Origin of the sequence: Flavobacterium johnsoniae (genome assembly GCF_030388325.1) — a bacterium.
In the GTDB taxonomy this organism is placed as follows: domain Bacteria; phylum Bacteroidota; class Bacteroidia; order Flavobacteriales; family Flavobacteriaceae; genus Flavobacterium; species Flavobacterium johnsoniae_C.
Genome location: NZ_CP103794.1, coordinates 2,595,221 through 2,710,563 on the forward strand (window position 1 = coordinate 2,595,221; position 115,343 = coordinate 2,710,563).

General features: G+C 32.3%; 98 protein-coding genes (1 of these 98 cut by a window edge). 49 read left to right on the forward strand and 49 right to left on the reverse strand.

The annotated features are described in order from the left end of the window. The 4 genes from NYQ10_RS11250 to NYQ10_RS11265 all read right to left on the reverse strand — a co-directional run. Positions 1-100, reverse strand: partial view of a DUF4197 domain-containing protein gene (locus tag NYQ10_RS11250; protein WP_289880887.1) — the start only. Its footprint begins 617 nt before the window's first position; the window shows 100 of its 717 coding nt (coding positions 1-100); it begins with the start codon at positions 98-100; its stop codon lies off the left edge, out of view. 266 nt (positions 101-366) lie between these two features. Further along, a complete protein-coding gene (locus tag NYQ10_RS11255) occupies positions 367-1,242 on the reverse strand; it encodes a hypothetical protein (RefSeq protein WP_289880889.1) in 876 nt (291 codons plus the stop codon). Positions 1,243-1,374: 132 nt separating this feature from the next. Beyond that, complete coding sequence (locus NYQ10_RS11260) at positions 1,375-1,728, reverse strand: hypothetical protein (RefSeq protein ID WP_289880890.1); 354 nt, start codon at positions 1,726-1,728, stop codon at positions 1,375-1,377. 193 nt (positions 1,729-1,921) lie between these two features. Then, positions 1,922-3,478, reverse strand: a complete 1,557-nt coding sequence (locus tag NYQ10_RS11265) for a L,D-transpeptidase family protein (RefSeq protein ID WP_289880892.1) — start codon at positions 3,476-3,478, stop codon at positions 1,922-1,924. A gap of 293 nt (positions 3,479-3,771) precedes the next feature. Here NYQ10_RS11265 and NYQ10_RS11270 point away from each other — a divergent pair, with 293 nt between their 5' ends. After that, complete coding sequence (locus NYQ10_RS11270; RefSeq protein ID WP_289880894.1) at positions 3,772-7,212, forward strand: methylmalonyl-CoA mutase family protein; 3,441 nt, start codon at positions 3,772-3,774, stop codon at positions 7,210-7,212. Between the two features lie 82 nt (positions 7,213-7,294). Here NYQ10_RS11270 and NYQ10_RS11275 read toward each other — a convergent pair whose 3' ends face one another. From NYQ10_RS11275 to NYQ10_RS11300, 6 genes are all read right to left on the reverse strand, one after another. After that, positions 7,295-8,224 carry a hypothetical protein gene (locus tag NYQ10_RS11275; protein WP_289880896.1) on the reverse strand — a complete coding sequence of 310 codons (930 nt, stop codon included), beginning with the start codon at positions 8,222-8,224 and terminating at the stop codon, positions 7,295-7,297. Further along, positions 8,221-8,790, reverse strand: coding sequence for a DUF6932 family protein (locus NYQ10_RS11280; RefSeq protein WP_289880898.1), 570 nt, complete (start codon positions 8,788-8,790; stop codon positions 8,221-8,223). The genes NYQ10_RS11275 and NYQ10_RS11280 overlap by 4 nt, the downstream gene beginning before the upstream one ends. A gap of 385 nt (positions 8,791-9,175) precedes the next feature. Next, positions 9,176-9,562, reverse strand: coding sequence for a secretion protein (locus tag NYQ10_RS11285; RefSeq protein ID WP_289880900.1), 387 nt, complete (start codon positions 9,560-9,562; stop codon positions 9,176-9,178). A gap of 379 nt (positions 9,563-9,941) precedes the next feature. Then, positions 9,942-10,346 (reverse strand): secretion protein, encoded by a 405-nt coding sequence (locus NYQ10_RS11290; RefSeq protein WP_289880901.1) that lies wholly within the window; start codon positions 10,344-10,346, stop codon positions 9,942-9,944. Positions 10,347-10,841: 495 nt separating this feature from the next. Further along, the gene (locus tag NYQ10_RS11295; protein ID WP_289880903.1) at positions 10,842-11,246 is read right to left on the reverse strand and encodes a DUF3244 domain-containing protein; all 405 of its coding nucleotides are present in this window, start codon (positions 11,244-11,246) and stop codon (positions 10,842-10,844) included. 600 nt (positions 11,247-11,846) lie between these two features. Then, on the reverse strand, positions 11,847-12,212 hold the full coding sequence (locus NYQ10_RS11300) for a DUF3244 domain-containing protein (RefSeq protein WP_289880905.1): 366 nt from the start codon (positions 12,210-12,212) through the stop codon (positions 11,847-11,849). Positions 12,213-12,662: 450 nt separating this feature from the next. On the opposite strand from NYQ10_RS11300, the gene NYQ10_RS11305 reads away from it, so the two are divergent. From NYQ10_RS11305 to NYQ10_RS11315, 3 genes are all read left to right on the forward strand, one after another. Then, positions 12,663-13,535: an AraC family transcriptional regulator gene (locus NYQ10_RS11305; protein WP_276174468.1), complete on the forward strand. Its 873-nt coding sequence runs from the start codon at positions 12,663-12,665 to the stop codon at positions 13,533-13,535. Positions 13,536-13,725: 190 nt separating this feature from the next. Next, the gene (locus tag NYQ10_RS11310) at positions 13,726-14,595 is read left to right on the forward strand and encodes an alpha/beta hydrolase (RefSeq protein ID WP_289880907.1); all 870 of its coding nucleotides are present in this window, start codon (positions 13,726-13,728) and stop codon (positions 14,593-14,595) included. Between the two features lie 90 nt (positions 14,596-14,685). Beyond that, a complete protein-coding gene (locus NYQ10_RS11315) occupies positions 14,686-15,189 on the forward strand; it encodes a hypothetical protein (RefSeq protein ID WP_289880908.1) in 504 nt (167 codons plus the stop codon). Between the two features lie 71 nt (positions 15,190-15,260). Here NYQ10_RS11315 and NYQ10_RS11320 read toward each other — a convergent pair whose 3' ends face one another. Further along, entirely contained in the window at positions 15,261-16,229 is a 969-nt protein-coding gene (locus tag NYQ10_RS11320) for a TerC family protein (RefSeq protein WP_289880910.1), read from the reverse strand. Positions 16,230-16,522: 293 nt separating this feature from the next. Beyond that, positions 16,523-17,539: a glutamine synthetase beta-grasp domain-containing protein gene (locus NYQ10_RS11325; RefSeq protein ID WP_289880912.1), complete on the reverse strand. Its 1,017-nt coding sequence runs from the start codon at positions 17,537-17,539 to the stop codon at positions 16,523-16,525. 429 nt (positions 17,540-17,968) lie between these two features. Between NYQ10_RS11325 and NYQ10_RS11330 the strand changes: the two genes are divergently transcribed. From NYQ10_RS11330 to NYQ10_RS11340, 3 genes are all read left to right on the forward strand, one after another. Next, positions 17,969-20,158, forward strand: a complete 2,190-nt coding sequence (locus tag NYQ10_RS11330) for a glutamine synthetase III family protein (RefSeq protein ID WP_289880913.1) — start codon at positions 17,969-17,971, stop codon at positions 20,156-20,158. Between the two features lie 387 nt (positions 20,159-20,545). Continuing rightward, positions 20,546-21,724 (forward strand): AIR synthase related protein, encoded by a 1,179-nt coding sequence (locus tag NYQ10_RS11335; protein WP_289880915.1) that lies wholly within the window; start codon positions 20,546-20,548, stop codon positions 21,722-21,724. Positions 21,725-21,839: 115 nt separating this feature from the next. Next, a complete protein-coding gene (locus tag NYQ10_RS11340) occupies positions 21,840-22,196 on the forward strand; it encodes a hypothetical protein (RefSeq protein ID WP_289880916.1) in 357 nt (118 codons plus the stop codon). A gap of 78 nt (positions 22,197-22,274) precedes the next feature. Here NYQ10_RS11340 and NYQ10_RS11345 read toward each other — a convergent pair whose 3' ends face one another. Beyond that, on the reverse strand, positions 22,275-22,898 hold the full coding sequence (locus NYQ10_RS11345) for a M949_RS01915 family surface polysaccharide biosynthesis protein (protein ID WP_289880918.1): 624 nt from the start codon (positions 22,896-22,898) through the stop codon (positions 22,275-22,277). Between the two features lie 109 nt (positions 22,899-23,007). Between NYQ10_RS11345 and NYQ10_RS11350 the strand changes: the two genes are divergently transcribed. Both NYQ10_RS11350 and NYQ10_RS11355 read left to right on the forward strand, forming a co-directional pair. Further along, on the forward strand, positions 23,008-25,335 hold the full coding sequence (locus NYQ10_RS11350; protein WP_289880921.1) for a GH92 family glycosyl hydrolase: 2,328 nt from the start codon (positions 23,008-23,010) through the stop codon (positions 25,333-25,335). Positions 25,336-25,568: 233 nt separating this feature from the next. Beyond that, positions 25,569-26,012: a hypothetical protein gene (locus tag NYQ10_RS11355; RefSeq protein ID WP_289880923.1), complete on the forward strand. Its 444-nt coding sequence runs from the start codon at positions 25,569-25,571 to the stop codon at positions 26,010-26,012. Positions 26,013-26,116: 104 nt separating this feature from the next. On the opposite strand, the gene NYQ10_RS11360 is transcribed toward NYQ10_RS11355, so the two are convergent. The 14 genes from NYQ10_RS11360 to NYQ10_RS11425 all read right to left on the reverse strand — a co-directional run bounded on the left by NYQ10_RS11360 (position 26,117) and on the right by NYQ10_RS11425 (position 38,944). Continuing rightward, a complete protein-coding gene (locus NYQ10_RS11360) occupies positions 26,117-27,970 on the reverse strand; it encodes a peptidase M61 (protein ID WP_289880924.1) in 1,854 nt (617 codons plus the stop codon). Positions 27,971-28,080: 110 nt separating this feature from the next. After that, complete coding sequence (locus tag NYQ10_RS11365; protein WP_184164100.1) at positions 28,081-28,359, reverse strand: DUF2805 domain-containing protein; 279 nt, start codon at positions 28,357-28,359, stop codon at positions 28,081-28,083. 121 nt (positions 28,360-28,480) lie between these two features. Beyond that, complete coding sequence (locus NYQ10_RS11370) at positions 28,481-29,308, reverse strand: sterol desaturase family protein (RefSeq protein ID WP_289880927.1); 828 nt, start codon at positions 29,306-29,308, stop codon at positions 28,481-28,483. A 126-nt stretch (positions 29,309-29,434) separates the two neighbouring features. Next, positions 29,435-30,157, reverse strand: coding sequence for an aquaporin Z (aqpZ, locus tag NYQ10_RS11375; RefSeq protein WP_289880929.1), 723 nt, complete (start codon positions 30,155-30,157; stop codon positions 29,435-29,437). 28 nt (positions 30,158-30,185) lie between these two features. Beyond that, positions 30,186-30,542, reverse strand: a complete 357-nt coding sequence (locus NYQ10_RS11380) for a DoxX family protein (RefSeq protein WP_289880931.1) — start codon at positions 30,540-30,542, stop codon at positions 30,186-30,188. 87 nt (positions 30,543-30,629) lie between these two features. Further along, a complete protein-coding gene (locus tag NYQ10_RS11385) occupies positions 30,630-31,526 on the reverse strand; it encodes an EamA family transporter (RefSeq protein WP_289881027.1) in 897 nt (298 codons plus the stop codon). A 212-nt stretch (positions 31,527-31,738) separates the two neighbouring features. Further along, on the reverse strand, positions 31,739-32,878 hold the full coding sequence (locus NYQ10_RS11390) for a peptidylprolyl isomerase (protein ID WP_289880932.1): 1,140 nt from the start codon (positions 32,876-32,878) through the stop codon (positions 31,739-31,741). A gap of 32 nt (positions 32,879-32,910) precedes the next feature. Beyond that, positions 32,911-33,987, reverse strand: coding sequence for a peptidylprolyl isomerase (locus NYQ10_RS11395; RefSeq protein WP_289880934.1), 1,077 nt, complete (start codon positions 33,985-33,987; stop codon positions 32,911-32,913). A 16-nt stretch (positions 33,988-34,003) separates the two neighbouring features. Beyond that, positions 34,004-34,645 carry a gliding motility-associated peptidyl-prolyl isomerase GldI gene (gene gldI, locus NYQ10_RS11400; RefSeq protein ID WP_289880935.1) on the reverse strand — a complete coding sequence of 214 codons (642 nt, stop codon included), beginning with the start codon at positions 34,643-34,645 and terminating at the stop codon, positions 34,004-34,006. A gap of 8 nt (positions 34,646-34,653) precedes the next feature. Further along, positions 34,654-35,658 carry a DHH family phosphoesterase gene (locus NYQ10_RS11405; RefSeq protein WP_289880937.1) on the reverse strand — a complete coding sequence of 335 codons (1,005 nt, stop codon included), beginning with the start codon at positions 35,656-35,658 and terminating at the stop codon, positions 34,654-34,656. A 201-nt stretch (positions 35,659-35,859) separates the two neighbouring features. After that, complete coding sequence (locus NYQ10_RS11410; protein ID WP_289881029.1) at positions 35,860-37,095, reverse strand: voltage-gated chloride channel family protein; 1,236 nt, start codon at positions 37,093-37,095, stop codon at positions 35,860-35,862. Positions 37,096-37,190: 95 nt separating this feature from the next. After that, positions 37,191-37,574, reverse strand: coding sequence for a RidA family protein (locus NYQ10_RS11415; RefSeq protein ID WP_289880939.1), 384 nt, complete (start codon positions 37,572-37,574; stop codon positions 37,191-37,193). Between the two features lie 148 nt (positions 37,575-37,722). Beyond that, positions 37,723-38,028: a chaperone modulator CbpM gene (locus NYQ10_RS11420; RefSeq protein ID WP_289880941.1), complete on the reverse strand. Its 306-nt coding sequence runs from the start codon at positions 38,026-38,028 to the stop codon at positions 37,723-37,725. Then, on the reverse strand, positions 38,018-38,944 hold the full coding sequence (locus tag NYQ10_RS11425) for a J domain-containing protein (protein WP_289880944.1): 927 nt from the start codon (positions 38,942-38,944) through the stop codon (positions 38,018-38,020). Before NYQ10_RS11425 ends, NYQ10_RS11420 begins: the two co-directional genes overlap by 11 nt. A 315-nt stretch (positions 38,945-39,259) precedes the next feature. Here NYQ10_RS11425 and NYQ10_RS11430 point away from each other — a divergent pair, with 315 nt between their 5' ends. After that, positions 39,260-39,973: a hypothetical protein gene (locus tag NYQ10_RS11430; protein ID WP_289880945.1), complete on the forward strand. Its 714-nt coding sequence runs from the start codon at positions 39,260-39,262 to the stop codon at positions 39,971-39,973. 96 nt (positions 39,974-40,069) lie between these two features. On the opposite strand, the gene NYQ10_RS11435 is transcribed toward NYQ10_RS11430, so the two are convergent. Next, positions 40,070-40,597 carry a hypothetical protein gene (locus NYQ10_RS11435; RefSeq protein WP_289880947.1) on the reverse strand — a complete coding sequence of 176 codons (528 nt, stop codon included), beginning with the start codon at positions 40,595-40,597 and terminating at the stop codon, positions 40,070-40,072. Positions 40,598-40,836: 239 nt separating this feature from the next. Between NYQ10_RS11435 and guaA the strand changes: the two genes are divergently transcribed. The 4 genes from guaA to NYQ10_RS11455 all read left to right on the forward strand — a co-directional run bounded on the left by guaA (position 40,837) and on the right by NYQ10_RS11455 (position 46,913). Continuing rightward, the gene (guaA, locus tag NYQ10_RS11440; RefSeq protein WP_012024443.1) at positions 40,837-42,366 is read left to right on the forward strand and encodes a glutamine-hydrolyzing GMP synthase; all 1,530 of its coding nucleotides are present in this window, start codon (positions 40,837-40,839) and stop codon (positions 42,364-42,366) included. 63 nt (positions 42,367-42,429) lie between these two features. Continuing rightward, positions 42,430-44,340, forward strand: coding sequence for a LysM peptidoglycan-binding domain-containing protein (locus tag NYQ10_RS11445; protein WP_289880949.1), 1,911 nt, complete (start codon positions 42,430-42,432; stop codon positions 44,338-44,340). 93 nt (positions 44,341-44,433) lie between these two features. Continuing rightward, positions 44,434-46,512, forward strand: coding sequence for a PBP1 and LysM peptidoglycan-binding domain-containing protein (locus NYQ10_RS11450; protein ID WP_289880950.1), 2,079 nt, complete (start codon positions 44,434-44,436; stop codon positions 46,510-46,512). Then, the gene (locus NYQ10_RS11455; RefSeq protein WP_289880953.1) at positions 46,512-46,913 is read left to right on the forward strand and encodes an OsmC family protein; all 402 of its coding nucleotides are present in this window, start codon (positions 46,512-46,514) and stop codon (positions 46,911-46,913) included. Before NYQ10_RS11450 ends, NYQ10_RS11455 begins: the two co-directional genes overlap by 1 nt. A 340-nt stretch (positions 46,914-47,253) precedes the next feature. Here NYQ10_RS11455 and NYQ10_RS11460 read toward each other — a convergent pair whose 3' ends face one another. The 4 genes from NYQ10_RS11460 to NYQ10_RS11475 all read right to left on the reverse strand — a co-directional run bounded on the left by NYQ10_RS11460 (position 47,254) and on the right by NYQ10_RS11475 (position 54,887). Further along, a complete protein-coding gene (locus tag NYQ10_RS11460; RefSeq protein WP_289881031.1) occupies positions 47,254-48,591 on the reverse strand; it encodes a Gfo/Idh/MocA family protein in 1,338 nt (445 codons plus the stop codon). 117 nt (positions 48,592-48,708) lie between these two features. Next, positions 48,709-50,028 carry a DUF3472 domain-containing protein gene (locus NYQ10_RS11465; RefSeq protein WP_289880955.1) on the reverse strand — a complete coding sequence of 440 codons (1,320 nt, stop codon included), beginning with the start codon at positions 50,026-50,028 and terminating at the stop codon, positions 48,709-48,711. Positions 50,029-50,116: 88 nt separating this feature from the next. Next, complete coding sequence (locus NYQ10_RS11470; protein WP_289880958.1) at positions 50,117-51,814, reverse strand: RagB/SusD family nutrient uptake outer membrane protein; 1,698 nt, start codon at positions 51,812-51,814, stop codon at positions 50,117-50,119. 10 nt (positions 51,815-51,824) lie between these two features. Beyond that, positions 51,825-54,887, reverse strand: a complete 3,063-nt coding sequence (locus NYQ10_RS11475; RefSeq protein ID WP_289880961.1) for a SusC/RagA family TonB-linked outer membrane protein — start codon at positions 54,885-54,887, stop codon at positions 51,825-51,827. Positions 54,888-55,530: 643 nt separating this feature from the next. Between NYQ10_RS11475 and NYQ10_RS11480 the strand changes: the two genes are divergently transcribed. Further along, on the forward strand, positions 55,531-56,181 hold the full coding sequence (locus tag NYQ10_RS11480) for a sugar-binding protein (RefSeq protein WP_289880963.1): 651 nt from the start codon (positions 55,531-55,533) through the stop codon (positions 56,179-56,181). A gap of 13 nt (positions 56,182-56,194) precedes the next feature. Here the strand turns inward: NYQ10_RS11480 and NYQ10_RS11485 are convergent, their stop codons facing one another. Further along, the gene (locus tag NYQ10_RS11485) at positions 56,195-57,235 is read right to left on the reverse strand and encodes a LacI family DNA-binding transcriptional regulator (RefSeq protein ID WP_289880964.1); all 1,041 of its coding nucleotides are present in this window, start codon (positions 57,233-57,235) and stop codon (positions 56,195-56,197) included. Between the two features lie 232 nt (positions 57,236-57,467). Between NYQ10_RS11485 and NYQ10_RS11490 the strand changes: the two genes are divergently transcribed. From NYQ10_RS11490 to NYQ10_RS11535, 10 genes are all read left to right on the forward strand, one after another. After that, positions 57,468-58,559, forward strand: coding sequence for a mevalonate kinase family protein (locus NYQ10_RS11490; protein ID WP_289880966.1), 1,092 nt, complete (start codon positions 57,468-57,470; stop codon positions 58,557-58,559). A 6-nt stretch (positions 58,560-58,565) separates the two neighbouring features. Beyond that, positions 58,566-59,447 carry a sugar phosphate nucleotidyltransferase gene (locus NYQ10_RS11495; protein ID WP_289880969.1) on the forward strand — a complete coding sequence of 294 codons (882 nt, stop codon included), beginning with the start codon at positions 58,566-58,568 and terminating at the stop codon, positions 59,445-59,447. Positions 59,448-59,612: 165 nt separating this feature from the next. Beyond that, entirely contained in the window at positions 59,613-60,986 is a 1,374-nt protein-coding gene (locus NYQ10_RS11500; protein ID WP_289880970.1) for a sugar MFS transporter, read from the forward strand. 37 nt (positions 60,987-61,023) lie between these two features. Next, positions 61,024-62,952 carry a glucosamine-6-phosphate deaminase gene (nagB, locus tag NYQ10_RS11505; protein ID WP_289880972.1) on the forward strand — a complete coding sequence of 643 codons (1,929 nt, stop codon included), beginning with the start codon at positions 61,024-61,026 and terminating at the stop codon, positions 62,950-62,952. Between the two features lie 470 nt (positions 62,953-63,422). Beyond that, entirely contained in the window at positions 63,423-63,653 is a 231-nt protein-coding gene (locus NYQ10_RS11510; RefSeq protein WP_289880974.1) for a DUF3820 family protein, read from the forward strand. A 158-nt stretch (positions 63,654-63,811) separates the two neighbouring features. After that, the gene (locus tag NYQ10_RS11515; RefSeq protein ID WP_289880978.1) at positions 63,812-64,501 is read left to right on the forward strand and encodes a hypothetical protein; all 690 of its coding nucleotides are present in this window, start codon (positions 63,812-63,814) and stop codon (positions 64,499-64,501) included. A 301-nt stretch (positions 64,502-64,802) separates the two neighbouring features. Beyond that, complete coding sequence (locus tag NYQ10_RS11520) at positions 64,803-66,419, forward strand: CTP synthase (protein WP_289880980.1); 1,617 nt, start codon at positions 64,803-64,805, stop codon at positions 66,417-66,419. Positions 66,420-66,498: 79 nt separating this feature from the next. Continuing rightward, a complete protein-coding gene (yidC, locus tag NYQ10_RS11525; protein ID WP_289880983.1) occupies positions 66,499-68,412 on the forward strand; it encodes a membrane protein insertase YidC in 1,914 nt (637 codons plus the stop codon). A gap of 95 nt (positions 68,413-68,507) precedes the next feature. Then, complete coding sequence (locus NYQ10_RS11530; RefSeq protein ID WP_289876475.1) at positions 68,508-69,233, forward strand: toxin-antitoxin system YwqK family antitoxin; 726 nt, start codon at positions 68,508-68,510, stop codon at positions 69,231-69,233. Between the two features lie 86 nt (positions 69,234-69,319). Next, complete coding sequence (locus NYQ10_RS11535) at positions 69,320-69,877, forward strand: DUF4956 domain-containing protein (protein ID WP_289876476.1); 558 nt, start codon at positions 69,320-69,322, stop codon at positions 69,875-69,877. On the opposite strand, the gene NYQ10_RS11540 is transcribed toward NYQ10_RS11535, so the two are convergent. Beyond that, positions 69,874-71,751: a PEP/pyruvate-binding domain-containing protein gene (locus tag NYQ10_RS11540; RefSeq protein WP_289876477.1), complete on the reverse strand. Its 1,878-nt coding sequence runs from the start codon at positions 71,749-71,751 to the stop codon at positions 69,874-69,876. The genes NYQ10_RS11535 and NYQ10_RS11540 overlap by 4 nt on opposite strands. Before the next feature lie 141 nt (positions 71,752-71,892). Between NYQ10_RS11540 and mnmA the strand changes: the two genes are divergently transcribed. From mnmA to NYQ10_RS11560, 4 genes are read left to right on the forward strand one after another with little or no spacing between them, the layout of a single operon-like run. Further along, positions 71,893-73,080, forward strand: coding sequence for a tRNA 2-thiouridine(34) synthase MnmA (gene mnmA, locus NYQ10_RS11545; RefSeq protein WP_289876478.1), 1,188 nt, complete (start codon positions 71,893-71,895; stop codon positions 73,078-73,080). 38 nt (positions 73,081-73,118) lie between these two features. Beyond that, entirely contained in the window at positions 73,119-74,732 is a 1,614-nt protein-coding gene (locus NYQ10_RS11550; RefSeq protein WP_289876479.1) for a S8 family serine peptidase, read from the forward strand. Between the two features lie 8 nt (positions 74,733-74,740). Then, entirely contained in the window at positions 74,741-75,685 is a 945-nt protein-coding gene (locus NYQ10_RS11555; RefSeq protein WP_289876480.1) for an NAD(P)H-dependent flavin oxidoreductase, read from the forward strand. Positions 75,686-75,704: 19 nt separating this feature from the next. Then, positions 75,705-76,115 carry a hypothetical protein gene (locus NYQ10_RS11560; protein WP_289876481.1) on the forward strand — a complete coding sequence of 137 codons (411 nt, stop codon included), beginning with the start codon at positions 75,705-75,707 and terminating at the stop codon, positions 76,113-76,115. Positions 76,116-76,272: 157 nt separating this feature from the next. On the opposite strand, the gene NYQ10_RS11565 is transcribed toward NYQ10_RS11560, so the two are convergent. Next, complete coding sequence (locus NYQ10_RS11565) at positions 76,273-76,710, reverse strand: DUF4268 domain-containing protein (RefSeq protein ID WP_289876482.1); 438 nt, start codon at positions 76,708-76,710, stop codon at positions 76,273-76,275. 91 nt (positions 76,711-76,801) lie between these two features. On the opposite strand from NYQ10_RS11565, the gene NYQ10_RS11570 reads away from it, so the two are divergent. Further along, the gene (locus NYQ10_RS11570) at positions 76,802-77,455 is read left to right on the forward strand and encodes an NUDIX hydrolase (RefSeq protein WP_289876483.1); all 654 of its coding nucleotides are present in this window, start codon (positions 76,802-76,804) and stop codon (positions 77,453-77,455) included. Positions 77,456-77,578: 123 nt separating this feature from the next. Next, complete coding sequence (locus tag NYQ10_RS11575; RefSeq protein ID WP_289876485.1) at positions 77,579-78,388, forward strand: lysophospholipid acyltransferase family protein; 810 nt, start codon at positions 77,579-77,581, stop codon at positions 78,386-78,388. Positions 78,389-78,484: 96 nt separating this feature from the next. Here the strand turns inward: NYQ10_RS11575 and NYQ10_RS11580 are convergent, their stop codons facing one another. Genes NYQ10_RS11580 through NYQ10_RS11590 form a run of 3 tightly spaced genes read right to left on the reverse strand, consistent with a single transcriptional unit; the run spans position 78,485 to position 80,724 of the window. Then, on the reverse strand, positions 78,485-79,117 hold the full coding sequence (locus NYQ10_RS11580) for a hypothetical protein (protein ID WP_289876486.1): 633 nt from the start codon (positions 79,115-79,117) through the stop codon (positions 78,485-78,487). Between the two features lie 8 nt (positions 79,118-79,125). Beyond that, positions 79,126-79,620: an RNA polymerase sigma factor gene (locus NYQ10_RS11585; protein ID WP_008462500.1), complete on the reverse strand. Its 495-nt coding sequence runs from the start codon at positions 79,618-79,620 to the stop codon at positions 79,126-79,128. A gap of 42 nt (positions 79,621-79,662) precedes the next feature. Then, the gene (locus NYQ10_RS11590) at positions 79,663-80,724 is read right to left on the reverse strand and encodes a DUF3810 domain-containing protein (RefSeq protein ID WP_289876487.1); all 1,062 of its coding nucleotides are present in this window, start codon (positions 80,722-80,724) and stop codon (positions 79,663-79,665) included. Positions 80,725-81,077: 353 nt separating this feature from the next. Between NYQ10_RS11590 and NYQ10_RS11595 the strand changes: the two genes are divergently transcribed. Further along, a complete protein-coding gene (locus tag NYQ10_RS11595) occupies positions 81,078-82,538 on the forward strand; it encodes an aminoacyl-histidine dipeptidase (RefSeq protein WP_289876488.1) in 1,461 nt (486 codons plus the stop codon). A 116-nt stretch (positions 82,539-82,654) separates the two neighbouring features. Here NYQ10_RS11595 and NYQ10_RS11600 read toward each other — a convergent pair whose 3' ends face one another. The 3 genes from NYQ10_RS11600 to NYQ10_RS11610 all read right to left on the reverse strand — a co-directional run bounded on the left by NYQ10_RS11600 (position 82,655) and on the right by NYQ10_RS11610 (position 86,369). Continuing rightward, on the reverse strand, positions 82,655-83,428 hold the full coding sequence (locus tag NYQ10_RS11600) for a carboxypeptidase-like regulatory domain-containing protein (RefSeq protein WP_276174414.1): 774 nt from the start codon (positions 83,426-83,428) through the stop codon (positions 82,655-82,657). A 239-nt stretch (positions 83,429-83,667) separates the two neighbouring features. Continuing rightward, positions 83,668-85,587, reverse strand: a complete 1,920-nt coding sequence (locus NYQ10_RS11605) for a DEAD/DEAH box helicase (RefSeq protein WP_289876489.1) — start codon at positions 85,585-85,587, stop codon at positions 83,668-83,670. Between the two features lie 203 nt (positions 85,588-85,790). Further along, positions 85,791-86,369 (reverse strand): non-canonical purine NTP diphosphatase, encoded by a 579-nt coding sequence (locus tag NYQ10_RS11610; RefSeq protein ID WP_289876490.1) that lies wholly within the window; start codon positions 86,367-86,369, stop codon positions 85,791-85,793. Positions 86,370-86,445: 76 nt separating this feature from the next. Here NYQ10_RS11610 and NYQ10_RS11615 point away from each other — a divergent pair, with 76 nt between their 5' ends. Next, positions 86,446-88,224 (forward strand): ABC transporter ATP-binding protein, encoded by a 1,779-nt coding sequence (locus tag NYQ10_RS11615; protein ID WP_289876491.1) that lies wholly within the window; start codon positions 86,446-86,448, stop codon positions 88,222-88,224. Here NYQ10_RS11615 and NYQ10_RS11620 read toward each other — a convergent pair. Further along, a complete protein-coding gene (locus tag NYQ10_RS11620) occupies positions 88,205-88,588 on the reverse strand; it encodes a DUF2809 domain-containing protein (protein ID WP_289876492.1) in 384 nt (127 codons plus the stop codon). The genes NYQ10_RS11615 and NYQ10_RS11620 overlap by 20 nt on opposite strands. Before the next feature lie 157 nt (positions 88,589-88,745). Here NYQ10_RS11620 and NYQ10_RS11625 point away from each other — a divergent pair, with 157 nt between their 5' ends. From NYQ10_RS11625 to NYQ10_RS11640, 4 genes are all read left to right on the forward strand, one after another. Continuing rightward, the gene (locus NYQ10_RS11625; protein WP_289876493.1) at positions 88,746-89,348 is read left to right on the forward strand and encodes a transposase; all 603 of its coding nucleotides are present in this window, start codon (positions 88,746-88,748) and stop codon (positions 89,346-89,348) included. 169 nt (positions 89,349-89,517) lie between these two features. Further along, positions 89,518-90,696, forward strand: coding sequence for a glycoside hydrolase family 88 protein (locus tag NYQ10_RS11630; protein WP_289876494.1), 1,179 nt, complete (start codon positions 89,518-89,520; stop codon positions 90,694-90,696). Between the two features lie 6 nt (positions 90,697-90,702). Continuing rightward, on the forward strand, positions 90,703-91,110 hold the full coding sequence (locus NYQ10_RS11635; RefSeq protein ID WP_289876495.1) for a hypothetical protein: 408 nt from the start codon (positions 90,703-90,705) through the stop codon (positions 91,108-91,110). A gap of 266 nt (positions 91,111-91,376) precedes the next feature. After that, the gene (locus NYQ10_RS11640; protein WP_289876496.1) at positions 91,377-91,808 is read left to right on the forward strand and encodes a hypothetical protein; all 432 of its coding nucleotides are present in this window, start codon (positions 91,377-91,379) and stop codon (positions 91,806-91,808) included. A gap of 55 nt (positions 91,809-91,863) precedes the next feature. Here NYQ10_RS11640 and NYQ10_RS11645 read toward each other — a convergent pair whose 3' ends face one another. Further along, the gene (locus NYQ10_RS11645; protein ID WP_289876497.1) at positions 91,864-93,378 is read right to left on the reverse strand and encodes an FMN-binding glutamate synthase family protein; all 1,515 of its coding nucleotides are present in this window, start codon (positions 93,376-93,378) and stop codon (positions 91,864-91,866) included. Positions 93,379-93,414: 36 nt separating this feature from the next. After that, entirely contained in the window at positions 93,415-94,194 is a 780-nt protein-coding gene (locus tag NYQ10_RS11650) for an NYN domain-containing protein (RefSeq protein WP_276174405.1), read from the reverse strand. 200 nt (positions 94,195-94,394) lie between these two features. Between NYQ10_RS11650 and NYQ10_RS11655 the strand changes: the two genes are divergently transcribed. The 5 genes from NYQ10_RS11655 (at position 94,395) to NYQ10_RS11675 (ending at position 99,975) form a co-directional block, all read left to right on the forward strand. Beyond that, positions 94,395-94,844 carry an RrF2 family transcriptional regulator gene (locus NYQ10_RS11655; RefSeq protein ID WP_289876498.1) on the forward strand — a complete coding sequence of 150 codons (450 nt, stop codon included), beginning with the start codon at positions 94,395-94,397 and terminating at the stop codon, positions 94,842-94,844. Between the two features lie 22 nt (positions 94,845-94,866). Continuing rightward, complete coding sequence (gene azu, locus NYQ10_RS11660; protein WP_289876499.1) at positions 94,867-95,391, forward strand: azurin; 525 nt, start codon at positions 94,867-94,869, stop codon at positions 95,389-95,391. A 99-nt stretch (positions 95,392-95,490) separates the two neighbouring features. Continuing rightward, positions 95,491-97,725 carry a nitric-oxide reductase large subunit gene (locus NYQ10_RS11665; RefSeq protein WP_289876500.1) on the forward strand — a complete coding sequence of 745 codons (2,235 nt, stop codon included), beginning with the start codon at positions 95,491-95,493 and terminating at the stop codon, positions 97,723-97,725. 23 nt (positions 97,726-97,748) lie between these two features. Then, positions 97,749-98,480: an iron-sulfur cluster repair di-iron protein gene (ric, locus tag NYQ10_RS11670; RefSeq protein WP_289876501.1), complete on the forward strand. Its 732-nt coding sequence runs from the start codon at positions 97,749-97,751 to the stop codon at positions 98,478-98,480. A 271-nt stretch (positions 98,481-98,751) separates the two neighbouring features. Further along, a complete protein-coding gene (locus tag NYQ10_RS11675) occupies positions 98,752-99,975 on the forward strand; it encodes a hypothetical protein (protein ID WP_289876502.1) in 1,224 nt (407 codons plus the stop codon). Positions 99,976-100,295: 320 nt separating this feature from the next. Here the strand turns inward: NYQ10_RS11675 and NYQ10_RS11680 are convergent, their stop codons facing one another. Genes NYQ10_RS11680 through nirK form a run of 3 tightly spaced genes read right to left on the reverse strand, consistent with a single transcriptional unit; the run spans position 100,296 to position 103,093 of the window. Continuing rightward, positions 100,296-100,892, reverse strand: coding sequence for an SCO family protein (locus NYQ10_RS11680; RefSeq protein ID WP_289876503.1), 597 nt, complete (start codon positions 100,890-100,892; stop codon positions 100,296-100,298). Between the two features lie 16 nt (positions 100,893-100,908). Beyond that, complete coding sequence (locus tag NYQ10_RS11685; protein WP_289876504.1) at positions 100,909-101,688, reverse strand: formylglycine-generating enzyme family protein; 780 nt, start codon at positions 101,686-101,688, stop codon at positions 100,909-100,911. A 16-nt stretch (positions 101,689-101,704) separates the two neighbouring features. Next, entirely contained in the window at positions 101,705-103,093 is a 1,389-nt protein-coding gene (gene nirK, locus NYQ10_RS11690; protein WP_436836307.1) for a copper-containing nitrite reductase, read from the reverse strand. Positions 103,094-103,406: 313 nt separating this feature from the next. On the opposite strand from nirK, the gene NYQ10_RS11695 reads away from it, so the two are divergent. Together NYQ10_RS11695 and NYQ10_RS11700 are read left to right on the forward strand one after the other, a co-directional pair. Next, on the forward strand, positions 103,407-104,666 hold the full coding sequence (locus NYQ10_RS11695; RefSeq protein WP_289876506.1) for an aminotransferase class I/II-fold pyridoxal phosphate-dependent enzyme: 1,260 nt from the start codon (positions 103,407-103,409) through the stop codon (positions 104,664-104,666). Positions 104,667-104,789: 123 nt separating this feature from the next. Then, on the forward strand, positions 104,790-105,275 hold the full coding sequence (locus NYQ10_RS11700; protein WP_289876507.1) for a hypothetical protein: 486 nt from the start codon (positions 104,790-104,792) through the stop codon (positions 105,273-105,275). A 328-nt stretch (positions 105,276-105,603) separates the two neighbouring features. Here the strand turns inward: NYQ10_RS11700 and NYQ10_RS11705 are convergent, their stop codons facing one another. Continuing rightward, a complete protein-coding gene (locus NYQ10_RS11705; protein ID WP_289876508.1) occupies positions 105,604-106,722 on the reverse strand; it encodes a GTP cyclohydrolase in 1,119 nt (372 codons plus the stop codon). Between the two features lie 46 nt (positions 106,723-106,768). Beyond that, entirely contained in the window at positions 106,769-107,734 is a 966-nt protein-coding gene (locus NYQ10_RS11710; protein WP_289876509.1) for a transporter, read from the reverse strand. A 123-nt stretch (positions 107,735-107,857) separates the two neighbouring features. Here NYQ10_RS11710 and NYQ10_RS11715 point away from each other — a divergent pair, with 123 nt between their 5' ends. From NYQ10_RS11715 to NYQ10_RS11735, 5 genes are all read left to right on the forward strand, one after another. Then, positions 107,858-108,148, forward strand: coding sequence for a DUF4834 family protein (locus tag NYQ10_RS11715; RefSeq protein ID WP_289876510.1), 291 nt, complete (start codon positions 107,858-107,860; stop codon positions 108,146-108,148). 49 nt (positions 108,149-108,197) lie between these two features. Further along, positions 108,198-110,639: a YfhO family protein gene (locus NYQ10_RS11720; RefSeq protein ID WP_289876512.1), complete on the forward strand. Its 2,442-nt coding sequence runs from the start codon at positions 108,198-108,200 to the stop codon at positions 110,637-110,639. Positions 110,640-110,687: 48 nt separating this feature from the next. After that, a complete protein-coding gene (locus tag NYQ10_RS11725; RefSeq protein ID WP_289876513.1) occupies positions 110,688-111,977 on the forward strand; it encodes a glycosyltransferase family 4 protein in 1,290 nt (429 codons plus the stop codon). A gap of 45 nt (positions 111,978-112,022) precedes the next feature. Further along, the gene (locus tag NYQ10_RS11730; protein ID WP_289876514.1) at positions 112,023-113,492 is read left to right on the forward strand and encodes a lipopolysaccharide biosynthesis protein; all 1,470 of its coding nucleotides are present in this window, start codon (positions 112,023-112,025) and stop codon (positions 113,490-113,492) included. 95 nt (positions 113,493-113,587) lie between these two features. Beyond that, positions 113,588-115,210: a mechanosensitive ion channel family protein gene (locus NYQ10_RS11735; protein WP_289876515.1), complete on the forward strand. Its 1,623-nt coding sequence runs from the start codon at positions 113,588-113,590 to the stop codon at positions 115,208-115,210. The last annotated feature ends 133 nt before the right edge of the window (positions 115,211-115,343 follow it).

Sequence of the window (115,343 nt, forward strand, 5' to 3'; positions counted from 1 at the left end):
GAAGCTGTGATGCTATTTGTGGCAGCTGATTTAAAGTCTGTTGAACTTGTGCACAAGAAGTAAGCGAAAACGCAAAGGCTAATAGAATAATCTTTTTCATTATGGAGTTTTATTTAAGTTTCAAAAATACTACTTATTCAAAAACAAAGCCACAATTTTATTGCTATAGAAGAAAGATTTTGTTGGATAAATAACAGGAATCGCAATTGTTTAAAAACTGAGATAAAATGGCTTCTTCAAATGCATTTTAGTTATTTTTTTAAATTGTTTTTTATTGAAAAGTAAATCTTGAAAAGATATTTTATTTTAAGTTTGGAGTAATAAAAAAAATCATCTTATAAAAGATGATTTTTAAATTTTAATTATTTAACGATTACTAAAAGCAATTTCTTCTAAAGCTTTTGCATTACTAATTGCTTTGCTGACTTCTTGTTTTTTCATGTCGTCATTATCTCCAGTACCAGTGCTTAAAGTAAGTTCTTTTGGCATAATTGGTTTTTTGTCAAAGATTGTTGCAAATAAAAGTGCTCCTTGCATATAACCTCCATCGTTTAAAAGATGCAATGTGTTTTCGCCATAACGAAGATTGTCTTTGTTTCCTACTAAATATTTATAATTACTCTTACCATTGTAAGCATCATTAACAGCGTCGCCAACTCTCAATAAACCAGAGTTTTTGGTTGATTTTACAACTTCAAAAGCATTTTTACGAATTTCATCGTAATATTCTTTATAATCAGAATCTGTAAAAGGAGTTGGAGACATTGCTTCATAAATATAAACAGCAACATCTGGACTATTTTTACGAATTTTATCTACAATCATCTTAACATTAGTTTTATATTGGTCTAGTTCGGCTAATGCTACAGGTGTTGATTCTTGTAGAATTACATAATCGTAATAATTACCATCTTTATCTGTTTTTGCAAAATTTGCTTCTGCTTCAGAAACGTGATCATCATAAATTTTTTCAATAGAAACTCCCATTGTTACCAGTTGATCAATATTCATTGGCTGATTATTTGCTTTGCAGATTTCTCCAAATATAATTGGTGAACTAACGAAAAATTCGGTGTGACTGTTTCCTATAAATAAGATTCTTGGAGTTCCTTCTGCTTTCGGAGCTTTTGGTTTTGAAGAAGTCTCTTCACTTGAGGTCAGGTTTTCGGTAGTAGCTGATTTGTCTTTGCAAGAAGTAAAAAGAATTGCAGCAATACCGAAAAGTAAAATGTGTTTTTTCATTGTGAGTTTTAATTAAAAGATTTGCTTTTTATAAAAAAATTTTGGCAAATCTCTTTTTAAAGACTCACAATTAGAACCTCAAAAAGGCTAAAAACTAATAGTTTAAGACATAAGACTCGAAAGAATTTTAAGTTAAGATTGGTTTAAATGTTGCAGATCAGGACGATATAAAGGATTGTTGTTTTTTAACTCATTCAAAATATCCTGCGTATAATCTTTTCCGCCCTTAAACAGATAATAAATAGATTTAAGCACATAAATTGGTCCATACGGAATACTGCGGCAGCTTAAAGATAAATTTAGAAAGAAATGTTTTAAGGCGTATTTAAATGTATTTTCGTTTGGACGAATAAAATAGATGTTCGAAAGTTTAAATTTTTTGTAAAGCTTCGAAATGGTATTTGGAAAAATCACAAATTTTCCGCCCTGTTGCACCAATACATTTATTTCAAACATTGTTAGACCTTCGATGTTATTTGTTTTCATAATAGTTAGCTTTTAAGTATTATAAAATAAGTGGTATATTTTTGAGCAAAAGTCGGGAGGTTTAAGAAAATGTTTTGTCTGTAAAAGGTTTAATAGTAATAAGTTAAGGTTTTTTTTGCTTTCTAAAAAAGACTAAAAAAGAGAGAAATTACCAAAAAATGATAATTTCTCTCTAAGATTGAATAAAATTGTATTATTGAGCTACAATCGCAGTTTCGCTTGTAACTTCTTTATCTTTTTCATAAACATCTTGAAAAAATCCGATTTCGCCATTTTCATTTACTAATGAAGTAAAATACGTAATGTAGATAGGTACTTTTTTAGTTAGTTTAAAACTGTTTTCGGTTTTTCCTTCCATTGCTTTATCAATTTTTGCCTGAGTCCATTCTGGATAATCTTGCAACATAGCAACTGCTAATTCTTTAGCCATTTTTACATTAATACAACCGTGGCTAAAAGTTCTTTTTTCAAAATCGAATAACGTTTTAGAAGGCGTATCGTGCATGTAAATATCATCTGAATTTGGAAACATAAATTTTACCAAACCTAAAGAATTATCTGGACCTGGTTTTTGTCTTACTTGTCCGTTTATCATTTCCATATTTTTTTCAGCCAAATAATTTGGATCTGAAGCGATTTTAGATCTTAACTCATTTTGAACAATACTTTGTGGAACTGTCCAATACGGACTAAAAACAATTCTATCAATTTCGCCGTTAAAAATGGTAGTTTTAGTTAAAGGTGCTCCGACAAAAACAGGTGAGGTTAACTGTATTTTTCCGTTTTTAACATAGATCATTTCATAAGAAGGAACATTTACCAATACATATTCATCACTTGCAGCAATTTGAGCAGCAATCGCGCGGCATCTTTCCATATTTAACTGTAAAGTTTCCATTTTTTCAGAAAGCGGAATATTCATTTCTTTAATATGTTCTTCAGCAAGAATATAATTTGGTTTAAATCCGTTACGAACTTTATATTTCATTACAGCATCCATTAATTCTCTATCGTAAACATCACTTTTAGAATCCTGTTTTAAATCCCCCAATAAATATAAACGGGTTCTAACTTGTGCAATTGTATTAGAAACAGCATCTGGACGTAAATCTTTATATGGAACTTCAGTTTCAATAGGTTTCCATTTATGAGAACGGTCTAGTTTTTTATATTTTTTTAAAACATCTTGCAATTTATAATATTGGTCATATTCTACTTTTGCATCAAGATTTGCAGTTGCAGATGATTCTTCAATAGTGCTGTAGTTCAAGAAATCTTTAAGCATTACATCATAAGCCAATTTCTTTTTGTCAGCATTATTTTTTTTAGTGTACATTACATACAATGAGCTTAAAAGCATATCAGCATCTGTTTTAGAAATATTAGATTCTGATTTAGAATCAAATAACAGATCTATTTCTTTTTGGTAAGGAACAATTAAATCGTTAGTTTTTTTGGCTTTTTCATACAATACAGAACCAAATTCGTTAATTTCATCTTCATCAAACCAAATACTTCCAAGCGTTCTGCTTTTGTATAATGACATAATATCCGATTTGTATTTTTTTAAATCAGAATATCTTTTGAAAAAGTCATTAGCTTTCTCAGCGTTTGCAAGATCTCTATCATTGAAAACGATTGTGTGGTTTGAAGTTTTTTTATGGGAAAAATTGCTGTTTTCAATCGTATTGAAAGAAAATATAAAGAAACTCAAACCCAAAATTACGGTGAATGAATAAAATGTTTTCATTTTTTAAATTTTTACGTTATTACTTTTTTTGATGGTAAGCTTTGGTAAAAATTTGGGGCTTTTCTACAATGCTAAATTACTTTAGAAGGCCTTGAAACATGTTTTCTGATTTTATTTAAATGTTGCGAAATTGCCATGTCTTTAAGCTTTCTTTAACTATATCAATTAGTTACGTAAATTGTTACCCTTTCGGTTTACGAAATCGATTTATTTTTGTTAAGATAAGCTTAGAGGAAGAATCAAATATTAAAATATTTTGTAAATTGCCCTCATAAAATTATCATATTCATAAAATGGAACAACAAATACCATATATTCCTAAAAATAAAGTAAGAATTGTAACTGCTGCTTCACTTTTTGACGGACATGACGCTGCCATTAATATTATGCGCCGTATTATCCAGTCAACAGGAGTTGAGGTAATTCATTTAGGTCACGACCGAAGTGTCGAAGAAGTGGTAAATACTGCCATTCAAGAAGATGCCAATGCAATTGCAATGACTTCTTATCAAGGCGGACACAATGAATACTTTAAATATATGTATGATTTGCTTCGCGAAAAAGGAGCGGGGCATATTAAAATCTTCGGCGGCGGCGGCGGAGTAATTTTGCCAAGCGAAATTTCAGAATTACATGAATATGGAATTACAAGAATTTATTCTCCAGATGACGGTCGTTCTTTAGGACTTCAGGGAATGATTAATGATTTGGTTCAGCAGTCAGATTTTCCTATTGGAGATAAATTGAATGGAGAAATAGATCATATCGAAAATAAAGTTCCAACAGCAATTGCAAGATTAATCTCTGCAGCCGAGAATTTCCCTGAAATTGCAAAACCTGTTTTTGATAAAATTCATGAAAGTAATTCTGATTCTAAAATTCCAGTTTTAGGAATTACAGGAACAGGTGGAGCAGGAAAATCTTCTTTAGTTGACGAATTGGTTCGCCGTTTTCTAGTTGATTTCCCAGAAAAGACAATCGGGTTAATTTCTGTCGATCCTTCGAAAAGAAAAACAGGAGGAGCACTTTTAGGAGACAGAATCCGTATGAATGCGATTAATAATCCTCGTGTTTATATGCGTTCGCTGGCTACACGTCAGTCGAATTTAGCTTTGTCTAAATATGTAGCCGAAGCAATTCAGGTTTTGAAAGCCGCAAAATACGATTTGATTATTCTCGAAACTTCAGGAATTGGTCAGTCTGATACCGAGATTATGGATCATTCAGACGTTTCTTTATATGTAATGACGCCAGAATTTGGTGCAGCGACACAATTGGAAAAAATTGACATGCTTGATTTTGCTGATTTGGTAGCTTTAAACAAATTTGATAAACGTGGAGCATTGGATGCGTTACGCGATGTAAAAAAACAATATCAAAGAAACCATAATCTTTGGGATAAAAATCCTGAGGAAATGCCAGTCTTCGGAACAATTGCTTCGCAGTTTAACGATCCGGGAATGAACACGCTGTACAAAGCGATTATGGATAAAGTGGTAGAAAAAACCGATTCTGACTTGAAATCGACTTTTGAAATCACTAAAGAAATGAGCGAGAAGATCTTCGTGATTCCGCCAGGAAGAACACGTTATTTATCTGAAATCGCTGAGAATAACAGATCTTATGATGAAACAGCAATTGCACAGCAAAAAGTAGCACAGAAATTATACGGAATTTTCAAAACCATCGAATCGGTTTCAGGAAAAGTTCCTCAAATTACAAAAGCAGGAATAGACGATTCAACCGTTTTACCAAGCGGAATCGCAGAACACGACGAAAACAGAATCTTTTTAAATCTCTTGCTCAATCAGTTTGATAAAGTAAAAATGGACTTAGATCCATACAATTGGGAAATTATCTTGAATTGGGATGATAAAGTAGCGAAATACAAAAATCCCGTTTATTCTTTTAAAGTGCGTGACAAAGAAATCAAGATTGCAACGCATTCTGAGAGTTTATCGCATTTGCAAATTCCGAAAATTGCTTTACCTAAATATGAAGGCTGGGGCGATATTCTGCGTTGGAATTTACAGGAAAACGTTCCTGGGGAATTTCCATTTGCTTCGGGATTATATCCGTTTAAGCGTGAAGGCGAAGATCCGTCAAGAATGTTTGCGGGTGAGGGCGGACCAGAAAGAACCAATAAACGTTTTCATTATGTAAGTGCGGGAATGCCAGCAAAGCGTCTTTCGACAGCTTTTGACAGCGTTACTTTGTACGGAAACGATCCAGATTTACGTCCAGATATTTACGGAAAAATAGGAAATGCTGGAGTTTCAATCTGCTGTTTGGACGATGCTAAAAAACTATATTCAGGTTTTGATTTGGTTCATGCTTTAACATCTGTAAGTATGACGATTAATGGACCTGCACCAATGTTGTTAGGTTTCTTTATGAATGCGGCGATTGATCAGCAATGCGAATTGTACATCAAGGCAAATGAATTAGAAAAAGAAGTTGAAGCCAAAATCAACAAATTATATAAAAACAAAGGAATCGAAAGACCGAAATATCAAGGCGAACTTCCTGCTGGAAACAACGGTTTAGGATTAATGCTTTTGGGCGTAACCGGAGATCAGGTTTTGCCTTTGGAAGTTTATAATGAAATAAAAGTAAAAACGTTAGCTCAAGTTCGTGGAACAGTTCAAGCCGATATTTTAAAAGAAGATCAGGCGCAGAATACTTGTATATTCTCAACTGAATTTGCTTTGCGATTAATGGGTGACGTTCAGGAATATTTTATTACTAAAAACGTTCGTAATTTCTATTCGGTTTCGATTTCAGGATATCATATTGCTGAGGCAGGAGCAAATCCAATTACGCAATTGGCGTTTACGCTTTCTAATGGTTTCACTTACGTGGAATATTATTTGAGCCGTGGCATGAACATCAACGATTTTGGACCAAATTTATCGTTCTTCTTCTCTAATGGAGTAGATCCAGAATATTCGGTTATTGGTCGTGTGGCGCGTAAAATTTGGGCAAAAGCCATGAAAAACAAATACGGAGCCAACGAAAGAGCACAAATGCTGAAATATCATATTCAGACATCTGGACGTTCGTTGCACGCGCAGGAAATTGATTTCAACGATATTAGAACGACTTTACAGGCTTTATACGCGATTTATGACAACTGTAATTCATTGCACACCAATGCTTACGACGAAGCGATTACAACGCCAACAGAAGAATCTGTACGTCGTGCGATGGCGATTCAGCTGATTATTAATAAAGAATTAGGTTTAGCGAAAAACGAAAACCCAATTCAGGGTTCTTTCATCATCGAAGAATTGACAGATTTAGTTGAAGCTGCGGTTCTTCAAGAATTCGACAGAATTACAGAAAGAGGAGGAGTTTTGGGCGCAATGGAAACGATGTACCAAAGATCTAAAATTCAGGAAGAAAGTTTGTATTATGAAACTTTAAAACACAATGGTGATTTCCCAATTGTTGGTGTAAATACTTTCCTGAGTTCAAAAGGTTCGCCAACGGTAATTCCGGCAGAAGTTATTCGAGCTACAGAAGAAGAAAAACAATATCAAATTACGATGTTGGATAATCTGCATCAATTTCACGAAGCAAAAGTAAACGAGCATTTAAATAATTTACAACAAGCGGCTATTAAAAACGAAAATTTATTTGATCATTTAATGGAAGCTACAAAGGTTTGTTCTTTGGGGCAGATTACTTCGGCATTGTTTGAGGTTGGTGGGCAGTATAGAAGGAATATGTAATTTTGTACTTATATTTATGAAAAAACCTCTCAGAATATGAGAGGTTTTTTTGTTAAACTATCTGAAAAATGTTGGTTTTTAATTATAATATAATTTGTTCAGGATTAGTTTTCCTTTCAAAAATATCAAGTAATTCGTATGTTGTTTTATCCGTTCCGGACATAAAATGAGTATGTGAACGTCGCATATGAACAGTACAAGGATGATTTAAAAATGAAATAACAATATCTTCTGGGAGATTTGTATTTATCATTCCGGTAAATCTGTAACCATCTTCACTAACAAACTCAAATTTTGCTGTTTCCAATAATGCGCCTCTTAATATTCCATCTTCAAATATTTCTTCATCTTCTTTGTTTGCTGCATTAACTCTTACGAATCCTTTATGAATATCTTCTTCAGAAATACTCACTAGATTTGTCCCCGATACCATTTTGAGAATTGATTTTTCTTTATCAATATACTTTAAAAAATTTTTAAGATTATTTAAGTTTCTAGCAGGTGTAATTTCTAAAATTTCTTCAAATTCCTCATCACTAGTAGTTGAAGCTTCAACTAGTTCCATTACTTGATGAATTGCAGTTGAAATATCTTCTTCTGCAAAAATATCAGATGGATCAATTTGAGATAGTTCTACGCCAAATGATCCTGTAGGTAATGCCGTTAAATACAAATCTGAAATTTTAGAATTTTTTGATTTTCCTCTTTTACCAACTTTTCCATACCTTACTAAAGCAGTTTGTGTTTTAATAAGTTCTTGGAATGGTTTTAAAGCATCACTTATAAATTTTGTCTTAATGCCTTTTGAACCAATTACAGCTTTGCCACTAAAAAGAAGACTAACTTTAGGTTCATTTATGTCTTCTGGTAATTCATTTAATTGTTCGTTTAGCTCTTCCAGTTTTTTTTCTAAACTAAAAGACATGAGCGGATGATCCTTCACTAAAGAGAGTAAATGCTCAGTATCTATTATCTGGGCTTTTAATTGATCTTTATCTACAGGTAAACTCATTTTTTAAGTGATTCTAAATATTCCTTTGCTTGTTGGTCAATATCAGGAGTGTTTAATTCTATACGCAACATTCCTTTCCAAATATTTAATCTATTATGAGAAAAAAGTTGAATCCAATATCTTGCCTGTTCAATTGTTGCATCTGGGGAATATCCATAATCAATACCATAATGATCTAATTTATAAACAGTTTTAGAAAGTTTTGGATCCAAGAACTCATTAAAGTTAGTCAATATATTATTGAAAATACGATTACGTTCATCTATTGGTATAAACATTTTATAAAATGTTATTAAGTCCAAATCTTTAGGAGGTCTACTTTCACTAGATTCAATATTTTCTGTAAAACTCCCATCTAACCATTGAAATCCATCAATTATACCGAAATTATTCATCTTTTCTCTAAATGCAATATAACCTTCAAGAATTTCAATTCTTTCTTTTGAGGTTGCAAATTTAGTGCAGAATTCTAAAATGTTACATAAATATGGGCTTAAATCATTTCTATTAGTTGGATTACTAACGAAAGGAGGTATAACATTATTATGATTAAAATTTGGAATCATTGTTTATACAATAAGCTAAGTTTTTTTGTAAATATACTGATTATGAGTATTAATCCTAATTTTGTATTCATTTCAAGATTATATTGAGTAAAATTACGTAAGATAAATTCTATATTATTAAGCATTCCTTTTGTGAACGCAAAGTAACGCACGAGCGAGACGCTCGCACCAGCAAAAAAAATAAAAGCCCATAAAGTTTGTCATTTCGACCGAAGGGAGAAATCACACTAGATACTAGACAAAGAAAGTCGCCAATCTTTGCAGAATTACTTGTGTGATTTCTCCCTTCGGTCGAAATGACAATATCGCGGTAAAATTATAATGATAATAAAAAAGCAGCTTCTGGTACGAGCTGCTTTTCTAATTTTTGGGGGCAAAAAAGTGATTAACGACGGAATCCTGGGCTATGATTAGCAGAATTGTCTAATTTCACAGTTTTCACCTTCTTAGCAGCAACTTTAATTTCGTGTTTCGCAACTTTGTCGTTTGCTTTCAATTCTAGAACGTAAGTTCCAGCAGGAAAGTTTTCTAAACTAATTGTTTTTGAAACCTCTAACTTATCTGCTAAAGCGTCTCCCGCATAAAGTAAGTTGTGGTTCTCATCATAAATAGAGAAAGATGAACTCTCAACAGTGTCTAAAGTAAAGCTAACTACTTTTCCGTTTCCTGTTTTAATGTTTAATATATAGTCACCTTTTCCATCAATGGCATAGGTAAACACAGTCGCTAAAAAAAAGGCAGCAACTAAACCAGCTTTGGTAAATTTTGTCATGTTTTTTTTAATTGTTAATTACTAAATGTGGAACGCGTAAAACTACAAATACAAATTTAATTTTTAGCAAAAAAATAGCATTTTTAAACACTTAAGTTGCTGAATTAAAACTATTTCTATTCTTTGTTTGAACTATGTACGTAAATACTGGGATTGCGGATTTATTTTTTTTAAAATTTTTTCGATTTTTTTTACGGCTTAAAAATCAGATAGTTGAATTAATAAGAATATTTTTTCAGAAACCGATTTAGTGTAAAAACTACCTTTAATTTTAAGCACAAAAAAACAGCTCGTTAACCAACAAAGAGCTGTTCTTTTGACATTAAAAGTTTACTTTTTAATTTTTTCTAACCTCATTTTATACCTTTAGTATAAAATCTTAACGAGCTGCGACATTTGTATTTTTTACAAAACCAGATTTGTAAACTGATGAAACTGCATTTCTAGATAAAACAGTTGCTTCGTCAGTTACCTTTATTTCATATTTTGCTCTTTTTACATTGTCTTCAACTTCTAAGAAGTAAGTTCCTTCTGGAAATTCTTCTAAACTGAAAGTTCTCAAAATTCCTTCTTTGCCAGAAGCATTTTCAGAATAAATTAGCGTTCCGTCTTTGTCATAAATTGCTAAACTGGCTTTCTGTACTTTGTTAAGAGCGAAAGTGATCAGTTTTCCATTAGCTTTCAATACGTGAAGATTAAACTCCGACGTTCCGTCAATTGCGTATGTGCTTATTCCTGTGAAAAGCAACGCTGCTACTAAACTCATTTTTGCAATCTTTTTCATGGGACTTAATTTTTAAATTATTAGTTCTAATTCTCTGATGCTAAATTACTTATGATATACATGAAATAGCGCAACTGTGTTTTCCTATTTATATGCTATATTCTCATTTACGAAACCGTTATAGGTTAAAACTTGAATTATATTTAATGTTTTTGTTAATTCAGTTGTTATTTTTTAATGTTTCTCTTGATTTTAACTTTACAGTCGATTAAGAATTTATTTACATAATGGATTGAGGTTTTTAACGCAAAGTCCGCTAAGTTTTTTTTAAATTTTGAGACTTATAGAAAGCGCAAAGTCCGCAAAGCTTTGTGTAAAAAACTTTGCGGACTTTGCGCTTTTTCTTTGCGAACTTTGCGTTAAAAACTTTAAATAAAAAGCAAAAAAAAACAGCTCAGTAACCACAAAGAGCTGTTTTTAAAACTTTAAAAAGTTTTTAAACTTTACTAACTATCTAACCTCACTTTTTATACTGTATGAGAGTATAAAACTTTTTTAGCGTGTTGCCACACTAGTATTTTTTGCAAAACCTGGTTTGTAAACAGATGCAACAGCATTTTTAGATAAAATAGTTGCTTCGTCAGTTACAGTGATTTCGTATTTTGCTTTTTTTGTATTGTCTTCAACTTCTAAGAAGTAAGTTCCTTCTGGAAATTCTTCTAAACTGAAAGTTCTTAAAATTCCATCTTTGCCAGAAGCAGTTTCAGAATAAATTAAAGTTCCTTCTTTGTCATATATTGCTAAGTTGGCTTTTTGTGTTTGGTTAAGACCGAACGTGATCAATTTACCATTAGCTTTTAATACGTGAAGATTAAACTCCGACGTTCCATCAATTGCGTAAGTGCTAATTCCAGTGAAAAGCAACGCTGCTACTAATCTAATTTTTGCAATCTTTTTCATGGGACTTAATTTTTAAATTAATAGTTCTAATTCTCTGATGCTAAATTACTTCTGTTGTAAGTATAAAAGCGCAACTATATTTTCCTATTTATATGCTATATTTTCATTTACGAAACCGTTATATGTTAAAATTTGATTTTATTTTCATCGTTTTAGTCAATTTGGTTATTATTTTTCAAAGTTTTTCTTGATTTTAAATTTACAATAAATTAATAATTTCTTTTAAGATTGTAAGAATATGGAAAGTTCTATGATACTGAGATGCTGAATTGCAAAGTTTTTATCTGGGTTGTTTTATTAACCGCAAAGGCACAAAGATTTACGCAAAGAACGCTAGGAATTTTGATAATTGAGGTTTATAAAAAACGTAAAGTTCGCAAAGCTTTAAAATAAAACTTTGTGAACTTTGCGTAAACCTTAGCGCCTTTGCGGTTAAATAAAAAAGTATAAAGCAAAAAAAAACGGCTCAGTAACCACAAAGAGCCGTTTTTAAAACTTTTGAAAGTTTTTAACTTACTAACTATCTAACCTCACTTTTTATACTGTATTAGAGTATAAAATTTTAAGTGCCGTGAAGTAACACTTAACTTTAATATTTTCTTAGTAAACTGAAGAAACTCCTTTTGAAGACAAAACTGAGTTTTTAGAATCTACTGTAATATCGTATTTTACTTTTTTGTAGCTATCAGCAACTTCTAAGATATATTTTCCTTGTGGAAACTCTTCTAAACTGAAAGTTCTTAAAATTCCGTCTTTACCAGAAGCGTATTCAGTATATAGTACATTACCATTTGTATCATAAATGCTAATAGTAGCTTTTTGAAGTTGATTAATTCCAAATGCAATAACCTTGCCATTTCCTTTTAATACATGAAGATTTAATGCTTCATTTCCATCAATTGCATAAGTACTCATTCCAGTTAAAAGTACTGCACATACTAAACTTAATTTCATAATCTTTTTCATATTCTGTAGTATTAATTTTTTTAGTTCATTTCTCTGAGGCAAAGTTATAGCAGCATGTGTGTTATTTTAACAACTGTATTTTCCAATTTATATGCTATATTCTCATTTACGAAACCGTTATAGGTTAAAATTTGCGTTTAATGTTATGTTTCTGTTAATTTGATTGTTATTTTTCAAAGTTTATTCAAAATTTGATTCTTCTTAAAACTTCCTTATTTCCTACAAAAAATACCATATTGGCATAAAATCACACATCAAATTGTGATATTTAAAAAAAATCATGGAGAAAAAAACGAGACCTTAAAAAAAAGTCCATTTTCATGTAAAATCATCAGTGCAAAATGCTTGATTTTTATGCAAAATCATCATTTACGAAACCGTTATAGGTTAAAATTTAAATTATTTTAGGTGTTTTTGTTAAATTTGCTATTATTTTTTAAAGAAATTATCATGAAGACTATTGCCCCAGCTCTTGAAGTGATAACTAACTCATACGGAAGTTCTTTTACTTACGCCAAACACGCCGAAAAGACCAATAGCAAAGCTCATTTATGGCATTATCATCCAGAGATTGAGTTGGTTTATATTAATGGCGGGGCGGGGAAGAGACAAATAGGAAGCCATGTTTCTTATTATACCAATGGTAGTTTACTTTTAATAGGAGCTAATTTGCCTCATTGCGGATTTACAAATGAACAAACAGGAAATACAACAGAAACTGTTATTCATATAAAACCTGAATTTTTAGGAAACGATTTTTTTATCGCTCCTGAAATGAAAAAAGTTCAGAATATTTTAAAACAAGCTAAAGGCGGAATCGCTTTTGGTGGTGAAACGAAAAAAAGAATAGGAAAGAAAATCGAAATGATGGAAAATGAACCGCCATTTCAAAGATTGCTTACTCTTTTAGGAATTCTGGATGAATTAGATTCTTCGACAGAATCTACAATATTAAACGCCGACGGATTTTCATTAGAATTGCAAACTCAAGATAATGACCGTATGAATGTGGTTTTCAATTTTGTGAAAGATCATTTTCAGGAATCTATTTCGATAGATGAGGTTTCGAGTTTGGTAAGTATGACCACGCCTTCGTTTTGCCGTTATTTCAAAAAGATTTCGAATAAAACATTTACAGAATTTGTAAATGAATATAGATTGGTGCACGCTTCTAAACTTTTAGCAGAACAGCCAATTAGTATTAATGAAGTTTGTTACGAAAGCGGTTTTAATAATTTTAGCCATTTCAGTAAATCTTTCAAACAATACACAGGAAAAAGTGCATCGCAATACCGACATGAGCACAAGATTATTATTAGTTAAGAATTTATGCCACAGATTACACGGATTAAAATGATTTTTTGAAGTTTAAATTAAAATAATCCTAAGAATCATTTTAATCTGTGGCAAAAAAAATACGGAATCCGATCAGTCGCAAACTGGTCGGATTTTTCATATGTTCTATTCTGAAAAAAGTTATATTTACATTCCCTAATCAGAAAAAAAACATAAAATGAAAAAAATTAAAATGCTCTTGTCTGTCTTTTTGCTTTGTCTTACCACCATGACATATGCCGCAAAAGTAGACACTTTACAAGTTCCTAGCGTTGCTATGGGTAAAACCTACAAAGCTGCGGTAGTTTTGCCAAATTCTTATGCTAAAAGCAAAACCACTTTTCCGGTTATGTATTTATTGCACGGAGCATACGGACATTTTAGTGATTGGCTTAAAAATACTCCAAACAAAAAACTGGTTCATAATCTTGCAGATCAATACAATATGATTATTGTGATGCCAGAAGGTGAGACTTTCAGTTTTTATATTGATAGTCCTGTAAATAAAGAAAGTCAGTTTGAGACTTTTATTACTCAAGAAGTGATTCAGAAAGTAGATAAAACATATAAAACAATTGCTAATAGAAACGGAAGAGTAATCACTGGGCTTTCTATGGGCGGACATGGCGCATTGTATTTATCGGCAAGACATCCAGATTTATTTTGTGCAGCAGGAAGTATGAGCGGTGCAGTAGATATGAGTACGATGCTCAATAGAGATTCTTCAGCTCAAATTGTAAAATTAATGCAGCCAGTTTTTGGAGATAAAAGCGGTAATACTGATTTATACGAGCAAAATTCTGTTTTAAGAATGGCTGATAAATTAAAGACAAATAAACTTCCGTTAATTATAGATTGCGGTGTTGATGATTTTTTAATTGAACCAAATCGAGAATTGCACAGAAGATTGGTTTATAATAAAGTAGATCACGATTATACAGAACGTCCTGGGGCACATACTTGGGATTATTGGGAAAACTCACTTCCGTATCATGTATTATTTTTCAATAAAATACTTCTTAAGAATCAGGTGACTGCGAAAAAATAAAGTCTTTTTTTACATAAAATAAACCGAATCGCTTTTTTTGGTTTGATTTTTGGAATATCTTTATAGTATAATCCTTAAAAAAACAAGTTTATGAAAAAGATACTTACCTTATTCGCTGTTGCAGGACTAATGGCGTTTTCGAGTTGCTCGAGCAATGATGATAATATTGATTATGATACAATTAGTGAAGTTTTTGAAAGAGAAGTTGATTTTAATCCTAGTGGTTATAGTGTGACTATTCCATTAACTCCAGCTATTTATGAAAGTGATGTTGTCTTGGTTTATCATCTTTACACTGTTTCAGCTGGTAATGATGTTTGGAGACTAATTCCTCAAACTTATTATATGACAGATGGTGGTGCTTTAGATTTTAATTATGATTTTTCTATCAATAGAATAAATATATTTCTTGGTGCAGATTTTCCTTTAAGTCAACTGTCATCAGATTGGACTCAAGATCAGGTTTTTAGAATTGTTATTGTGCCAGGATCTTTTTCTGGTAAATCTGTAAATAAAGCTGACTATTCAGATTATAATGCAGTAATCAAAAGATATAATATTGATGATAGTAATGTTAAAAGAGTTAAGCTATAATTTTATTTAAAAATCATAAAAAAAGGAAATCGTAAGATTTCCTTTTTTTTATGATTATATATTTCAGAAGCTTATTCTTTATCAGAATCTGTCAATACTTTTTCTTCTCCAAATTTCAATGAAACCAAAACTCCAACTAAAAGAGATAAAGCGATAAATCCTAATGAAGCCCATTCTGGAACGTGAATCCAGTCGTGAAGTAACATTTTTAATCCAACAAAAGCTAGAATCGCAACTAAACTATATTCTAAATAACTAAATTTTGCCAACATATTGGCTAAGAAGAAATACATAGAACGTAGTCCAAGAATCGCAAAAATATTAGAACTGAATACTAAAAAGGGATCTTTAGTAATAGCTAGAATTGCCGGGACACTGTCTACAGCAAATAAAACGTCCATAACTTCAATAACAATTAAAGCTACAAATAATGGAGTTGCTGCTTTTTTTGCCGTTTTAGTTGAAATGAAAAATTTCTCTCCATCCATTTCAGATGTAATCGGGATAATTTTTCCTAATGTTTTGTATACGAACGAATCTTTTGGATGAAAATCTTCATCTTCGCCAGAGAACAACATTTTTGCAGCGGTGAAAAGTAAGAACAATCCAAATACGTAAGTCGTCCAAGTGAATTTGTTAATCAGCATTACCCCAAAGAAAATCATTAAACCTCGGAAAACAATCGCTCCCAGGATTCCCCAGAACAAAACACGGTGCTGGTATTTTTGCGGAATTTTAAATGAAGCAAAGATAATTGCAATAACAAAAATGTTGTCTACGCTTAAAGATAATTCGATTAAGTAACCTGTAATAAACTTCATTGAAGCTACCGCGGGTTTTAATCCATCAGGATTTTCTATATAATCGGTGGTGTATAACCAGTAGATTACACCAGAAAAAAGAAACGATAAAGTTACCCAGATTAAAGTCCATTTGCTGGCTTCTTTTGTGCTAATAATATGTGGTGTTTTGTTAAAGACACCAAGATCTAAAGCAAGAATAAAAATTACAGCAAGTAAAAAGAGAGTCCAGACTATCATAATGAATTTTTTAAATGATATACAAAGATAAGTTTTGAAGCTTAACTTAAAAATTAAATTTAGCTTTAAAATTAAGGAATATTTGTTAAATGTAAAATGTTGTTTGTTATATAGTTATAAGGTTTTTCAAGTGTAAAAACTTGTTTTTGAATAGAAAAGTGCAATTCTTTTTATTGTACGGATGGGAACTTTGTCAAAGTTTTAAACTTTGACAAAGTTGGAAGAAATTGATAAGCAAAAAAAAATGCCAACAAATAAATGTTGGCATTTTTAAAATATATTGTAAGCTTAAATTATAGCGCTGATTTAACAGTTTTGATAATTCTAGCAGCAATTTTGTAAGGGTCTCCGTTAGAAGCTGGTCTTCTGTCTTCCAACCATCCTTTCCATCCTTTTTGAACAGTCATTAAAGGAATTCTGATAGAACATCCTCTGTCTGAAACTCCATAAGAGAAATCGTGGATAGAAGCAGTTTCGTGTTTACCAGTTAAACGTTGGTCGTTGTAAGCTCCGTAAACCGCGATGTGCTCAGAAGTAACAGGACGGAAAGCTTCGCAAATTCTTTCGTAAGTTGCTTGGTCTCCACATGTTCTTAATACTTCGTTAGAGAAGTTAGCGTGCATTCCAGAACCATTCCAGTCTGTATCTCCTAGAGGTTTTGGGTGATATTCAATATAGTAACCATATTTCTCAGTTAAACGGTCTAATAGGTAACGAGCAACCCAGATTTCGTCTCCAGCTTTTTTAGCACCTTTAGCGAATAATTGGAATTCCCATTGTCCGCAAGCAACCTCTTGGTTGATTCCTTCAAAGTTGATTCCAGCAGCGATACATAAATCAGCATGCTCTTCAACTAATTTTCTTCCGTGTGTGTTTTTTCCACCTACTGAACAGTAGTACATCCCTTGTGGAGCAGGGTATCCTCCAACTGGGAAACCAAGTGGAAGTTGAGTTTTAGTATCCATGATGAAATACTCTTGTTCGAAACCAAACCAAAAATCATCATTATCATCATCAATTGTAGCTCTACCGTTAGAAGGGTGCGGAGTTCCGTCAGCGTACATAACTTCAGACATTACTAAGTATCCGTTGATACGTGTTGGATCTGGATAAATTGCAACAGGTACTAAAAGACAGTCAGAAGAACCACCTTCAGCTTGTTTAGTTGACGAACCATCAAATGACCAGTTTCCAAGTTCTTCTAATGTTCCTTTGAAGTTTTCGTGCTCTTCAACTTTAGTTTTACTTCTAAGATTTTGAGTTGGTTCATATCCATCTAACCAAATGTACTCTAACTTAATTTTAGCCATAATAATATAAATTAATTTTTTTGTTTTTTTTCGTTGGGTCAAATATAGATTTATTTTTTTAGTCCTAAAAATTAGGGGGCTATTTTGTTTATCGAAGTATTATTTTTTGGATAAGCGCAATTTTGATAGGGGTATATTTTAAAAAAAGCAATTTTAGTTAGGTTAAAAAAATAAATTCGTAATAATTACGGCACTTTTTTGAGTTTCTGAGTTAAGGAATTATGAAAAAATGTTTATTTAATCAATATTACCGCACAGTTTTGTTATATTTCTTTGCTTTGAATTCATTATTCTTCGAAAAAAGCACTTTATGTTGAAAAATTATAGTTCAAAAATCTAAAATTTATATTCAAATCAGGCTTATTAATTGTTTATATTTGTTCCTCATTTTTTTAGTGAAAATTATTACGAATTTAAAATATATAACCAATGTCAACATTACGTTTCCAAGCTTTACAAGAAGCTTCTAACAGAAAGCCGGTTCACTTTGAAGAAATTGATAGAAAATCGAATCTTTTTGGTTCAAATGTGTTTAATGAAAAAGCAATGAAGCAATATTTAACTTCGGATGCTTTAAAAGGAGTAAGAGATGCCATTCAGCATGGAACTAAAATTGACAGGAAACTGGCAGATTATATTGCGATGGGAATGAAAGAATGGGCTTTGGCAAAAGGTGTTACACATTATACACACTGGTTTCAACCACTTACAGGAACAACAGCAGAAAAACACGATGCTTTTTTTGATACTTCTTATGATGGAAGTGATCCTGTAGAAAAGTTTGGGGGAGCACAATTAGTACAGCAAGAACCAGATGCATCAAGTTTTCCAAACGGTGGAATCCGTAATACATTTGAAGCAAGAGGTTACACGGCTTGGGATCCGACTTCGCCAGCCTTTATATATGGTACAACTTTATGTATTCCTACGGTTTTTATCGCTTATACAGGTGAAGCTTTAGATAATAAAATACCTTTATTAAGAGCATTATCAGCAATTGATGAAGCAGCGACAGAAGTTTGTAAATATTTTGACAAAAACGTAAAAAAGGTAACAGCAACTTTAGGTTGGGAACAAGAATATTTCTTGATTGATAAAGCTTTGGCAAATTCTCGCCCAGACTTAATGATGACGGGAAGAACATTATTAGGACACACTTCTGCAAAAGGTCAGCAATTAGATGATCATTATTTCGGATCTATCCCGACTCGCGCTCTTACTTATATGAGAGATTTAGAGCAGGAATGTATGTTGTTGGGAATTCCGGTAAAAACGCGTCATAATGAAGTTGCGCCAAATCAGTTTGAATTGGCTCCAATTTTCGAAGAAACAAATCTTGCCGTAGATCATAACTCCTTATTAATGGATGTAATGCAGAGAGTTGCTGAGCGTCATGATTTTAAAGTGTTATTTCACGAAAAACCATTTAAAGGTGTAAACGGTTCAGGAAAACACAACAACTGGTCGTTGGCTACAGATACGGGAGTTAATTTGTTAAGTCCAAGTAAAACGCCAATGAGCAATTTACAATTTTTGACATTCTTTATTAATACTATAAAAGCTGTAAATGATAACGAAACTTTATTAAGAGCTTCAATTGCAACGGCAAGTAACGATCATAGGTTAGGAGCAAATGAAGCGCCGCCAGCGATTATTTCTGTTTTTATTGGAGCACAATTGTCAAAAGTTTTGTTAGAGTTAGAAAGCGTAACAACTGGAAAACTTTCGCCAGAAGAAAAAACAGATTTAAAATTGAACGTTGTCGGAAAAATTCCAGACGTATTATTAGATAATACAGACAGAAACAGAACTTCTCCTTTTGCTTTTACAGGAAATAAATTTGAGTTTAGAGCTGTTGGTTCAAATTCAAACTGTTCAAATGCAATGACTACGCTTAATGCAATTGTAGCAAAACAGTTAATCGATTTTAAAAATGAAGTGGAAAATCTGATTGAGAATAAAGACATGAAAAAAGATGATGCTATTTTCAATGTCTTAAGAGAATACATCAAACAATCTAAAAAAATTCTTTTTGAAGGTGATGGTTACAGCGAAGCTTGGGAAAAAGAAGCGGCTAAAAGAGGTTTGAGCAATTTTAAAACAACTCCAGAAGCCATAAAAGCTAAAGTTTCGAAACAAGCATTAGACTTATTTGAGCAATTGGGTATTTTTAATCATGTTGAAGCAGAAGCGCGTTATGAAATCGAATTGGAAGAATACACTAAAAAAATCCAAATTGAAGGAAGAGTTTTAGGAGATATTGCAAGAAATCATGTTATTCCGACTGCCATTCGTTACCAAAATACTTTAATTGAAAATGTAAAAGGTTTAAAAGAAATCTTCGGAAAAGAATTTGAAAATATCGCTAAAGAGCAGATTACTTTAATAAAAGAAATTTCTGGACATATTGAAGGAATTAATACAAAAGTATTAGCGATGACAAATGAAAGAAAGAAAGCCAATCAGTTGACAGACGCTCAAAAAATGGCGGAAGCATATTGCAATAAAGTAAAACCTTATTTTGAAGATATTCGTAATCATTGCGATAAATTAGAATTATTGGTTGATGACGAAAGTTGGACATTAACTAAATATAGAGAACTTTTATTTACTAAATAATTGAACATAATTTTCTCAAAACCTGTCTGTTTAGGCAGGTTTTTTTATGAAATAAAATTTAGAAGAATCTAAATAAGTAGTTTTATTCCTGTAAAATCATCTAAGAATAACTGTAATTAATCGAAAGAATTGGCAGTTTGTCGAGAAAAAGTTGTTTTTTGCAAAAATATTTACTTATAACTTGCTTGACTTTGAGGAAGTTTTCTAATTTTAATCTAAGAAATTGAAAAAATAAAATAGAAATACCACAATAACCAACATAATTTAATCTGTGAAAAATCGGCGATATTCCAATCTGCCGATTTTTTTATGAATCAAATATTCGAATAAGCTAAAGAATTAAAAAAAGGGATTATCTTTGCAGCACATCAACACAAACTAATTTTCATGAGTTCAGATTCTAGCAAAAGGTACGCACAAAGAGGTGTTTCGGCATCAAAAGAAGACGTACACAACGCCATTAAAAACATTGACAAAGGTTTATTTCCACAGGCATTCTGTAAAATTGTCCCAGATTATTTAACTCAGGACAACGAACATTGCCTTATCATGCACGCCGATGGAGCAGGTACAAAGTCATCTTTGGCTTATATGTATTGGAAAGAAACTGGAGATCTTTCTGTTTGGAAAGGAATTGCTCAAGATGCATTAATCATGAATATTGACGATTTATTATGTGTTGGTGCAACAGATAATATTCTTCTTTCTTCGACTATTGGAAGAAATAAAAACTTAATTCCGGCTGAAGTTATTTCGGCAATTATTAACGGAACAGAAGAATTAATCAACGAATTAAAATCTTTTGGAGTTACAATTCATTCAACTGGTGGAGAAACTGCCGATGTTGGAGATGTTGTTCGTACTATTATTGTAGACTCTACAGTAACAGCTCGTATGAAAAGAAGCGATGTTGTTGATAATGCAAACATCAAAGCTGGCGACGTAATTGTTGGTTTGGCTTCTTTTGGACAAGCGACTTACGAAAAAGGATATAACGGTGGAATGGGAAGTAACGGACTTACTTCTGCACGTCATGATGTTTTCGGAAAATATTTAGCTAAAAAATACCCAGAAAGTTATGATGCAGCAGTTCCAGAAGAATTAATTTATTCAGGACAAGTTAATTTAACAGATGAAGTAGAAAATAGCCCAATAAATGCAGGGCAATTAGTGCTTTCTCCAACAAGAACTTATGCACCGATTATCAAGAAAATTTTAGACAAATATACTCCAGAAGATATTCACGGAATGGTACATTGCAGTGGTGGTGCACAGACTAAAATTTTACATTTCGTAAAAGATTTACATGTTATAAAAGATAATTTGTTTCCAGTTCCGCCATTGTTTAAGTTGATTCAAGAACAATCAAAAACAGATTGGAAAGAAATGTATCAAGTATTCAACTGCGGTCATAGAATGGAGCTTTATGTTTCTGAAAATATTGCTCAAGATATTATCGAAATTTCAAAATCATTCAATGTAGATGCGCAAATCGTAGGTAGAGTAGAAGCTTCTGAAGAGAAGAAACTGACTATTACTAGCGAATACGGAACATTCAATTATTAATCTAGCTACAAAGATTCAAAGGTTCAGAGTTGCAAAGGTTTTGTAACTTTTAAAATAATTATTATATTTAGAGATGCGCAATTGTGCATCTCTATGTTTTTAAACACTTTACATTATGTACGAATTACTTTTTTGGAAATATCTAGACGAAATCTACTTAAACAATCAAGAAGTTTATGAAGCGTTACTTGAAAAAGAAGAAGTAGAAGGGCTGGCTGTTCTTCAAATAGAAGTAATCGTAAATAGAATCAATTCTGTTTTTTCTGACTGGGAAAGAGTCGATGAAAACAGCTGGAAGAATCCAAAAGGAAAAGGCGCTTTTCAAGTAATTACAACTCCACAAAGCGTAAAAATAGATTGCTACGGAACAGAAGGAAAAACCATGAATAAATTAGTTGATGTCATGGAAGAATTCAAATGTCCGCTTTACGACCCGCAGGTTCCAGAACGTTACGATGAAATGAACGAATAGCAATTGATAATTAACAATTGACAATTAACAATTAACAATTAACAATTATCAATTATCAATTATCAATTATCAATTATTTTAGCCGTTTTTCAAAAGCAAATTCTGCTCTTTTCTAAGTTTTACAATCAATTGATCAATATAAGTTTCGATTTTTTGTGGAAGTGCATTCCAATTCTGATCCTTTTTAAAACTTCTGCAATCGTCTAATTCACATTCAACGGCGCGAATTGCATATTTTTTGTTTTTGTAAACTGTAATAATCTTTACACGTCTTATTTCTCCATATTCGGTTTTTGATCCGTAAACAACAATTGGATCAATATAGCCGTCACCGTCTAGATCTTTCGTGCTGCAATATTTTGTCCAAAACCAAATAGTAGTTTCTTTAGGGTTATAATCTTCTAGTAAATCATTAATTCTCCATTTTTCTAAAAAACCGCCATGATCATTCATCACGCAAATTGCCTGAATTTTGGTATTTAAAGTATCTTTTTTAGAAATTATTTTTTGATTTTCTGTGAAAACCAAATCATAAACACCGCCTTTATCTTGAAATTCAATTGCTTTGTAAATCGGAAAATCTGAGATTCCGTTAAGTTCTCTCTGAATGATTTGTTCTTTTGTTAATTTATAACTTTCTACTTTTTGAGAAAATCCAGATAATGAGTAAATTAAAAATAGAAGTAAAATATACTTTTTCATCAGGCGTTTATTTTTTGAATTTCAAAGATATTCAAATGTATTTAGTTTAAAATTTAAATTTATTGTAATTTTCTAAACTAAAAATAATTATAAAAAAGACTTTCTAAATATGTTGCAAAAAACTCCTTTTTGTTTTGTAGCTGGAGCATTGTTATTTGCTTTTTCTCTTTCTACAAATGCACAGAAAAAAAACAGCGAACTTAAAAATCTAATTCAATACGTTGATCCGATGATTGGGACAGCAAAAATGGGACATACTTATCCGGGCGCAACTGTACCTTTTGGAAGCGTACAATTGAGTCCAGAAACCGATACAATCGCTTATAGTTTAAATGGAAAATACAATGGCGAAGTCTATAAATATTGTGCAGGTTATCAATATGAAGACAAAACGATTGTAGGTTTTAGTCACACGCATTTCAGCGGAACAGGACATTCAGATTTGGGCGATTTCTTAATTATGCCAACAACAGGAAAATTGCAATTGAATCCAGGTGTTGCTTCAAAACCTTTGTCAGGTTACAGATCAGCATTTTCTCATTCTACAGAAAAAGCAGAACCAGCTTATTACAGCGTTTTTCTAGAAGACCATAAAATTAAAGCAGAATTGACGGCAACAACTCGTGTTGGAATGCATCAATACACTTTTCCAAAGTCTGATGAAGCGCATATTATCTTAGATCTTACTTCTGGAATTTACAATTATGATAAAAAGAATGTTTGGACTTTTGTTCGTGTAGAAAACGATACTTTAATTACGGGTTATCGCCAGACAAATGGTTGGGCGAGAACTAGAACGGTTTATTTTGCAATGTCTTTCAGCAAACCAATAAAAAGCTACGGACAAACAGCGCAAGAAAAAAGTGTGTATAAAGGTTTTTGGGGAAGATTTGATCAAACGAAAAATTTCCCTGAAATGGCTGGACAAAACTTAAAATTATTCTTTGATTTTGATACCAATGAAGGCGAAAAAATCAAAATTAAAATGGCGCTTTCGCCTGTAAGTTCAGCGGGAGCATTAGAAAATATGAAAAAAGAAATTCCGAATTGGGATTTCGAAAAAGTAAAAAAACAAAGCCAAGAAGTTTGGAATAAAGAATTGAATAAAGTTCAGGTAGAAACGATTCAAAAAGAAGATTTAGTTAATTTCTATACCGCAATGTATCATGCCTTTTTAGGTCCAACAGAATACATGGATTTAGATCGAAATTATAAAGGTCTGGATATGAATGTTCATAAAGCAGAAAACTTTACCAATTACACAAGTTATTCACTTTGGGATACTTATAGAGCTTTGCATCCGTTATTCAACATCGTACAGCCAAAAAGAAACGCAGATATGGTAAGTTCAATGTTGGCGCATTCAGATCAAAGTGTACATAAAATGCTTCCGATTTGGTCACATTATGCGAATGAAAATTGGTGTATGATTGGGTATCATTCGGTTTCTGTTGTAGCAGATGCAATTGTAAAAGGCAATATTAGTTTTGATGCCGAAAAAGCGCTTCAAGCTTGTGTAAATACTGCTAAAGTTCCTTATTATGATGGATTGGAATATTACATGAAACAAGGTTATGTTCCAGAAGACAAAAATGGTTCTTCGGTTTCTAAAACTTTAGAATATGCTTACGACGATTGGGCAATTGCGCAGGCAGCGAAGAAATTAGGAAAAACGGATATTTATAATGAATTCATAGAAAGATCTAAAAATTATAGAAACGTTTACGACGAAAAAACAGGTTTCATGCGTCCGAAATTAAATGACGGAACTTTCAAAAAAGAATTCGATCCGCTTGATACGCATGGACAAGGTTTTATAGAAGGAAATTCGTGGAATTACAGTTTATACGTTCCACAAGATCCTGCTGATATGATTAAAATGATGGGAGGAAATGATAAATTTAAAGTTCGTTTAGATTCTTTATTCAACATGCATCTTCCAGATAAATATTTCGAAAACACAGAAGATATTACAAGAGACGGAATTATCGGAAATTATGTTCACGGAAATGAGCCTTCTCATCACGTGGTTTATTTGTACAATTGGACAGATTCTCCTTGGAAATCGCAAGATAAAATCAGAATGATTTTGAAAAAAATGTACCGAAATGGTGCAGATGGTTTAGGAGGAAATGACGATTTCGGGCAAATGAGCGCTTGGTATATTTTTAGCAGTTTAGGATTTTATCCCGTTGCGCCAGGTTCAGACGAATACGCATTAGGAAGTCCGTTAATGAAAAATGCTATTTTGAATTTAGAAAACGGAAAAACTTTTGAAGTTGCAACGGTCAATCAATCTGATAAAAATGTGTTTGTTTCGAAAGTACTTTTGAATGGAAAACAACTTTCTAGACCATTCTTAAAACATGAAGATGTTATAAACGGAGGAAAAATTACTTTTTATATGAGTAGTAAACCGAATAAAAAGAAAAATTAAAAGGTGCTGAGGTTCTAAGATGCTAAGGGACTAAGTTTTTTTTCTCTTAAATAATTGTCAGGCTGAGCGAAGTCGAAGCCCAAATGCGGATTTGACTTGCGTAGGCTTCGACTTCGCTCAGCCTGACAAACAAGTAACGTATAGATAATTAAAATTCGAGAAAATTTGTGCAATTCGTGGCGGAACAACAAAAAACTTCACGAAATTTGCACTTCAAATAAAGAAAACGAAATATGAAAATAAATTTAAAATCAGGAATTGATAAACTGCTTTTCGGAATGAAGCAGAATGATGTAACAGCAGCTTTAGGAAAACCTGATAAAAATTATAAAGACGAAGATGATAATGTGATTTTTGTGTATAATGCGCATAAAATCAGATTGACATTTTATCAAGAAGAAGATTTAAAATTAGGTTATCTTGTAGCTTCAAGTAATAATCTAGAAGTTTTCGGATTCAAATTAATTGGAAGAAAAATTGCTGATGTAAAGAAAGATTTAGCAACAAAAGGAATCACAAAATACAATCAGGAAACTTTTGATACTTTCGAAAATTATTTCAACGAAGACAATTGGTTTATTCTTCAAACAGAGTTTGATGAAGTTGTGAAGTTTGAAATTGGAGCAATCATCAATGATAAAGACGAATTTGACTGGAAATTTCCAGTGAAGAAATAGTATATCGAAAACTTTGTCAAAGTTTTAAACTTTGACAAAGTTCTTAGAACGCATAAAAAAAACCGACAATCACTTGTCGGTTTTTTTTGTGTTTTAAAAAGGAATTATCCTTTTAACCATGCATTTTTAAGTTTCTCTTTTGAAGCATCTGTAGCTTTAAAAGTTTCAGCTTCTTCGTATGGCAATTTCACAGTTCCTTTAATTGTTTCTTCTTTGGCACCGCGTTTTACTTTAAGAGTAATTGGATCATTTTCTTTCCAGTTTTCACTTTCAGTAATCAAATCATAAATGTTGTCTAAATTATATGATTTGTCGTTTACGGTTAAAATTTTATCGCCTCCTTTTAATTTAAGGTTTTTATAGAATTCAATTGATTCAGACTCAGAACGAACAGTAATTTCTTTTGTTGCTTTGTCAATTGTAATATTTGGAATTTGTCCTTTAATAAACGGATTCCCAGGTTTTTTCTCAGTTGCTTTTGCAACACCAACTTTAGCTAAATAAAAATCATAAGGAATTGGAGTTGTTCCTGCTACATATTTGTTTAAGAATTCTCCAACTTCTGGATAAGTTAATGAAGTGATTTTAGCAAATAATTCATCATCATTAAATGGTTTTTCAACACCATATTCATCAGATAATTTGTGCATTAAATCTAAAATACCTCTTTCTCCGTTGCTTTTTTCTCTAATGATAATATCAATACACATTCCGATTAAAGCACCTTTTTGATATACGTTTAAATATTGATCTTTATAAGGTTGCTCTAAAACGTTTTTACTCATTACAGTAAATGACATTGTATCGTTTAATCCTTTAGCTTGCTCGATTTTATCTGCAATTCTAGTGTAGAATTCTGCTTCATCAATTAAACCTTGATTGATTTGAAAAAGATTAGCAAAATATTCTGTAACACCTTCATACATCCATAAATGCTCAGACATTTTTGGCGCATTATAATCAAAGAATTGAATTTCTTTTGAATGAATTGTCAATGGCGTAACAATGTGGAAAAACTCGTGAGAAACTACATCTTTCATCGTTTCAACTAATTTTTCTTTTGGCATTGATTCTGGCAGAACTACAGTTGTTGCTGTAGGATGTTCTAAAGCTCCAAAACCATGTGCGTCATCTTTTGCCATACTTGATAAATATACTAAAACAGTATATTTTTTAGTAGAATTTACTTTTCCTAAAAAGTTTTTCTGCGCCGTCATCATGGTTTTCATTTCTGGCGTAATGCTTTCTGCTGTATATTTCCCAGTAGGAGAGTAAACTGCAATTAAAATATCCATTCCATTTACATTAAAAGTAGTGTAATCTGGTTTAGAATACATAATCGGGTTTTCTACTAAAATAGCATAACGAGATGTTGAAAATACATCTGAAGTATTGCTAGCATCTTCATCAGTCATAGATGTTGCTCCCCAAAGTGTGTCAGGATGTGTAATAGTAACTTTGTACGGAACATCTAATTTATCTTGAAAATATCCAACAAAACCATGAGTATTTAACATGAAGTTTTTGCCTGCATCAATATTAGTTCCTGCTGGAGAAAAAACGTCATCATTACCAAATCCTGTTCCTTTTTCAGTATCGAAAGTATCGTTTACTAGATAAGTGATTTTCTTTAAAGTTTTTGCATTTGAGATAGACCAAGAATTGTCGTCTAATCTTTTTACAGTCAATGCATTTCCTTTAGCATCAAAGGCTTTGAAATCTTCTGAATATTTTCCGTAATTATCTGTAGAATAAGTTCCAGGAACTGTTTTCGGAATACTATAAATAATTTCGTCAGTTTTAATGGCTGGAGGCGTTACTGTTACCAGCACTTTATCGTCTTTAACGTCGGTTAGATTGATATTAACTTCTACCGTATTGCTTTTTGCGGCTCCAGTTCCTGTTTTACAGCTCCAAAATGTAACCGCTAGAGCTAAGGTGTAAAGTATTTTTTTCATTTGTATATATTTAGTTAATAGTATTTGTCACAAAAAGTGTCGAAAAGTTACTAAAAAATAACAATAAATTTAAAATAAAAAAAACTCCTGAAAAACAGGAGCTCAAAAGTTTAGTCTAGTTTATTTTTTATATAATATTTTCCATCCAAATCTTCATCAAAATCATCTATTTTTACTGGTTTTGGTTTTGGTTTGTTTGCGATTGCCTTCTTTTTCCACATCTCAAATTTTTCAAGAGGCATCTTCTTTTTCATGATTTCCAGAACTTCTTTTTCTGCTAATCCAAATTCTTTTTTTATAATTTCAAATGGATTTTTTTCTTCTAAAGCTAACGAAACAAGTCTTTCGGTTTGCTCCCAAGTCAATTCTTTGCGGCTACTCTTTTTCATCACGTGAAAATTAATTCAAAATAGGGTGTTAATTATTAATAGATTGATTCTCAATTTATGTATCAATATTAAAAAAAAAAATAATAAGTTGTTTCGGTAGAGTATATTTTTTTTAATGTTTTTAGCTGTTTTTAAAGGATCGTGATTTTTCAAATGGAATTTTTAACAGATTCTTCAGTCTATTATTTTCTTCTGGCTTCATGTGCGTGTCAACTCCATAGATTAATTGGTCTTTAGGAAGGTAGGTAAAAGTTCCAAAAAGACGGTCCCAAACTGAAAATATGTTACCATAATTACTATCTGTATAAGGCAGAACATAATGATGATGTACTTTGTGCATATTGGGAGAAACAATAAAATAACTCAGAAAAATATCTAGTTTTTCAGGTAACGAAATATTGGCATGATTAAATTGTGAAGCGACGACAGAAAGAGATTGATATAGAAAAACCATCCACATTGGCGAACCAACAATTAAAACGCCTAAAGTGGTAAATATAAAACGAATCACACTTTCACCCGGATGATGCCTATTTGCAGTTGTGGTGTCAATCCATGTATCGGTGTGATGCACTAAGTGAAATTGCCATAAATATTTGAATTTATGCTGAACGAAATGAGCTAAATAAGCGCCAATTAAATCCAAAAGCAATAAACCGATTATCGTATAAAGCCAAACAGGAATTTCTGGAATCCATTGCAAAATGCCAAAATGATTTTCTATTGTCCAATTTGCTGTTTTTATTAAAATGAAAGCTAAAATAAAATTGACAACAATTGTAGTGAAAGTAAAGAAGAAATTTATTCCGGCATGCGGCCATTTTTTATATTCCATTTTGAATAAAGGAAATGAATTTTCAATTAACCAAAAAATAGTAATTCCGCCAACAAGAATTAGACTTCTATGCGTAGATGGAATTGTACTGAAGTAAGAAATAATTTCGTTCATAATATAAATATTTGAGTTGAAATACCGTTTTCTTGCCGATTTTTATCCAAAGAAAAAAGAGAAAACCAAATATAAATATATCTGATTTTCTCTTTCGAAATAAATTATTATGCTAATTTATAATTATTATAATACTATTTTTTCAGGTTCACCTTCTTTCTGTAAAAGATTTTTATAGATAAATCCTGCCGCGATTGCGCCTAAAATTGGTGCTGCCCAGAAAAGCCAAACCTGAGACAATGGTTCGCCTCCAGTAAAAACTGCCTGAGAAAGAGATCTTGCAGGATTTACAGAAGTATTTGTTATTGGAATACTAACTAAATGGATTACTGTTAGTGTTAAACCAATTGCAATACCGCAAAAATTGCTGTTAGCAAATTTGTCTGTCGAGCCAAGAATAATTAAAATAAAGAATAGTGTAAGGACAAATTCAGCTATAAAACAGGCTTGTAAAGAATAGCCGTCAGGAGAAAAGGCTCCAAAACCATTTGATGCAAATGCTCCAGCTTTTGTGTTATCAATTGCAAAACCAGCTTTTCCAGATGCAATAGTATATAATGTACCGGCTGCAGCTATAGCACCAATACATTGCGCTATTATATATGGAATTAGATCTTTAATCGGAAATTTTCCTCCCGCCCATAATCCAAAAGAAACGGCTGGATTAAAGTGTCCTCCAGAAATGTGTCCAACGGCATAAGCCATTGCTACTACTGTTAAACCAAAAGCAAGTGCAACACCAGCAAATCCAATTCCTAATTCAGGAAAACCCGCAGCAAATAGGGCACTTCCGCAACCGCCAAAAACAAGCCAGTAAGTTCCGAAGAACTCAGCAAATAATTTTTTCATAATAAAAGAATTTAATTAATGGTTAATGTTAGAATATATATTGGTAAGCCCAATAAATCAAAACAATTTGTAAGGGCAAACGTACAAATAAAATCCATCTTGGTAAACCAAAACCTGCTTTTTTATTTTGAAACATGTATAAATTTGCAGGAAAAACAGCAATTAGTAAAGCTATAATTCCCCAGGCGGCGAAAACTGTTGTCGCAGGTATAGTGAGCAGAATGCCTAATATTATTTCGGCAGCACCACTTAAAATATTTATTAATTTAGGATTCTGAAAGAAAGGCGGAATGATTTTAATATACATCCATGGCTTTCTAAAATGATTAATTCCAGCACCTATATAAAGAAAAGCCATTAAATATAAATGCCAAGGTAGAATCATGATATCTTATTGTTTATCACGAATTTATAAAAAAATTAACAATTATTGCATTACAGAAGCTCTTTTTTTAAGAATGCTTATTTAGAGTTATTTTTTTGCTTTGAAATTTACATTCATAATAATTATGGCAAGAATAATTAGAACAATTCCAACCCATTGAGAAAAAACTACTTTTTCATTTAATAAAACGTAAGCCATCATTACAGATACGGGCAATTCAAGCGCCGATACAATACTTCCAAGTCCGATACCAGTTAAAGGAAATCCTGCATTCATAAGCATTGGCGGAATTATAGTTCCGAAGAGAGCCAAAACAATTCCCCATTTTAAGAAAATTTCAAGATTGAAAGGGGAAACCTGCGTAAAAAACGCAAAAGAAAATACAATAATAGATCCGCCTAAAAGCATATAAAGACTTCTTTGAGCTGAGGAAATCTCGGTTGCAACGCGATTTGCAGTAAACATCGTCGTAGTAAATGAAGCAGCCGCCATTATTCCCCAAGCCAAACCTCTCCAATCTAGTTTGATATCACTATTAATAAGGTTTGTTGCTAAAACAGTTCCAAAAAGCACAATAAATACAGCAATGACTTTTTGTTTTGAAGGTAATTTTTTTTCTAAAATCATTTCAAGTAAAACTCCCATCCAAACGGTTTGCATCAATAAAACGATTCCGATAGAAACAGGAATGTATTTTACAGCCAGATAATAAAACAAACTGGTCATTCCTAAAGAAGTTCCAGCAAGCATTAAATTGAAAATGTTTTTTGGAGTTGCTTTAACTGCCTGGTTTTTGTTTTTAATTCTCTGAAAAAGATTGATTAAAAGAATTCCTGTAATTCCGTAAATAAATTGAGAGCTCGTAACTTCTGCTGTAGTGTATCCTTCAGAATAAGCTATTTTGACAAAAGTAGCTAGCATTCCGTATGTTGTTGCACCTAAAGCAACCAAAAACACACCTTTTAAAACATTATTTTGAGACATCATAATTTATCTATTTTTAAAAATTCAAGCCGGCAAAGGTAAGTTATTTTGTTTAGGATTTTATCGTACTATGTTGAGAAAATTGATTTAATACTAATAAAACTCAATTTTAAAGTCTTGAATTAGGAATTCTTCAAAATATTGAAAAAGAAAAAGCCATCAAATAATCTGATGGCTTTCTATAAATTAAAAGAATTTGATTCTCTAATTACTTAATTAGGCTGATTTTGATATGTTTCAATTTCAAAAATCAAAGTAGCATTTGGCGGAATAACTCCTCCAGCACCTTTTTCGCCGTAAGCTAAATTAGAAGGAAGAAAGAAGATTGCTTTTTCTCCGTCTGTCATCATGTCAAGAGCTTCAATAAAGCCAGGAATCATGCCGTCTTTTTTACCAACTGTAAACGGAAAAGCTTTGTAACCGCCTTGAGCATCTCTGTTAGCATCATACTTTCCATAAGTTTTAGCTACGGTAGACATACTGCTGTCAAATAAGTTACCATCTTCAAAATATCCTGCATAGTGAAAATATATATTTGATCCTTCAGCGCCTTTAACTCCAGTTCCTTTTTTTGTAATTACATATTTTAAACCAGATGCAGTTGTAGTTGCTTTTGCTTTTGTTGCTGCGAAATAAGCTTGTTTAGTTGCTACAACTTTTTTAGCTTCTTCTTTTTGCAATTCGCCTTTTTTCATTTCATCGCTGAAAATTTTTACAGCATCGAATTTTTTAGCGGCAGCACCTTTTCGAGTAATGGTAATTTTTGTCATAATATCGTCCTGAACAATTTTATTTACATTGTCCATACCAGAAACTACATGTCCAAAAATAGTATGTTTTCCGTTTAACCAAGGAGTGTCTTTGTGCGTAATGAAAAATTGACTTCCGTTTGTTGCAGGACCAGAATTTGCCATTGCTAAAACACCACCTTTTTCAAATTTTAATTCCGAAACAAATTCGTCTTTAAAAGAATATCCTGGACCTCCAGAACCATTTCCGTCTGGATCACCTCCCTGAATCATAAAATCGTTTATAACTCTATGAAATTTCAATCCATCATAAAATGGTTTTCCTTTTAATTTATCAGCCTTCACAAAGGGATTTTTGCCTTCTGCCAAAGTGATGAAATTTGCCACAGTTACAGGAGCTTTTACATATTCTAAAGAAACTACAATATCTCCTTTGGTCGTAGAAATTGTTGCAAAAATTCCATCTTCTGGATTTGGCGTTGCAGCAGGTTTTGCTGCTGTTGCTGTTTTAGGTTTTGCTGCAGGTTTAGCCGCAGGTTTTTTTGTTTGCGCTTGAATGTTTACTATTGCCAAACAAAATAAAAATAAAAATTTAAACTTCATTACTTTTATATTTTAAGTCTGTGAGTTACTTTTTATGGTTTTTCTGTAATCTGAATTTCGAAAATGATATTTGCATTTGGCGGAATTACTCCTCCTGCGCCAGTTGCTCCATAAGCTAAATGAGATGGAATGAAGATAACTGCTTTATCTCCTAATGAAAGTTGTTCAACTCCTTCAATAAAACCAGGAATTAAACCTTCTTTGCTTCCAACTTTAAAAGGAATTGGTTGATATCCTTGTTGTTCTGCTCTTGCAGGATCAAATTTTCCGAATTGTTTTGCGACATCTTGTATACTGGTATCAAATAAAGTTCCATCTTCAAGAAAACCAGCGTAGTGAATATAGATTTGGCTTCCTGGTGCAGGTTTTTTACCAGAACCTTTTTCAGTAATTACAAATGCTAAACCGCTTGTTGTTTTAGTTGCTTTTTCTTTTAAAGCAACATAAGAAGCTACCTTTTCTTTTTGAACTGCTGCAGCTTTGATTTGTTCTTTTGAAATATCAGCAAAATAATCATGGAAAACTTTTACCGCATCAAATTTCTTTGCAGCTTCACCATTTCTGATAATTGTTACTGTTACGATATTATCGCCTTGAACTACTTTGTTTACCACTTCTTGAGTTTTTGCATCAACAACATGACCGAAAATAGTATGTTTGTTGTCTAACCAGGGAGTTTCAACGTGAGTAATAAAAAATTGACTGCTGTTTGTTCCAGGTCCGTTGTTAGCCATTGCTAAAACTCCAGCTTTATCAAATTTTAAATCTGAAAATTCATCTTTAAATTTATAACCTGTATCTCCAGAACCAGTTCCAAGAGGATCTCCAGTTTGAATCATGAAATTTTCTATAACTCTATGAAATTTTAAACCATCAAAAAAAGGCTTCTTTTTAAGGTTTTCATGCATTACAAATTCATTTTTGCCTTCAGCTAAAGTTACAAAGTTAGCAACAGTAATAGGCGCTTTTTTATAGTCAAGTTCAACAATGATATGACCTTTGTTGGTTTCTATATCGGCATATAAACCATCAGGCAAATTGCTGTGGTCGTCTTTACAAGAATAAAAAGAGCTAACGGCTATTAATAATAATAAAATAATCTTTTTCATTTTAAGATATTGTTTTTTATGGAGTTAATGTATCTTTTTTTGCTGGTGCGGCTGGTTTTACAGCTGCTGGTTTTGGTGTTGTTGCTTTTTGCGTTGGAGTTTGCACTGCAGGATCTGGAACGAAATTTCTCAATGTAACGGTAACCATTAAAGGTTCGTTGGTTCCAATCTTTTTGTTGTCTCCGTGATATCCATAAGCCATATGAGAAGGAAATAGGAAAGTCACGGTTTCATTTTTGTGCAATCTTTTAATTCCATCACGAAGTCCCATCATGATGTCTTGTTTATCTACATAATAAGTTTGCGGACCAAGATCAGATTCAGAGTAAATTATTTTGCCTTCAAGATCTTTTACCTCCATATTAAAATAGGCAATATCACCTTTTCTTGGCGCAGCGGTTTCGGCAGTATTTTTTTCTTCATAATTAAACCAATATCCTTTTGGAGTAGCATAATACTTTACTTTCGGATTGCTTTTAATTATTTTTTTAATGACATCTTCTTCGCTAGCCACCAATTTTTTGTTTCGATCTGCCGATGTTTTCATGAATGTTCCTGAAGCGCTAGAAATAGGTCTTCTGGCTTCTTCATGATGCTTACAGCTGATTAATAAAGCAGCAAAAAGCAAACTGTAAATACTCAATTTTAGGTTGTTCATAGATTGGGCTATAAGGTTAGTTTTTTTACTAAATCTTCAAATTTTTGAACCGTTTCTTCCATCGAAACTTCAGATCTTCCGCCGGCTGCATTGCTGTGTCCTCCTCCGTTAAAATGATCTCTAGCAAATTGATTCACATCAAAACCGCCTTGCGAACGGAAAGAAATCTTGATAATTCCTTCGTCTTTATTTTCGATAAAAATAGCAGTAAAAACAATATCTTTTATACTTAAACCATAATTAACAATTCCTTCTGTATCACCTTTAACATAATGAAAAGAATCTAGCTCTTCTTGTGTTAACGTCATATATGAGGTTTTATGTTCCTCGAATATCTTCATATTTTGCAAAGCGCGGCCTAAAAGCTGTAATCTGCTGTATGAACTATTGTCAAATAATAAAACAGGAATTTGAGTATTTTCTACGCCTAAGTCAATTAATTCGGCTATAATTCTGTGTGTGTTTCCAGTTGTTCCAGGAAAACGAAACGAACCTGAATCGGTCAAAATTCCAGTATAAATACATGTTGCAATAGTTTTATCGATATCCTCTCTTTTGTTTAAAAAGTCGATAAAATTATAAACCATTTCACAAGTTGAACCGTATGAAGTGTCAGAATAAGTATAAGTTGCATAATCATCAGGTTTTTGGTGATGATCAATCATAATGAAAGTACCTTTTAGCTTTGCTAAAGTATGTTCCATTTCGCCAGTGCGATGAAAAGCATTAAAGTCAAGTGTGAAAATAATATCAGCTTCTTCTAAAATCTGAGTGCAAATTTGAGTTTCTTTTTCGAAAATTTTTACTGTTTCTGATCCAGGAAGCCACGCTAAAAAATTAGGAAAATCATTCGGAGCAATTACTGTTGCCTCGTGATTATTTTTAATTAAAAAATGGTACAAACCTAATGTTGATCCCATTGCATCGCCATCTGGTCCTCTGTGCGGAATAATGGCAATTTTCTTTGGGCTTGCGAGTAATAATTGAATCGCTTGAATGTCTTGTATTTTCATAGTGTGCGAATTTACATTTTTTTAATGTAATGCTGAAAATATTTAGTCGCAGTTTTCAGTTTCAGTTTTCATATATTTTAGGGTTTAAAAAATAGCACGCGGATGAAACAGATTCGCTATCGCGAAAACGCAGATTTTGACGGATTTTTTTATTTTTAAAACTGAGATTATAAACTGTGACTGTGACTGAAAACTGAAACTTTAAAGAAACTTTTGGTACAGTTTATATTTCGCGCCTTTTACAATTTGCGATTTATAAATTCCAACAGAGCCAGAAGAGAAATAAGCAACTGTACAGGCAATTGCGATAAAAATTCCTGGAGCAATTCCGAACAATTCCATTCCCATAATAGTGCAGGCAATAGGCGTGTGGGTTGCGCCAGAGAAAACGGCAACAAACCCGATTCCAGCTAAAAGTGCAATCGGCATCGGGATTACGGTTGATAAAGCACTTCCTAAAGTAGCGCCTACAAAAAATAATGGAGTTACTTCGCCGCCTTTAAAACCTGCTCCTAAAGTAAATCCCGTAAATAATATTTTTAACAGAAAATCGTACCATTCGTTTGGAGTTGAAAAAGCTTCAACAATTACAGGAACTCCCAATCCTGAGAATTTTGTAAATCCAAAACCTGCAATTGCAATCGCTAAAACTACACCACCAATAACAGGACGGAGCGGAGGATATTTAATGTTTTTTGAAAAAAGTGAACCCCAAAAATGTGTTGTTCTTGAAAATAATAAAGCTGCAAATCCAGAAAGAATTCCGATAATTAAAGTAAAAATGATATTGTTTAAACTAAGTTCAGGAATAACAGGAATATTATAATGAGTATGTTTTATTTCCCAAAATTCTACTGTAAAATAAGCTACGTAAGCGACTAGAAAAGAAAGAAGAATGCTTTTAAAGTTAATTTTACTGAAATATAAAACTTCCAAGGAAAAAATTGCTCCTGCCAAGGGCGTTCCGAAAACGGAGGCAAAACCAGCGCTGATTCCCAGAATAATTAAAATTTTACGTTCTGAATTATCGAGTTTGAAAATTTTAGTAAATTGATCTGCAATTGCGCCGCCCATTTGTACTGCCGTTCCTTCGCGACCAGCAGAACCTCCAAATAAATGTGTAAGCAAGGTTCCTAAAAGTACTAAAGGAGCCATTTTAAAAGGAATCACTTTTTTAGGATTTTCGTATTCTTCCAAAAGCAAATTATTTCCTTTTGCAACAGATTCTCCCCAATAATAGTAACTTAATCCTACCAAAAATCCGCCGAAAGGCAAAAGCCAGATAATCCAATCGTGTTGAATTCTAAATTGAGTAACCCATTCTAAAGAAACTAAAAAGAATGCCGATGCAGATCCAGAAAGTATACCGATTAAGGCACAGATAAGAATCCATTTTGGAAGAGAAAGCAGAAATCGTTTTAGATTTTGGGAAGTCATTAATATTTGAAGTGGGTTTTTTGCCACGAATTCACAAATTTATATAAATGAATCTTTATAATAAGAATAATTCGTGAATTCGTGGCTATAAAATATTACTGAACAACAGCAGTAAATTCAATTTCAACCAAATATTCAGGAGCAACCAATTGATTGATTCCGTAGAAACCTGTTGTTGGTTTTACATCTTTAAAAAATGAAGCGTGCGCTCTTGCAACTTCTTCGAAAGTAGAAACATCAGTCGTAAAAATTCGAGTTCTAATTACATCTTTTATACCAACATTTAAATCTTCCAGAACTTTTTCAACACGTTCAATAATATTATAAGTTTGAGCGTAAGCATCATCAGCTTTTACTTTGTCACCGTCTACGATGGCTACAGTTCCAGAAACTTCAATGATATTTCCAATTCTTACGGCACGGCAATATCCCATTTTGTCTTCCCACGGAGATCCAGTTAAGATGTTTTCTCTTTTCATTTTGTATAATTTGTGAATTTGTTTGTTGCGTTTTAAAAGCAAATTCAAGTTAATTAATAGACGGCAATTTAAGAATTATGGTTTTGAAAGAAGCTAAAAAAAGCTTGAAATCAAATCGGAAATCAAGCTTTTTTGTGATATTAAAATATTATTCGGTTTCTTTTTCTTCGTAAAGGCGAAGCTTGTTTTGTATCGTATTTAAATTTTTTTGTAAAGCTTCTATTTTATTCAAAAGATTTGAAATTGCATCAATTCCTTCCATGTTGATTTTGAGATCATAATGCATTCGAATCATTTTTTCTACCGTCGGAAGCTGTTCGGGCTCTAGATATTGATCGTTTTCTTCCATAATAATATGTATAAGTCCGTAATTATGAAGTTCAGTTATAAAAGTATTTTCAATTTCGTGATACGAACAAAACTGCTTTATCTGGATTAAATTTTTATTTTTCATGATTTCTTAGTTTTGCTAATTCTTCAAATAATTCTTTCTCTTTGTCCGACAATTTTGTTGGAATTTTAATGGTGTACGTAATGTACAAATCACCAAATTGATTTTCTTTTTTATAAATAGGAAATCCTTTTCCTTTCAATTTTACCTTTGTTCCTGGCTGAGTTTCTGCAGGGACTTTAATTTTTACTTTTCCATCGAAAGTATTAATGAAAGTTTCTCCACCTAAAACTGCAGTGTAAAGATCTAAAGGCGCATCAGTGTACAAATTATTTCCCTCACGTTTAAAATCTGAATTATTGGCGATAGAAAAAGTGATAAATAAATCTCCGTTTGGACCGCCATTTACGCCCGGTCCGCCATGATTTGGGATTTTGATAATCTGTCCGTTTTCTACACCAGCAGGAATTGTAATTCGGATATTTTTTCCGTTTACGGTTAAACTTTGTTTGTGAGTGGTGTAAGCCGATGCAAGATCTAGTTCTAGTTCGGCATTAAAATCTTGTCCTCTATATTTAGACTGCGATCTGCTTCTTCCTCCGCCATACATGGAATTGAAAAAATCTGAAAAATCGCTTCCAGAAAAGTCTCCACCGCCAAAACCAGAAAAATCACCTCCAGAATATTGCGAACCGCTTTGTTGTCTGCTTTGCTGTTGATTCGGATCGTAGCCAGCTTTTTCAAATTCGTCGGCATGTTTCCAATCTTTTCCGTATTTGTCGTATTTTTTTCGGTTTTCAGGATTGCTTAAAACTTCATTGGCTTCGTTTATTTCTTTGAACTTTTTCTCGGCTTCCTTATCATTCGGATTCAAATCGGGATGATATTTTCTAGCTAATTTTCTATATGCTTTTTTGATTTCTGCTTCGGTTGCAGATTTTGTAACGTCTAATACTTTATAATAATCGATATAATCCATTTTATGAGATTTTTAAATGGTAAAATAAAGTATTGAAGTTAAGAATAAGTTGTTAATAATCAAAATGATGAATTTGTTATTAATGTTAAAAATGAGGTTTTTAAAACTGAGTTTTTGAAATTTGAAATTATAAAAATTGAATATTATTTTTTGTGAAGTACAAAATCTTGGCAGGTTTTTTGATTCCAAAAATTAGCTTAATTTATTGTTATAAAACTCCTAAAGTTGCAGAGCCTAATTAAATTATACTATTTTTGTGATGCTGGACTTTTGATTCTATTTTAATATAAAAGCCGATTCGATAAAACTATTTCAATGAAGCACATTTTATTATTCATATTATTTTTTACTGCGATGTCAGTATCAGCGCAGATTGAATCTAGTACTAGCTTCAAAACTATTCCTGGAGGAAAATTTACTGCAAAGCCTAAAAAGACTCCAATTCCTGAAGTTAAAAACCCGCAAGCAGAATTAAATGATATGCCAGCGATTAAAACTCCAAATGTTTTCGAAAATACTACGATAACGCCAAAATCTAAATTTCAGATTGGAGAAGAAAAAAGCAAATTTACGATGTCCACAGAAACTGATTTTGCCAATCCTGGCGATCGTTATGTGGCAAAAATGGAAAAAGATTTAGATAAATCCCTAAAAGATGCTGGTTTAAGAGAAGGTCGAGGAACATTAGTAAAAAGAAATATTTCGCTTGGAGATTTTAGAACTAAATCAGAATATTTTATTGTGAAGTTTCGAGATTTTGGAGCAATTGATGGCGATTTAGTAAAAGTATCTTCGAATGATGCTGTTATTAGAGATCGCATTTTATTAGACGCTAGTTTTCAGCAAGTAAAAATTAATCTTAAACCAGGTTTTAATAAATTAGATTTCGAAGCTTTAAATATCGGGACATTAGGAGGAAATACTGCCGAAATTCAAGTATATGATGATAAAGGTGCGTTAGTTACCAATGATTATTGGGATAATCTAGCCGCAGGATTTAAAGCGTCTATAGTTGTTACGAAAGAGTAGCGCTTCGTTAGTAACAAAGTGACAAAGGTTCAGAGTGACAAAGTTTTTTTACTTCGTTTATCTTTGAACCTTTGTTACTTTGTTACTCTGAACCTTTTAAAAAGGATCCGCAGTAACTCTAAACTTCATATCTGCTTTTACAGTTACGTCTTTAGTTAAAGTTTCTTTCAATGTTACCTGAGTTCTTATTTTGTAACTATCAGCTTTAATATATTGGTCTAATTTTTTATCTGTACAAATCAAATCGATCGTATTGGTTGTGACGTTGATATTGTCTTGATAAGCCAATTCTATTTCATCAGAATTTGTTGTTGAAATATATAAGTGAACCGATTTTAAAAACGTAAAAGTTTTATCTGACGGATCAGAAATAGATAATTTTAGTGATCTGATTTTTACATCTTTTACTAAACTTGCTTTGGTTTTGTTGTTTTCAAATTCTGCTGAAGAATTCGTAGTAACTTCTGGAGTGATTATTTCCGAAGGCAGATTAATAGGCGAAGAACTTTTGATTTTGATTGAAGCTGTGTTCGAAATGTTGAAACTCAATAAATCATCAACAGCATCGCAAGAAGTTAAAAAAAGAGACATGATAAGTGTCAAGGCAATAAATTTTGATTTCATAGTTAAATTAAATTGGGTTTTTTGATAAATACGAAATAATTCAGTTTTTGGATTTTTGTTTTAAGGTTCAAAGATGCAAAGGTTCAAAGGAACAAAGCAAATAATGTTTTGAAAATTTTATAAACCTCTGAACCTTTGTAACTCTGTGCCTTTGAGCCTAAAAATCGGAACGTTGAAAAAATATTTATTTTTTCAACGTTCCGATTTTTCAATTTCGAATATAAAAAGTATTTTTGCGCATGCAACACAACGTACTTATTTTAGATTTCGGATCGCAATATACTCAGCTTATTGCGCGTAGAGTTCGCGAATTAAATATATTCTGCGAAATTTTCCCTTACAATCACATTCCAAGTGATTTATCAAGTTATAAAGCCGTAATTTTAGGAGGAAGCCCTTTCTCTGTTAGAGGAGAAGATGCTCCACATCCTGATTTATCGCAAATTAGAGGTAAAATGCCTTTGCTAGCCGTTTGTTACGGAGCTCAATATTTGGCTCATTTCAGCGGTGGAGAAGTGGCAGCTTCAAATACCAGAGAATACGGAAGAGCAAACTTGTCTTATATTAAAGAAGGCGAAACTTTCTTTGAGGGAGTTTCAGAAAACAGCCAAGTTTGGATGAGCCATAGCGATAGTATCAAAGCGCTTCCAACAAATGCTGTAAAATTAGCAAGCACGCATGATGTAGAATATGCAGCTTACAAAATTGAAGGCGAAACTACTTATGCAATTCAATACCATCCAGAAGTTTACCATTCAACAGATGGAAAAAAAATGCTGGAAAACTTCTTAGTAAAAATTGCTGAAGTTCCTCAAAACTTTACTCCAAATGCTTTCGTTGATGAAATGGTAGCAGAATTGAAAGAAAAACTAGGAAATGATAAAGTAGTTCTAGGTTTATCTGGTGGAGTAGATTCTACTGTCGCAGCAGTTTTATTAAACAAAGCAATCGGACAAAATTTATATTGCATCTTCGTAAATAACGGTTTACTTCGTAAAAACGAATTCCAAAATGTATTAGATCAATACAAAGGAATGGGATTAAATGTAAAAGGTGTAGATGCTGGAGATCGTTTCCTTGGCGAATTAGCTGGAATTAGTGATCCAGAAACAAAACGTAAAACGATCGGTCGTGTATTTATCGAAGTTTTTGATGATGAATCACACTTATTAGAAGACGTAAAATGGTTGGCGCAAGGAACAATTTATCCTGACGTTATCGAATCTGTTTCGGTAAAAGGACCATCGGCAACTATTAAATCGCACCACAACGTTGGTGGATTGCCAGATTATATGAAATTAAAAATTGTAGAACCACTTAGAATGTTGTTTAAAGACGAAGTTCGTAGAGTTGGTGCTACATTAGGAATCGATCCTGAATTGTTAGGAAGACACCCTTTCCCTGGACCAGGATTATCAATTAGAATTTTAGGAGATATTACTCCAGAGAAAGTGCAAATTTTACAAGATGTAGATTCTGTATTTATCGAAGGATTAAAATCTTGGGGATTATACGATAAAGTTTGGCAGGCTGGAGCAATCTTGCTTCCTGTAAATAGTGTTGGTGTTATGGGCGATGAGCGTACTTACGAAAAAGTAGTTGCGCTTAGAGCTGTAGAATCAACAGATGGTATGACTGCTGACTGGGTTCATTTACCTTACGATTTCTTGATGAAAGTGTCAAACGACATCATCAATAAAGTAAAAGGTGTGAATCGTGTAGTTTACGATATTAGTTCAAAACCACCTGCAACAATTGAGTGGGAATAGTAGCATATTTTAAAATTAAGGTCTTACATTTGTAAGGCCTTAATTTTTTATAACCTACTATTTATGAGAGAACTTTTAACAATTTCTCTTGTCTTTATTTTGTCTTTTAACAAAATAATTGCGCAAGATTCAATTATTGAGCACAAGATTCAAAAAGGAGAAACTACTTATTTTATTGCCCAAAAGTATAAGGTTTCTATCGAAGAGATTTACAAACTCAACCCCGAATCGCAAAACGGAATCAAGGACAATCAAATTATAAAGATTCCTGTTTATTCAGAAAAAACAAATTCAAAACAACAGATTCATGTTGTTGCTCCAAAAGAAACGCTGTTTGGTTTGTCTAAACAATATCATGTTTCGGTTGAGGCCATTCAAATTGCCAATCAAGAAATTCTTACTAACGGACTTCAAGTCGGTCAAGAATTAGTAATTCCTCAAAATTCAGATTATCCGTCAAAACAGGAAAATGTTATTTCCTCAAAAACTACTCATCAGGTTTTGGCGAAAGAATCGTTGTTTAGTATTGCGAGACAATATAATGTTTCGGTGCAGGATTTAGAAAATCTAAATAAAGAAATTTTGATTAATGGTTTGCAAATTGGACAAACGATTTCAATTCCAAACAAAAGAAAAACGTTGGATGGAAGAGTTCGTGTTATTAATCAGGAAACCATTTTTCACGTTGTAGAACCAAAAGAAACCAAATTTTCTATTGCTAAGAAATACGGAATTTCTATTGATCAAATAGAATCGCAAAATCCAGAAATTGTAAGCGGATTAATTATTGGCAATAAATTGGCTATCAATACAAAAGAGATAAAACCGTCAAGCGAAAGCGAAGAATTAATGTTGGCTCTTGCCGAAAAACAAGTTGTAGTGGAGAAAACAAAAGCCAAAACAGTTGAAATTGAAGATTTAAAAGATCGTCTTATTGTTCAGAAAGAAATGAATCAGAAAATTATAAAAATTAATGATCTGAAAGTAAATCTGAATGACATGAATGGTTCTAAAGAAAACTCAGTCGAAAAATTGCGTTTGGTTTTAGAAGCAAATAAAAACGTTCAGGATATTTTAATGGCAAAATTAGATTCGCTTGTCAATTCTATGAATAATGATTTGAAAGAACTGAAGCGAATGGATATTTTGAATGTTGAAGAATCGAAAAGATTAGAAAAACAATCTTCGGAAGGAATTAATAAAACCAACGAATTGTCTTCTCAATTAAAGAAAGAATTAGCGGAAAACAGAAAAGTTTATGCCGGATTGATGAATAAAGTAGAAAAAATTGCAGTCGAAGAAAATCAGGAATATAAGAAGAAAATCCGCGAAAGCGAGAAAAATAGCAACACTACATCTTTACAGCAACGTTTATCTTTAGAAGAAATTAAACGTTATAAAATAGAGCAGGAGCAAGGTGATGCCAAAAATCAGCTTTTGATTGCTAAAATTGATTCATTAGATACTCAGAAAAAAATTGAAGTAAAAAGGCACATCAGCAAAGCTTCTTATTATAGTATGGAAGCCAGAAAGTTTGATGATAAATTGGCTTTGGTTAAACTGAAAAAATATCAGAATGAAGCCATTAAAAAGCTGCAAAAAAATAACGGTGAAGAAAATTCGAAAACAATTTCTTTAGAAGAAATGAAACAAGAATTGAAAGACAATCCGTTACGAACTGATAAAAAAGTAAAAGTTGAAGTTTATGATAATCTTAGAGAAGTTTCGAATGGGTATTACTTAGTTTTGGGTATATTTACAGACGCAGTTGAGCGAGATAAGTTTATTATGAAACTCATTGATTCTGGCGAATTTAACGCTAGTTTCTTTTTTAATATTAACAGTCTTTCGTACTATGTTTACGCAGATAAGTTCGAAAACATGGAAGAAGTACTTTATAAATGCAAGAAAAAAGAAGAAGATGAGTTATATAAAGATATTATGATTGCTAAAGTAGAAATCGATTTGAGGTAGATTTTGTTGAAATAAACAAACGGCGCGAATTTTGCTTTTGGTAAAATTATAACTTATTTTAGAATTAGAAATTAAATTGTTTTAAGCCATATTATGAAATATTATTTAACATTGTTGTCTCTTGTATTTTTTATGACTTCGAATGCATTTTCGCAAGAAAAAGTAGTGAAGTATAAAGTATCGAGCGGCGAAACTATTAATCAGATTGCGCAGAAATTTAAGGTGACTCCTTATGATATCTATCAGCTAAATCCAGATGCTAGAACGGGTATAACTCCGAATTCTGTGTTGTTGATTCCGACTAAAAATGGGGAAGCAAAAAAAGAAGAAGCTGCAAAACCTAAAACAGTTGTATCTTCTGGTAAAGAAGTAATTCATGAAGTACAGCCAAAAGAAACGTTTTATAGTATTGAAAAAAAATACGGAGTTTCAGATGAAGCTTTAAAAGCGGCAAATCCATTTTTGGAAAAAACTGGTGTTCAAATCGGACAGAAATTAGTTATTCCTGCTAAAGGATCAGCTCCAAAAACTGTTGCAAAACCTGCAAAAGAAAAAGGTGCAGAAAAATATCTGTATCACGATGTACAGCCAAAAGAAACAAAATTTGGTATTGCAAAACAATACAATATGACTGTTGAAGAGTTGGAAAAACGTAATCCCGACATTGTTGCAAATTTGCCAGTTGGTTACAGATTAACAATTAAAGGAACGGCTCCAAAAACAGAATCAGCACCAACAGAAACAGCAAAAGCTGTAGAAAGTAAAAAACCTGTTGAAACTTCTAAAAAAGCAGTTTCTTATATGGAATATCAAGTAAAACCAAAAGAAACTTTTTATAGTTTAGGAAGAGTTTTTCATTTATCACAAGATGAATTAATAGCCTTAAATCCGTCACTTTCTGAAGGTGTAAAAGAAGGAATGGTTTTGAAAGTTCCTGCGGGATATGTAGCTCCAGCTCCAATTATTGCTGCACAAGTTCCAGCTGAAAAAACAGCAGATTCTTCTAATAGTAAATCTGTTGAAACTACTGGCGGCGGAATTAAGATTGTAGATAAAGTAAAATCGACCGATAATAGTAATGCTGAAATCGTAGAATTAAGCAAAAAAAGAGGCGCAAACGAACGTAAAAAAGTAGTGTTATTGCTACCGTTTAATGTGTCTAAAATTCAAAGTGATACAACGGGAACGGGCAACAGAATTAAAAATGATAAGTTCTTAAACATGACTTTAGATTTTTATGCTGGTGCCATGATGGCAATCGATTCTGCAAAAACATTAAAATTGCCAATTGATGTTGCAATTTATGATTCGCAAGAAACAAAAACGACATCCAATATTTCTAGTTTGGTTTCTAAACTTCAAGATGCAGATGCTGTAGTTGGACCATTCTATCAAAATAATGCTGAGGCGACTGCAAATATACTTCGAATGTATAATGTTCCAGTTATTTCGCCTTTATCAAAAGATATCGCTAATCCGATTGAGAATTTATATCAGTCTATTCCAGCAAATGATGTAATAAAAAATGCGGTTTTTGATTACATGCGTTCTAAAAACGGAAATATTGTTGCTGTAGTTGATAAGAAAAAAGAATCGGTTATTAATTACATTAAACAAAATCAAAGAGGAGTTGCTTTTGCATCTTTGACAGAAACTGGTGGTTTGGATGCTGCTAATTTGAAAAGCTTATTAATTCCAAATCGAATGAATTATGTGGTTATGGAAACTGGAAATACAGCCATGATCAAAGCAACTATAAAAGCAATGTTGGATTCTCAAAAAACGTGTCAAGTACAGCTTGTAATTTTAGAGCCAAACAGCACATTAGATACAGACGAAATCAGTTTTGATAATTTGGTGAAATTGAAATTAATGTATCCGTCTGTAACGCGCGAAAGTGACGAACAATCGGTTTTGATTTATGAAAAACAATACCGTCTTAAAAACAAAGCAAATCCAACAACTTACGCAACAAGAGGATTTGATGTGACGTTTGATACTATGATGCGTTTGGTGCAAGGAAAAACGTTTCAAGAAACGGCAGATATGATGACTACGCAACAAGTAGACAATAAATTTCAATATTACAGAAAAGAAGATGGCGGACACGCTAACAAAGGTGTTTACATCTTATATTACGATAGTGACTTAACTTTAAAAGTAGCAAATTAATGACATCAAAAGTAACCTATTTAGGAGATTTAAGAACAAGTTCAATTCACGTGCAATCAGGAAGCGAAATCATTTCGGATGCACCATTAGATAATAACGGAAAAGGAGAGGCGTTTTCTCCAACAGATACAGTGGCAAATGCTTTGGCAAGCTGTATGATGACGATTATGGGAATTAAAGCTCGTGATCTAGAAGTAGATTTTGTGGGTTCTACCGCAGAAGTAACAAAAATTATGAATGCTGAACCAAGAAGAATTGGAGCAATCGAAATTGTTTTTGAAATGAAAAGCAATGCTGATGAAAAAAGCAGAATCATTTTAGAACGCGCAGCAATGACTTGTCCTGTTTTTTTGAGTTTAAGCAGTGAAATTGAAAAGAAAATTAGTTTCAACTGGAATTAATTTTTAAATGAATATTAAAAAGTAAGCTGTCCCAAAAAGACAGCTTTTTTTATAAGCTTCGGAGAAGCGAAATATTTATAGCAAAGAAAAAATGTTACAACATAAAGCTCCAGCGGAGCGACATATTTTTATAAAGTTTTATACATGTCGCTCCGCTGGAGCTTTATTCTAGGTTGCAAATAAAATTGCTATAAATATTTCGCTTCTCCGAAGCTGAATGTTGAAAATAAAGCAGTTTTCCATACTTTTTGGAACCTCTTTTTATTTAATTGAATAGCATAAAACAGACAAGAGAGCAATTTTTAACGTCGCTCTCTTGTCTTCTTTAACTAACCAATATTTATTCTGAAAACTCTAATTTTTTCAATTTATTCCATCCGCCGCGAGTAAAATCTGGAATTTCAACAGGAGCAGAATTATTGTCTAATGAAATTTCAGTTAATGGACCAAGGCAAGACCATTCCGCTAAATCATAAACATCCATGTCTAAAGGAAGTCCCTTTTGTAAGCAGTAAATTAATCTGTAATCCATAATGAAGTCCATTCCTCCGTGACCGCCAACTTTTTTAGCTTGTTCTTCAATTCCTTTTGCGATTGGGTGTTTGTATTTTTCCATCAATGCTTTTTTAACATCTGCCGGAACAAAAGAGTGTGCGCTTAATTTTTCGTGATTTGGTTTTACATCATCGCTTAATTCTTTCCCGTCTAAAGCATAACCTTCTAACGGATATTTGTTAGCAAAACCTTTTGTGCCGCTCAATTGGTACATTCTGCTATACGGACGAGGAGAAGTTACGTCGTGTTGAATTTGGATTGTTTTTCCGTTTTCAGTACGAATCATTGTCATTGTATGATCTCCGTTTCTAAAATCTTTAATTTCTTTTCCAGATTTTTCTTTAATATAAGCAGGATTTCCAACTGCTTTTGTATCCATAGAAACCAAGAAATTCATTTTGTCTCCACGGTGAATGTTTAAAGCCTGACAAGCTGGTCCCATTCCGTGTGTAGCGTAAACATCTCCACGGTGTTTGATGTTGTAATCCATTCTCCAGTTGTTCCAATATTCTCCCCAAAAAGGCTGTAAACCATGAATATAAGAGCCTTCAGCGTGAAGAATTTCTCCAAAAACGCCTTGTTGCGCCATATTTAAAGTCGTCAATTCGAAGAAATCGTAAACGCAGTTTTCTAATTGCATGCAATGTTTACGAGTTTTTTCAGAAGTATCAATAAGTTCCCAGATTTCTTTCATAGTTAAAGCTCCAGGAACTTCAATTGCAACGTGTTTTCCATCTTTCATAGCTTGAACTCCAATTGAAGCGTGATGAAGCCAGTCAGTTGCAACATATACTAAATCTACGTTTGGTAAAGCAGTTACTTTTCTCCAAGCATTTTCATCCCCGTAAAATTCTTGTGCCTTTGGAAAACCAGCTTTCGTTAAAATTTCATTTGATTTTGTAGTGTTTTCTTGAGTCATATCGCATAACGCCACAATTTCTACGCCTGGAATATGTGTCATACGCTCTACAGCTCCCGGGCCACGCATTCCAAGTCCGATAAAAGCAACACGAACAGTTGGAATTGCTGGTGCAGCCAAACGCAAAACATCGGTTTGACCTTTAGCTCTTGCTGGAGTTTTTGTTTTTATCATTTGAGCCGATGCAAAAGTTCCCCACAACATAATGCATGCGGCTAAAATGAATTTTAAATTACTGGTTTTCATAGTTAATTTGTTTTAAATGTTTTGATAGTTTTTACACTATCGGAAATACTGAAAATTTTATTTTTTTGAGATAGTTTAAGGTAAAGCACTAAAATCTATTTCAGGTTTTTTATTGTTGAGTGGTCTTGTAAAGTTAGTTTTTGGCGTTGTATAATTATTAAAAAAACCTCCATTTTTTAAATAGAAAGAATTGTTTTCTGTTCCGCCTGCAAAATCCATTCTATATTCTTTTGCGCCTGTATTGTCATTTGTAAATCTGGCTGTATTGATTTCTGTCCAATTTCCTTTTTCATCACAAATCCATTGATTGTTGAAAAGCACTTTTCGAGAAAAATCACCTTGTTCTGGAATAAAATTTTCTAAGAAAGAGTGAAATCTTTTTAAATAAGTATTCGTTTCTGGACGATTGAAACTAGCGATCAATAACCATTTGTTTAATTCTGGAGCGAAAAAATATGCTGTATATGTTGTAGAATTATTTCCGTTTGGAAAACCTCTTAACAAGAACTTGTAAGTTGTGCCGGCTTTCCAATTGTACTTTAAATAACTTTGTCCGCCTGAACCTTCATTTCCAAATTCTCCGGTATGAACATTTTCGCCTTTTTTAAGCATTTTGATTTTATGCGATTCTGGAATATTGTTTGGGTCATCGGTATTAAAAGGACTCCAAACTGAGAATAAAACTCTTCTTTCTGTTGCTGAGTTTACTTGAATTCCGAAATAGCCTTCACCAAAACCATTTGCCATAAAATAAGAACCAATTTTATCTTCGTTTTCTGGAACCGTTATTTCGTTGTAAAACCATTCAGCATTTATGTTTTCTGGAACAGGATAGTTTAAGTGAACAGATGGACCGCGACGTCCCCAATGATAAAAATTACCTTCGTTGTTAGGAACATAAGAGATTTTTCCATCATAATCTGCGCTGGAAATTTTTAATCTATTAATAGACGGAAAACGATCACTGTTTTTACTAATTCCTTTTATTTTCAGTGCAACATATCCTTCTTGATTGATTTTCCAGTTTCCGATTAAAACCGCTTTTTTTGAAGAATTGAAAATTACTTTTTTTACTTCATTATTAATCGAAAATTCAAGTTCAGATTTTCCGTAAACTTCAACAGATTCTTCAACAGAAATTTGAAAAGTTCCCGGTTTAAAAATTCTGAAATAAACTGTGAAAGACTCTTTTGAATCTGTCCAATTTTCGATTCCATTATCTGTAATGTTGCTTTCTTCTAAATGTTTAGAGCTGTATGCATTTCCTGCCAAAGGCAAAGAAATCTCCGTTTTTGGGTTTTCAAGAACATTATTTTCTGTTTCAATTTCGTTGTGATTTGCACAAGAAAATGATACAAGTGAAAAAGCTAAAATCAGGTTTAATAAATTTTTCATTAGTAAGTATTGAATGATTAACTTTTTTAAACCTCTCTAATTTTTAAAAATAGAGAGGCTGTTAAAAACAATAAACAAATCTAAAAGATTATGGGTTTTGGGTTAACGTACCCGGATAAGCATTAATTTCTGATTGCGGAATGTATTGTACCACTCGTAAACTTGTTGCAGGAACATCATTCATTGGCAAATGAGGGCCAGGATAACGACGTGTCATGGTTTGTCCGTTTCTGTAAACATCGTAACCGCGATGCGCTTCAAAAGCAAGTTCTAATTGACGTTCTTCATCAATTCTTTGTACAGCGTTTGTGCTATTTAAAGAAGTATAAGCGCCACCAACAATAGCTCTTTCACGAACTTTATTCAAATTGATTAAAGCATTGCCATAATCTCCTTTTTTAGCATAAGCTTCAGCAAGATTTAGATACATTTCTGCCAATCGCGAAATAATTGGAGAGTGCAGGTGAGAATCATTATCCTGAAGCGAGCATTTTGTAATGTAATACATTGGATATACACGGTTTAAAAGCATCATATAATCTTTTTCGCCAGTGTAAGTTTTTCCTTCATATACAATTGAATACTGATTTTCGGCAGCATTTACAGTTGTTAAATTATAGTTTGTAGTTCCGATAGTAATATAAAATGAACCATCAGCATTACGTTTAAGAGGTTGCTGCATGTAGTTGTATCCCGTTTGAGTTCCTCCAGCATTAAAAACATCGTAGATAAAACGGAAAGCTTCAGTTTTGTTTCCAGCAGCATCTGTGGCGTATTGCGGATCGATGAAAGCCCAACGTGCATCATTTTTTCCACCAGCTTTTCTAAGCAAATCTAAATATTCAGCACTTGCATACATTTCTCCCCAACCTTGACCTTGAATGTTGGCGTACATACCACCAATTCCGTAATAGTGATCGTAGCCAGAAAACTCAGAAGCAACTTGTTTTACAGCAAAAATAGTTTCCGTTTGCTCTGGCGCGTCAGGAGCATAAGTATTGTATTTCATGAAGCTTGCACGGCTCAATAAACTGTAACGTCCGCTTGCGATTACTTTATTCGAATATTCGATAGACTGCGTTGCAAATTCTTGATTTGGAGAATCATAAGTGCCGCTCATATATAAATAAATTCTAGAAAGCATTGCTTGAGCCGCTTCTTTTGTTGCATAAGCAGCAGTTTTATCGGCATTCATTAAAGCTTCTGCTTTTTTCAAATCATTAATTGCTTGTGCATAAGTATCTTTTACAGAGGAACGATCTGGTAAAGTCAAATTGTTTAAATCTGCTGGAAGACCATTTACAATTGGAACACCTAAATTAGTTTCAGGAGATTGTGCATAAGGTCTTCCGTATGTTTTTCCTAAATAAAAGTAAATCATACCTCTTAAATAATACGCTTCACCTAATTGCTGATCAACTGCGTCACTTTCTCCTTCTTTTATAATTTTAATTAAATCACTTGATTGCGAAATTATTTTATAACTGTTATTCCAAAAAACAGACAAACGTCCATTATTGGTAACATGCTGATAAGAAATAAAAGAATAAAAAGCATCAGTAGAAGTTCCTCTAATCATAATGTTGTCGCCTGGATATTCGCCAACTCTGTGCATAACGTCAGACCAGCCTTTAAGCTGAGCATAACATCCGTTTAGTAAAACTTCGATAGAAGCTTCTTTATCTTCCTGAATTTTATCTTGCGTATAGGAATTAAATGGTTCTCTGTCTAACTCACATGAAGACAGGAAACTAATTGCTGTAAATAATAGAAATATCTTTTTCATGATTTTGTTTTTAAAGAGTTAAGTTAAGTCCTAATACCACTTTTCTTGTTGAAGGATAAACTTGCGTAGCAACACCAGAAATTGCTCCATTAATTGGCGGAATTTCAGGATCAACTCCAGAATAATGTGTGATAGTAAATAAATTTTCTCCAGCGATATACAATCTTAAATTTGAAATATAAAGACTTTCAATCGGCATATTGTAACCTAAAGTCACACTTCTCATTTTTAAGTAAGTTCCAGTTTCTAAGAAACGAGAAGAAGCTTTGTTTGAGTTACTAGGATTATTGTAAATCGCTTGCGGATGTGTTGCAATATCTCCAGGTTTTTCCCAACGGCTCCAACCGCTATGTAAATTCATTTGATTACGATCTGTATAAGCTCCGTCCGAATCAAATTCTGCTCTAGCATAATTGTAGATTTCTCCGCCTACAGAATAACTGAAAATAGCCGCGAAATCGAAATTTTTATAATTTAAATTGGTAGAAAAACCTCCAAAAAAATCAGGAGTATAAGCACCTATTACTTTTTGGTTTTTAGAAGCAGCCGCATAATCATAAGTTTTAACACGTGCTCCGTTTGCATCTGTTGTCATCCATTGAGGTCTTCCATTTTCAGGATCAACGCCAGCCCATTCTGTTAAATACCAACTGTCTACATCTTTTCCTGGAGTAAGTAATTTACTTGCAGAACCTGCTATACCACTTCCGTCTCCAACAATAATCTGAGTTTTACCTCCGTAAAGGCTTGTTACTTTATTTTTATTTGTTCCGATGTTGGCATCAACAGACCATTTTAAATTATCATTTTTAATGATATCTACATTAATTGATGCTTCAAAACCTCTATTATTTACCGCTCCAACATTTTTCCAAATACTGGTTACGCCAATTACACCTGGGAGAGGCACTTGATATAAAAGATCTGAAGTGTTTTTATTGTAGTAATCTAAAGTAATATTTACACGATTGAATAATCCGATATCCAAACCGACATCACCTGTATAAGTTTTTTCCCAGCTTAAATCAGGATTTCCTAATTGCGAAATTAAAGCTCCCGGATTTTCATTATAACTTTGTGAAAAAGAATATAATGGAAGGTGAGGGTATAAACTGTTTGGTCTGTTTCCTACAGAACCGTAGCTGGCTTTTAATTTTAAATTATGAATAAAATCGACATGGAAAAAGCTTTCCTTATGAATATTCCAACCACCGCTCACAGAAAAGAAATTTCCATATTGTGCATTTTTTCCAAAGTTTGATGCACCATCACGACGAAAAGAAACTTGTGCTAAATAACGGTCATCATAAGAATAATTTAAATTCGACAATAAAGACTGAACAGCCCATTGCGATCTTCCGCCACCCACTTTTTCTGGAACAGCTGCTGCATCGGCAACGATAATTCCCGGTGGAATTCCAGTTGCAATTCCGTTACTGTATTTAGAATTATATTCATTCCATTCGTAACCCGCAACAGCATTAAAACTATGTTTATCAAAAGTTTTATTAAATCTTAAAAGCTGATTGCTGTAAACGCGGTTGTAATTGCTGAAATAATCTTCAATTCTTCCTTTAACAGCTTCGCCAGAAGAAGATCTCGGATCTGAATAATACGTTGAGGTGTAACTTCCAAAGATATAATTGTTTACAGAAGCAAAAGTCAGCCAGCTTGTAAATTTAATATCAAAATCCATATTGGCACGAACGGTATAACTTTCAGATTCACCATAATTCCATTGTAAATCATATAAATAATTAGAACCTGTCGTGTTTACCCAAGTCGGATTTGGAGCATTTCCAACTAGACTTCCATCTTCCAAATACGGACTGTCCCAAGGCATATTTCCGTACAAAGCGCCTACAGAATGCTGTTGATCAAATGTAGTTTCTTTGGTTAAGTTTATTTGAGGACGTACAGTAAACCACGTATTCGGTTTGTACTCAAATTTCATTAAACCATTGTATTTTTTATATTCATAACCTTTTATAGCTCCAGTTTCGTCATAATATCCAAGAGAAACATAGCTTTTAAAATTGTCACCGCCTCCGCTGATAGACAGATTGTAGTCGTTTGCAATTCCTGTTTTACTTCCGTTGTCCCACCAATCGAAGTTTTTGTTTCGCAATTCAGGATTCCACCACCAAACATTCTGGAAATCTTCTTTATTTGCAAAAGAATCATACAAATCATATAATTCTGCGCCATTCATTATGTCAAAATTTCCGTTATTGATTGTAGTCATTGCAGTTCTAGCAGAAAAATTAATAGTTGCTTTTCCTTTTTTACCACTTTTTGTAGTAACCACAATAACTCCGTTTGCACCTTGAGAACCGTAAACAGCAGTAGAAGCAGCATCTTTAAGAACAGTAAGCGTTTCGATATCAGCAGGATTCATATTTCCAGAACTGTTTCCGACAATTACTCCATCAATAACCCAAAGCGGATCTGTGCTTCCGTTTACAGTAGTTCTACCGCGAATAATAATTTTTCCAACCGATCCAGGCTGTCCTCCGCCTGTGTTTACAAAAACACCTGTAGCTTTTCCTGCAAGCATGTTTTCGACAGCTGGAGTAGTAACATCAACAATTTTTTTGTTGTCTAAAGTTTGAAGCGAACCTGTTAGACTTTCCTTTTTAACTTTACTGTATCCCACAACAACAACTTCATCCATTTGTTGTCCAGATTCTTTCATTGTAACTTTTAAAGAAGAATTTCCTGCAGCAACTTCTTGTTCCTGCATTCCAAGAAATGAAAACACTAATATTGTCGAGGTGCTTGGAACTTCGATAGCAAAACTTCCGTCAATATCGGTTTGAACACCAGTTTTACTGCCTTTAATAACAACATTTACCCCAGGAATTGGAGTTCCTTTTTCGTCTACGACTTTCCCTTTTACTATTTTTTGAAATGCTAATAAACTGGTTTTGTTTAAAGCGATTTCACTAATCGGTGCTGCAGACGCCGCTTGAATGCTTAAAGACAACAATGAAAACAAAGCTGTTTTTAAGCTTTTTTCAAGTACTGAATGCATTCTTAAAGTGCTGGACTTTTTAGCGAATACTTTTTTCATACTCTGGTTAGGTTTTGGTTAATAATTGAGTTTTTGTTTAGTTGATTTTTTCTTTTCTAAAGATTAAAATTTTGGTTTTGTTGATGTTTTTGAATTCGTTTTTTTATCTAAAAATGATCAAAAATGAATGCAAATTTTATCGTCAAAATTCTAATTGTTCGACGAAACTAGAGATTAAAAAATTATAAAACAAGAAAAAACACAAAAAATGTGCTCGAACACACAAAATTTATGTTCTCGAGCACATAAAATTGTGCAATTGATTTTTTTGAGATAAAAAAGTTGAAGATATTTTAAAATAAAATGTAAAATAGACAGTTGTTAGATTTAATCGGATTCTTAGCGGGTTGTTTTCTTTTTTAAGGAATATAAAGTAGATTGGTTTTTTAGTAAGAATTTCGCAATTGTTGATTTGGAAACCTAAGAATTGATTAACTATTTTTAAAGTTTAAATCTGTGAGTTTTTTCTTTCTCTATTTTTTTATTCATGTTATAATAAAAAAAGCATTTAGATTTTTTGAAAAAGTTTGCCTTATATTAGCCTTTTTTAAATTAATAAAAAGATGTTTTTTTTGAAAGTAGAATAATTGCATTTTTTAAAGCGCTATTATTGATTTCGAAAATTAAAATAAAACCGAAAAAAATGAGTTCAGATTTAAAAGCCTACAAAGTCAATTTAGTTAAACAAAACGAAAACGTAAATATTGAAAACTTGGATTCTGATTTTTGGGAAAAAGCAAACTGTTTAACAGACTTTTGTTCGGCTTGGAAAACAGATCCATTTTCAAAAATTGAATTTAGAGCAAGATGGAATTCAGATTATTTATATTTTAATTTTCAAGTTTTTGATTCGGAAATTTATATCGACAGAAAAGACAATTCTACAGACAGTATTTGCAATTCAGATAGAGTGGAGCTTTTTTTTAGAAAAGATGAAAAAATGAGCCCGTATTATTGTTTAGAAATGGATGTTGATACTCGAATTCTGGATTTTGAAGCTTATCCGAATTGGAATTTCGATTACGATTGGAAATGGCCAAAAGGACATTTAGAAATTTATTCTTTTAAAAACGCCAATTCATTTACCGTTCAAGGAAAAATAAGCATGGCTTCGCTTAAAGAATTGGATTTAATTCAAAATAATATTATTGAAGTTGGAGTATATCGAGCCAAATTCTCAAAAAATGAAAACTTAGAATACGAACCAACATGGATTTCTTGGGTTAATCCTAAAACAGAACAACCAAATTTTCATATCGCATCTTCGTTCGGGAAATTTATTCTAGAAGATTAAATTCAAGAAAAAATTAGTAAAGGTAGAAATCGGCATTTTCGACATTAATAATGTCAATTGGTAATAAAATTGTCTCCGGAATTTCTTTGCTGTACAAGAAATGTTCTGCCAATGTGCTTACGCCTAAATATGCTTGTCTTTTTTGATTTTGGTGAATCAAGAAATGCAATAATCCCTCGTTTAAATAATTGACATTTTTTTCGATTAAATCGTAACCAATAAGCGCTATTTTTTTGTTTTTCAAGCTGGAAAGAGTTGTAGCAATTTGATACGCTTTTGATGTTGTAATAAATATGCCTTTTAAATGCGGATTTTCTTCAAGGAAATTTAAAAACTTGCTTTCAACATTTGGATGTTTTAGTTTTAAAGTTGTTAGAGAAAAGTTATTCAATTTCTTTTCTTCAAAATAACTTCTGAAACCTTTTTCCTTTTCCTGCATGTGAACCGCATTTTTCAAGCTTTCATCAATATGAACAATTGCAATTTGACCTTCGGATAAAATTAAGTTCATTAAGCTAGCAGCAACTCGGCCGCTTTTGTAAAGATCCTGGCCAACAAAACATTTCACGATATTAGACTCAATCTGATTATTGAAGGTATTGACAATAATATTAGATTCTTCATAAACTTTAACAGCCTCAATCGTCTCTTTATGAAATACGGGAGCAATTAAAACCGCATCGGGTTCAACACTTAAAACTTTATCATTAGCATTTACAAACGATTTTTTGCTTTCTGGATTAAAATACTGAATCGTAATATTGACGCTGTAAGGTTTAAATTCCTTTACAGCATCTTGAATTCCGTTTACACAAGGAAGCCAGTACGAATCTATTTCAGGATCAGGGAGTAAAACACAGATTTTATAAATCTTGGTATTTTTTAAATTTCGTGCAATTAAATTAGGCTCATAATCAATAACATTTAAGACCTCATTAATTTTTTCCAGCGCCGCAGGAGAAACTTTTCCTCTATTATGCAAAACTCTGTCGACAGTTCCTTTAGAAACTCCGGCCATTTGCGCAATGTCTTTAATAGTATATTTTTTATCCATATAAGCAAATATATAAATAACATTTAATTTTTCGGAATATACTTTGGATGAATTTTAAAAATGTGCTCGAGAACATTTTTTAGTGTGTTCGAGCACATTTTTTCTGGATTTATTTGTTTTATCAAAATATAATCTATAGTTTCGTACAATCAAAACCCAAAATCAGAATAAATTTAATAATCAAAATTTACTTTAAAACGTTGTTTTTTAGTATTTTAATATCTTGTTTTTAATGAAGAAAATTACAGCTTCAGCGCCAGGGAGAACCTGTCTTTTTGGAGATCATCAAGATTACTTAGGACTTCCTGTTATAGCTTGCGCCATAGATAGAAATATTAAGCTAATTGCCAAAGAAAATCAGACCGATACATTTGTGCTCAATATGATTGATATAGACGAAATTCGGATCATAGATATTCATGCCACATTCGAAAAATTAGAAGCACGCGATTATTTTGCTTCAGCGCTTCGTGTTTTACGCAGATATGGTTGCATTCCAACATCAGGTTATACAATAACTATTACCGGAGATATTCCAATAAATTCAGGAACATCTAGTTCTTCGGCATTATTAATGGCTTGGATTCGTTTTTTAATTGAAGCTTTTGGAATTAATCAAGAAGTAACGCCAGATTTCCTTTCGAAATTAGGTTATGAATCTGAAGTTTTAGAACACGGAGAACCTGGCGGAATGATGGATCATTTTAGCATTGGCGTAGGTAATATAGTTTACATTAATACCAAAAAACCATTCTCTTTTGATGTAATAGGAACAGAATTAAAAGGTTTGATAACTGGAGTTTCTGGAGTTCCAAAAGAGACAATCGGTTTAATCGGCGAATTAAAAGGTAATGCTTTAATGGCAATTGATATTGTAAAACAAAATTATCCCGAATTTGATTTGAATGCTTCAGAAATTGAAGATTTAAGTAAATATAGAAATTGTCTTCCAGATCGTTTGATTCCTTATTTTGAAGCCGCTATCAAAAATTACTATTATACAAAAGAAGCATTAAAAGAATTTGAAAAACCAGTTTTAGATCTTAAAAAAATTGGCTCCTTAATGAATGGTCATCATGAAATTTTGCGAGATCTTCTCAAAATAACAGTTCCGAGAATAGACGCAATGATCAATGCGGCTCTAAAAGCGGGCGCGTACGGTGCTAAAATTGTGGGCTCTGGCGGAGGTGGAAGTATTGTAGTTATTGCGGATCCTGAAAAAGAAGATTCGGTTATAAAAGCAATTTTAAATGCTGGAGCAGAAGAAGCTTATGTAGTTAATGTAGATCCTGGAGTACGAATTATTGATAATATTGAAATTTAAAATAAAATGCACAACAACTTAGTAATTCTAGCCGGCGGAGCTTCTTCTCGTATGAAAAAAGAAGCGGTTTTAGATAATTTGACTCCAGAAGAAATTGCTCAGGCAAACGAAAGAAGTAAAGGTTTAATTGGTGTCGGCGCAAGCGGAAGACCTCTTTTGGATTATCTTTTATGGAATACAAAAAAAGCTGGCTATAAAAACATCTATATTATAATAGGTGAACAAGGAGAATTGTTTAAAGAGTTTTATGGAAGTCAAATTAAAAATAATGACTTTCACGGACTGAACATTTCATTTGCAGTTCAATACATTCCTGAAGGTAGAGTAAAACCTTTTGGAACTGCTGATGCTTTATTTCAGGCGGTAGAACAATATCCAGAATTGAATTCGCAGTTTTACTCCGTTTGCAATAGTGATAATTTGTATTCAGCAGAAGCTTTGCGCGCATTAAGAGAAACAGAAAGTCCAAACGCATTTATTAGTTACGATCGTGATGCAATGGATTTTCCGCTGGAACGTATTTCTCGTTTTGCAATTGCAAAATTAGATCAGCATAATCAATTGCTGGATATATTAGAAAAACCTTCAGAAGATGTTTTGGAAGAATATAAAGATGCAGAAGGAAAAATACGCGTAAGTATGAATGCTTTTAAATTTAATGGCAAAACATTATATACACATTTAAAGAATTGTCCTATTCATCCAGAGCGCGATGAAAAGGAACTTCCGACAGTTCTTTTAAACTCCGTTAAAGAAAATCCGCAAACTACAGTCGGAATTCCGTTTTCTGAGCACGTTCCAGACCTTACAGCCAAAGAAGATATTGCCGACGTAAAAACATATTTGGCAAAATATTACCCTGATTTAAACTGGAATAGCAAAAATTAACAAAACTTTCATATCTAAATTAGAGATTAGGGAAATTTAATGTAGTACTTTTGTTTTGCAAAAAAAATGCAGATATTTGCATAAATTACGCAATCAATAATGTGAGAGTTGATTCTAATTTAGATTTTGAATTAAATAAATCTATAAACTAATCAACCAAAAATTATGACAAACATTCAAAGTACATTACAGGTAGAAAGAAAAAGTGCCATTGTTCCGATGGTCATTCTAACATTATTGTTTTTTATTCTAGGATTTGTAACCTGGCTAAACGGGCCGCTAATTCCGTTTTTTGAATTGGCTTGCGAATTGACTTCTTCTCAAGCTTATTTTGTAACCTTCGCGTTTTACATTGCTTATTTTGTAATGGCAATTCCTTCTTCTTATATTATTGAAAAAGTAGGATATAAAAACGGAATATCTTTAGGATTACTAATCATCGCCGCTGGTGCGTTTATGTTTTATCCAGCTGCATCTAGCCGAACTTTTCTTTTGTTTTTAATTGCATTATTTATAATGGGAACTGGTTTAGCAGTTCTGCAAACTGCTTCTAATCCGTATGTTGTGGTTATTGGACCGCGAGAAAGTGCTGCTGCAAGAATCAGTGTTTTAGGAATTGCAAATAAACTGGCTGGCTTTGTAGCGCCAATCGTGCTTACAGTTCTTGTTTTGTCTAATATGCAAGACTTTACCGCAGAAAAAATTGCTTTGATGGACGAAGCTTCAAAAAATACGGCGTTAAATTCTCTTGCTTTGCAATTACAAACACCGTATCTTTATATGGGGTTGATTATTACTGTTTTAGCTTTAATGGTGAAATTTTCTCCTTTACCAGAAATTGATTTGGATGAAGAAGGAAATGTATCGAATCTGAGTGTTTTTAAACAAATTAAAAATGCTTTCAGATATCCGCAATTGGTTTTAGGAGTAATTACTTTAATGTTGTATTTATCTGCAGAAGTTTTAGCTGGAGATTCGATCGGCGCTTTTGGAAAACAGTTGGGAGTTTATGGAGAAGATGGAAATTTCTATCTAAAACTAACTTCATTTACAATGTCGGCAATGGTTATCGGATATGTTCTTGGAATCGTTTTAATACCTAAATATGTTTCTCAGGTTAAGGCTTTAAAAGTATCTGGAGTATTAGGAATAATTTTAGTTCTGGCAATTGTTCTAATTTCTCCAAAAATTATGGTTGCAGTTCCTGGAACTCCAAATATTCCTTTAGTAATACTTTTAGTAGCGCTTTTAGGATTGGCAAATGCATTATGCTGGCCTGCAATCTGGCCAATGGCTTTGCAAGATTTAGGAGGTTATACAAAAATTGGAAGTGCTATTTTGATTATGGGAATTATTGGTGGAGCTGTTTTTCCACTTTTTTACGGAATGATCACAGAAAGCATAAATTCTTCTTTAGTTGCAAAAAATATGCAAAATGTATCAAAAAGCGGAAATCAGATTGCTTACCTAATGTTATTGCCTTCTTATATAATGATTCTTTTTTATGCTGTAAAAGGACATAAATACAGAAAATGGTAATAATTTAAAAGAACAAAAAATAAAAAATTAATATATCATGTTAAAAAGTAAAATCGACAAGGCAACAGGTTTCGAAAAACGATTCGAAAACATCAACACAGTTGTTTTTGAAAATTCAACGGATGCTTCTAAAGAAGTTGCGCAAGAAATTGCCGCTTTAATCAGAGAAAAGCAAAATATAGGAAAACCTTGTATTTTAGGTTTGGCAACTGGTTCTTCTCCAAAAGGATTATATGCAGAATTAGTTCGTTTGCATAAAGAAGAAGGTTTGAGTTTTAAAAACGTAATCAGTTTTAATTTGGATGAATACTATCCAATGGAACCGAATTCAATCAACAGTTATGTTCGTTTCATGAAAGAACTTTTGTTTGATCATGTCGATATTTTACCTGAAAACGCTCACGTTCCAGACGGACTTTTAACAAAAGAAGAAATTGCAGATTATTGTCACGAATACGAAGCTAAAATTGAAGCTTTAGGCGGAATCGATTTACAGGTTCTTGGAATTGGAGGTAACGGACATATTGGTTTTAACGAATCTGGTTCGCTTCAAAACTCTAAAACTCGTTTGGTTGCATTAGATCATATCACAAGAGTGGCAGCAAGTAAAGATTTCTACGGTTTAAATAATACACCAAGAACAGCAATTACGCTTGGGGTTAAAAAAATCATGGAAGCAAAAAGAGTAATCTTGTTAGCTTGGGGAGAAGGAAAAGCAAACATTGTAAAAAAATCTGTTGAAGACGAAGTTACAAATCGAGTTCCAGCTTCATTTTTGCAAGAGCACAATAATGCAGTTTTTATTTTAGATAAAGAGGCTTCTTCAAAATTAACGAGAATCAACAAGCCTTGGTTGGTTGAAAAAATCGTTTGGACTGATAAATTAACTCGTAAGGCAGTTTTAGGATTAGCTTTAGATCTTAAAAAGCCAATTTTAATGCTTACTGATGCAGATTATATCGAAAACGGTATGAGCGATTTGTTAGCAGATTCAGGTCCAGCTTACGATACGAATATTAAGATTTTCAATAAATTACAAAATACAATTACAGGTTGGCCAGGTGGGAAACCAAATGCAGATGATACAAATCGTCCTGAAAGAGCAGAGCCGGCTAAAAAACGTGTATTGATCTTCAGTCCACACCCAGATGATGATATTATTAGTATGGGAGGAACTTTCATGCGTTTGCAAGAGCAAGGTCATGAAGTGCACGTGGCTTATCAAACATCTGGAAATATTGCAGTTGCTGATGATGAAGCGCTTCGTTTCGCAAGATTCGTAATTGATTATAACGAGAAATTCGGAATCAAAAGTGAGCAAGCAGATGATATTTACAAAAAAGCAGAAGCATTCTTGCAAAACAAAAAGAACAGCGAAATTGATATTCCGGAAGTTCGTTACATTAAAGGTTTAATTAGAAAAGGAGAGGCGAGAGCTACAAGTCATTTTGTTGGTCTTCCAGATTCTCAGATTCACTTTATGGAGTTGCCTTTCTATGAAACTGGAACAATCGAGAAAAAACCAATCGGACCAGAAGATGTTCAGTTAACAGTTGATTTAATTGAAAAAATTAAACCACACCAAATTTACGCAGCTGGAGATTTAGCAGATCCGCACGGAACTCACAAAGTTTGTTTGGATGCGATTTTTGAAGCTGTTAAGGTTTTAAAGCCAAAAGAATTTATGAACGACTGTTGGTTGTGGTTATATCGTGGAGCTTGGCAAGAATGGGGAATTGACGAAGTTGAAATGGCAGTTCCGATGAGTCCAGACCAAGTTTTGGCAAAACGTCACGGAATCTTCAAACACCAATCTCAAAAAGACGGAGTTGTTTTTCAAGGAACAGACGCAAGAGAGTTCTGGCAGAGAGCAGAAGACAGAAACCGTGAAACAGCTGAGTTATACCACCAATTAGGTTTAGCAACTTATGCAGCAATGGAAGCTTTTGTAAGATGGCACTATTAAAAAGTGATAAAGGTTCAGAGGGGTAAAGGGACAGAGGTTTCTAATCTGTGCTGAACTTTTTTTAAATAATATTTTTGAAGCAGGAAGAGAGGGCGGAAATAAGTTCTTTTTTCTTGCTTCTTTTTTTTGAAAGATGCTATCCCGAGGCTTCGGGACTGAGATACTAAGATTCTAAGTTTTTTAGTCTTTTGAAATCAGTAATTAGTCATAATAATATTTTTGAAGCAGGAGGAGAGAACGAAAAAGGTTCTTTTTTCTTGCTTCTTTTTTTTAAAGATACTGAGATTCTGAGGTTCTAAGTTTTCTAGTTTTTATGTTCGGTTTTGTTTTAACTGTAAACTGCGACTGTGACTGAAAACTATTTTTTAATCTGTGGCAAAAGAAAAAATAAATAGTAGTTTTGTGTGAAATGAAATAAGCAGAAAATCTACGAAGTCTTTCATCTTGCTTCTTTCTTCTACAAGAAAACTATGGATCAAGACAAAAAACAACTCATCAAATTAGCGCACACCAAAATGCCTTTCGGAAAATACGAAGGAAAATATTTAATTGACTTGCCTGAATATTACGTCGTTTGGTATCATAATAAAGGATTTCCAAAAGGGGAGTTAGGACAACAGCTACAATTAATTTATGAATTGAAATTAAATGGTTTGGAGGAATTGATTCGAAATATTAAGAAACAATATCCGCAGCCTTAAAAACTAAATATACTTTCCTAAATAAAGTAGTTTAATCTTATTTTATTCTTTTTTTGACTTTTAAAGGCCTTTTATCTTCTAATACATATTTATCATTGTTTAAAGATAAAGTACTAAATTAGGTAATTTCTAGATTGCCTTGAGTTTAAAAGGTTTTTATGAGAAAAATTACATTGTTATTTTTTATTATTGTACAAGTGTGTGTTGCTCAGACTAATAATGTGAATCAATTATTGATAGACGGAGAAAAGGCTTATTTAGAAAGTGATTTTTTACTAGCAAAAGAAATATATACGAAGATTACGATTGAAAATCCAAAAAACAAAGACGGGTGGTTTAATCGCGCTGCTGTGGAATTAAAATTAGGTGATAATGAAACTGCATGTGAAGATTTTTACCAAGCTTATTTGTTGAACGATGGCGAAGCACAAAAAATAATTCAAGAAAATTGTTCTAATTTTAGAAATGGTTTGATCATGTCTTTAAAAGATGTGGAAGAAAAGCCAAAATTTTTATATGGAAGAAAGGAATATTTATTTTTCGAAAATAATAGTTTGAACCCTAAATTTCTTAGTATTTTAAAAACAAGATTTAAATGGTCGCCAATTATGTCTAAATATAAAGGAAGAATTTATATTCAATTTCAAATTGACAGATTTAACAAGTTGGATGCGAGCATACTAAAAGTTAGCGGTAATCAAAAAGATGCAGAAATTGTTAAAAAAGAACTATTGTCGATTTTTGATGATATTGTAGTGTATGTTTCGGCTAAAAATAATGGAGTAAATGTTGATTTATGGGATAAATGGTCACAAATATTCGATTTTATAATGGTTTCTTCTAAGTAAGCTATAAATCTAGCATTTTAGAGTAATGGACTTTTTTGATAATATGAATTTATTATTAATAAAGTGAAATCGAATATGATTTGCTTTTTTAATTTATCAAGGTTCTCCATAATTAGTTGCGAATTTTTAGCTAAAATCCTAAAAAGCTTTCATTTTATAAAGTCAGAACTTCAAACGGCTATTTAAATTGAAAGAAGTCTAAAAATTTAAAAATTATCTCATTCTTGAATTGATAAATTGTCTAATTAAATTTGTACTTTTGCCAAGTTTTTTACACAACTACTTACAAACAAACAACAGAATGAATCAAACAAAATATATTTTTGTTACAGGAGGTGTGACCTCTTCATTAGGAAAAGGGATTATCGCGGCATCTTTGGCAAAATTGTTACAAGGAAGAGGATACCGTACAACTATTCAGAAATTTGACCCATATATTAACGTTGATCCAGGAACTTTGAATCCTTATGAGCACGGAGAATGTTATGTGACAGATGATGGAGCTGAAACTGACTTAGACTTAGGACACTACGAGCGTTTCTTAAACGTTCCTACTTCTCAGGCTAATAACGTTACTACAGGAAGAGTTTATCTTTCGGTTATTGAAAAAGAAAGAAGAGGAGAATTTTTAGGAAAAACAGTTCAAGTTGTTCCTCATATCACAAACGAAATCAAAGACAGAATGCAATTGCTAGGTAAATCTGGCGATTATGATATTGTTATTACTGAAATTGGTGGTACTGTTGGTGATATCGAATCGCTACCTTATATAGAATCTGTTCGTCAATTAGTTTGGGAGTTAGGTGAAAACAACGGAATTGTTATTCATTTAACTTTAGTTCCTTATTTAGCTGCGGCAGGTGAGTTAAAAACAAAACCAACACAGCACTCTGTTAAAACTTTAATGGAAAGTGGTATTAAGGCAGATATTTTGGTTTGTAGAACAGAGCACGAATTGTCTCAGGAATTACGCCAGAAATTAGCTTTATTCTGTAATGTGAAGAAAGAAGCAGTTATTCAGTCAATTGATGCTTCTACTATATATGAAGTTCCAAATTTAATGCTTGAAGAAGGATTAGACGTTGTAGCTTTAAAGAAATTAGATTTGCCTAAAAAAGCATCTCCAGATCTTAAAAACTGGAATACTTTCTTAAAAAGATTAAAAAGTCCAAAACAAACTGTAAATATTGGTTTGGTTGGAAAATATGTGGAAATGCAGGATTGCTACAAATCTATTTTAGAGGCGTTTATCCATGCAGGAGCTGCAAACGAAACTAAAGTAAACGTAATTTCTATTCACTCAGAGCATATCAATGCAGAAAATGTTGAAGAAAAATTAGGTTCATTAGATGGAGTTTTAGTTGCTCCAGGTTTTGGTGAAAGAGGTATTGAAGGAAAAATCGAAGCAGTTCGTTACGTTCGTGAAAATAAAATTCCTTTCTTCGGAATTTGTTTAGGGATGCAAATGTCTGTTATTGAGTATTCTAGAAATGTTTTAGGTTACGCTGAAGCGAATTCTACAGAGATGAACGAAAAAACGCCTCATCCGGTTGTGAATTTAATGGAAGAACAGAAAAACGTAACTGATAAAGGAGGAACAATGCGTTTAGGTGCTTGGAAATGTGATATTAAACCAAACACTTTAGCACACAAAATTTACGGAGAAAAAACTATTTCGGAGCGTCACCGTCACCGTTATGAGTACAATAATAAATATGCTGATGAATTGCAAAAAGCTGGTTTAAAAGCTTCTGGAGTTAATCCTGATACAGGTTTGGTTGAAATCGTAGAGCTTGAAAATCACCCATTCTTCATTGGTGTACAATACCATCCGGAATACAAAAGTACGGTTGCAAATCCGCACCCTATTTTTGTAAACTTTGTGGCTGCGGCAGTAAATGCGCATAAAAAACAGTAATTAATATTTTGAGAAACTTGTAACTTTTGAGATAAACTCATTACTAATAAGCTTCAATGAATAACTTTTTTAAATAATAATGGAAGAAAAAAAATTAGACTTTAATTCAATCATTGGTTTTGTATTGATATTTGGAATTTTGATTTGGATTATGTACCAAAATCAGCCTTCTGAAAAAGAAATTGCTGCTGAAAAAGCCAAGAAAGAATTAGTTGCTAAACAAGAAGCACAAGCAAAAGCTGATAAAGCTAAAACGGCATCATTACCAGCTGCGGCTGTAACTCCTGGAGATACACTTCAATTGGCAAAATTGCAAAAAACTTTAGGAGGATTTGCTTATTCTGCAACACTTCCTTCTGCAAAAGAAGCTTTTACAACTATTGAAAACGAAAAGATTAAACTTAAAATCGCTAATAAAGGTGGTTATATTGTTGAAGCTACTTTAAAAGAATTCGAAAGATTTAAAAAAGGTTCAGGTCAATTAGTTGAGTTAATCAAAAACAACAATTCAAGTTTAAATCTACAACTTCTTACTACAGATAACAGAACTTTAAATTCTAAAGATTTGTATTTCGAACCAACATTAGAAAAAATCGGTGCAGACCAAGTTTTATCTATGCGTTTGAAAGCCGGAGCTAATGAATTTTTAGAATACAAATATATTTTAAAACCAAACGATTATTTAGTTGGTTTTGATATTCGTTCTCAAGGTTTGAACAGAGTTTTAAATTCTGCTAAACCAGTTGATTTGCAATGGGATTTAAAAACATACAGAAATGAGAAAAGTATTGCTTACGAAAATCGTTATGCTCAAATTGATTACAAGTACAACGAATCAAAATACAATAACGTAAGTTCGCACGGACAAGGTAAAGAAGAAACTCCTGAAAAAGTAAGTTATGTAGCTTTCAAACAGCATTTCTTTACTACTATTTTATCTACAGAAAAACCTTTTGAAACTTCAAAATTACAATCTGATGATTTAGTTAAGGATGAAAAAATTGATACTGTTTTTACAAAACAGTTTAGAGCAAATTTACCGTTAGCATTTACAAATGGAGAGATCGATTACAAAATGAATTTGTATATGGGTCCTGCGGATTATAAGACTTTAAAAGCTTACGATAAAAACTTCGAAAAAATCATTCCATTAGGATGGGGAATTTTCGGATGGATTAACAAATGGATTTTTATTCCATTATTTGGATTCTTAAGTTCTACAATTGGATTGGCTTTAGGAATTGCAATTATCATTTTTACAATTATCATCAAATTGGCTATGTCGCCAATTACATATAAGTCATTCTTGTCTCAGGCTAAAATGAAAGTTTTAAGACCTGATATTGCAGAGTTGGGAGAAAAATTCAAAAAAGACCCAATGAAGAAACAACAGGAAACTATGAAATTGTACAACAAAGCGGGCGTAAACCCAATGGCAGGATGTATTCCAGCATTGATTCAGTTGCCGTTTATGTATGCATCGTTCCAGTTTTTCCCTGCTGCTTTTGAATTAAGACAAAAAAGCTTCCTTTGGGCAGACGATTTATCATCTTTTGACTCAGTTGTAAAACTACCATTTACTATTCCGATGTATGGAGATCATATCAGCTTGTTTCCGATTTTGGCAGCAATTGCAATTTTCTTCTACATGAAAATGACATCTGGAGATCAGCAAATGGCAGCTCCTCAACAAGAAGGTATGCCAGATATGGCAAAAATGATGAAAATCATGATTTATGTTTCGCCATTAATGATGTTAATTTTCTTCAATAATTACGGTTCTGGTTTGAGTTTGTATAACTTTATTTCAAACTTAATTACAATCGGAATTATGTTTGTAATCAAAAATTACATTGTAGATAGTGAAAAAATTCACGCTCAGATTCAAGAAAACAAATTAAAAGAGCCTAAAAAGCCAAGTAAATTCCAGCAGCGTCTTAACGAAGTAATGGAACAACAAGAAGCAGCAAAAGCTCAGAATAAGAAAAAATAATTCTCAATAAAAAAATCTCGATTTAATCGGGATTTTTTTATACCAATATAATTTATAATTTAGATTTTCGTTAAGCTTAAAATAAAACTATATCTATGATCTCAAAAAAAATCATACTTGCATTTTTGTTTCTTTCTTCATTCTTTTTGAATGCGCAAACAGATGTAAATAAAGTTGATGCGGCAGGAAAAAAAGATGGACTTTGGAAAGGAACTTACGCCGAATCTAAACGACCTCGTTACGAAGGAACTTTTGATCACGGAAAAGAAACCGGTATTTTTAAGTTTTTTGATGATACTAAAAAAGGAGATGTAATTGCGACAAGAGATTTTAGTACTAATGATGGCAGTTCTTATACTATTTTCTACGATCAGAATAAAAATAAGGTAAGTGAGGGGAAAGAGGTTGGGAAATCTCGTGAAGGAGAATGGAAATACTATCATAAAGCTTCTAAAGTTTTAATGACGGTTGAAAATTATAAGAATGGGAAATTAGAAGGCGCAAGAACTATTTATTATCCAAATGCTCAAATTGCAGAAGAGATGATGTATAAAAATGGTTTAAAAGAAGGAACTTATAAAAAAATAGGTCAAGACGGAACGCTTTTGGAAGAATCTAACTTTAAAAATAATGAATATAACGGTGATGCTGTTTTTTACGATTCAGATAAATCTGTTGCTTCTAAAGGAAAATTTGTAAATGGTAAAAAAGCTGGAATTTGGCAGTTTTATCAAAAAGGAAAATTAGTGAAAGAAGTAAATATGAGCGATCCTAAAAATACAAATAAAGCTTCTGAGAAAGGTTCTGCACCGAAAAAATAATAGTACAATAGCTTTTTCCCTTAAATAAAAATAAAATGGACAAAGAATAAATTGTTTACATTTGAGTAACCAATTTATTTTGATTTATGGATTTAAACGAACTTTTAGGACGATTTCTGCTTCTGTTTTTTTCGATTTTGGTTCTGTATTTTTTCTCCAACCGAAAAGATAATGCCACCATAAATCCATTAATGGTTACTGTGGGACTCTGCACATTTTCGCTTTGTTATCTTTTTACAAAAATTGAAATTGGTGTTGGAATTGGATTTGGTTTATTTGCCATTTTTTCCATTCTTAGATTTAGAACACAATCTTTTACTGTAAACGCTATTATTTTTCTTTTTGCGACGATTACATTATCGATTTTAGATATTATGTATCCGTTTGAAAAGATTGAACTATTGTTGTTTTTTCAAATTATTATTATCGGATTTTATATTGTCGCTTCAATTATTGTTAATAAAAAAGCTTCAAAATATCTGAATTCTGTAGATGTGAAAATTCCGCTTGACGATAACTTTTCTTTAAATCAGGAATTCATTAGAAAATCAATTCAAGAGAAAATTAAAATTGAAGAATTTGATTTTAGAATTGTCTTAATCAATACGACGGCAAACGAAATAGATTTATTGGTTTTCTATTAATCGTTAAAAGGACGAACTTGTTTAATATATAAATCTCTTTTTTCGCCCACAATTTTGAACTCAATATCGACAGGATGAAATTGATTTTTGCGCCAATATCGATACATTTTAGTTTCAATTTTTTTACTGACATTAAAAATATTGCTCATTTCTTTTCGGCTTAGTAAAGGTTCGTTATTATTCAAATTAGAATTTGAAGTATAGTCGATATCAAAATCGGTGTCGTCTTTTCCATCATTAAAATGATAAGCAACAAATTGCTCACAGATTTCGCCTTTTTCTGGTTTTACAACTGAGTTTTCACCTTTTTGAACATTAACCGTAATGCCAGGAAAATTTTCTCTAAAAATATTTTTCGTAATAATTACGCCATTTGCTAATTCGTCGGGAAAAGAACGATGCACTAAAACTCCCATGGAAATATTCTGCTGATCAATTCCGAAAAGTTCTCTTTCGTTGTAAGAAGCTTCATTCCAAACACTTGCCCAAACTTGTTTTATTGCCTTTTCGAAAGTTTTGATGGAATCTCCGAGAATTCCTGTTTTCGAATCATACAAACCTGCTCCATTAAAATCGTCCAAATCTTCTGCATTTGTGGAAGATCTAAATCTGAAGTTTTTAAATTTTGCATCTTTAAAAGCTAGATTTAGTTTCGAAATTAATTCAGGATCAATAGGTTCTTTTTTGATGGCATCTCTGATTTTTTTCAATTGATTATTAATCCAAACTGTTGAATCTTTTTTAGGAAAAGCTAAAAGTTCAGCAATTAAGGGAGAAATAGATGTTTTTTGAATATGTTGATTATAAAAATAAAACGGAATGGCATGCGCATTTTCTGGAACTTTAAATGGAGTTTCTTTTGAAATGGCAATCAAATATGCCATGTTTTGCGCTTTTGAACCAATATAATTTACACCTTTTTTAGGAATTTCAGCCAAATTGACCAATTCGGTAATGCTGTTATCAATAATTAACTTTTTCTTTTTTGCAGCAGATTTAACTGGGATTTTTTTAGTTGTTTCTTTAATGTAGAAAGTATCGACGTTAATCTTCAATTCTACTTTTTTAGACAACAATATTTTGATATTGTTGTCTTTTTCGATTTCCGTGTAAGCCATAATCGGAATCTTTCTGTTTTTTCCTAAAAGAACTAAATGACTCAGCGGTGTCTGAAGTTCGTTTACAATAATTCCTCTAACGTTTGGAAGAATTTCTGGCGTGCCATCCAGAATGATAATTTCATCAGAATTAGGTTTTATGGTTTCTAATTCTTTGATTTTATATTTTTTCAGAATTCCAATATTACTTCCTCGAACAACTTCCTGATATTTTATTTCACCAAAAATATAATCTGATTTTACACAGGGAATTTTAAATTTCTGTTGCTGAAACCATTCCATCATTTCGGGATTATTCAAATAGAATTTTAATTTTTGACCGATAAAAGTGGAGCTTCTAACTAAATTAAAAAAACGTTCAATTAAGGAAATAGGCATATGATCGGAAGCAGCAAGTTCAAAGATCCATTTATCAGTGCCTTTAATATGATTTAAATTTCCAAGTAAATAATCTCTGTTTTTGTCTGTATCGCTATAATTTTCGTTATTAAAAACATCAAGTTCTTTACTATAACCTAAATAATTGGTAACAAAATCAAAATGCAGTAAAATGAGACTGCTATTGAAATAATACATCTTTTGTTTTCGGATGTCATAAACCACTTTGACTGATTCGATATTGGAGAATTTGTCAGACAAAGGTTTTCCCTTAAACGCTTTATACGCTTCATAATTTGGCAAAGAAGCCATGTATCGTTGCGCGCTCAAAGTTGTTAGCACGAGTAGAAAAATCAAACTATAGAGATACTTTTTCATATTTTTAAACGAATGAATAAATGTACTTAAAAAAGCAATAAGTTTTATCTACCGCGGGATTGCTTAAAGTAATGCAAACCTTTGTGAAATTTTCTATTATTTGGTGTACCTTTGCAACCTTAAAAAATTAAACATTTCAAAATGAAACGAGTAGTTGTTGGACTTTCAGGTGGAGTAGATTCTAGTGTTGCTGCATATTTATTGCAACAGCAAGGATACGAAGTTATTGGCCTTTTTATGAAGAATTGGCACGATGATTCGGTTACTATTTCGAACGAATGTCCTTGGCTTGAAGACAGTAACGATGCTTTGCTTGTTGCTGAAAAACTTGGAATTCCGTTTCAAACTGTTGATTTAAGCGAAGAATACAAAGAAAAAATCGTTGACTATATGTTTAACGAATACGAAAAAGGAAGAACTCCAAATCCTGATGTGCTTTGTAATCGCGAAATCAAATTTGATGTGTTTATGAAAATCGCTTTGAGTCTTGGTGCAGATTATGTGGCAACTGGACATTATTGTCAAAAAAGCGAAATCGAAGTTGATGGAAAAACGGTTTATCAATTAATTGCCGGAAATGACGTCAACAAAGATCAATCTTATTTTTTATGCCAACTTTCACAAGAACAATTGTCTAAAGCTTTGTTTCCGATTGGTGCTTTAACAAAACCAGAAGTTCGCGAAATTGCTGCTGAAATGGAATTGGTTACAGCCGAAAAGAAAGATTCTCAAGGTTTATGTTTTGTCGGAAAAGTTCGTCTTCCAGAATTTTTGCAGCAAAAATTACAGCCAAAAGAAGGTAAAATTGTTCAAGTAGATAAAAATGATCCAATCTATGATGTTGAAATATCGGCTGAACTTTCTTTAGAAGAAAAATTAAAATTAGAATCTCAAAAATTAGAATATCTTCCGACAATGGGAAAAGTGGTTGGAAAACACCAAGGCGCTCATTATTTTACAGTTGGACAAAGAAAAGGTTTAAACGTAGGAGGAACTACAGATCCTTTATTTGTAATTGCTACAGATGTTGAAACGAATACCATTTATACAGGTTTATCAAGTTTACATCCAGGATTATTCAAAAAAGCACTTTTTGTTGGAAAATCTGAAGTACACTGGATTAGAGAAGATTTAACACTAAAAGCAGGCGAAAAAATGGAAGTAATGGCTCGAATCCGTTATCGCCAACCTTTGCAAAAAGCGGTGTTGCATCAATTTGAAGACGGAATGTATGTTGAGTTTGAAGAAGCGCAATCTGCCATTACCGAAGGACAATTTGTAGCTTGGTATTTAGAAAATGAATTAGTTGGTTCGGGAGTAATTTCTTAAATTTATACCGTTGGAAGAAATTCCTAAAACGGTATAATATGAAATATAACTTTACTTTTTTTTTAGTACTTCTTTCGTTTACAGTATTCGGGCAAGAAGAAGCTTGGGTTTATTTTAATGCTAAACCTAATGCTCAGGCTTTTTTTGCTAATCCATTAACAGAACTTTCTCAGAAAGCTTTAGATCGAAGAACCAATCAGAATATAGCATTAGATATTACAGATGCGCCTTTAGAAACTTCCTATGTGAACCAAATTACGGCGAGCACTGGTATAACAGTTATGGCTCAGTCTAAATGGCTTAACGCGCTTCATATTCGTGGTTCGCAGGCAAATGTTAATGCTTTGAAAACTTTGGCTTTCGTACAAAAAGTAGAATTTGCAGATAAAACTTTAAATATTACAGGGAAAAAAGTTTCTCAAAATCAGACCAATAAAACTAAGAATAAATTAGAAACAACAATTGATTACGCTTACGGTAGTTCTGCAAATCAAATTCAGATGTTGAACGGACAAGTTTTGCATCAGCAGAATTATACTGGAGAAGGAAAAATTATAGCAGTTTTTGATGCAGGTTTTCCAGGTGTGAATACAGCACAACCATTTGAAAGCCTTAGAAACAACAATAAAATTTTGGGTGGTTACGATTATACCGAAAGAAATGCTAATTTTTATACAGGCGGTACCCACGGTACATTGGTCCTTTCTACAATGGGCGGTTATAAAGAAAATTCTTTAATAGGAACTGCTCCAAATGCATCTTATTATCTTTTTATTACAGAAATAGAAAAAAATAACATCGAGAATCCGTTGGAAGAATCACTTTGGGTTGAAGCCGCAGAGAAAGCTGATGCTTTGGGAGTTGATATTATTACAACCTCTTTAGGTTATTTTGGAGATCGTAACGAATCGAGATATAATCATACTTATAGCGACATGAACGGAATCACGACTTTTATTTCTCGTGGCGCAGAGATTGCTTTTAGCAAAGGAATTTTAGTTTTTGCATCAGCAGGAAATGAAGGAACTCAGATAGAAAATCATATTGGTTCTCCAGCGGATGCAGTTTCTGTTTTGGCAGTTGGTTCTGTTACGGCAACTAAAACAAGGTCTAGTTTTAGTTCAATTGGACCAAGTTACGATGGCAGAATAAAACCAGATATTATGGCGCAAGGAACAGCTGCGGTCGTTTCTAGTGTAAATGGAACTATTGGCACAGCAAACGGAACATCTTTTTCATGTCCGATTATGGCGGGAATGGCAGCTTCTTTATGGCAAGCTTTTCCGACGAAAACCAATAAAGAAATCAGACAGATGATTTTAGCTTCTTCTGATCGATTTACGACGCCAGATAATAATTATGGTTATGGAATTCCGAATTTTGGATCAACTTTGAGTATAGATAATTTTATTGCAGAAACGGCTTTTTCAGTTTATCCGAATCCTGTAAAGAATACAGTTACTTTTTCTTTTTTAAATCAAAATAATACGGCTTCGGTTACTATTTATTCTGTGTTAGGACAAAAGTTAATTGAAGAAAAAATTAATACTTCCAATCCAGTTCTCTCACTTCAATCTTTACAAAGTGGACTTTACTTTTATAGTTTTGATACTGAAAATCTGCATAAGACTGGGAAAATCATCAAGCAATAATTTTTTTAATGAATAAAATCACCAAACTTTTTAATATAAAATATCCAATCATCCAAGGCGGAATGATTTGGAACAGTGGTTATAAATTGGCTTCGGCAGTAAGTAATGCTGGAGGTTTAGGACTTATTGGTGCAGGTTCGATGTATCCAGAAGTTTTACGAGAGCATATTCAGAAATGCAAAAAAGCTACCGATAAACCATTTGGGGTTAATATTCCGATGTTATATCCGAATATTGAAGAAATCATGAATATTGTGGTTGAAGAAGGCGTGAAAATTGTTTTTACTTCGGCTGGAAATCCTAAAACGTGGACTTCATTTTTAAAAGAAAAAGGAATTACAGTTGTTCACGTTGTAAGTAGCAGTGTTTTTGCTTTAAAAGCGCAAGATGCTGGTGTTGATGCCGTCGTGGCGGAAGGTTTTGAAGCAGGCGGACATAATGGACGTGAAGAAACTACAACTTTGACTTTAATTCCGATGGTGAAAGAAAAAATCCAGATTCCGTTAATTGCAGCTGGAGGAATTGCAACAGGAAGAGGAATGTTGGCGGCAATGATTTTAGGAGCAGATGGTGTTCAGGTCGGAAGTCGTTTTGCGGCATCGATAGAATCTTCTGCACACAATAATTTTAAAGAAACGATAGTTAATACTACAGAAGGCGGTACACAATTGACTCTGAAAGAATTAGCACCAGTTAGATTGATAAAAAATAAATTTTATCATGATGTTCAAGATTTGTATCAAAAATGTCCTTCTAAAGAAGAATTAGTCCAGCTTTTAGGACGTGCGAGAGCTAAAAAAGGAATGTTTGAAGGAGATTTGGAAGAAGGAGAATTAGAAATAGGGCAAGTAGCAGGTCTGATTCACGAGATTTTATCAGTAGAGCAAATTATTCAACAAATGATTGCCGAATTTGAAGTCGCATGCAAAGAAAAGACTACTTTTGAGTTTTAATTATCCGCAAGAAATATTTATGAATTCTTTACGCACCTATATATTTTTACTTTTTTTAGCCTTCGGTTTTCAACACTTGCAAGGTCAGACGTATCATTTTAAAACTTCTGGTTTTAGCGTTTTAGAAAAAAATGAAAGAGGAAAATGGGGAGAATGGTCCAATCTGGACTTAGTAAATCTTTCGGTAGTTTTAGATACTAACAAACATAGAATTGTAGTTTATTCTCAAGAAATTCAGCTCTTTAATATTTTAGATTATATAGAAAGAGAAGAAAATGATACTGATATTACGTATTCTTTTATGTGTAAAGATAATGACGGAAGAGAATGTAAATTATCGATTATTACACGTAAAAAGCAAGATTACCGCAAACAGCTTTACATCAACTACGACGATCATATTATTGTTTATAATATTTTTACTGTTTAAAATAAGGTTCTAAGGTACTGAGGTTTTAAGTTGCTAAGGTTTTGGATAATTAAGTATTTCAGACTAAAATAAAAATAACAAACCCGACAGATTTAAAAAATCTGTCGGGTTTTCTATATAAAATCTCAGAACCTTAGAACCTCAGTATCTTAGAAGCTTACACCTCAATATCCTTAATAAACTCATCATATTCTAAATAGAACATTTCTAGTGCATGCATTTTTTCGTTGAAGAAATCAAAAATAGCATCCCAGTTATTTTTGTTACTGAAGCCAACTCCAGTTTTTTCAACCCAAATTCTGCTAATTGTTTTATCGCTTTCGAGAGTATAATTTTTTTCAAAAACCAAATCTTTAATGAATTCTTCTTCCAGAATACTTTTCAAAGCTTCTAATTTTTCAAAATAAGCATTTCTTTTCTCGTCGCTTCGATGTTCAATATCAATTAAAACTTGTGCTTTTTTATTATCCACAAAAAATTTAAAAGAGAAGTCTTTTATTTTAGTATCATAAAGTACCCATTTGCGAGGATATTTTTCGGCAAAAGCTACCCAAAATTCTCTTTTTATTCTTTGTGATTCTTCTCTGCTGTACATTTTTTAGGCTTTAATTTTAGAAAACTTGCGGTACTGCGTTTTCTGGAGTATATTTATGTTTTATTTGAAAGTACAAAAATAAGCTTTGATTATGAATTTTCAAGACTTTTTGAAATATGTTCCCAATATAATTCCGATTGAATTGCCAGCAGTAGAATCACATCTAAAAATGGCGCCAAAAGAACGTATAGAAGGCTTAAAAAATCTTGATCTTGAAGCATTAAATGCAAGAATGGCAGGAGTAATGATGTTGTTTTATCCTAAGCAAGAAAAAACACATCTGGTTTTGATTGTTAGAAATACATACGAAGGAGTTCATTCTGCTCAAATTGCATTTCCTGGAGGAAAGTTTGAGAAAAGTGATTTTAATTTTGAAAATACAGCTTTAAGAGAAACACATGAAGAAATTGGAATTGAAAGCGAGAAGATAGAAATTATTAAAAAATTTTCTCCAATGTATATTCCGCCGAGTAATTTTTTAGTGCATCCTTTTTTGGGAATTGCAAAAGAAGAACTGTCTTTTTATCCAGATATTAGAGAAGTTGCAGGAATTATTGAATTGCCTTTATCAGTTTTTCTAAATGACGAAATTATTATCGAAGCCAGATTATCAACTTCTTATGGAGCAAATATTTTAGTTCCGGCATTTAATATTCAAAATCACGTGGTTTGGGGAGCAACAGCAATGATTTTGAGTGAATTGAGAGATGTTTTAAGAACAACTTTTGAAAATCAGATGGATTGATGTTAATTTAACAATTTGATATTCATTTGAATAGATGTTAATGCGAGAAAATTTTATAAACTGTTGCTGATAGAATAATTTTTGTATGTTTGCGACCTAACATAAAAATAAGATAAATTAGTTATGGGATTGTTTAAACGAAATCCTTTTGGGCATATATTATTCATCAAGAAATGGTTGATCCGTATTTTGGGAGCCATGACGCATAGAAGATATAGAGGTTTTAATGAATTGCAGATTGAAGGATCTGAAATTATTAAAGAGCTTCCAGATACTAATGTCTTATTTATATCAAATCACCAAACTTATTTTGCAGACGTTGTAGCGATGTTTCATGTGTTTAACGCAAGTTTATCAGGGCGTGAAGACAATATAAAGAATATCGGTTATTTGTGGCAGCCAAAAATGAATATTTATTATGTTGCGGCCAAAGAAACAATGCAGGCTGGTTTATTACCAAGAATTTTAGCTTACGTTGGAGCAATTACGGTAGAAAGAACTTGGCGTGCAAAAGGCGTAGACGTAACAGAGAAACGTGAGGTAAACCCAAATGATACTGAAAATATTAAAATTGCTCTTGCAGATGGCTGGGTAATTACTTTTCCGCAAGGAACTACAAAATCATTCAAACCTGTTCGTAAAGGAACTGCACATATTATCAAACAACATAAGCCAATCGTAATTCCGATTGTTATTGATGGTTTCCGCCGTTCTTTTGATAAAAAGGGACTTAGAATGAAGAAAAAAGGAATTCTACAATCTTTCATCATCAAAGAACCTCTAGATATTGATTATGAAAACGATACAATTGATGAAATTGTAGAAAAAGTAGAATACGCAATCGAACAACATCCATCTTTCTTAAAAGTTATTCCTGCTGAAGAAATTAAAGCACAAGAAGAACTTAATAAGTTAAGACAATGGGATTACTAGGAATTTTAGATTCTGATTTTAGATTTTTTTGTTTCAAGTTTCAGGTTTCAAGTTTAAAAACTTTGTCCCTTTGTTACTCTGAACCTTTGTAACTTATTAAAAGTCTATCTTCTTCAATTCCTTATAATTCGCATATAATCTGCGTAAAAGTGTTCCGTAAATTACTCTGTAGAAACACCAGAATAATCCAAAGAAACCTAATATTACTAGAATTAATATACCTATTGTAACAAACATTGCTTTACCATTTACGGCTAATTTTTCTCTAAGGAATTCCATATCTGGGTTGTATAGAAATGCAATAAAGAAGCTTAAAATAGATATTATTACAATCATTCCTAGATTATACCAAACGTAATATTGAACAGTTTTACGGGTCTTTAAAATGGCACTCATCAATGATTTTGTGGCAATCGTAGTCGAAATTGTTCTGTAATTTTTGTAGAAAATGTACACAAAAATTAGCACCACTATATAATTAAAATAAGTTATAAACTCTAGAGCTGTAATAATTTCAGGATGGTTCATTTTTCGCAATACATCGTCTGTATTGATAAATAAATTCGAAAAAGTCCAAAAAGAAATTTCCAAAATACTGATAATTAAAATCCATTTTACAATAGAAGATGACTTTTTATGGATCATCTTATAGATTTCGCTTTCAGAAATTTGTTGAAAAGAACTCGAGTTCTTTTGCCAGTCTTTTTTTAGTAAATCCAGTTCTTTCATAATAATTTTTAAGGATTTAGTATTTTTTTAAGTTTCCCCTTAATTCTGTTCATTTTCACGCGCGCATTCACTTCGCTGATCCCTAAGGTTTCAGCTATTTCTTGATAATCTTTGTCTTCTAAATACATAAAAACTAATGCTTTTTCAATGTCATTCAATTGATAAACTGCTTTGTACATCAGTTTAATTTGTTCCTCTTCTTCATAATTGTAGTCAACATCTTTTACAAAATGCTGATGGTTTTCATAATCTACGGTAGAAATAGTTCTTTTGGTTTTTCGGTATAGTGTAATTGCAGTATTTAACGCAACACGATAGGTCCATGTTGAAAATTTACTGTCACCTCTAAATTTTGGGTAAGCTTTCCAAAGCTGAATGGTAATCTCTTGAAACAGATCTTTATGAGCGTCTTCGCCAGCAGTATATAATCTACAAATCTTGTGGATTATATTCTGATTTGCCTGCAATTGCGCAACAAAAGACTGTTCTAGATTTTCACTCATATTTGTATTAGTAGTTGTGAAATGATTTTTGTTACAGTTAATTCAAATTTTTCTTGTTTTATAATAATTAATCATCAAATCAATAAATTTACTGTAACTGTCCATTCCGTCTTTTTGATTGTTAGTTTTTAAAAAATTATCCCATAGAAAATGAAAACCTTCATCAATGAAAGTGTCGTATTTTTTCCAGAAATCTTGGCTTTCCTGATAATTTTTTAAAATTCCAATATTAACTTTTTTCTTTAAATGCTTAAAAATGTTCTCATTTTTATATTGCCAAATTCCCAAACAATATCGAAGAGCAAAGCTATATCCAGAATATTGATAATATAAATTTTCGTTTTTAACCGAAGCCAAAACACCAATAAAATTGCATTCATTTTCGCTTGCAAATCCTATTTGGTGTGCCATTTCATGTGAAGTGGTCAGCGGAAAGTTATACATTGGTAATAAATCGTTAATTTGGGCTTCGTTTGTAAAAGGATTAAGATAACCGCCAAATCCCATATAAGTTAGAGGAACACTAAATAAAGATTTTTTTACGCTTAGTGTTTTGTATTTAAAATAGGGATGCTCTTTTGCTAAATTGTCATAACCGTTTAAAATCATTTCAAAAGATTCTTTTTGAGAATAAGGAAAGACAACTTTTGAACTTTTGTTTTTAGTAATTTGATACTGAATTTCGTTAGTTTTTGCAATAAGTCTTAAAGTAAAATTTAAAAGATCAGCATCGGAATATTCTCTTTTGATTTCCATTTTTTCAAAAAGAGGTTCGCGATAATAATTAAAAGCCCACAGTAGATGAAAGAAAAAGTAAAAAACAGAAATTTTACTTAATATGGTTAAAATATGGTCTTTCCAATCTGTTCTCCAAGTTTTTCGGATTTTCCAAAACCAGCCAATTATTGCTAAAATAAGAAAGGCATAAATGCAATCTCCAAGCGAAAAAGGAATTTTACCAAGACCGATTCTTAAAAAATGAGAAATTCTACGAAATATATTATTGCTGTAAAAACCTTCTACATAATCTGGAAAATATCGAAGGATTCTTAAAAAGATAATCTGAACTAAAAGAAATATAGGGAGAATATATTTTGATTTCACGGTTTTGGTTTTTTATAAAAATAATAATTATAAAGAAGTTTACTTAATTTTTCTTAGAAAATTATCATTCATAAAAAGAATAGTAGACAGAATGATTAATTTATGTTCCATTAGGAACATTTCGTTGGTAGAAAAAATAATTCAAATAAGTTCAAGCGTTCCTATCGGAACGCCTCATTGATGTTTGCAGTTTTTATTATTACCAACCAAATGTCACTACGTGACAACAATAATCAATTGATTTTTTATTTTTAGCCATATATTTTATGCTAATTCGTGCAATTTGTATTCAAAAAAGCATTTAAACTTTGTAACTTTGAGGCTCTTAATTGTTAAACATCAAACAAAATATAATGAGTCAAGAAGTAAGAAATCTGGAGCCAAAAGCACTTTGGAATAAATTTGCAGATTTAAACGAAGTTCCGCGTCCATCAAAGAAAGAAGAGCGTGTAATTGAGTTTATGAAAAACTTTGGGAACAGCTTAGGTTTAGAAACTTTCGAAGATGAAATTCGAAATGTAATTATCAGAAAACCTGCAACTCCAGGAATGGAAAATCGCAAATCAATCGTAATGCAAGGGCATCTTGATATGGTGCACCAAAAAAATGCAGACACCGTTTTTGATTTCGATACACAAGGAATTGATATGTATGTAGATGGTGACTGGGTTCGCGCGCGCGGCACAACGCTTGGAGCTGATAATGGGTTAGGAGTAGCAACCATAATGGCTGTTTTAGAAAGTAAAGATATTCCGCACCCTGCAATCGAGGCTTTATTTACAATTGATGAAGAAACGGGAATGACTGGGGCTTTAAATCTTAAAGGTGGTATTCTACAAGGTCAGATTTTATTGAATTTAGATACAGAAGAAGACGATGAAATTGATATTGGATGTGCGGGAGGAATTGATGTAACAGCAACAAGAACCTATCACGAAGAAGAAGTTCCGGAAGGATCTGTTGGTTATACAATTACAGTAAAAGGATTAAATGGAGGTCATTCCGGAATGGATATTCATAAAGGATTAGGAAATGCTAATAAAATTATGAATCGTTTGTTGTTTGACGCATTTGAAAACTTTGGTTTGCAGATTGTTGAAATTAACGGAGGAAGTCTTAGAAATGCAATTCCAAGAGAAAGCGTTGCGAAAGTAATTATTTCTCAGATGTTTGATGAAGCATATGTGTATGATATGCAGGAAATTATTTCTGATATCAAAGCAGAATACAAAACAACTGAACCAAACTTATCTATTGAAATCGTAAAAGGAGATTTACCAGAAAAAGTAATGGATTTAGGAGTTCAGGAAGGAATTATCAGAGCAATTTACGCAGCTCAAAATGGAGTTTATAAAATGAGTGCTGATATGGCTGATTTAGTTGAAACTTCAAATAATATTGCTCGTGTTGTTATAAAAGACGGAGAAATTTTGGTTGGATGTTTAACGCGTTCTTCTGTTGAATCTTCAAAATTTGATTTAGCGAATTCATTACGTTCGGCTTTTGAATTGGTTGGATGTGAAGTGGAACTTTCGGGTTCTTATCCAGGATGGACACCAAATGTAAACTCTGAAATTTTAGAAGTTTTAAAAGATATTTACGAAAAACAAAATGGTGAGCAACCAAAAGTTGTAGCTTGTCACGCAGGTTTGGAATGTGGGATTTTAGGAACTAATTACCCAGATATGGATATGATCTCTTTTGGACCAACTATTCACGGAGCGCACTCTCCAGATGAAAGAGCGAGTATTTCTTCGGCTCAGAAATATTGGAAATTTGTACTTGAGATCTTAGAAAATATTCCAGTTAAATAAAATAGTTTCCAGTCACAGTCACAGTTTTCAGTTCAATAAAACTGTAAACTGCGACCGAAAACTGCGACTAAAAAAAATCCCCAATTGAAAAATTGGGGATTTTTTTATGAAAAATATTAATTTCTTTTTAAGACTTTATACTGTTCGTAACACGCGCTAATTGCGTCCATAATCTGCAAGTCATTTGCTGTCTGAATGAAAGAATCAGAATAGTTGCATCTGTGCATAATTTCAGGAATTTCGTCTTTACTTATTCCTAATAAAACGGCAACTGTTTCGCGATCGTATTTAGATTCCAAAAGTGTTCTAACGGTATCGTCTTTTTTCATTTCCTTCAGTTTCTTCAGCTCTCGACCATTTTTACCAAAGAAATTATAAAGCATATCGGCGGGGTTAAAAATCGAACCAAGGACTTTTCCAAATGCATTTGGTGCATATTCTCCAGCTTCATAACCTTGTGTAAGGCCAGAAATGCTGTAACGGTAGTTTTCTTTTGTAGGAATTAATTTCGAGTCAATTTCGAGATATCCTGTTAAAGTAAAAGGAGCAATAATAACTTCTTCCAAGGCAATTGCTTTTTCAGTAAGCTGAATACGAGTAACTTTATTTTTTACCCAGTCATTTGTTACTCTGATTCTTAGCGATTGAAATCCTAAAATAGAAAAGTGAAGCGTATCATTGACTTGAACATCAATTTCAAAATATCCTTTTTCATCAGATTTTGCACCACGTACTTTATTGGTGTTGATGACATTTACGCCAGCAAGTGGCTGTTTGCTATTGTCATTAATAATATAACCTGAAACTCTTTGTGGAACCGTTGGCTGCGTGTCTTGCGCAAAACCAAAGTTGGCTAGTAGTGTAAAAAAGAAAACTGCGAAATATTTCATATCCTGATTTAAAGCACTAAAAGTAGTAAATCGGGATTAAATATCTCGCAGTCTTGGAATTTAATTATAAGAAAATTAACAAAGCCTTCAATATTGCTTTTTTGAGTTAATAAAATAGGATAGTGAATTGTTTTGGATTGCAAAACTTATTATGGAGAATAAAAAATCTTGAATAAAAAAAATCCCAAATTCCAAGTATGTCTGGAATTTGGGATTTTATATTTTAAGAAATTGAATTATTAATCTCTTCTAGATCTTCTTGGTCTTGAGTTATCACCAAAATTTTCTGAACGTCTTGGAGCTCTATCAGAACCTCCATTTTCGTTTCTTGGAGCAGAGCTTCTAAAACCACCTTCTCTTCTTGGAGCTGAATTTCTGTCGCTTCTAAAACCTCCATCACGAGATCCGCCTTCGCGTGAACCTCCGTCTCTTGAAGAATTTCTGTCGCTTCTGAATCCGCCTTCACGTCTTGGAGCAAAATTTCCTTCTCTTCTTCCAGAATCACGTCTTCCACCACGGTTGTTATGGTCACGTCTTCCACCGCCATCATTTTTAGAAATCTCCACATTAATACGACGACCTTCTAATTGTACGTTATTTAAAACGTCCATTACTTTGTCAGTATGCTGAGGATCAGTATTAAAGAAAGAGAATCCTTCTTTTACGTCAACTTTAAAGATATCATCACGACCTAAATCTAATGTTTCTTTTAAGTAATCTTTTAATGACATCCAATCAAAATTGTCTCTAGAACCAATGTTTACGAAATAACGAACTGCTCCGTTATTGTTGAATTCTCTTGGCTCAGAATCACCTCTTTCACGTCTGTCTGAAGATTGAGTAGAAATATCTCTATTCTTTTTGTAATAAGCAATGAAACGGTTAAATTCTACTGAAACCATTTTCTTAATCAATTCTTCTTTAGATAAATCTTCAAGAACATTGTTGATTGCTGGTAAATAGTTGTCAATTTCGTGATCAACCTCAGTGTCTTTAATTTTGTTTGCTAAGTGCAATAACTGAATTTCGCAGATTTCAATTCCAGAAGGAATCGTTTTTTCTTCGAATTTCTGTTTGATGATTCTCTCGATAGAAGAAATTTTACGTAATTCACTTTTTGTAACAATTACAATAGAAGTACCTAATTTTCCAGCTCTACCTGTACGTCCAGAACGGTGGTTGTACGTTTCAATTTCGTCAGGTAATTGGTAGTTAACAACGTGAGTTACGTTATCAACGTCAATACCACGTGCAGCAACGTCAGTAGCAACAAGCATCTGAATTTGTCTTCCACGGAACGATTTCATTACACCATCACGTTGCGCTTGAGATAAATCTCCGTGTAACGCAGCGGCACTATATCCATCTTCAATTAACTTCTCAGCGATAGCTTGAGTGTCTCTTTTTGTACGACAGAAAACTACAGAAAAAATGTCTGGATTAGCATCAGCTAAACGTTTTAAAGCTTCGTAACGGTCACGAGCATTAACTAAATAAAATTCGTGAGAAACTGTAGAAGAACCAGAGTTTTTAGCTCCTACAGTAATTTCTAGTGGTTCGCTCATGAATTGTTTTGCAATTCTAGCAACCTCTTGCGGCATAGTTGCAGAGAACAACCATGTACTTTTTTCGTCTGGAGTATCTGATAAAATAGATACGATATCATCATAGAATCCCATGTTTAACATTTCGTCAGCCTCATCAAGAATACAGTAATCTATATTTTTAATGTTAACTAAACCTCTGTTAATCATGTCTTGCATTCTTCCTGGAGTTGCCACAATAATTTGTGCACCTCTCTTTATTTCTCTTGCTTGTTCTGTTATACTAGCTCCTCCGTAAACTGCTACCACATTAATACCTTTTTCGTATTTAGAGTAGTTTTTAAGTTCGTTAGTAATCTGTAAACATAACTCGCGTGTTGGCGATAAAACTAATGCTTGTGTATTTCTGTTGTCGGCATCAATTTTTTGAATTAGCGGAAAACCGAAAGCTGCCGTTTTCCCTGTCCCTGTTTGAGCCAACGCAACCATATCCGTGTCTTTTTCCAATAATAGGGGAATCGCCTTTTCCTGTACCTCTGACGGATTTTCAAATCCTAGATCTAAAATCGCCTTCAGTAACGATTCATTCAATCCTAATTGTTCAAATTTATTCATATGTGTTTTAAAATAGGGTGCAAAATTACTGCTAATTATTCAGATAAACTAATGCAATTTTAAGAATTATATATTTATTAATATTTGATTATCAAAAAGTTACGGTTTTTCTAAAATATTTTTTTCGCCAAAAATGAGAAAATGCTTAAAAATCACGTCGTAAAATTTAAAATTTAACTATTAAAATGTTGTATTTTAAACAATTATTTTGTGGTACTCAGAAAATCAATTAGTTGCTTTACTGCTTTTCCGCGATGACCGATAGTGTTTTTAGTTTCTAAAGACAATTGGGCAAAGGTTTCGCTATAATTTTCTGGTTGAAAAATTGGATCATATCCAAAACCATTCGTTCCTGTTTTTTCTAATGTGATATTTCCTGAAGCAATTCCTGTAAATAAATATTGTTTTCCTTTTAGCTTTAAAGTAATAACAGTTTTAAATTGAGCGCTGCGATTTTTTTCGTTTTTTAAAGCATCAAGAAGTTTGTTCATATTATCATCAGCGTTTTTTTGTTCGCCTGCATATCTAGCAGAATAAACTCCAGGTTCGCCGTTTAGTGCAGAGACTTCCAAGCCTGTATCATCTGCAAAACAATCATAACCATACTTTTGAGTGACATAATCGGCTTTTAAAATCGCATTTCCTTCAATGGTATCTGCTGTTTCTGGAATATCTTCTAAACAATTAATGTCTTCTAAACTTAATATTTTAATGCTTTCTGGAAGCATGCTTTGGATTTCTGCAATTTTATTTTTGTTGTTTGAAGCGAAAACGAGTTCCATAGAATAATGTGTTTAAATGATTTCCAACACAAATTTAGAATTCTTATATTTGATAGAGCGTCAAAAATAAAATTAAATGCAATTATCCGTACTTTATAAAAAAATAATGCCATTTGTAAAGCCTTACAGAAAAATGGTAATTGCTACTTTGCTGCTAACATTTATTGGTTCATTTGCGGCACAAGTCAACGCTTTAATCTTAAAATATACTGTAGATACAATTAACAATCTAATGGTAGCACACGAACCGCTTTCTAAAGGATTTCATTTGCTCGGTATAATTAGTATTGTTTTGCTGACTAAAGAACTGGTTAATTCTGTTGTGCAATTTGGACAAAAATTTTATGGCGAAAAACTGCGTATTTTTATAACTCGCGATATTTCTCAAACCATTGTAGAAAAAATTCTTAGCTATAGAATGGAGTTTTATACTTCTGATGAAAATGAAAGCGGAAAGCTCCAAACTAGAATTGATGCCGGAATTAGTAGTTTAACACGATTGGTTCAGAACTTCTTTATTGATATATTTCCCTTATTTGCAAATGCTTTTGTAGCGCTAGTAATCATGTTTTATGCAAATGTATATGTAGGTTTAGTCAGTTTGTGTATTATTCCGATTTACTTTTACATCAGTCAGTTGCAAGCCACTAAATTGAGCGGATTTAGAAGAAGAATGCGAAATTATCGCGAAACAAAAAATAACGGAATCATAAGTTTAATAGAATCAATAACTGTTATTAAATCTTTTGTTCGTGAACCTTCAGAAGCAGATCGTCATCAGAAGATTCAGTTTGAAATGACTGAAAATCAATTGGCAACCAGAAAAACCAGTTTTATTTTTGAAAGCATTAAAAGTTTTGTCGAACAAATAGGAGTGGTTATTATCATTATTTTGACGGCGTATTTTGTATTGAATAATCAAATGACAATTGGAGCCATTATGTTTCATATTATGTTGTTTAATAACGTTTCGGCACCAATTCGACAATTGCATCGAATTTATGATGAGATAAATGATGCTTTGATTTATTCTGAAGGATTTTTTGATATTTTGGAATCTGATAATGAAATTGAAACCAGCGGCAATTATATTCCAGAGAAAATCGTTGGATTGATCGAAGTTAAAAATGTAGATTTTGTATATCCAAATGGCACAAAAGCACTTTCTGATATTAATTTTACAGTAAAACCAAACGAAACAACAGCTTTAGTTGGATTGAGTGGTGCCGGAAAAAGTACCATTATTAATCTTCTGGATAAATTTTATCTTCCATCTTCAGGGAAAATTTGTTTAGATGGAGTTGATTTAATGGATTATAACACCGATTTCCTTCGTAAAAACATCGGATTGGTTTTACAAAAGAATCATATTTTTAAAGGAACAATTGCTGAAAATATTTTGTATGGAAATCCAGAAGCTTCGCATTCAGAAGTTATAGAAGCGGCAAAACAAGCTTATATTCACGAACAAGTTATTCAACTCCCAAAAGGTTACGATTCTGATGCCCATTTGCTTTCTGGCGGACAACAACAGCGAATTGCAATTGCAAGACTTTTTCTGAAAAATCCGCCAATTATCTTTTTAGATGAACCAACGGCAAGTTTAGACGCGATTGCGACAGAGCAAATTAAAAAGTCGTTAGATGCCATTAAAAAAGACAGAACTGTGATTATAATTTCGCACAGTATTTCTCAAATTATAGACGCATCGAATATTGTTGTTTTAGAGAAAGGCAAATGTGTCGAAAAAGGAACACACGACGAATTATTTGATAATAAAGGTGCTTATTATCAAATTTTTATGGCAATGGCAAACAGTTTAAATATTGATAAAATTACGCAGACTTTCGATTGAAAATTTTTAAAGTGATTTTTTCTAGAATGAAAGCAGAAAAAACTCCAAAAGTGTAAGCTAGAATATCCGACCATAAAAATCCTTGTCCTAAAACATACCTTCCAAAAAGTGTTTTTCGAAGTTCAATCATCCATTCCTCTTCATATAATTGGAGAAATTCAATTGTGTAGCAAATTAGAAGAGAAAGCAAAAATATTGAAATTGCTTTTTTGAAGGGAAGAAATATTCGAACTAAAAAATAAATCATTACTGCGTAAAGAAAATCACCAATCCATAACGGAATAAATGAAAATTTTCTGGAAAGAATTCCTAGAAAAATGATAGATAGAAAAATTAAAGTATAATAGATTCTTGTTTTTTTCAAAATTTGTTATGGCTTAGTTTAAAGCAAATTTATTGTAAATATTGGTGATTCCTCTTTGTCAAAGTTCAAAACTTTGACAAAGATTCTTTTTAAATAAAACATAAGAAAAAACTTATTTTTTAATATTTTTGAATTTTCAAATTTTAAAGAATAGTAAGTGGATATCAGAAATCAAAATTTAGAACCAGACTGTTTTTATCATATTTATAATCGCGGAGTGAATGGAGATAAAGTTTTTCAGGAAAATGATAATTATAAATTTTTCATGTCTCAATTTCTTAAATATTTAAGTCAAGTCTGTGATCTTTATGCGTATTGTTTAATGCCGAATCACTTTCATTTTGTAATTAAAATTAAATCACAAAAAGAATTGACAGAACTCTTCGAAGAAAAGAATAAAAATTCAAAGAATAAAGGATTGCATTCGATAGAAAGTCTCGCAAGTAAACAATTAAGTAAATTTATTAGTTCTTATACTCAAGCCTATAATAAAGTTTTTGACAGACATGGACCATTATTTGAATCTCCTTTTAAAAGAAAGAAAATAGATTCTGAACAATATTTGAGAAACTTGATTATTTATGTTCATCAGAATCCCATGGATATTAAAAAAGATTTTAAATCTTATAAATTTTCTTCTTACATAGCAGTTTTGTCTTCGTTAAAAACTAATTTAAAAAGAAGAGAGGTAATTGAATATTTTGATGATTTAGAAAATTTTGTTTTTTGTCATGACAATGTAATTGATTTTAAATTTTAGTGTTTAAAGAATCTTTGTCAAAGTTTAAAACTTTGACAAAGAGAAAAAGAAATCTTTAAACAAGTACCCGAATTGTACATTTTAAGGTAACCAAAAATTCAAAACCAAAATACATTTACTTTATTTCATAAATTTATCAGTTCAATTAACTATCTATAAAAATAACCACATGAATACAAAATTTTTCACCCTAATTGCCACTTTGTTTCTTCTAGTTAACCAAGGCTATTCTCAAAAAAACAATTCGTTCAATATTAAAAAGCAATTGGATTATTGTGCCGAACAAGCTTCAAAAACTTTAAAAGTAATTCCAAACGACGGAACTTCTCCGCGAACTGTCCCAAATGGAAGCAGTGAATGGAAATTTGTTGGTTATAAAGATTGGACAAGCGGATTCTGGCCTGGAGAATTATGGTTTTTATACGAAGCAACAAAAGATAAAAAATGGGAAAAAGAAGCAAATAAATTCACTCGTTTTTTAACGCCTTTGTCAGTTAGTAAAGCTGGAGATCACGATTTAGGTTTTCAGGTTTTCAATAGTTTTGGAAACGGATATCGATTGACAAAAAATCCAGAATACAAGGAAATTATTCTAAAAACTGCCGATACTTTGGCAACACTTTTTAATCCGAAAGTGGGAACAATTCAATCTTGGCCTCATAATAAAATGGGCGGTCATAATACGATTATCGACAACATGATGAATTTGGAGCTTTTGTTTTGGGCTTCAAAAAATGGAGGAAATAAAAAGTTGTATGATATCGCAGTAAAACACGCCGAAACTACAATGGCAAATCATTTTAGACCAGATAATACTTCTTATCACGTTATAATTTATGATTTTGAAACAGGTAAAAAAATAAAAGGAAGAACTGCTCAAGGTTACAGCGATGATAGTATGTGGGCGCGTGGGCAGGCTTGGGCTATTTACGGTTTTACAATGACACACAGAGAAACTAAAGATGTTAAGTTTTTAGATTTTGCACATAAATTGGCGAGAGTTTATTTGGATAAATTGACAACTGAAGATTTAGTTCCATATTGGGATTTTAGTGCGCCAAATATTCCAAACGAACCAAGAGATGCTTCAGCGGCAGCAATTGTTTCTTCTGCACTTTTAGAATTAAGTTCTTATACAAAAGACAAGAATTTAAAAACAGAATATTTGACAAAAGCCAAAAAAATGATTGTTTCGCTTTCAGACAATTATCAGAGTCACGACGTGAATTCGGCATTTTTATTACATTCAACAGGACATAAACCAGCTGGAAGTGAAATAGATTGTTCTATAAATTACGCAGATTATTACTATCTTGAGGCATTATTAAGACTTCAAAAATTAAAATAGAAAATTATGATGAAGAAAATATCTCAAATTGCTATTGCAATTACACTTGTACTTTTGCTTGTAAGCTGCAAAAATACCAAACAAAAGCTTCAGGAATATGTGGTTACTTATAATAAAACAATCGCGCCAAGTTTTAGAGCTGATAATGTAACATTAACAACTGCAAGAGGTTATATTAATGATGATAAAATCGAATTGCGTTTTGAAACCGATTTAGAACAAAATGAAACTAATAAATCTGCGGCGGCTATTTCTTTTCCAAAACAGATTAAATTAATGATTGATAAAGATCAAATTCCGAGACAATTAATTGAAGAAGGAGTTCAGTTTGATGTTTATTTTCTTGCTGATGATAATACGGTTTTAGACAAAGAAGTGCTAACGGGAGAATCTCTTAAAGATTTTTTGAAATAAAATCAGATTATTAAAAGAAAAATTAATCAGTTTAATTCTTACATATTAAAGTCTCTTTATATTTTAATTTAAAGAGACTTTTTTGTGTTTATACATTAAAGTTAAGTCGAAGAATAACTTTTGTATTCTTACAAAATTGTTTGTTTTTTAGATATAATCAATTTGTATTCAAAGAATTATAAAGTAGTTTTTTATGATTTAATGTTGTTTTTACGTTATAAATTATTTATGTTTGAGTTAAAAAATAACTATAAAACCAATAATTTATGAAAAAAATTACCCAAATCGCATTTGCTTTCGCGTTTGCACTTTTTCTAATCAGCTGTAAAAATACTAAGCAGAAAATTCAAGAACATGTAAGTAATTACAATAATTCTTCTTCTATAAAAGGAAATGGAATTACGAGTACAACAGCAAAAGCTTTTCTAAATGACAATAAAATTGAAATTAGAATTGAAACGAATTTAGAAGAAAACGATGCAAACAAATTAGCCTACAAAGAGTCGTTTCCAGATTTATTGAAAGAAATGATTAAAAACGATCAAATTTCAACTTCATTAATTTCTGAAGGAGTAAAGTTTGATGTTTATTTTTTAGCCTACAACAATGCTATTTTAGCACAACAATTAGTTGGTTCAGAAGAATTAGCAGAATTGGAAGGAGCTACACAGCAAAATAAAGAAACAGCAAAATTGTAATTAGAAATAGATTTAAAAAGAAAAAGCCTCTTTAGTTGTAAAGAGGCTTTTTTGTTTATGAAAATTGCGTAACGTTTTTAAGATTGTCAGGGAAATACTGTTCAGATAAATCGGAAAATTCATCACCGCGCATAAAAATGTTAATATCAACATCTGCAAAACTGCTTTTTCCAGCAGCCGCTAAAAGTTCATTTGCAGAGTGAAGCGTATTTTTGTGAAAATGATACACACGATCTGATTTGTCTGTAACAACCAAACCTTTCATCAGCATTTTATTTTGAGTCGCAACTCCAGTTGGGCATTCGTTATTATGACAACGCAATGCTTGAATACAGCCTAAAGAAAACATAAATCCTCGCGCGCTGTTACACATATCGGCGCCTAACGCAATGGCATGCAAAATAGAATAACCAGAAATAATTTTTCCGCTTCCTATAATTCGCATTTTGTCACGAATACCTAAACGAACCAAAGTTTTGTTTACGAAAATTAATGCAGGTTCAAATGGCATTCCGACACCGTCAGCAAATTCTAGTGGCGCAGCTCCAGTTCCGCCTTCCGCTCCATCAATGGTAATAAAATCTGGATAGATATCTTCAGTAATCATTTCTTGGCAAATGGCTTCAAATTCGGCTGTGTTTCCGATACACAATTTAAATCCGATTGGTTTTCCGTTCGATAAATCTCGCAATTGTTTTATAAAATGAATTAATCCTTTTGCATCAGAAAAAGCATGATGACCAGGAGGAGAAAGAATCATTGTATGTGGTTGAACGCCTCTAATTTTAGCAATCTGTTCAGTGTTTTTTGCAGCTGGAAGCACACCGCCATGACCTGGTTTTGCACCTTGAGAAAGTTTAATTTCAATCATTTTTACATTTGGAAGATTGGCTTTTTGAGCAAAATTTTCTGGGCTGAAATTTCCGTCTGCATCGCGGCATCCAAAATATCCAGTTCCAATTTGCCACGTAATATCTCCGCCGCCAGCAAGGTGAAATTCGGTTAAACCACCTTCACCTGTATTTTGGTAAAAGTTTCCTTTTTTAGCACCAATATTAATCGCACGAACTGCGTTTTCGCTCAAAGAACCAAAACTCATCGCAGAAACATTAAATAAAGAAGCAGAATAAGGCTGTTTGCAATCTTTTCCTCCAACTAAAACTCGAGGTAATTCTTCATTCACTTTTGCTGGAAAAATAGAATGTTTAATTCCTTCGTAGTTTTCTGTATTTAAATTCAATTGTGTTCCGAAAGGCGTGCTCGAATCAATATTTTTTGCTCTTTGATAAACTAAAGAACGCTGATTTCTAGAAAAAGGTTTTCCGTCTGTAGATCTTTCAATAAAATATTGTTGAATTTCAGGCGCAATCATTTCAAATAAATATCTGAAATAGCCCAAAACAGGAAAGTTTCTTAAAATAGCGTGTTTCTTTTGTGAAGCATTGTAAGCTCCAACAATCAACAAAATAGGAATGGCAAAAACGAGTAAATAACCTCGCCCAGTGTAATAATAAATTGCAAGAACAATTAGAAACAATAAGAATCCGTAAATAAAGAATTTTTTTCTCATGTTTTTAAAAAATTAAATAGGTAATAAATGCGATAATTAGTTGAATCTTAAACGTACATAAACGTGTTTGATTCCTTTTTTGTCTGACTCTCTTTCATCAATCTCTAAAATATCAGTTAACGATTTCAGCATTGGAGTAAGTTTAGAATAACCATAATTTCGAGGGTCAAATTCAGGTTTTTTCTTTACAATCAAATTGCCGACATCTCCAAGAAATGCCCAGCCATCATCATCTTCAATATCTTCAATTGTAGCTTCGATCAATTCGATAGTTTGTTTGTCAACTTTATGAAGCGCTTTTTCAGCAGGTTTTTCTACTGGTTTTTTGGTATCAGCGGCAGCTGCTTTTGGTTTTTTCTTTTGAGTTGCTCCATCCAAAACTTCAATATAAATAAATCTGTCGCAGGCTACAATAAACGAATTAGGCGTTTTCTTTTCTCCAATTCCGATTACTTTCATTCCAGATTCGCGAAGTCTTATTGCAAGACGCGTAAAATCACTATCGCTGGAAACAATACAGAATCCGTCCAATTTTCCAGAATACAATAAATCCATTGCATCAATAATAAGTGCTGAATCTGAGGAATTTTTTCCAACCGTATAACTATATTGTTGAATAGGAGTGATGGCATGTTCTAATAAAACACCTTTCCAGCCATTTGCATTTGGTTTTGTCCAGTCGGCATAAATCCTTTTCGTAGTTGGCGTTCCGAGTTTTGCAATTTCTTCCATCATGCCTTTTACATTGCTGTAGGGCACATTGTCTGCATCAATGAGAACTGCCAGTTTTAAATCTTTTGAATTGCTTAAAGGCATTATTTTAATATTAAAAATTAAATACTCTCAAAGTTAAAATTAAAATTGGTTTTTATAAGAATTGAATGATGAATAAGTGATTTTGCAAGCACTAATTATTTTCATTATAAATAAGAATTCAAACTTTTTAAATTAATTAAAGATAAATTTGTCTTTTATATAAAAGCTCCATATCTTTGTTGAGAATTAATAAAGGATGTATGTTTTCAAAAGCGTGTGAGTACGGAATTAGAGCTTCAATATTTATTGCAACAAAATCTTCTAAAGGGATTAGAGTTGGAATAAAAGATGTTGCCAAAGAAATAGATTCACCAGAACCATTTACGGCCAAGATTATGCAGATTCTGACTAAAAACGGAATCATACATTCTGCAAAAGGAGTTGGCGGTGGTTTTGAAGTTTCGAACGAAGCGGTAAAATCAATAAAACTGATTCAGATTGTAGACGCGATAGATGGAAATAAAATTTATAGCGGATGCGGAATCGGATTAAAAGAATGCTCTGAACAGCATCCTTGTCCTGTACATCACGAATTTAAAAAAATTAGAGGTTTGCTTTTAGAAATGCTTACTAAAACAACTTTAGAACAGCTTGCTTCAGATGTAAAATCAGGCGATTTCTTTTTAAAAACATTAAATACAAACGATTAATATTTTATAAATTATTTTAAAAATGAATACAAAAACCAAAATTTCAGTACTAATCCTGATGGGATTTTTAGCAGTTACTTCTTGTGGTAAAAAAGAAACAGCTCCTGCAGATCAAACAGAAACGACCGACCCGTCTACAGAAGGAGAAGCAGCGCCAGTAACATCAACTGAAGAAAATGTATTAGTTATTGAAGGAAACGATCAAATGCAGTTCAACACAAGCGAATTAAGAGCTGTTGCAGGAAAACCAATCAAATTGACTTTGAAACATGTTGGTAAAATTCCGAAAGAAGCGATGGGACATAATTTAGTGATTTTGCAAGAAGGAACAGACCAGTCTGCTTTTGCTTTGAAAGCGAATGATGCCAAAGCAACCGATTATATTCCAGAATCTGAAAAAGCTTCAATTATCGCTCACACTAAATTATTAGGCGGTGGAGAAGAGGATACAGTCGAATTTACAATTGATAAAAAAGGATCTTATCCATTTATTTGTTCTTTCCCAGGCCACGTGGCTATGATGAAAGGTGTATTAATTGTTGAGTAAATAATATAGACTCCAAATGCTAAAAATAGGTTTGGAGTTTTTTTTAAAACCAATAAAGGATAAAATTGTCTTTTATTTATAAAATTTCCCCCCAAAGAAATGAAAAGAGAAAAAAAATTATGGATAGTATTTGCATTGGTAATGAGTATTTCATTTGCCGTGCTTGGTTATTATGGTTACGAAATCTATCAACAGGCACCGCCAGTTCCTAAAGAAATTGTAACCGATTCTGGAAAGGTTGTTTTCAGCGAAAGCGAAATTAAAGACGGACAAAATATCTGGCAAAGTATAGGAGGCCAGGAAGTGGGATCAATCTGGGGACACGGTGCCTATGTGGCTCCAGATTGGACTGCAGATTGGTTGCATAGAGAAGCCATTTTTATATTGAATATTTATGCTCAAAAAGATTTTAATAAAAAGTATGAGGAATTGGATGCCGAAAAACAATCTGCTTTAAAAATTCGATTACAGAAAGATTTGAGAACCAATCGTTATGATTCAGAAACTGGAATTCTTACCATTTCTGAAAACCGTTTGGCGGCGATTGAAAATCTAAGTGAATATTATAAAGGTCTTTTTACGAATGATCCAAAATTCGATAAATTGAGAGAAGAATACGCGATTCCGAGAAACTCAATTAAAGATGTTGAGAAAATGCATAAAATGAATGCGTTTTTCTTCTGGGCAACTTGGGCAACAGTCACCAATCGTCCTGATGGTGATATTTCGTATACACACAACTGGCCGTCAGATGAATTGGTCGGAAATACCGCCACAACCGAACTTTTAGCTTGGTCTGGAGTAAGTATAATTTTATTGATTTTAAGCGTCGGAATTTTGGTTTTTTATCATGCCAAATCGGGTGAAGAAGAAGAATTTCCGCTTCCCAAAGAAGATCCAATTATCAAGCAGGGGAAAACAAAATCAATGGGATTGGTTGTCAAATACTTTTGGATTGTCAGTTTGCTGATGGTTTTGCAAATGGTTTTTGGAATCATAACAGCGCATTATGGTGTAGAAGGAAATGGTTTGTACGGAATTCCGATTGATCAAATTCTGCCTTACGCTGTGACAAGAACGTGGCATACACAATTGGCTATTTTCTGGATTGCAACGGCTTGGCTTGCCACAGGATTATATATTGCGCCAGCGGTTTCGGGCAAAGATCCTAAATTTCAGTGTTTTGGAATTAACTTCTTATTTGTCGCTTTATTGATTATTGTTTTAGGTTCTATGGCAGGACAATGGTTTGGAGTAATGCAAAAGCTAAATTTAGTTCAAAACTTTTGGTTCGGACATCAAGGTTATGAATATGTTGATTTAGGTCGCTTCTGGCAGATTTTCCTTTTAGTTGGACTGTTTTTATGGTTGGCTTTAATGATTCGCCCGTTACTTCCAGTTTTAAAGAAAAAAACAGAAGAGAAAAACCTAATCATTTTGTTCTTGGTTTCTTGTACAGCAATTGCAATGTTCTATGGAGCTGGATTAATGTGGGGAAGACAAACCAATTTAGCTATTGCAGAATATTGGAGATGGTGGGTTGTTCACCTTTGGGTTGAAGGATTCTTTGAAGTATTTGCAACCGTTGTAATTGCGTTTCTGTTTGTTCGTTTAGGATTATTAAAAACAAAAACAGCAACTTTAAATGTTCTTTTTGCTACAATTATTTTCATGTCTGGAGGAATTTTAGGAACATTTCATCACTTGTATTTCTCAGGAACTCCAACCGCAATTATGGCTTTGGGAGCAACATTTAGTGCCTTAGAAGTAGTTCCGCTGACTTTAATCGGATTTGAAGCATATCAAAACTATAAAATCTCAAAATCAACACAATGGATTGCCGATTACAAATGGCCAATTTATTTTATGATTTCTGTAGCATTTTGGAATTTCCTTGGTGCGGGAATCTTCGGGTTCATTATTAATCCGCCAATCGCGCTTTATTATGTACAAGGTTTAAATACAACGCCTTTACACGGGCACACCGCATTGTTTGGAGTTTATGGAATGCTCGGAATTGGTTTAGTTTTATTTGTATTGAGAAGTTTATACAGAAATGTAAGCTGGAATAACAAACTGCTTAAAATTACTTTTTGGTCTTTAAATATTGGTTTATTTCTGATGGCAATTCTGAGCTTATTACCAATTGGAGTTTGGCAGGCAATTGAAAGTATCAATCACGGAATGTGGTACGCTCGTTCGTCAGAATTAATGCAACAACCAGAAATGATTACGCTGAAATGGCTTCGTGCAATTGGAGATTCAATTTTCGGAATCGGGTTTATAACAATGGCTTGGTTTGTATTTGAACTGACATTAAAAAACAAAAAATAAAAACATATTTAAAATTGATTATCATGGAAAATTTAAAAAACAAAACAATAGGATCGTTTGTAGCTGAAGATTTTAGAACCGCAGCAGTTTTTTCAAAATACAAAATAGATTTTTGCTGTAAAGGAAACCGAACAGTAACTGAAGTTTGCGAAAAACAAAATATTGATGCCGATGCTTTATTAGAAAATGTGCTGCAAGTTTCACAATCTGAAAATGGCGGAAGTATTGATTTCAATTCATGGCCTTTAGATTTATTGGCAGATTATATTGAAAAAACGCATCATCGTTATGTGGAAGAAAAAACAAATGTGTTGCTTCCGTTTTTAGACAAATTGTGCAAAGTTCACGGAGCAAATCATCCTGAATTATTTAAAATCAATGAATTGTTTATTGGCTGTGCGGGTGAATTATCGCAACATATGAAAAAAGAAGAATTGTTTTTGTTTCCTTTTGTAAAAAGAATGGTAAAAACCAAAGAATCTGACGGAATTTTATCTCAGCCTTCTTTCGGAACCGTTTCAAATCCAATCGCGATGATGATGCACGAACACGATAATGAAGGCGAGCGTTTTAGAGCAATTGCCGAATTGACCAATAATTACACGCCTCCAGCAGACGCTTGCACAACTTATAGAGTAACTTTTGCAATGCTTAAAGAATTTGAAGAAGATTTACACAAACACATTCATTTGGAAAATAATATCTTATTTCCAAAAGCGGTTGTTTTAGAAAAAGACTTTGTCGAAGTAGAATAAAGGTTAATTTTAATAGTGGAAAAAGCACCGATAAAATATCTAAACATGATAATTATCGGTGTTTTGTTTTTCAAGAAATGTTATTTTTAATGGATTGGGTTTTGCTACACCGTTTGTCATTTCGAGGAACGAGAAATCTTCGCAAGTAACTCCGTTGCTAAAAGTCAATCTTTGTAGAGCTTCTCGCGAAGATTTCTCGTTCCTCGAAATGACAAGATTGTGTAGAAAATATAAAACTTATTATTCTATGTGTTTAAAAAATATTTCTATAATGAATTCTCAAAAAAGCTGGATACTGTGTTGTTTTTTTAATTTTCTGATTGCCTGCGTTTTCGGATTATTAATGCGTTTTATGTATCTCTTTCCTTTAGATTTTTTGAACTACAGCTTTCTTCTTCATGCACATTCGCACGTTGCCATGTTAGGTTGGGTTTATATGATCGTTTATGTTTTAATTGTTCATTTTTTTATTCCAAAAGAAAAAAGACAGAAACCAATTTATAACCGTTTATTTTGGCTAACACAATTTTCAGTTATCGGAATGATGATTGCTTTTCCGATTCAAGGATATGCTTTGTTTTCGATTATTTTTTCAACAATGCATATTTTATTGAGTTATGTTTTTTGCCGTTTAGTTTGGAAAGATTGTGCAAGAGATAAATCTCCGTCGCAAAGACTTTTATTGGTTTCGATTCTGTTTATGATTTTATCGACTTTCGGCGTTTGGTGTCTTGGTCCGGCAGTAAGTACATTAGGGAAACAAAGTGCATTTTATCAAATTGCCATTCAGTTTTTTCTTCATTTTCAATTTAGTGGATGGTTTATATTGGCGATTTTATCTTTGTTTTTGAAACAATTTCAAAATAAAATTGATGAGGTAAAGTTTAAGAAGTTTTATTTTTTGATGATTATTTCTACAGTATTAACTCTTGCTTTTCCAGTTCGCTGGTTCGTAGAAAATAATGTTTTGAACTACATTAATATTTTAGGAGTTTTGATTCAATTATCAGCTTTTATTTATTTCTATAAAATGCTAAAAACTCAAATTAAGCATTTCAAAAATACTTTAGATCAAACAACTAAGATAGTTTACGGTTTGGCATTATGTTCTTTGTTTTTAAAAGTCGGAATTCAATTGCTGACAATTTTTCCAAATTTGGCAGAAGTTTCACATCAAATCCGAAATTTTGTAATTGGATTTATTCATTTAACTACTTTGGGAATCATCACCGGATTTCTGTTTGGGATTTTGCTTCAGAATAAAATGCTTTCTTCTAATTCTAAAAAATTAAAAATAGGAGTAAAGTGTTTCATTTTTGGATATGTTTCGACCGAAATTTTATTGTTTTTGCAAGGCTGGTTTTTCTTTTTTGGAGAAGGAAGTATTCCAGGATATTTTCAAAGTATTTTGATTTTTAGTATTCTTTTGGTTTTGGGGTTGGTTTTAATAATGAGTTCGATAATTAGGCGAAATTTATATTGTAATATCAAATAAGTCCCAGCAGGACGATATATTTATAGCAGAGGAATGACATATTGTAAAGCTTCGGAGAAGCGAAATATTTATAGGAAACGTTTGGCGAAGATAAAAAGCTCCAGCGGAGCGACATATTTATAGAATCATATTGGGGTTATATATTTGTAACCTGATAAATATTTCGCTCCGCTGGAGCTCTCTATGTAGTTGATTTTTATTTTTCTATAAATATTTTGCTTCTCCGAAGCTTAACTTAGCTTTTATATAAATAAAAAACAAGAGTCGATTTCTATTTAGAATCCTACTCTTGTTTCTTACTAATTAACCTATTTAAATATCTATAATTTCCCTGCTTCTAAATTTATTGCTTCAATTGTTTTTTCATTATTTACACCCAAACCTTCCTGCTGAAAAACCAATTCTCCTTCAGGATTAAAAACGCTGATAATATTTGAATGCGAAAAATCTATTGGAGAGATTTTTTTATAATTAACTGCCAAAATTGCTGCAAATTCGCGAGTATTTTCTTCAGTTGAGCGAAGGAAAATCCACGGATCTTGATTCATTTTATTTTCAATAGCGAATGATTTTAATCTTTCAGGAGTATCCGTGTTTGGATCGATACTGACTAAAATTAATTTCACATGTTGTTTCATGTTTTTATCCAATTTCGATTCAATATCGCGCATATCGGCAACCAATCTGGGACAAGCCGATTTACAACTCGTATAAATCATAACCATTACTAAAACATTACCTCTTAGACTTTTTAATTCTATATCTTTTCCGTTTTGATTTGTCCATTTCGAAGGAAGATTATAAATCGATAAATCACTGATTTCTTTTTTTGATTCTGCTTTAACTTCTTTTTTATCAGATTCTTTACAACTGTAAAATGAGAATAGAAGAAGAAAAGCAATTACTATTTTTTTCATTGTAACATAATTTAAATTACATTTTCGGTTTTGTTTTACTGGCGCATCTAAAACCAAGATTTCTTGTAGAATATTGTGCTTTTAAGCTTCCGCGGAAAGCGTAACGCATAAAAGCAGCATAATCCATTAAATCGGACGCATTTACAGATCCGCTTCCGCAGAAGAGATTTTTGTCATTGCTTTTATCTTTTCTAGATTCACCCGATAAAAAAATGCTGTTAAAATCAGAAGTCCATTCCCAAACTAAACCGTGAATGTCGTAAACGCCCCAATAATTTTTGAACGTTTTTCCGATTTCATTTTCATACGTTCTCGATTTTTCATACCAAGACAAAATATATTCGTTGAATTCTTTTTTGGTTCTGGCGTCAATTTTTTTGGTGTCTGCCATTGCCACATATTCCCATTCATCCATTGTAGCTAAACGTTTTCCTTCGCATTCGCAATATTTTTTGGCAGCAAACCAAGAAACACTTGTTACAGGAGAATTTGGTTTTGCATTTCCAAAATCAAAATCATTTGTCCAGTAAGAGAGATAACTTTTATCAGCAAAAATTCCTTTAATTTTTGATTTTTGATAAGAAGGATTCTTTTTGACAAATTCTAAAAACTCACGGTTTGTAACAGGGTAAATGTCAATATAAAACGATTTTACTTCGACAGGATTTTTAGAAACGGCTCCATAAAGAGGGACAAAAAATCCCTCTTTTATGAAAACCATTCCTGTTTCCTGTGCCTTTATGACACTAGTAAACAAAGAGAAAAAGATAGTTAGTATGAAAATGTATTTTTTCATTCAGATAGTTTTGCTGTTATCTTAATGCTTTTACCATTTCTGGTGTAACTTCTGTTTTGTTGTTGCCCCAACTGCTGTAAATGTAAGTCAGCACATTTGCGATTTCATCATCAGATAAGTTTTGAGCTGGCATTATATTGTTGTATTTTTTTCCGTTAACAGTAACTTCTCCAGTTAAACCGTGTAAAATTGTTTTAATAGCGCGTTTAGAATCTGCATTTAAATAATCTGATTTTGCCAAAGGAGGAAAAGTATTTGGAATTCCTTGCCCTTCAGATTGGTGACACGCGAAACAAGTCGTTCCAAAAATTTCTTTACCAATTTTTACTTTTTCTGCAACAGTTCGTTTTGGAATTTCAGTTTTGACCGCAGCAGTTCCAGGCATTTTCTGAATTGTTCCGCCTTCAGGCAAATAAATGCCTTCTTGAATTGTTCCAGAATAAATGTTTTTATTTTCTTTTCCTTCCACTTTTAGCATTCCCAAAGCACCTTTATTAAAAGCTCTAAAAATAGAATGATCAACTAAAATGAAAGTTCCCGGAGTTTCTACTTTAAAATCTACAATTGCAGCGCCACCAGCAGGAATTAAAGTTGTCTGAACATTTTTATTGATTGTACTTCCACCTTCCACATGCACATTATCAAATATTTCACCAATAACATGGAAAGAAGAGACCAAGTTTGGTCCGCCATTTCCAACAAACAAACGAACAGTTTCGCCCACTTTTGCTGTTAATTCATTTCCGTTTGTAAGAGATCCAACTTTTCCATTAAAAACAACATAGTCAGGAGTTTCTTTTACAGCTTTATTCATGTCAAATGGTTGAAGACCTTTTGCTCCATATTCACCTTGAGTGTAAAAATCTCCTTGCATAACGTAGTATTCTTTATCAACAGGAGGAAGTCCACCTTCAGGTTCAACCAAAATCAATCCGTACATACCATTTGCAATGTGCATTCCGACAGGAGCAGTTGCGCAGTGATAAACATACAATCCAGGATTAATAACTTTAAAACTGAATACTTTTTCATGTCCTGGAGCAACAAGAGAAGAAGTAGCTCCTCCGCCTGGACCCGTTACAGCATGTAAATCAATATTATGCGGAAGTTTGTTGTCAGGATGATTTTTTAAGTGAAATTCAACTTCATCGCCAACACGAGTTCTGATAAAACTTCCCGGAACAGAACCTCCAAATGTCCAATAAGTATATTTTACACCATCGGTCATTGTGCCTTCTTGTTCTTTAATTTCCATGTTAAGTTTCAATTTCATGGCTGTTCTGCTTCCAACTAGTTTTGGTACGTGTGGAGGAGAAGTAAGCTCGGCTTCCATTTCACCTTCGGTCATAATATCAGCATAATTTTTTGCTTCATCTTTTTTGCAACTGCCTAATAAAAGAAGCATAAAAAACGAACACAACAGCATGTTCATTTTTGTCCAAATTTTGTTATCCCTTTTCATAATTACTTGGTTTTGTTTTCATTTATTTATAGATCAAAAATAAAAGACTGTTTTATCTTTTATTATGATAAAAATCATGTTTGAAATAATTCTGATTCAAATTTGAAAAATAAACTTACAGTATATTTTGAGTTAAATCTTACATTTTTAATTCTCTTGATAATTTTTAAATAAAAATAATTGAGGCTCTTTATTTTAAATTAATTATGATTATTTTTGCTCGCTGATTAAGTAAAAAAAATTACTACAATATATTATGGTAAAAGATTTATTCGAAAGAATTCAGGACAATAAAGGACCTTTAGGAAAATGGGCTTCTCAAGCAGAAGGTTATTATGTTTTCCCAAAGTTAGAAGGAGAGTTGGGTCCTAGAATGACTTTTCACGGAAAAAATATTTTAAACTGGAGTTTAAATGATTATTTAGGTTTAGCAAATCATCCAGAAGTTCGTCAGGCAGATACAGATGCGGCAATTCAATTTGGTGCGGCTTATCCGATGGGAGCTCGTATGATGTCTGGACACACTACGTACCACGAACAATTAGAAAATGAATTGGCTGATTTCGTAATGAAAGAATCTGCTTATTTATTGAATTTTGGTTACCAAGGAATGGTTTCTATTATTGACGCTTTGGTTACTAAAAATGATATTATTGTTTATGATGTAGATTCACATGCTTGTATCATTGATGGTGTTCGTTTGCACATGGGTAAACGTTTTACATACAAACACAATGATTTGGAAAGTATGGAGAAAAACTTGCAGCGTGCTACTAAAATGGCTGAAGAAACTGGCGGTGGTATTTTATTTATTACTGAAGGTGTTTTCGGAATGCGTGGGCAGCAAGGAAAATTAAAAGAAATTGCTGAATTAAAGAAAAAATACAATTTCCGTTTATTAGTAGATGATGCTCACGGTTTCGGTACTTTAGGAAAAACTGGTGCTGGAGCAGGCGAAGAGCAAGGAGTTCAAGATCAGATTGATGTTTACTTCTCTACTTTTGCTAAATCTATGGCTAATATTGGTGCTTTCGTAGCGGCTGACAAAACGGTTATCGATTATTTAAAATATAATTTACGTTCTCAAATGTTTGCAAAAGCATTACCAATGATTCAAACAATTGGTTCTTTGAAACGTTTAGAATTATTACGTAAATCTTCTGAAATTAAAGATAAACTTTGGGAAAATGTAAATGCATTACAAAGTGGACTTAAAGAAAAAGGATTTAATATCGGAGATACAAATACTTGTATTACACCAGTTTACTTAGAAGGAAGTATTCCTGAAGCAATGGTAATGGTAAACGATTTAAGAGAAAACTACGGTATTTTCCTTTCTATTGTTGTTTATCCAGTTATTCCAAAAGGAATTATCTTATTGAGAATGATTCCTACGGCTTCTCATACATTAGCTGATATCGATGAAACCTTAACAGCTTTTGAAGCAATTCGTGAGAAATTGACTAGCGGAACTTATAAAGAAATTGCAGATCGTACAACTGTTGACGTGTCGTAATTGACTTTTAAAATATAATTCTCTAAGTGGGAATTATGTAAAAAAATCCATTCGTTATGCGAATGGATTTTTTTTATTTAGGGTAACTTTATGTAATAAATCACAAAATAAAAATAAAAAATTATGAAGAAAGTACTAACACTAACAGTTATTGCTTTGGCTGTTTTCGTTTCTTGTAAAAAAGAAACAACAACGACAGAACCAGTGCAAATTACACCAAGTCCGCCAAAAGAAGCTGAAATTGTAGAACCTGCTGGAGATCAATGTTATGCTTGGAGATTAAATGGTAGCGTTATTGAAATGAGTTTTAATGTTAACTCTCATCAAGAAGTAAACGGAAAACTAAGTTATAACTTGGTAGGAAAAGATAAAAACGAAGGAACTCTTATTGGAAACATGAAAGGCGATACTTTAGTTGCTGATTATACATTTTCTTCAGAAGGCGTTTCGTCTGTAAGAGAAGTTGTTTTTCTTCAGAAAGATGGCGCTTTTATTGAAGGATATGGAGATATTGTAGAAGCCAACGATAAAGTTTCTTTTAAAGACAAAAAGAAGCTGAAATTTGATGCAAAAAATACTTTAGCAAAAGTAGATTGCAAAGTAGAGTAATAAGATCTATAAAATAAAAAATCCATTCGTTTGGGGGCGAATGGATTTTTTTATTTTTGAAAAAAGCTATAATTTATCTTTAGATTTAAGTTTGTTTATATAATTGCTTGAATTTCCGTTCCAGTGACATTTAGAGCAACGATTATTATTAAATTCGTGTTTGCAATTTCCATAGCCATATAAGTAATGTGCACATTCAGGACACAAATTCTTCATTTGAGATGAGTTTTCATAAAATTCACTTTTACATTTATCACAAATAATTATTGAAGACTTCTTTAAAACCATATTGCTAAACTGAATACTTAAAACTGCGACTGAAACTAATTTATAGATTCTTCAAATACGTTTTTCTCTGACAATGAATTTTCGGATCAAAATTCTTCCAAAGTAAATGAATTGCGTTATTTTCTAATAATTCTGGAGTTCTGATACAATTCTGAATTCCTTTTGCTGAAAACGTTTTAAAGTATTCATCAAAAATAATAGCCGTTACACCTTTGTTTTGATAATCAGGATGAACTCCGATAAGGTAAAAAACAACATCTTTACTATGCTTTTTCGCTTTTAATAATTGAAGGAATCCAAAAGGAAATAATTTACCTTTAATTTTCTGTAAAGCTTCAACAAAACTTGGCATTACAATACTGAAAGCTACTAAATTATCGTCTTTATCAACAACAAATTTTATGTATTCTGGATTGATGAAACTGATGTATTTCTTTTTAAAATATTCTTTTTGAACATCAGAAATCGCTACAAATGAAGCTAGTTTTTCATAAGATTCATTAAACAAATCAAACATTTTGTCTACGTGAGGCATAATGTCTTTTGTTTTTGTAAAGTTTAAGGCTCTTAATTCGTAACGCTTTTTGATTAAGGCTTGTGCTTTTTGAAAAAATTCTGGTTTTACATTCGAAAAAGGAAAAATACTTTCGATATATTGTTTTTCAACCTGAAATCCTAATTGCTCTAAATGTGTTACATAATACGGGTGATTATACCAAGTAATCATTGTTCCAACTTGATCGTAACCTTCTGTTAAAACGCCAACTTTGTCTAGGTTTGAAAATCCCATCGGACCTTCAGCGTGTTCTAAATTATGCTTTCTTCCTAATTCGAATACTTTTTCAAGAAGTGCTTTTGTAACTTCAACATCGTCAATAACATCAAACCAGCCGAAACGAACTTTTCGCTTATGCTGATTATTTACTTCAGACCAATTAATGATAGCCGTAATACGGCCAACAATCTGATTGTCTCTGTAAGCCAAGTAGAAATAGGCTTCAGCATTATCAAAAGCGGGATTTTTCGTTTTATCAAAAGATTCTAATTCATCTGCAATAATTGGCGGCACCCAGTACGGACTGTCTTTGTACAGCGAAAAAGGGAATTTAATGTATTCGGTTAATTCTTTTTTGCTTTTGGCTTCTTTAATTGTGATCATTAATGTGGTATTGAGAGTCTCTTTTCGAGTGTTTGGTTATTTAATATTATTCGTATTTCGCTTTACGTTGTCTTTCTTTTTCTTGATAATCAATGCTTTTCTCATTGTCAGTATTCTTTTTTGCTTTTTCCTCTGCCTTATTTGCCGCCTGTCTGTTTTTGTACCAACCATCATAACGCCAAGATACTCCAACACCTCCATATAAAATTGATGGTGTGTTTTTAAAGTTTGTACTTATAGAAGCATCAACCTGCATGTTTGGAGAAAGCAAATAAGCAGCACCACCTCGAACTATCGCATCGCTGTAGAAATCGCTTTTATAACCTTGATTTTCAATAAAACCTGACCATCTTTCGTTAAATCCGTGTGTCAAAGTTAACACATATCCATAACTTGGGTAATCTGTTCCGATGTAATCTGCAATAATATTGGTTACAAAAACCCATCTTCCGCCTCCAAATAAATTTTGTGTAATAAGAGAGATTTTAGGTGAAATTGCGCCATCTGGAGAAAAATAATAAGGATTATCTGCGCCAACAAAATTAGCTCCTGCAAATACAGAAACAGCAGGAATTAATTCACGCCAATTAAAACTATGATTGGCTTTATAGCTGTAAATGTTTACTTCTCTTTTGTTTTTATAAGGATCATAAATCAAATATTTTGCACCAAGAACAGTTTGTCTGAAATTGTTTTTCTTGTAACTTGTATATGGCGTGTCATAATTAGCTGCTTGATACTGAACATCTAATATAAATTCTAATTTTTCTAGAAAAGCACCATATCTCAGAGAGAAATCGGTTCCGAAACCGCTGCCATCATAATTAAGTAAATCGTGTTTTTCTTTAATGCCGTAAACACCAAGTTCGGCCTGAATTACTGATTTTCCAACACCATAAGCCGACATGGTTTCTCCGGGACGGTTAGAATTAATTACATCAGTATATTGCGCAAAAAACAGTTGTGGAATAAAAAAAAGTACCGGGGCAAGTAAGTTTTTAATTTTGAACATAATTTTCTTTTAAGTTTAGAAAGTGATAACGCATTTCAAATGTACATATTTTATTATTTATTTAAGATTCATATTTTATTTTTAAGCGATGGATTTATTAATTTTGGAAAAAAATATATAGTTATGCAAGAAGCATCATTTTCAGGTTTGTTAAAAACCATCATGTGGGTTATAGCTTTTTATTACATTTTTAAATTTTTAGCTAGAATCTTTTTGCCAATATTGGTTAAAAAAGCGGTAGAAAATGCGAGTGAAAATTTTCAAAGACAACAGCAGTATAATCAAGGTAACACTTATCAAAATAATCGCAATAACAACACTAATGATGAAATAATCATTAATACTGCTAATGCTAAAAACCCGCGCGCGACCAAAAAAGTGGGAGAGTATGTTGATTACGAAGAAATAGATTAGATTTGTGTCCTGAAAATTTAGGATTCATTTTAACCCAAACTAGCCAAAATTGAAAATAGTAAATAAGTTCTACGTGCATGCCCTTGTTATTCTGGGCTTTATTCTTGTTTCATTAATTTATTTTTATCCAGTTCTGCAAGGAAAACAAATTTTCCAGTCAGATATTGCTCAATACACCGGAATGGCAAAAGAGCAAAATGACTTTAGAGCGATAGAAAATGCAGAACCTTATTGGACAAATTCAGCTTTTGGCGGTATGCCAACTTATCAGCTTGGAGCAAATTATCCAAATGATTTTGTGGGTAAAATAGATGATGTGTTGCGCTTTCTTCCGAGGCCTGCAGATTACTTATTTTTATATTTCTTAGGCTTTTATGGATTATTATTGGTCTTAAAAACAGACCCTTTAAAGGGTTTTATTGGCGCCATTGCATTTGGTTTTTCAACTTATTTAATCATTATTTTAGGAGTTGGTCATAATGCCAAAGCGCATGCTATTGCTTACATGCCTTTAGTAATTGCTGGATTTATATTGGTTTTTCAGAAAAAATACATTTGGGGCGGTTTGCTCACTATGTTTGCCGTGGCATTAGAAATTAGTGCTAATCACTTTCAGATGACCTATTATTTATTGATTTTCTTATTGATACTTTCTGGTTATTTTGCCTTCAATTTTATAAAAGAAAAAGATTATAAAGGTCTTTTAATTTCAAGCGGAACTTTAATTATAGCTGGAATTTTTGCAATTGGAGCGAATGCAGGAAATTTATTAGCGACAAGTGAATATGCAAAGTTTAGTACTCGAAGCAATAGCGAATTGACTTTTAATCCAGATGGAACTAAAAAGACAAATGAAAACGCTTTAAGCCGCGAATATATTACGGAGTACAGTTACGGAATTGCAGAAAGTTTCAATCTTATTGCGCCTAGACTTTTTGGAGGTTCAAATCACGAAAATTTAGGTACAGATAGCAGAATGTATTCTTTCTTTATAGAAAAAGGAGCTTCTCCATCTCAAGCGCAAGAATATGCTTCAGGAATGCCAACTTATTGGGGAGACCAACCTATCGTTGCTGCTCCAGCATACATTGGTGCAGTTGTATTCTTTTTAGCAGTTTTGGCACTATTTATAGATGACCGAAAAATTAAATATGTCTTCTTAGGAGGAGCATTATTTTCATTAGTGCTTTCTTGGGGAAAAAACTTTTCGTTACTGACTGACTTTTTTATAGACTACGTGCCAATGTACGATAAGTTTAGAGCTGTATCTTCTATTCAAGTAATTCTAGAATTATGTTTTCCAGTTTTAGCAGTTATGGGAATCCAATCGTTTTTTAAAGCGAAAGATGAGCCGAAATTACAGCAAAAAGCACTTGTACAGACAGGAGTTTTTGGAATTGGAGTAATTTTGATTTTAGCTATTGCTAAAGGATTTTTCCATTTTTCTGGAAGCAGCGATCAATATTTCATGGAAAGTTACGGACCAGATTTCGTTGATGCGCTAAAAGAAGACCGAATGACAATGTACTATGCAGATTTATTGCGTTCAGGTTTTCTTATTGTTATTACTTTTGGAGTACTTTGGTTATTCATTAAAAATAAATTTTCTCAAACTACAACATTAATTATCGTTGGTATTATAATGATTTTTGATTTGTTCTTTGTTGATAAAAAATACGTTTCTGCTAAAGATTTTGTGAGTCCAGTTCAAATTGCGGCTCCTTTTCAGGAAACGCCCGCTGATGCAGAGATTTTGAAAGACACTACACATTATAGAGTTTTTGAAGTAAACGGAAATATGTCGAGTGCAAGAGCATCTTATTTTCATAGTTCTATAGGCGGTTATCATGCGGCAAAACCTCGTAGAATGCAACAGCTTTTTGATTATCAGATTGCTAAAAATAATCTTGAAATACTTAATATGTTGAATGTTAAGTATGTTATTCAAACCGATAAAGAAGGAAAAGAAATTCCAACAATTAATCCAGACGCTAATGGAAATGCTTGGTTTGTGAGTTCTGTAAAATTGGTAAACAAGCCAGATGATGTAATGAAAGCTTTAAATACTATTGATACTAAAAATGTAGCTGTTTTTAATGTTCATGATCATGAAAGTAAATTTCAAAATGCGAGATTAAAGAAAGCTTTTGATACAACAGGAACAATTAAAGTGGTTACGTACAAACCAAATTATATTAAATATAAAGTTAACAGTGAGAAAGATGGTTTAGCTGTTTTTTCTGAGATATACTACAAAAATGGCTGGAATGCCTACATTGATGGTAAATTGTCAGATCATTTCCCAGTTGACTATGTTTTAAGAGCAATGGAAGTTCCGGGAGGAACAAAAGAAATTGAATTTAAATTTGAGCCACAGGTTGTTAAAACTGGTGGAACAATTACTTTAATGAGTTCAATTGGAATGTTATTGCTTTTAGGTGGTGGAATCTTTTTTGAAAGTAGAAATTCTAAAAAGAAAAGAGAAGTCTAGAACTTCAAAATTCTAAATTTGCACTTTTAAATAGTAAACACATTTTCCTTGGAACAAAAAAAACTCTTAATAATTACCTATTATTTTCCGCCTGCGGGTGGGCCTGGTGTACAACGTTGGTTAAAATTTGTAAAATATTTGCCAGAGTTTGATGTACAGCCAATTGTTTATGTTCCGGAAAATCCAACTTATCCAATTGTTGATGAAGGTTTAGTAAGCGAAATTTCAGATAAAGTTATTGTTTTAAAGAATAAAATTTGGGAACCTTATCAATTGGCTTCTATTTTTTCAAAAAATAAAACAAAAAAAATCAGTTCTGGAATTTTTCCACAAAAGAAAAAACAAACTTTTTTAGATAAAACTTTTCTTTGGGTTCGCGGAAATCTTTTTATTCCAGATGCTCGCGTCTTTTGGGTAAAACCTTCTGTTTCTTATCTTGAGAAATACATTAAAGAAAATAATATTAATACTATTGTTACTTCTGGACCGCCGCATAGTCTGCATTTAATTGGTTTAGAATTACAGCAAAAACTAAATGTAAAATGGTTTGCTGATTTCCGTGATCCTTGGACAACAATTGGGTATCATAAAGCGCTTCGTTTATCTTCGTATGCTGAAAAAAAACATAAGAATTTAGAACATAAAGTACTTAATTCTGCTGATGAAATCATTGTAACAAGCAAAACAACAAAAACAGAATTTGAAGCAATTACAGATAAACCAATTACTGTAATTACAAATGGTTACGACGTTGAAACTGTTGAAAAACAGACTTTAGATAAAAAATTTACTTTAGCACATATTGGCTCATTTTTGTCCGATCGAAATCCGCCATTTTTATGGGAAGTTTTGGTCGAATTACTGCAAGAAGTTCCTGAGTTTAAATCTCATTTAGAAATTAAATTAATTGGCGCTGTAAGTCAAGAAGTTTTAGATGCGATAAAAGAGCATAAACTAAATGAATATTTAAATTTAGTAGGTTACGTTTCTCATAAAGAAGCAGTTGCACATCAAAGAAAATCTCAGGTTTTACTTTTGATTGAAATTAATTCGGAAGATACGAAAAGCATTATTCCTGGTAAATTATTTGAATACATGGTTTCAAACCGTCCAATAATTGCAATTGGACCGCAAGGTTCTGATTTTGCAGATATTGTAACGCAAACAAATACTGGAGTATTTTTTGATTATTCTGAAAAAGCGAAACTAAAAAGTGTAATTTTGGACTTTTTTAATCAGTTTTTGGAAGGAAAATTGCAATCACATGGAATTGGTTTACAGCAATATTCAAGAAAAAATCTAACCAAGCAATTAGCACAGCTGATTAGTAAATCATAGATTGTAAAAATCTAAAATCTAAATTCTAAATTCAGAAATCCAAACATGGGTGTTGTCTTAAATCAGTCTTTTAAAAATACAATTATTACTTATATTGGTTTTGGTATCGGAGCCATTAACACACTTTATTTGTATCCAATTTTTCTTGGAGCAACTTTTTATGGATTGACAAACTATATAACTTCAAGTGCTAATGTTATAATGCCCTTGTTTGCTATCGGAATGCAAAATACATTGGTGAAGTTTTATTCTCAATATAAAACCGAAGAAGAAAAATCTCAATTTTTATCTTTTACGGTTTTGTTTCCCATTATCTTAATAATTCCGCTATTATTAATTGGACTTTGTTTTTACGATGAAATCCTGTTTTTTCTGTCAAAAAAGAATGCAATTGTTAAAAGTTATATATGGCTTATCCCATTTATTGGGTTAACTATGGCATATTTCGAAATTTTTTATGCTTGGGCACGCGTTCATATGCACTCTGTCTTTGGAAATTTTGTTAAAGAAATTGGTCTGAGATTGTTTTCTTTATTTCTATTGATAGCAGTTTATTATGATGTACTGAGTGTCGAAGGATTTGTATATGCAACTGCAGGATTATATTTTTTAGCCTTTTTGGTTACTATGTTTTATGCTTTTAGTGTTCAGAAACCTCATTTTCAGATTTCAAAACCAAAGAATGCAAAAGATATATTAGTTTATTCATTTTATATTATTTTGTCTGGAAGTGTTGCCAATTTACTTTTAGATGGAGATAAAATGATATTAAATCAATATATGATTATTGATAATATTGCGTTCTATTCGGTTGCAACTTATATAGCATTAGTCATTTCAGTTCCAAGTCGTGCCATGCATCAAATTGTTTATCCAATTACTGCAAAATTAATGCATGAAAACAAACATGACGAATTAAATGAACTTTATAAAAAAACATCTATTAACCTTCAAATGGTTGGTGGTTTTGTAATGCTTTGCATTTTTGTAAATATTAATCAATTATATGAATTAGTTCCGAAAGAATATAGCGGCGGAATTTCTGTAGTATTTATGATTGGTCTTTCTAAATATTTTGATTTAATTTTAGGAAACAATAATGCGATTATTTTTAATACCAAATATTACAGAATGGTGTTGTATTTAGGACTAATGTTGGTTGTTTTAACAATTGTGCTAAATATGATTTTTATTCCAATTTTTGGAATTTTCGGTTCTGCGTTTGCAACGCTTTTATCTATTACTTTGTATAGTTTGGCTAAACTCCTTTTTGTCGTTAAAAAACTTCATTTATATCCATTTACAAAGCAGACTATTCATTCAATGGTTTTAACTTTTGCTTTATTTTTGGTATTTTATTTTTGGGAATTTCCATTTTTCCAATTAATTAGTATAGCTTTAAAATCCATTTTGGTTACTATTCTATATGTTTATTTGAATTATAAATTCAAGATTTCGACAGATATTAATAACGTGATTGATTCTGTTTTAAAAAAAATAGGAATTAAAATATAAGTAAGATTTTACCGAAAATTGAAAGTAATTTAAAATCGTAGCTTTTTTGTTTTTATATTTGTTAGAAAGGATAACTAATTTATTTCTAATAGAATATGAAAATAAAAATACTTAGTTTATTAGGGTTCTTTCTTATATTTTCTTCGTCATTAATATTTGCTCAAACAAATGATAAGCAGATTTTAGATAAATCAGTTACGCCAATAAAACTCAAAGGTTATCCGGTTAGTCCGTTTAAAGACACACTTTTTTTAGTTTATACTAATGTAGGATCTTTTTCGGCTAAAGAGCGGGCTAATTATATTTCGAATAAAATTAAAAAGCTTTATGAAGAGTCTTTTTTTGAGAAAGATTCTGTAATTATAGTTCCTTCTGATGTTTCTCTAGATATTGTTTACAAAAACGATTTGGTAATAATGTCTGTTTTAAAAGCAGATGCAAACGCAGAAAATGCTTCAATGTCTTTTATTGCTAAACGTAATTTAGCATTAATTAAAAGGGCTATTATTTATCAGAATGAAAATTATTCGCAATTGCCAAAACGAATTGGATATACGGCATTGTTAATCCTTATAATTAGTTTGGTTTTATTTTTGGCGGGGAAACTTTTTAATTTGCTCAAAAAATATATCATTAAAAACAAAGCACGATATTTCAAAGGAGTTAGTTATAATTCTATAAAAATATTATCTCCACAAAAACAGCAATTTATATTTCTTCGTCTTTTCGGATTTATAAAAACGATAACTCTAATTTTTATTGTTTATCTATCTCTGCCTGTTTTATTTAGCATTTTTCCGGCAACAAAAGAATATACAACAACATTGCTTCAGTGGATATTAACACCAGCGAAATCAGTTTTAATGGGACTTGTTGATTTTTTACCGAGTTTAATAACCATTATTGTAATCATCATCATTTTTAGATATGCATTAAAATTGATCAAATTTTTCTTTTATGAAATAAAATCAGAAAACATTAAAATAGATGGATTTTACAGCGATTGGGCTTTGCCTACATTCAATATCATCCGCTTATTAATGTATGCTTTTATGTTAGTAATTATATTTCCTTATTTGCCAGGATCTGATTCTTCGATATTTAAAGGCGTATCTGTATTTGTAGGTGTTTTATTTTCGCTTGGTTCTTCAAACGCAATTGCAAATATGGTGGCAGGTTTGGTCATTACATATATGCGTCCGTTTAAAATCGGAGATTACATAAAAATTGGCGATGTAAGTGGAGAGGTAATAGAAAAAACAGCTTTAGTTACTAGAATTAGAACGCCTAAATTTGAAGATATTACAATTCCGAATGCTACAGTTTTGTCTAGTACTTCTACAAATTATTCGGCAAATACACAGCAATCTACAAACGGATTATTAATTCATACTACAGTATCAATTGGTTACGACGTTCCGTGGACAGCCATTCATAAAGCTTTAATTGATGCAGCTTTAAAAACAGAAATGATTGAAAAAGAACCAAAACCATTTGTGCTTCAAACAAGTTTGGATGATTTTTATGTTTCGTACCAAATTAATGTCTATACAAAAGAACCTACAAAGCAGCCAAGGATATATTCATCTCTTCATCAGAATATTCAAGACTCATTTAATGCGGCTGGAATCGAAATTATGTCTCCACATTATAGTGCTTTACGAGACGGAAATGCTTCCACCGTGCAATCGGACGAAAAAAGTAACGATAAATTATAACTTCTGTAATCTAGAAAGCTTAAAGTTAACTAATTGAAAAATAGCGATTAAATTTAAAATTTTAACACCTGATTATTTTGTAATTAATCGAATTAAAATTAACTTTAACATGAAAAGTTATCAGTAGTTTGTT

What these genes read in the sequence shown, in the direction of transcription:
- NYQ10_RS11255 (WP_289880889.1), bottom strand. Translation starts at nt 1,242, where the DNA reads ATGAAAAAACACATTTTACTTTTCGGTATTGCTGCAATTCTTTTTACT.
- NYQ10_RS11260 (WP_289880890.1), bottom strand. Translation starts at nt 1,728, where the DNA reads ATGAAAACAAATAACATCGAAGGTCTAACAATGTTTGAAATAAATGTA.
- NYQ10_RS11265 (WP_289880892.1), bottom strand. Translation starts at nt 3,478, where the DNA reads ATGAAAACATTTTATTCATTCACCGTAATTTTGGGTTTGAGTTTCTTT.
- NYQ10_RS11270 (WP_289880894.1), top strand. Translation starts at nt 3,772, where the DNA reads ATGGAACAACAAATACCATATATTCCTAAAAATAAAGTAAGAATTGTA.
- NYQ10_RS11275 (WP_289880896.1), bottom strand. Translation starts at nt 8,224, where the DNA reads ATGAGTTTACCTGTAGATAAAGATCAATTAAAAGCCCAGATAATAGAT.
- NYQ10_RS11280 (WP_289880898.1), bottom strand. Translation starts at nt 8,790, where the DNA reads ATGATTCCAAATTTTAATCATAATAATGTTATACCTCCTTTCGTTAGT.
- NYQ10_RS11285 (WP_289880900.1), bottom strand. Translation starts at nt 9,562, where the DNA reads ATGACAAAATTTACCAAAGCTGGTTTAGTTGCTGCCTTTTTTTTAGCG.
- NYQ10_RS11290 (WP_289880901.1), bottom strand. Translation starts at nt 10,346, where the DNA reads ATGAAAAAGATTGCAAAAATGAGTTTAGTAGCAGCGTTGCTTTTCACA.
- NYQ10_RS11295 (WP_289880903.1), bottom strand. Translation starts at nt 11,246, where the DNA reads ATGAAAAAGATTGCAAAAATTAGATTAGTAGCAGCGTTGCTTTTCACT.
- NYQ10_RS11300 (WP_289880905.1), bottom strand. Translation starts at nt 12,212, where the DNA reads ATGAAAAAGATTATGAAATTAAGTTTAGTATGTGCAGTACTTTTAACT.
- NYQ10_RS11305 (WP_276174468.1), top strand. Translation starts at nt 12,663, where the DNA reads ATGAAGACTATTGCCCCAGCTCTTGAAGTGATAACTAACTCATACGGA.
- NYQ10_RS11310 (WP_289880907.1), top strand. Translation starts at nt 13,726, where the DNA reads ATGAAAAAAATTAAAATGCTCTTGTCTGTCTTTTTGCTTTGTCTTACC.
- NYQ10_RS11315 (WP_289880908.1), top strand. Translation starts at nt 14,686, where the DNA reads ATGAAAAAGATACTTACCTTATTCGCTGTTGCAGGACTAATGGCGTTT.
- NYQ10_RS11320 (WP_289880910.1), bottom strand. Translation starts at nt 16,229, where the DNA reads ATGATAGTCTGGACTCTCTTTTTACTTGCTGTAATTTTTATTCTTGCT.
- NYQ10_RS11325 (WP_289880912.1), bottom strand. Translation starts at nt 17,539, where the DNA reads ATGGCTAAAATTAAGTTAGAGTACATTTGGTTAGATGGATATGAACCA.
- NYQ10_RS11330 (WP_289880913.1), top strand. Translation starts at nt 17,969, where the DNA reads ATGTCAACATTACGTTTCCAAGCTTTACAAGAAGCTTCTAACAGAAAG.
- NYQ10_RS11335 (WP_289880915.1), top strand. Translation starts at nt 20,546, where the DNA reads ATGAGTTCAGATTCTAGCAAAAGGTACGCACAAAGAGGTGTTTCGGCA.
- NYQ10_RS11340 (WP_289880916.1), top strand. Translation starts at nt 21,840, where the DNA reads ATGTACGAATTACTTTTTTGGAAATATCTAGACGAAATCTACTTAAAC.
- NYQ10_RS11345 (WP_289880918.1), bottom strand. Translation starts at nt 22,898, where the DNA reads ATGAAAAAGTATATTTTACTTCTATTTTTAATTTACTCATTATCTGGA.
- NYQ10_RS11350 (WP_289880921.1), top strand. Translation starts at nt 23,008, where the DNA reads ATGTTGCAAAAAACTCCTTTTTGTTTTGTAGCTGGAGCATTGTTATTT.
- NYQ10_RS11355 (WP_289880923.1), top strand. Translation starts at nt 25,569, where the DNA reads ATGAAAATAAATTTAAAATCAGGAATTGATAAACTGCTTTTCGGAATG.
- NYQ10_RS11360 (WP_289880924.1), bottom strand. Translation starts at nt 27,970, where the DNA reads ATGAAAAAAATACTTTACACCTTAGCTCTAGCGGTTACATTTTGGAGC.
- NYQ10_RS11365 (WP_184164100.1), bottom strand. Translation starts at nt 28,359, where the DNA reads ATGAAAAAGAGTAGCCGCAAAGAATTGACTTGGGAGCAAACCGAAAGA.
- NYQ10_RS11370 (WP_289880927.1), bottom strand. Translation starts at nt 29,308, where the DNA reads ATGAACGAAATTATTTCTTACTTCAGTACAATTCCATCTACGCATAGA.
- aqpZ (WP_289880929.1), bottom strand. Translation starts at nt 30,157, where the DNA reads ATGAAAAAATTATTTGCTGAGTTCTTCGGAACTTACTGGCTTGTTTTT.
- NYQ10_RS11380 (WP_289880931.1), bottom strand. Translation starts at nt 30,542, where the DNA reads ATGATTCTACCTTGGCATTTATATTTAATGGCTTTTCTTTATATAGGT.
- NYQ10_RS11385 (WP_289881027.1), bottom strand. Translation starts at nt 31,526, where the DNA reads ATGTCTCAAAATAATGTTTTAAAAGGTGTGTTTTTGGTTGCTTTAGGT.
- NYQ10_RS11390 (WP_289880932.1), bottom strand. Translation starts at nt 32,878, where the DNA reads ATGAAGTTTAAATTTTTATTTTTATTTTGTTTGGCAATAGTAAACATT.
- NYQ10_RS11395 (WP_289880934.1), bottom strand. Translation starts at nt 33,987, where the DNA reads ATGAAAAAGATTATTTTATTATTATTAATAGCCGTTAGCTCTTTTTAT.
- gldI (WP_289880935.1), bottom strand. Translation starts at nt 34,645, where the DNA reads ATGAACAACCTAAAATTGAGTATTTACAGTTTGCTTTTTGCTGCTTTA.
- NYQ10_RS11405 (WP_289880937.1), bottom strand. Translation starts at nt 35,658, where the DNA reads ATGAAAATACAAGACATTCAAGCGATTCAATTATTACTCGCAAGCCCA.
- NYQ10_RS11410 (WP_289881029.1), bottom strand. Translation starts at nt 37,095, where the DNA reads ATGACTTCCCAAAATCTAAAACGATTTCTGCTTTCTCTTCCAAAATGG.
- NYQ10_RS11415 (WP_289880939.1), bottom strand. Translation starts at nt 37,574, where the DNA reads ATGAAAAGAGAAAACATCTTAACTGGATCTCCGTGGGAAGACAAAATG.
- NYQ10_RS11420 (WP_289880941.1), bottom strand. Translation starts at nt 38,028, where the DNA reads ATGAAAAATAAAAATTTAATCCAGATAAAGCAGTTTTGTTCGTATCAC.
- NYQ10_RS11425 (WP_289880944.1), bottom strand. Translation starts at nt 38,944, where the DNA reads ATGGATTATATCGATTATTATAAAGTATTAGACGTTACAAAATCTGCA.
- NYQ10_RS11430 (WP_289880945.1), top strand. Translation starts at nt 39,260, where the DNA reads ATGAAGCACATTTTATTATTCATATTATTTTTTACTGCGATGTCAGTA.
- NYQ10_RS11435 (WP_289880947.1), bottom strand. Translation starts at nt 40,597, where the DNA reads ATGAAATCAAAATTTATTGCCTTGACACTTATCATGTCTCTTTTTTTA.
- guaA (WP_012024443.1), top strand. Translation starts at nt 40,837, where the DNA reads ATGCAACACAACGTACTTATTTTAGATTTCGGATCGCAATATACTCAG.
- NYQ10_RS11445 (WP_289880949.1), top strand. Translation starts at nt 42,430, where the DNA reads ATGAGAGAACTTTTAACAATTTCTCTTGTCTTTATTTTGTCTTTTAAC.
- NYQ10_RS11450 (WP_289880950.1), top strand. Translation starts at nt 44,434, where the DNA reads ATGAAATATTATTTAACATTGTTGTCTCTTGTATTTTTTATGACTTCG.
- NYQ10_RS11455 (WP_289880953.1), top strand. Translation starts at nt 46,512, where the DNA reads ATGACATCAAAAGTAACCTATTTAGGAGATTTAAGAACAAGTTCAATT.
- NYQ10_RS11460 (WP_289881031.1), bottom strand. Translation starts at nt 48,591, where the DNA reads ATGTTGTGGGGAACTTTTGCATCGGCTCAAATGATAAAAACAAAAACT.
- NYQ10_RS11465 (WP_289880955.1), bottom strand. Translation starts at nt 50,028, where the DNA reads ATGAAAAATTTATTAAACCTGATTTTAGCTTTTTCACTTGTATCATTT.
- NYQ10_RS11470 (WP_289880958.1), bottom strand. Translation starts at nt 51,814, where the DNA reads ATGAAAAAGATATTTCTATTATTTACAGCAATTAGTTTCCTGTCTTCA.
- NYQ10_RS11475 (WP_289880961.1), bottom strand. Translation starts at nt 54,887, where the DNA reads ATGAAAAAAGTATTCGCTAAAAAGTCCAGCACTTTAAGAATGCATTCA.
- NYQ10_RS11480 (WP_289880963.1), top strand. Translation starts at nt 55,531, where the DNA reads ATGAGTTCAGATTTAAAAGCCTACAAAGTCAATTTAGTTAAACAAAAC.
- NYQ10_RS11485 (WP_289880964.1), bottom strand. Translation starts at nt 57,235, where the DNA reads ATGGATAAAAAATATACTATTAAAGACATTGCGCAAATGGCCGGAGTT.
- NYQ10_RS11490 (WP_289880966.1), top strand. Translation starts at nt 57,468, where the DNA reads ATGAAGAAAATTACAGCTTCAGCGCCAGGGAGAACCTGTCTTTTTGGA.
- NYQ10_RS11495 (WP_289880969.1), top strand. Translation starts at nt 58,566, where the DNA reads ATGCACAACAACTTAGTAATTCTAGCCGGCGGAGCTTCTTCTCGTATG.
- NYQ10_RS11500 (WP_289880970.1), top strand. Translation starts at nt 59,613, where the DNA reads ATGACAAACATTCAAAGTACATTACAGGTAGAAAGAAAAAGTGCCATT.
- nagB (WP_289880972.1), top strand. Translation starts at nt 61,024, where the DNA reads ATGTTAAAAAGTAAAATCGACAAGGCAACAGGTTTCGAAAAACGATTC.
- NYQ10_RS11510 (WP_289880974.1), top strand. Translation starts at nt 63,423, where the DNA reads ATGGATCAAGACAAAAAACAACTCATCAAATTAGCGCACACCAAAATG.
- NYQ10_RS11515 (WP_289880978.1), top strand. Translation starts at nt 63,812, where the DNA reads ATGAGAAAAATTACATTGTTATTTTTTATTATTGTACAAGTGTGTGTT.
- NYQ10_RS11520 (WP_289880980.1), top strand. Translation starts at nt 64,803, where the DNA reads ATGAATCAAACAAAATATATTTTTGTTACAGGAGGTGTGACCTCTTCA.
- yidC (WP_289880983.1), top strand. Translation starts at nt 66,499, where the DNA reads ATGGAAGAAAAAAAATTAGACTTTAATTCAATCATTGGTTTTGTATTG.
- NYQ10_RS11530 (WP_289876475.1), top strand. Translation starts at nt 68,508, where the DNA reads ATGATCTCAAAAAAAATCATACTTGCATTTTTGTTTCTTTCTTCATTC.
- NYQ10_RS11535 (WP_289876476.1), top strand. Translation starts at nt 69,320, where the DNA reads ATGGATTTAAACGAACTTTTAGGACGATTTCTGCTTCTGTTTTTTTCG.
- NYQ10_RS11540 (WP_289876477.1), bottom strand. Translation starts at nt 71,751, where the DNA reads ATGAAAAAGTATCTCTATAGTTTGATTTTTCTACTCGTGCTAACAACT.
- mnmA (WP_289876478.1), top strand. Translation starts at nt 71,893, where the DNA reads ATGAAACGAGTAGTTGTTGGACTTTCAGGTGGAGTAGATTCTAGTGTT.
- NYQ10_RS11550 (WP_289876479.1), top strand. Translation starts at nt 73,119, where the DNA reads ATGAAATATAACTTTACTTTTTTTTTAGTACTTCTTTCGTTTACAGTA.
- NYQ10_RS11555 (WP_289876480.1), top strand. Translation starts at nt 74,741, where the DNA reads ATGAATAAAATCACCAAACTTTTTAATATAAAATATCCAATCATCCAA.
- NYQ10_RS11560 (WP_289876481.1), top strand. Translation starts at nt 75,705, where the DNA reads ATGAATTCTTTACGCACCTATATATTTTTACTTTTTTTAGCCTTCGGT.
- NYQ10_RS11565 (WP_289876482.1), bottom strand. Translation starts at nt 76,710, where the DNA reads ATGTACAGCAGAGAAGAATCACAAAGAATAAAAAGAGAATTTTGGGTA.
- NYQ10_RS11570 (WP_289876483.1), top strand. Translation starts at nt 76,802, where the DNA reads ATGAATTTTCAAGACTTTTTGAAATATGTTCCCAATATAATTCCGATT.
- NYQ10_RS11575 (WP_289876485.1), top strand. Translation starts at nt 77,579, where the DNA reads ATGGGATTGTTTAAACGAAATCCTTTTGGGCATATATTATTCATCAAG.
- NYQ10_RS11580 (WP_289876486.1), bottom strand. Translation starts at nt 79,117, where the DNA reads ATGAAAGAACTGGATTTACTAAAAAAAGACTGGCAAAAGAACTCGAGT.
- NYQ10_RS11585 (WP_008462500.1), bottom strand. Translation starts at nt 79,620, where the DNA reads ATGAGTGAAAATCTAGAACAGTCTTTTGTTGCGCAATTGCAGGCAAAT.
- NYQ10_RS11595 (WP_289876488.1), top strand. Translation starts at nt 81,078, where the DNA reads ATGAGTCAAGAAGTAAGAAATCTGGAGCCAAAAGCACTTTGGAATAAA.
- NYQ10_RS11600 (WP_276174414.1), bottom strand. Translation starts at nt 83,428, where the DNA reads ATGAAATATTTCGCAGTTTTCTTTTTTACACTACTAGCCAACTTTGGT.
- NYQ10_RS11605 (WP_289876489.1), bottom strand. Translation starts at nt 85,587, where the DNA reads ATGAATAAATTTGAACAATTAGGATTGAATGAATCGTTACTGAAGGCG.
- NYQ10_RS11610 (WP_289876490.1), bottom strand. Translation starts at nt 86,369, where the DNA reads ATGGAACTCGTTTTCGCTTCAAACAACAAAAATAAAATTGCAGAAATC.
- NYQ10_RS11615 (WP_289876491.1), top strand. Translation starts at nt 86,446, where the DNA reads ATGCAATTATCCGTACTTTATAAAAAAATAATGCCATTTGTAAAGCCT.
- NYQ10_RS11630 (WP_289876494.1), top strand. Translation starts at nt 89,518, where the DNA reads ATGAATACAAAATTTTTCACCCTAATTGCCACTTTGTTTCTTCTAGTT.
- NYQ10_RS11635 (WP_289876495.1), top strand. Translation starts at nt 90,703, where the DNA reads ATGATGAAGAAAATATCTCAAATTGCTATTGCAATTACACTTGTACTT.
- NYQ10_RS11640 (WP_289876496.1), top strand. Translation starts at nt 91,377, where the DNA reads ATGAAAAAAATTACCCAAATCGCATTTGCTTTCGCGTTTGCACTTTTT.
- NYQ10_RS11645 (WP_289876497.1), bottom strand. Translation starts at nt 93,378, where the DNA reads ATGAGAAAAAAATTCTTTATTTACGGATTCTTATTGTTTCTAATTGTT.
- NYQ10_RS11650 (WP_276174405.1), bottom strand. Translation starts at nt 94,194, where the DNA reads ATGCCTTTAAGCAATTCAAAAGATTTAAAACTGGCAGTTCTCATTGAT.
- NYQ10_RS11655 (WP_289876498.1), top strand. Translation starts at nt 94,395, where the DNA reads ATGTTTTCAAAAGCGTGTGAGTACGGAATTAGAGCTTCAATATTTATT.
- azu (WP_289876499.1), top strand. Translation starts at nt 94,867, where the DNA reads ATGAATACAAAAACCAAAATTTCAGTACTAATCCTGATGGGATTTTTA.
- NYQ10_RS11665 (WP_289876500.1), top strand. Translation starts at nt 95,491, where the DNA reads ATGAAAAGAGAAAAAAAATTATGGATAGTATTTGCATTGGTAATGAGT.
- ric (WP_289876501.1), top strand. Translation starts at nt 97,749, where the DNA reads ATGGAAAATTTAAAAAACAAAACAATAGGATCGTTTGTAGCTGAAGAT.
- NYQ10_RS11675 (WP_289876502.1), top strand. Translation starts at nt 98,752, where the DNA reads ATGAATTCTCAAAAAAGCTGGATACTGTGTTGTTTTTTTAATTTTCTG.
- NYQ10_RS11680 (WP_289876503.1), bottom strand. Translation starts at nt 100,892, where the DNA reads ATGAAAAAAATAGTAATTGCTTTTCTTCTTCTATTCTCATTTTACAGT.
- NYQ10_RS11685 (WP_289876504.1), bottom strand. Translation starts at nt 101,688, where the DNA reads ATGAAAAAATACATTTTCATACTAACTATCTTTTTCTCTTTGTTTACT.
- nirK (WP_436836307.1), bottom strand. Translation starts at nt 103,093, where the DNA reads ATGCTTCTTTTATTAGGCAGTTGCAAAAAAGATGAAGCAAAAAATTAT.
- NYQ10_RS11695 (WP_289876506.1), top strand. Translation starts at nt 103,407, where the DNA reads ATGGTAAAAGATTTATTCGAAAGAATTCAGGACAATAAAGGACCTTTA.
- NYQ10_RS11700 (WP_289876507.1), top strand. Translation starts at nt 104,790, where the DNA reads ATGAAGAAAGTACTAACACTAACAGTTATTGCTTTGGCTGTTTTCGTT.
- NYQ10_RS11705 (WP_289876508.1), bottom strand. Translation starts at nt 106,722, where the DNA reads ATGATCACAATTAAAGAAGCCAAAAGCAAAAAAGAATTAACCGAATAC.
- NYQ10_RS11710 (WP_289876509.1), bottom strand. Translation starts at nt 107,734, where the DNA reads ATGTTCAAAATTAAAAACTTACTTGCCCCGGTACTTTTTTTTATTCCA.
- NYQ10_RS11715 (WP_289876510.1), top strand. Translation starts at nt 107,858, where the DNA reads ATGCAAGAAGCATCATTTTCAGGTTTGTTAAAAACCATCATGTGGGTT.
- NYQ10_RS11730 (WP_289876514.1), top strand. Translation starts at nt 112,023, where the DNA reads ATGGGTGTTGTCTTAAATCAGTCTTTTAAAAATACAATTATTACTTAT.
- NYQ10_RS11735 (WP_289876515.1), top strand. Translation starts at nt 113,588, where the DNA reads ATGAAAATAAAAATACTTAGTTTATTAGGGTTCTTTCTTATATTTTCT.